Source organism: Evansella sp. AB-rgal1, from assembly GCF_041820985.1.
GTDB lineage: Bacteria > Bacillota > Bacilli > Bacillales > Salisediminibacteriaceae > Evansella.
In genome coordinates this window covers 57,672-173,014 of record NZ_JBGUAU010000009.1, presented here as the reverse complement: position 1 = coordinate 173,014, position 115,343 = coordinate 57,672, and the positions used below count along the sequence as shown (strand labels likewise).

Below are 115,343 nucleotides of genomic sequence, written 5' to 3'. Positions count from 1 at the left end.
TTCAATTTTTTTATAGCTTGATTTAATGTAACATCTTGATAGTTTTCCCAGATACGCATATTAAGGAGTTTAATACTACTCCACTTATAACCAGGTGCTGGCATAAAAGGAATATCTCCATCCATACCCTCTCTATACCATCTCTCAAGCATTGCATGCCATTCATAAAGATGCATTAAAACATCTCGAAAATTTTTATCTCTCTCTGGAGTTTCAATAGAAAGTCCTCTTTTTCTGTTGGGTACTGATTCAATTATTTCAAGTAGTATTTTGAAATTTTTGTCGCTATTCAACAATAAAATCTCTTTCTCATTATTGTTCATCAAAATTATCTCCTCTCTTTCTCGGTACTCTCTTATAAGTACGTATTGCGCTCAACTTAACTTTTAAGTTGAGTTTTTGAATTTCTATTCTTTTCTAATTGTGATATGTGATATTTCTCCTCCATAATTTCCTATGATGCTATCGTAAAACCAAATATCTACGCTAGTACCTTCTTCTAGATTATTAAAACCTAACTCTTCTTCTGATTCCGAGTCAATTTCAGTATCCTCTGTAACAGTTAACCATAACTCGTCTGCAGAGGAAGAGGACTTAACTAGTATCTTCTTATCATTGGCTTCAATTTCTACAATTTCACCAGTAAGACGAGGAGTGCCATCTAACTCCTCTTCACTGCACCCTACCAAAAAAATTAATACAAATAATAACAAAACCATTTGAATTTTCAATTCAATTCACCCTTTTTACTATAAGACATTATTACAATGTAAAAAGTTTCAGTCTTCTCCAACTTTCCTCCTGTAAGCACCACAACAGTAGCAATTATAGTATAGGAACTCATTTACTGTAGTGTGTATGGAAAATATTGCATATAACACTGGGTAATTATGTTAAAATTGTGTAGATGATATTATCTAAAAAAATCTATATCGTGTTTATTGGAGGGGAAAAATGGTAACCAACGTTATTGTTGCTCTGTTACTTGTTTTAGGACTTGGATTGTTAGCGTATGTAAAGCTTGGTGAGAAAAACAGAGAACTTCAGGAATTGCTAAAAAAGGGAAACGAAGATAATACGAGAATAATAGAAAATCAACAAGCTATCTTAGAAGAGTTAAAGAAATGGAATGGTAAGTAGTTTTTTATTGTTTTCGAGGTCTGTAAAAAGGAGAATAATAATGAAGAAAGTATTCGCTATATTGATTGTCTTTTTATTCGTTTTAAGTGTATGGTGGACGTTTCGTTTTCTTAGTCAAGAGGGTGAGTTTACACTAGGCGGTTATGCTAGAGCAGATGTAGAGCTTTTTCAAGATCAAACCCCTATTTATTTAGGATATAACTTTTCTTGGAAGGGGATAGGTAGTCCCACATTAGAAAAAATAGAATTTATTAAAAGAGATGGTTTGATTTTGGCAAAGGACGATGAAGAATTTCGTATTGATCCCTTTATTGCAGAAACAGAAAAAATAGGCGGTTTAAAAGAAGAAACGATACTTGCAGAAGGTTTGGATGAAGAGTTAGAGCCTGTTAACGGATATAAGGTAGATGACAAATTTAACTTAGTATTGCGTATAGAATTTGATGGAACAGATCCCGAAAATGATATCAGTACAATAAGAATCACCTATCAGAAGTTTGGAATAACTCAATATCAAAACTTCACCTTAGATGAAAGTATATTTATTATAGAATAAGTTGGAAGAAAGATAGGAGAAGATACGAAAGGATTTACAGCCTTATAACGGTAGTATTCTCTGAAAAATGCTGTTGGTTGATGGTATGAACACATTAGTTTTCCAAAAGGAGAGGTTACGAATGGATCAAGTAACAATAAAGGAACTTCAATCGGAACAGGAGATCATGGAAGCATTTCCTGTGATGAGGCAATTGCGTTCTCATCTTGATGAGAAGACATACCTCGATTTAGTATTGGAATCACAAGCAAAAAATAGATATAAAATGGTTGCTTTAATGGAAAGTGGGAAGATAGTTGCTGTAACTGGTTTTCAACCAATGACAACACTTTATTACGGTAGATTTGTTTGGGTATGTGATTTAGTTACGGATATCAATAGCCGTTCAAAAGGTTACGGTGAAAAGCTTCTTACATATGTTCACACTTGGGCAAAGGATAATAACTACGAGAGCGTAGCCTTATCTTCTGGACTTCAACGAATGGACGCCCATCGTTTTTACGAAGAGAAAATGGAGTACGATAAAGTGAGTTATGTTTTTAAATTGAATTTATAAAGTAGGCGTAGGGAGGAAATAATGCAGAATAAAAGAACGAAACGTATTGCAATCATAGGGATAATTCTTTTATTACTTGTAAGTAATGGGATAATGTATTTTTTACTGGGTGAAAAAGAAAGGGAAGTAACTGCTGCTCAGGATAGTTTATATTGGCTCATGTTGCAGCCAATCATTATGAATACAGAAGGGGATATCTCCGATTACTTGGAAACTGGAGAAGAGATGTTGCTGTTACGAATGGAAGCACAGTTGGCTATGATTCGTGATTCCGCAGTTTCACTTATGCGAAACCAAGAATTACTCACGGGAGAGGTTGATCTTGATCTAGACACACCTAGTCAAACTACTAGTATATCGATCTTGTTACGACAAGATAGAGCCGATGAAATCGATGATTATATTTTGGAAGTGAAAGAACAAATCGACCGTTTTATTGAGAAAAACAAAGAAACTCCCTTTGAGGATTTTGAAACGAACTTTAAGCACATTGTTACTTTATCCAATGAGATCACGAAGGTGAGTGAGAAATATTGCGAGCCTTCAGGAGAGTAAGATACTTTCAGTTGAAAGGAACTTGATATCATTATAGAAGGGAAAAATTGTTTGTTGTAAGGATGACAAGCGGTTTTTTTATATAGGAAAGGATATTACATTTTTTATAGTTAACAAAAACAAATCGAAACTTTTCATAGGTGAATTTCGTCTCATATATGACCTAGTAAATGAGTGGGGAAAAATTTTTTTCAGTAAAACGCTAAAAGAAAGAGTGGTTTATATGAAGAAACTACAATACGTATTTATTACACTTGGATTTACACTATTATTTGTAGGGTGTGCAGATGACACAAACGAGAATGACCTAAACGAAAGAAGTAATGAGTCTTCTGAAAGTAATTCCGACTCAGAAAATGTCACGGTTATAGCGTTGGAAAGTGAGGAAGAATTAGAGATTTTCACCAAAGCAGTAGACACTTCCAAAAGGGAAGCAGGAATTGTGAATATGGATAATCCACAATATCGTTTCACTATTGGGGCGGACACTTTTTTCCTTTGGATCGCGGAAGAGTCTGGAACAATAATGAATAGGAAAGACACCCATACTGTTTATTCATTGTCAGCTGAGTCTACGAAAGAAGTCTATGAGTTTATAAAAAAATGAAGGATGGGAAAGTACCGTAAATAGTTTTCCCTATTAGTTTTTTTTAAACTGCTTTTTCAGATGTATACTCCTTATAACAAAGAAAACACATGAAATCAAAGTGAAAGATAGATCTCATGTGTTCTTTTGAACTATTTTTGTAGTGCCTCTAACAAACCGTCATCATCCAAAAATTGAATGAAAGATATTTTTCCATCCTCGTTCATGTTCGCACGACCAGTAACGAGGGCGTTTTTATGTTCATTCCCCTTCTTTTTGTAGATAACGTCAACGGTGAAATCATAAGTGTTTTCTATTGTTTCACTTATATCAAACCCACTAGCGATAAGTGTATAATCATTAACATCAGCTAGCCAGTGATAGTCAACTCCATGCGTAGCAATATACGTGTCATAAGCGCTTTCTGTAAAAAATGGTTTATATTTTTCTGCCAAATAAGCATCTAGATATGGTGATGAGTCTTGTTCTTCTGTGTCATCTTCATTATCTCTGCCAATCGATGTTATATTCTCTTCGGCGGTTAATAACTCCACTATATTTTTATCAGGGCCTGTAAATTGCTCTTGTAACACCGTTCTAATCGTGGAAATATTTTCATCAGCGGGTCGAATTGGCAGCAACGAATCAATGGAGGATCTAGGTGCACTTAATTGGATGATTACTAAATAAGGAGGATCGCCTTCGACAAATCCATCGTTGTTGGATATGTGTAAACGTAACAAACTTCCCTCGTTACTTCTCCATTCAATTCCTTTCAAACCAGCGCGTGGAGCAGGAACTGACTCAAGGTCTTCTGGATTTCCCATAATTGGCTCACCAAACTTAGCAATCATCGCATTTTTAATCCTACTAACAGAAGTGATAAATTCTTCTTCGTCTTCAAAACTTTCAATATATTTTCCTGCAACGAATGTATTCGTTCCACTATCGAAATCATAAAAGATTTCAAATGTACTATCTACCTCAGAAAAGGTAACTGTATCAGGATTTTGAATCGTTAATCCATCAGCAGAAATAATCGCATCCTCCTTGGCAAGATTCTCATGACTTAATAGCTCTTCCTCGGAACTAAACCAGTCAATTTCTCTAAATTTGTAGTCGGTTAGTGTGCTAATTAAACCTTCTTTCGTACTGTCATTCTCTTCTGTCTCATTATTGCCAATGAAGTTTGTCTGTTGTTCTAGTACTTCATTTAAGAACAAAACAGAGGAAATGAGCAATATGGTTGTGCCAATAATTGCAAATGCACGAGTAAAGTTGAAACGAAACATAGTACGTTTTTTCTCTTGCTTCATTTCTGAAAAAATATGCTGAAGTGATTCCGAGTGTTCTTGCTTTGTTAAATTCACATCATTGATCTTGTGAAACAGATGGTCAAACTCTTTTTTTTCATCAAATTCTTTCACTCGAATAACCTCCTTTCAACATCTCTTGTCTTAACTCATTCAAGCCGCGGTGAAGCATTGTCTTTACACGACTTTCCTTCCATCCTAATATTTCAGCGGTTTCTTTTATGGAAAACTCCTTCAGTTTTCTCAAGATAATAACCTCTCGATAAATTGGTTTCATCTTTGAAAGTGCTTGAAAAAGCAAATCCATATCTTCTCCTAATTCTAGAATCTCTTGTGGAGTAGGTTCATTGGACTTTACTGGTGAAAAAGTAGTTATAAAATAGGTAATAGGCCTTTTTTTACGTTGATAGTCAATAGTCACATTACGAGCAATTTGATAAAGCCAGGTTCGAGGATTGGAATCTCCTCTGAAATCATTTATGTGCTTAAATGCATTCAGGAACGTTTCCTGCATCAAATCTCTTGCTTGCTGTCTATCTCTAATCATTACAAAAATATAACGGAATATTTGATTGCTATATAATTCATACCATTCTTTTATTTTGACTTCATCATAAACGGACTCATGCAACATACTCCCCCCTTTTAAAAAAATGTACAGTATAGACGGAAACGAAGAAAAAAGGTTTCAAAAAATACCACTTTATAAAATTGTATCATTGGAAAAATAATAATTCTGTTAAAAAAGGTAAAGCCGAGCATAGAGTAAGCTATCTGTGAATAAGAAGACTCCATCCCAAACAAAACTAGCTGAGTTCAATTTGAACCCAGCCAGTTTTAACATAAAACAATAGATGAAGTTGCAAGCTCATCTCTATGTGCAGGTGTCTCTATCAGACCTTTAACTTCTCGAGGCTTCCACCTTTTGAGAACAACCGGTCGATGTTTTTCGCAACAGTAGGGTCTGGAATTAACGGTGGTGCGTGATGCGTCTTCGTTCGTGCGTCGATAATAATGTTGTCGCAGCCCCAGTGCTTGTGTGTGTAGGAGCTGTTCGTTCCATACATGTCATGAGATGGGTTGCTGCGCGTAAACGTCGTCCATAGGAAGTTGTTCACCGTTTTGCTCAGGAATTCGCTATCATCACAGACGACGATCATTGGACAGCCTGGAATATCACCGTTTTGAGTGATTGCTTTTGCGAACGACTCCATATCTTTTTCTGTTGACTCGTGGTCCACAAATGCGGGTCCTTGGATTGCCACCACTCCTGGCATGACCATTTTTGGATTGGAAAACTGTTGTATTCCTTTTAACGCCTCAGGAACCTCTTTGTCCAGGTCGCGCTTCTTGTCTCCGATAGCTGCGATGACCACTTTACTTCCTGTATTTAATCCAGTTCCGGAATAATCAAGTGTATCAATCGTTGTATTCGTTTGGAAATGAATGTCTCGGTGCAAATCTAGTCGTTCCAAAATGTATTGTAAAAACTCGTCTTCTTTATGAGTCGTTAATGGCTTGTCCTCTTCGGCAGTAATGAAGAGGTACTTTGCTAAGCTTAATTGACCTGTTCCTAGTATTCGATTTGCAATGGTAAGAAGCTCTTGTGGCTGCTTTACCTTTTGGTACGGTGTGTAGCGCTCGCTGCCGATTGCGAATAACAGCGGATGAACTCCTGCAGCGTCCACGGCGTGAACTTCTTTTACCCCAGGAATTTCTTGCTTAATTGCTCCACCTGTCAGCTCGTGAATGAGTGCTCCAAACGCAGTGTCCTCTTGTGGAGGGCGACCTACGACGGTAAATGGCCACACAGCATTTTTCCTAGCGTAGACTTTATGCACTCGCATTAATGGAAATTCATGCGTCAAGCTATAGTAACCTAAGTGATCACCGAATGGACCTTCTGGCTTTGTTTCCTCAGGATGGATTTCACCAGTGATAACGAAGTCTGCATCGTTGCTGATGCAATATCCGTCCACATAGCTGTAGCGGAAGCGACGTCCTGACAGCATTCCAGCGAAAGTCATTTCCGATAAGCCTTCGGGTAGCGGCATAACCGCAGACAATGTGTGTGCGGGTGGTCCACCGATAAAAATACTTACTTTCAATGGCTCTCCGCGTTTCACTGCTTTATGTTGGTGAACGCCGATTCCACGGTGAATTTGATAATGTAGCCCTACTTCTTTATTTAGTTCATAATCGTTCCCGCTCAATTGAACGCGGTACATCCCCAGGTTGGAATTCATGATTCCTGGTTTGTCCGGATCCTCCGAATATACTTGCGGAAGAGTCACGAATGCGCCACCGTCGTCTGGCCAGTGGTGAATCAATGGAACATCGGATATTTTGATTTCCTCCATGTCAGCAGGTAAGCCGTTCGTTTTCTTCGGAAGTGCTTTTGTTGCGGAAAAACCGTTGCCAACATGTTTGAATGGGTTTTTTAATGCTTTTATAGGATCGTTTCTTAACGCAATGACACTTTCTGTGGACGCCCAGTTTTTTCGAAACATGAATTTGCTTCGTTCCACTGTGCCAAAAAGATTGGAAACAGCTCGGTACTTGGAGCCTTTTACGTTTTCAAATAATAGTGCAGGGCCTCCTGCTTCAAACACTTTTAAGTGAATGGCTGCCATTTCTAAGTGAGGATCCACCTCTTCTTTTATGCGAATCAAATGACCGTTTTTTTCTAAATCAGTAATACATTCATCTAAAGTACGATACATAATGTGATAGCTCCCCATACGAAATTTGTATACTGTTATTATACAAGTTCTCGGGTGTTGTGTCTTGTAATGTATGTGAATTGTCGTACATGTAAAAAATACCTAAGAAGATACTTTCGCTAATTTGTTGAAGGATTTTTGAATTTTTAGAGAATACATGTATAGTAGAGGTAAATATAAGTTTTGAGTTAAGAAGGGAATGGAGATAGAATATGACTGGAAAAGAGAAGGATCTTAGAATTCGGAGTATTGACATAAGTGAAGGGGAGAATCGTGCCCCGAACCGTGCGATGCTGCGTGCAACTGGTTTTACAGATGAAGACTTTAAGAAGCCGATGATTGGAATTGCTAGTACGTGGAGCGAGGTTACTCCTTGTAATATGCATATTGATCAGTTAGCGATTGAAGCGAAAGCTGGGGCTCGAGAAAATGGAGGAGCTCCTATGATTTTCAATACAATTACGGTGTCTGACGGGATTGCTATGGGGCACGAGGGAATGCGTTACTCGCTTCCGAGTCGAGAAGTAATTGCGGACTCCATCGAAACGGTAATGGGGGCGGAGCGTTTAGATGGACTGGTCGCCATCGGTGGCTGTGATAAAAACATGCCTGGCTGTATGATCGCCATTGGGCGCCTGAATGTACCGGCAGTATTTACATACGGAGGAACGATCTCTCCAGGTAAATCGAAGGAAGGAAATGACTTGGACATCGTTTCTGTTTTCGAAGCGGTAGGTAAGCGTAATGCAGGGAATATGGATGATGATACGTTCAAGGATATAGAATGTCACGCATGTCCAGGGGCCGGTTCATGTGGTGGGATGTACACAGCGAACACGATGGCATCTGCAATTGAAGCGATGGGGATGAGTTTGCCAGGAAGTGCATCGAATCCAGGCGAATCGTCGGACAAGCTTGCGGACTGCCGACGAGCAGGGGAAGCGGTTGTTGATTTGCTGCGCAAGGATATTTATCCGAAGGACATTATGACGAAAAAAGCGTTTGAAAATGCGATCACAGTGGTCATGGCCTTAGGTGGTTCCACGAATGCTTTCCTACATTTATTGGCGATTGCACATTCTGTTGACGTGGATCTATCGCTAGATGACTTTGAGCGTATCCGTGAGAAAGTACCTCATCTTGCTGACTTGAAGCCGAGCGGGAAGTACGTTATGGAGCATTTATATCAAGTAGGCGGAGTTTCTGGAGTAATGAAACTGTTACTTGAAGCGGGTCTTCTTCATGGCGATTGTATAACGGTTACGGGGAAAACGGTAGCGGAAAACTTGGCCGAAGTGGAGCCTTTAAAAGAAGGTCAACAGATCATCCGCTCGCTAGACAATCCGATTCGCGAATCTGGTCCGTTGTATGTGTTAAGAGGAAACTTGGCACCAGAGGGAGCAGTTGCGAAAATGTCTGGTTTAAAGGTGAGAAAAATGACTGGACCAGCTAAGGTTTTCGACAGCGAAACAGAAGCTACGGAAGCTGTTTTGAAAAACGAAGTGGAAGCGGGAGACATTGTGGTTATTCGTTACTCTGGGCCTAAAGGTGGACCAGGGATGTCCGAGATGCTTTCCATTACTGCGATTATCGTTGGTAAAGGACTAGGTGAGAAGGTAGGGCTCATCACGGACGGTCGTTTCTCTGGTGGAACACACGGTTTAGTAGTTGGACATATTTCTCCAGAAGCGCAAGTGGGTGGTCCTATCGGGTTACTACAAACTGGAGACACGATTACCATTGATAGCGAAACGCAGGAGCTAAAAGTTCATTTATCTGAGGATGAGCTAGAGGAGCGCAGACAGTCCTGGACCGCACCACCTCTCAAATATGAAAGAGGTATCTTAAATAAATACGCTAAACTTGTTTCCTCCGCGGCAAAAGGAGCGGTAACGGATTTGTAAGATTACGGAGTGTGGCCTGATATTTCTGTAGGCATAACCAAGTTTTGAGACCCTTCACAGTGTTGATTTGACATTGTGGAGGGTTTTTATTTGGTAAATAGGTATTGGGAAAATGGGAGCATGGTGCTTGACGAAAAAGAACGGAGGGAGGGAGCATCAATCAGGTGGAAGGTGATTTTTATTAGGAAGTGCAGGATAGCTGAAAAACTTGTAGTTGAGGAGATATAATTATCTTGAGAGGTACGATCAGAGCGAGAGCGAGCCTTTCAGCGACGTTTTCGCTCATGAAAGGTGCGATCGGAGCGAGAGCGAGCCTTTCAGCGACGTTTTCGCTTGTGAAAGGTACGATCGGAGCGAGAGCGATCCTTTCAGGAGACTTTTCGCTCGTGAAAGGTGCGATCAGAGCGAGAGCGACCCTTTCAGCGACGTTTTTGCTCGTGAAAGGTGCGATCAGAGCGAGAGCGAGCCTTTCAGCGACGTTTTCGCTTGTGAAAGGTACGATCAGAGCGAGAGCGAGCCTTTCAGCGACGTTTTCGCTTGTGAAAGGTGCGATCGGAACGAGAGCGAGCCTTTCAGGAGACTTTTCGTTCCTCAAGCGAACCTTCCAAGTCACTCATGCACTTGCTCGCATTCTATCTATCTATTTTTATAAAGAGAGAAAGCACTTATCTAAATTTCTATAAGCACTTTTAGCATTTTCTGTTAAAATAACCTTGAGACAACATGTTTCCGCTAGCGCTGGATGGTGAGCAAAACTCCCGGCCCAAATAAAATGTAAACTATGTTGATTCAAGTACGCCACCGTTGAAAAAATATTTTTACACTCCATAACGAAACCAGGTGTATACATGAAAATGTACCGTTTGATAGAAACAATTCTATTTTTCCAAAAAAACATAAACAAGAACAAACTTCACACAGCACTAACAGGCAAGTCCATCCTTATCACTGGGGCAAGTTCTGGAATTGGGGAACAAGTAGCCTATCAATTGGCGGACATACCATGCCAGTTAATCTTAGTGGCGAGAAGAGGAGAGCGACTTGCCGAAATAAAAGAGAAGATCGAACCAAAAGGGGCAAAAGTTACTTTCTTTCAAGGAGATCTTCGAGACGAAGCGGAGATGAAACGCTTCCTAACATTTCTCCATGACCTCCCTACTGACCTGGATTTCGTGGTGAACAATGCAGGGCTATCTATTAAGCGATCACTCTATGAATCTTTCGATCGTTATCATGATTTCACACGAACGATGGCAATTAATTACTTTGCACCAGTGCAACTGCTTCTATCTCTCATTCCTGTCTTAGAAAAACAACGAGGCCATATTATCAACGTATCTACTGTTAATGCGCTATTAGCTCCTGTTCCTTATTTTTCCGCATATCAGGCTTCTAAATCTGCCTTTGATGTGTGGCTAAGGTCCGCGCAGCCTGAGTTGAAAAGCCAGGGGATTTCCGTTACATCTATTTATCTTCCATTAGTAAGAACACCAATGATCGAACCGACCGCTGCATATCGCAACATACCTGCAATGATTTCGAGCGATGCGGCCAGAATTATCTGTAAATCAATGTATACAAAAAAGAAAAGATATCAGCCGTGGTGGCTCATTTTTGGACAATTAGTATCTATTTTTCTCACGAGCTTTTGGGATATGTCCAAAAACAATAGGAGGAAGTAATGATGAAGATAGTCAGACTAATGTATGTGTTATTTAAGATACAACTACTTTCTCCACTGTCGATATATCGATTATTCGCAGCCCTAGTCAAGAATGGAATCAATATAATGGTGCTATTACATTTCTCTGCCATGAAATTTAGAAAGAACATCGCCTTAGTAGATGACCGTGAAACGTTGACTTATCATGAACTTTATGAACAATCGATGCAACTTGCTGTTTGGCTAAAGGAGAAGCACCAGCTTGGAAGTGGACATAAGGTCGCTTTTTTATGTAAAAATCATGCTTCTCTTGTGAAAGCAATATTTGCTGTTTCGCGACTAGGTGCTGACATCTATTTTTTACATACAGAAACAAGCAAGGATCAATTCAATAACATGGTCCAGCAGCATCAATTTCATTTAATCATTCATGATGCTGAAGCAAGCACTTTACTGGAACAATCTCAGTATAAGAATGCGCGTCTATTAACTTATCACGATTCTCTACCAGCAATAAATACGATAGTACCTAATCACAAAACAGCTATTCCAAGAACTTCTTCAAGCAAACTTATTCTTCAAACGAGTGGAACCACAGGGGCATCCAAAGCTGCAGCACATAAGCCTTCACTCTTTAACTATTTACATCCTTTTCTAGCTTTTTTTAACCGCCTAAGTATCGAAAAATATAATACAGCTTATATCGCCACACCGATTTATCATGGGTATGGGATTGCTGTTTTGCTTTTATTTATGCCGTTAGGAAAAAAATCCGTGATTAGCACAGGGTTTGATGCAAAGAAAGCGTGCAATTTAATACAGCAACATCAAGTGGAAGTAGTCACTGTAGTTCCATTGATGCTCCAAAAAATGTTACAGGCTGATCCGCAATCGTTGAAATCACTAGCTTGCATTGCTTCAGGTGGTGCAAAACTGAGTACCAAATTGATTCAGGAAACTTCTCAGCAATTAGGAAACGTGTTGTACAACTTATATGGTACTTCCGAAGCGGGTTTGAACTTTATTGCTACACCAGAGGATTTACAGTCCGCTCCTACTACGATTGGGAAAAAAATAGACGGGATGCAGATAGCTGTGTTAGATGGTAACAAGTGTGAGGTTAAAAATGGTGTGGTAGGTCAACTTTCAATAAAAAATGATTGGTCCATATCAAACAGGAAACACTCTTGGATTCAAACGGGAGACTTAGGATACCAAGACGAGCACGGCTATTTTTTCTTATGTGGGAGAACCGATGATATGATCATTTCCGGTGGTGAAAATGTTTACCCCATTGAAGTGGAGCAGATACTCATAAAGCATCCTTCTATTGAGGATGTGGCTGTTATCGGGATAGAGGACGAACAATTTGGAGAAAGATTGAAGGCCTTTGTTTTACCAAAACAAGGTGCGGAGCTTTCAACAGAAGAACTCTTTGCTTGGATAAAACCGAGAGTAGCTAGACGTCAACTGCCAAAAGAAATGAAGATTGTAAAAAATATGCCTTATACTCCGTTAGGGAAACTTGATAAGAAGGCGCTGAGTAAATATTCAATTTGAAATTAGGGGGAAATGAAATGTCACAACGAATAGTAGGGATTTTGTTATTTAATGAAGTGGAAGTGTTAGATTTTGCTGGTCCATTTGAAGTGTTTTCTCTGGCATTTATACCTGATTCAGATTCTAAGCCTTTTAAAGTGAAAACCATTTCGGAAGATGGCAAGATGATTTCAGCTAGAAATGGTCTGAAGGTTACTACAGACTATAGTTTTGAGAACCATCCTAAATTAGACATTGTGATTGTGCCAGGAGGATTCGGTGCTGAAGAAATTGAAATCAATAATCCTAAAGTGATTCAGTGGATTGTTAACCAACACGATAAGGTAGAGTTTATGACTTCTGTTTGTACTGGGGCACTTCTCCTTGCTGAAGCAGGTGTCTTAAATGGGAAAAGTGCTACCACACATTGGATGGACATGGACAGATTAGAGAAGGAGTATCCTCTCGTCTCTGTTCAGCGTGATGTGAAGTTCGTCGATGAAGGATCTATCCTTACTTCTGGAGGAATATCAGCTGGTATAAATATGTCATTCCATTTAATATCTCGCCTACATGGAAAAGAAGTTTCGAAAGCGGTAGCAAAGAAAATGGAATATGATATTGAGTTGTAAGTGGTACTTTTTTTCTTCTTTCCTCTAGTGATTGTTTATATATATACAGCTGATCTTTTGACATAAAAAATGACAAAGGATCAGCTTTTTTTCTCTTCCTAGTAAAAGCTATCTCCATCTATGAAATCTTCTTGAAGTAGATTCGTAATACATACTAATAAAAGGATGGTGATTATATTGCAAATAGAAGTTATATTAACAATTATTGTTGGACTCTTTATTATGATTTTGGGATATCTTGTCTTTGCAAAAGGTGCCCTATGGATTGTTAATTTTAACTCGTGGTCGGTATTCGGAGAACATAAAGGTTTAGTAATAAAAATGTTAGGTGGTCTTTTATTTATTGCAGGGATCATCGTGGCTTTACTACCGTTTATTTTAGGAACGGAAAATATCAACCCTCTCTAAATCATTTGAAAACTCCTCTTGAACCTCTAGTAACGTGAGGTTTTATAATGGGATTATCATTTGAAATGGGAGGAATATATATGACTATGCCTGAAAAGTACTCTGTTGGAGAGTTCTCAGAAAGAACGGGGTTTTCTGTTCGAACGTTACATTATTATGATGAAATTGGTATTCTATCTCCGGAAAAGCATCCTACGTCTGGGCACCGCAAATACACACAACAAGACATTATCACCTTACACAAAATTATGAGCTTAAAGCTTCTTGGTTATAGCTTAGAACAAATATCAACCTTATTACATGAAACTAGCTTTACTGTGGATTTAAATGAATCTTTACATCAGCACTTACAAGCTTTAGAAAAAGAAAAAGATCGAATAGAGCAGTCAATGAATGCTATTAAAAGAGTAATCAAAGTAATCGAGCAGGAAAAAGAGGTAGATAGTGCCATATTATTAAGTATCATTTACGGTATGAGTACGGAAAGCAGCCAAGAGGAATGGATGAAGAAAAATATGCTTACGGATGTAGCAGATGAGTTATCAAAGAAAACGGAAGAGGAAAAATCAATACTTGATCAAGGCTATATACAGTTAGCAAAGAATGTAAAAGAGTTATATGGTCGCCCTGTAGATGACCCTCAGGTACAACAAATGGTTACTTCATATCTTGAAAAAGCCTTCTCCTTCTTAGGCGAAAGCTTAATACAAAAGCTTGCTGACGCAAACGTTGAGGAATTAGATATTCAAGAGTTGGAAAAAACAACATCTCCTTTTACCGAAGAAGAACAGAATTGGCTAAATGAAGCGATGGAATATCAAATGAAACAGAGTGAGATGGAATAGGGCCACATACAGGACCGAAACACAATTAGATAAACTTGGCTTATCGCCAAGTCCTTAATGGCGAAAGCCTTAGTATATCTTATACTTTAATCCTTTAGCGAAGTTAAACTTTCTTAAAGTATAAAAAATGGCAAGGTTCCGCCTTGCCATTAAAAGTAAATCTATGATGTGTCTCTATCTGTATTCAACGATTGAAACAGCTGGTTTGCCATGACTTCGTAGCCTTTTCCATTAGGGTGAATTCCTAGCGACAATACTTTTTTCCCGTATTGAGAAAACGGTGAATGTACATCCACATAAATGATGTTTTCGTTTGAAAAAGAAGCTAATAACGAATTAAATTGGTGTACCCAATGGTCTCCATAAGGTAAATTAGGGAAAGGGTTATAGACACCAATAAATTGGATCACGTATTCGGAATCATTTGACTGCTTCTTAATGGACTGTATCAACTGGATGATCTTCGTGATATTTTCATAATACGTGTAATAGGCTTTTTCAAATACACGAAAATCCTTCGTTTTGTTGTATGCTCGATTTGCTTGTAGAAGATCATTGCCACCTATCGTAATGGTTATGACGGAAGAATGGTAAATGCTTCGATAAATTTCTGGATTTGTTCGCATCATGTTTAGTAAATAAGACGAAGTTATTCGTGGTTTTGCAAAAATATGTGGAATGACTGGTCGCTGTAGATGGTTTTCAAGGAGAGAAGCATATTTTTGCACAAATCCTTTTTTGAAGAGACCACTTATCCCAGCTGTTAACGAATCTCCTAGAGCGGTATAATAAATATGGTGATTCATACTTTCACCTCGTTTTAATTCGAAGCTATAATATTACTATGAAAAAAGTATCGGTTCAGTTACGGATACAAAGCCTGATTATCAAGAAATAGGAGTGATTATATTGAACATATTAGTTACAGGAGCAAACCGAGGGTTAGGTTTAGCATTGGTAAAAGAAGGTGTAAAGAGAGGTCATCGTGTCATCGCAGCGTCTCGTTCTACTTCCCTAGATCTTGAGCAGTTGAAAGAAAAACATTCGGATCAAATAATCACACTGAAGATGGATGTGGGTGGAGAAGAAAGTGTGGGTCAAGCGAAGGAAACGTTAAAGAGTGAAGACCTTGTTTTACACGCAATCATAAATAACGCGGGAGTACTATACAGTCGAGATAAAGAAGTGACGGAGTTAGATTTGGAAGAGGGGTTGAAGACCTTTGAAATAAACACTTTCGGTCCGATTCGAGTGGTGAAGCATTTCCTTCCTCTGATGAGCGACGCACCAATACTGATGAACATCTCCTCTGATGCAGGAAGCATTACCAATACATATGGTAGCGATTACTTTTATGGAATGTCGAAAGCAGCTCTTAACATGTTTTCGGAGAAACTAAGGTTGGCTTATAAACACGCTGCTGTTTATTCCGTTCACCCAGGCTGGATGCACACGGATATGGGTGGAGAGAAAGCACCCCTCGATCCGGAACAAGTTGCAACAGACTTAGTAGATATGATCGAGGGTAAAAAACAAGTTGCATCAGAGCACTCTTATATGGACTATACGGGAAAACAATTGAAGTTCTAATAATCACAGGTTCCGTGGCTGGTGAGCCGCCGAGTGCTTATGCACTCTTGGGGTCTCACCTTTGCCTTTTGATCCCACCGGAGTCTTCGTATTTTTCTTCCGCTAAGGTTACCAATCGGTCGTCTTTTCCGTGCTACACTTTCGTTATGACCCAGCCTCATTGTTTTTAATAGTTGCTTATCATATTCCTACAAAATGTGAAACAGTCCACCAACTAAAATAATCTTCCCTTTCGCGCAGCAACAGCACCAAAGGCTTCTTCACTATTGTTACCCTTTAGTTAAATATCCAACTGCTAATGATTTGAATGATAACTACCACTACTACTATGGCAGGACCTACAATAAAAACTCCGATTAACAAGGACCTTATAACATCCCATAAAATAAAGGTTGGTTTACCCTCACTATCTATGTTATCTATTTTAATGTTAATATCATGTAACGACTTATTTATATTTTTTAGTTCATTTAAAATTTGATTTTCTGTATCCTTCTCCATTGTCGTCACTCCAATTATTTAATAGATATACTTCACCTCTTTATAATTAAAAAAGCGTGTCTTATAAAGTAATAGCTTTCCACTTGTGAAAGAACAAACCTTCACAAATTCACAACTTAGATTCTTATAAAACTAAGCATATCTCTATTCATTTTGAGTTCTACTCTCGCTTCTCGTTTGTTCCAAAAGGATGCTTCCTAACTTGAAGTTCGTTTTTTTAGTTCTTCAATTTCTCTTTTTAGTTCTTTGATTTTAATATCCTTTTCTCTATAACTACTTTTAAACCAAAGTACAATTAGCAATACTACTCCAACTATAAAAACAAACATTAAGGAAAGAATGGTTATTAAAGCAATGTCACCTTGAGGCATGAAATCCCCCCCTCTCTTTTAGGATTGCAATCCATTTGAGCTAGCATTCCAGTTACTAATACAGGAATCGCTAGACCATTTTTTCAGTAATAAGATAGTTTAGTTATTTTTTCACAAATAGTATTCTGGTAAAAAGACTAACTAATAATTGTCCAACGAAGAAAATAATTGCAGTGATTATAATTACCGGATCTCTACTTAATGGCTTAAACCAGGCACCGTCGTCAGGGATTAGAGACATAGCCAAAAGATAGGAGAAAATCCCTGTAATAACATGAACCAATATAATGTATCGAATTTTTATATGACCAGCCAATACACCAGTTATGACAATATACAGTATGGTACCTAAAAGTAGAAAAGGATGTTCAATGGCAATGCGATGTCCATATTCAAAAAAGTGAAAAAGAAATGGTGCAGGTAGTAAAGTAAGAATTAACCATAATAATTTCATATAATCCCTCCAAACCCTCAAAATACTGACTCTACTTTTAATAAATTGTTAAAAGTGGGTGGTATATAATGTCCGTATAATTACATATCTTTATTTTAACATAAATATCCAGTTAATCCTCTCTTTTACAATGAATTTTCATGGGAAATCAGAGAACTAAATAGAATGAAACCTCTAGAAGAAATCATTCGTCCTATAATAAGAGTAAATTGTATTTGAAATACTTCTATATCGGAAGGCAAAAAACGTTTTTTCCTTTTAACAAGGGCCAAAAAAAAGAGGGGGATCCCGATGAAGAAAAGGAAGCATATATCATTGCTTGTGTTACCATTCCTTTTATTTTTGCATGCTTGTGATAATAACGAAGAAGTAGCAGAGCCCATAGTTTATGAAGTTTCCATTTCAGGTGATGAAGAACCACCACCTGCTGATTTGGATGAGCTAATTAGAAAAACAGAGTTAATAGTGAAAGGCTCTTTCGGAGATATACTAAGCAAAGAAAACATGATCAGAATAGGTGACTTGCCTGATGATCATTTGTATGCAGAAGGACATCTTTATGAATTTCAAGTAGATGAAGTTTTTAAAGGGAATATAGTAGGGGAAATTCATCCGATTCTATACTATGGTTTTGAAGTAGCAGTCCATGATCATGCTGGCAAGCATATAAGTAATGTTATGGTTCCGAGTCCAGAATATAAAACACCGGATCCTACCAAGCAATACATTTTGTTTTTACGAAAAAATCCGATTGGTGCTACCACGTATAGTAGATCAAGTGATGCTTATATGATTGAGATTGACCAGGATCAATCTATGCAGTTCATTTCAGAGCGAATGGAAGGGCAGTTAAGTGAGAGTATTGTGTTAACGAACCCAGACCATAACCGAGCAGAGCATGTTGTAAAAGTGAGAGAAGGTATCTACGTTGATGTATTTGAGTCCATGCCAATTATAAATAATTATTTAGAAGAATATCATGATTTGCAGGCATTGGAAGATAAACTCCGATCCATTAGATAAATCAAATTAATAGAAAAATAGCCCCCTACGTATGTAAGGAGGCTATCGAGAGGGTTAAGTATATTTAGTTGTTGTTATTGTTGTTACGGTTGTTTCTATTATTTCTTGCGTTGTTGTTATTGTTGTTGTTGTTGAATTCATTCTCATTTGCGAATTCCGCATTTGCATTTACATCTAAGTTGTTGTTGTTATTGTTATTGTTGTTATTGTTGCGGTTCGCACGGTTGTTGTTATTGTTGTTATTAGCCATTATTATCACCTCCATAACTGTAATTTTTCCCAAAAACAATATTTCATACGGATTTTATTTCATATTTTTTTGAAAAAAAAGAGTATAATTTCTTTGACAACTCCACCGGTATATTATATAGTTACTTACGAAAAGTAATTAAAAGGTGGAATTATAATGGTACAAAAGGAGATTTCCCCTAAGATAGGGATTGGAAAGATAAAACTTACCGTTCAAAATATACAAGATTCTATTGATTTTTATACAAAACTATTAGGTTTTACAGTGTTGGATAAATGTGACGATTTCGTGTCACTCACTGCTGATGGGAAAACAACACTAGTAGAGTTAAGGGAGCAGAGTGATGCAACAATCAATCAACACCGAACAACTGGTTTGTATCACTTTGCAATTTTAGTTCCGAATCGAAAAGAACTTGCTATATCTTTACAGCACTTATTGAACTCACAATACAGACTTGATGGGGCGTCGGATCATTTGTTTAGTGAAGCGGTTTATTTGCGTGATCCAGACGGTCATGGAATTGAAATTTATGCCGACAGACCAAAAGAAAGTTGGAAAGTGAACCAAGATGGAACACTAGCTGTTGCCAGTGATCCGTTAGATGTACAAGGATTGTTAGCGGAAGCTATTGGAGAAAATTGGAGTGGATTGCATCAAGATACAATCCTAGGGCATGTCCATGTACATGTTGCTGATATGGAGAAAACAAAGGATTTTTACCATAACATTCTTGGTTTTCCTATCAAAATAGAAATTGCTGATCACGCCCTCTTTATTGCAGGAGGAGATTATCATCATCATTTAGGTTTAAATACATGGGCAGGTGTGGGAGCACCACAACCACCATCATCTGTTGTTCAAATGGAGTACTTTACAATTACCGTGCCTTCCATGGAAGAGATGGAGAGCATTATGGGTAAATTAGTGCAGAACGACATTGAGGTGGAAAATCGGGAGGGTGGTCTATTTGGAAGAGATCCGTCAGGGAACGGGATTTTGTTTGTTTTGTAGGTACAACATCAATAATCAAAAGGCTCATAACAGAAGAGAGGAAACGATCCCTCTTTGTTATGAGCCTTACATGTTTATCCGTTTACGATAGATCCACCATTTACGTGAATAACTTGTCCTGATACGTACGAGGAATCGTCTGACGCTAGATAAACGTAACTTGGTGCTAACTCCGCAGGTTGACCAGGACGCCCCATTGGAGTGTTTACGCCGAATTTGGCTACCTGATCTGCAGGGAACGATGCAGGGATGAGTGGTGTCCAGATGGGACCAGGAGCCACCGCATTCACACGGATTCCTTTTGATACAATGTTCTCAGATAAAGATCTTGTGAAAGCAATCATTGCTCCTTTTGTTGAAGCATAATCCATTAATACAGGATTTCCTTTGTAAGCCACAATGGAAGCTGAATTGATAATCGCACTTCCTTTTTTTAAATGTGGCATTGCTGCTTTTGTTAAATGGAAGCAGGAAAAAATATTCGTTTTGAACGTTCGCTCCATTTGTTCTTCTGTAATATCCTCGATTTTTTCTTGATAATGCTGTTCTGCCGCATTATTAATTAAAATGTCTAATCCACCAAATTTATCTACCGTTTGTTGAATGGCGTTCTCACAAAAGGATTTGTCGCCAATATCTCCTGCAATTGTGAGACATTCCCCACCGTACTTCTCTACTTCTTCCTTTGTTATCTGTGCATCTTGTTCTTCATCTAAATACGTTATGGTAAGCTTGGCCCCTTCTTTGGCAAATGCAATGGCAACAGCGCGACCAATTCCACTGTCGCCTCCAGTGATAAATGCCACTTTATCTTTTAATTTCCCGCTACCTTTGTAATTGGGGTCTTCATAAATTGGTTTAGGATTCATTTCTGTTTCAAAACCAGGCTGGTGGTTTTGATGCTGTGGGGGTTGTCCATTTGTTTGTCGATTGTTAACTTCATTATATTTCATAGCAAAACACTCCTAATTTTATAGTTATCATTTTTTAGAATGTCTCTTTATTAGTACCAATAACCGATTTTTTTATAAAAAAACATCGGATTTTTGAAAAAGGAAATATATTGTGTTTTATCTTCATACTTTCTTCACTTTTTCTGTGTAAATTGATTAAGGAAACATAAAAGATTAAAAACTATCGTAACAACATAAAAAAAGTAGGAGTGAAGAAATGAAAAAGTTATTTTTGCTAATTCTTTTGGTGCTTCTTCCATTATTCTTATTAGGATGCCAAAATGATGGGGCACACGGAGGAAATACTCATTCAAATACGGATAGTGAGCAAGAAGAAACAGAAGGAAACGATGAGGAACACGGTGAAGGTCATGGAGCGGATCATGGTGATCATCACGATCATGGTCATAGTGACGACGCACATAATGACTTTGCAAACGCACCTTCGAACTTCAACGAGAATGCGATGCAGAACTTATTGCATCATCAGATGAAAAATACAACTCGTTTAGATGCAGAGGATCCGATTACTTTTTCTATTTGGGTGTCTCAGTTAATCTGGCCTGCTACACATGAGCAGAATCAGCCAGGAACAGTAATTCTAGCGCCGCTAGAAAACTGGGGAATTGCTTTAGCGAGTACAACACTTATTCATCATCCGAATGATGGACCAATTTTATATACGGAAAATGGAGAAATCCCTGAATCAGTGATGAATGAAATTCACCGTTTACAGCCTAAGGGCAATGTGAATGGTACGGAAGTTATGGTAATGGGAGATGTGGAGGAAGAAGTTCTTGCTCAGTTGGATGGGTTTGCTGTAGAACATCTTCCAGGGAACGATGCGATACAGTTTGCAGTAGATGTTGAACAAATGTTTTCCGAAATCATTGGAGAAGTCCATGAGAGTGTGATTATTGCTTCTATTGATGAGAGTGCGAAGGAGTATTCGATCATCGCGGGGCAGTGGATTGCGCATATGAACGAGTCGGTTCTGTTTGTGACGGATGAGGTGCCTGAGGTGACTAGGGCGGCTTTGGAAAAACGTGATGGGAATGCTAGCATTTTTGTGATGGGTTCGGAGGATGTGATTTCAGCTTCTGTGGTTGAGGAGTTGGAGGAGTTTGGATCTGTTCAACGTATTGGTGGTTCCACACCTGCGGAGATGTCCGTTGAGTTTGCGGTTTTCCGAGATGATGCTACTCAGGTTGGCTGGGGGCAAGGGGAGCCTGGACATGGTTTGTCGTTTGCTTCGTTGAATTCACCGATGTTTGCGATTGCTGGTGCTCCTTTAGGGCACTTAGGGAAGCACACTCCGTTAATTTGGTTAGAGGACGAAATTAGTGAGGAATTGTACGAGTTCTTAGCATCGATTCGTCCGACTTTCTCTGATAACCCAATGGCTGGCCCATACAATCATGCTTATTTATTTGGTTCTAGCGAGATTATTTCGTATCGAGTTCAGGGTATTCTAGATGAGAAGCTGGAGATTGCGGGAGATCATGCGCATTGATGTGAGTTTCTCCTGTTGTGGGAGTGCATAGGTTACTTGAGGGCATTGAAAAAGCATAGCTTTTTCGGTGCCTTTTAATTTTACATTCGACAAATTGTTAGTATTTAGGCTCTAATTGTTAGTATTTAGTTTCGAATTGTTAGATATCACCGTTAAATTGTTAGATAGTAAGACTCAATTGTTAGATATACAAAATGCCAGGGAATGAATCCATTCAGGCTAGCATCAAAATAGCTTAAAACCGACTAGATTTGTTAGTTTAACCAGTTACCTGATAACTGATAGCACAATTAGGGACAAAAACTAGCTCATAATCATCCACTGAGTGTAAAAAATTATAGAAAAGCAAATAAAAACCAAGATATAAGAGCCATTTAGCTTTTTTATCAAAAAACTAATCAATAAACTTCTTCAATCCATTTGACATGCTCTTTTATAAGTAGTAAAATACAAACATCATCAAAAAAAGTTATTTAAAGATAATAATGTGTACAGCGTTATGAGTAGAAAACGCAAATAAGCGGGTGTAGTTTAGTGGTAAAACCTCAGCCTTCCAAGCTGATGTCGTGAGTTCGATTCTCATCACCCGCTCCAAAAACATAAACTCAAAGTAGTGTTCCATGGAACGCTACTTTTTTCATGCGTTCATTACATGTACAATGAAAGATATACACAAGTTATACTTTGAGAAATTGTGAAATAAAGTAGAAAATAAAAGAAAGTAGGTGAAAACTGTGGTAAATGCCCAGCTAAAGTCAGAGATCATTGCATACAGTAAGAGTATAGGCATCGACAAAATTGGGTTTGCCGCAGTGGACCCCTTTGTCCTATTTCGCGAGCGGTTGAAGGACCAACAACAATTAGGATATGAATCTGGATTTGAAAAAGGAACAATAGAAGAACGAACCACACCTGCAAAGTTATTACCAGTAGCGAAAACAATTATTTCTATTGCATTAGCCTACCCTTCCCGTTTGAAAAATGCTCCCCGCTCTGTGAAGGGAGATCGTCGTGGAATTTTTTGCAGAGCATCTTGGGGGGAGGATTACCACCATATTTTAAGAAGGAAATTAAAAGCTCTTGAAGAATTTATTGTAGAGCGTGTTCCTGATACAAGATGCTTATCCATGGTGGATACAGGAGAATTGTCAGATCGTGCGGTAGCAGAGAGGGCAGGTATTGGTTGGAGTGGGAAAAATTGTGCTGTTATAACCCCAGAGTTTGGTTCATATGTGTACTTAGGGGAGATGATCACAACACTAAGTTTACCTGTAGACACTCCTATAGAGGACCAATGTGGGGAATGTAACAAATGTGTAGACGCGTGTCCCACAGGAGCACTTGTTCAAGGTGGGCAATTAGATTCCAATAAGTGCATTGCTTTTTTAACACAAACAAAGGATTTTTTACCGGATCAATATCGGAAAAAGTTAGGTAATCGTCTTTACGGATGTGATACGTGTCAGGTTGTCTGCCCCGAAAATAAAGGGAAAGATCACCATCATCATGAAGAGATGGAACCTGATCCTGATCTAGCGAAACCTAGATTACTACCGTTATTAACGATAAGTAATCGTGAATTTAAGGAAAAGTTCGGGCATGTTTCAGGGTCATGGCGTGGCAAAAAACCAATTCAACGAAATGCAATTATTGCGTTAGCTCATTATAAAGAGGAAAGCGCATTGCCTACTCTCTATGAATTGTTGAAAAATGATCCTCGACCGGTAATACGAGGAACGGCAGCATGGGCAATAGGGGAAATTGGTGGAGAAGAATCGGAGAAGCGATTAAATCTAGCTTTGGAAAAAGAAGATGATAAGGACGCTGTTGAAGAGATTTCTAAAGGGCTTGAAACTATTTATCAGCGTAAGAAATGATGGTATGGTAAGTGGGAAACCTGTATTCATAGTTTTAAAAAAATGTAATATCTGTGTTCGAAAGTGGGGGTAAGAAATGGTTAAGCGACCGTACATTTACTATGCCGAAATGGATAGTCCAATAGGTGTGTTAACGATTGGAAAAACAGAGCGTGGCATTTGTTTTATCGAATTTGGCTCCATTAAGGAAACTTGCTCAAATATTGATACTTGGTTAAAAAAACGGTTAATGAATGTAGAACTGGTTGAGGACTTTCAACAATTACAGGAGCCAATTTGTCAGTTAGAAGAGTACTTTCGAGGCGAAAGAACGAACTTTGATTTGCCCATAGACTTATACGGAACAAGATTTCAGACTCTTGTTTGGAATAAAGTAAAAGACATTTACTATGGTGAAACTAGATCATATAAAGATATAGCAATTGAGATAGGTGCACCAAAAGCAGTGAGAGCGATTGGTGGTGCGAATAACCAAAACCCTGTACCAATCATTATTCCATGTCACCGGGTAATTGGTAGTAATGGATCTATGGTTGGCTATGGTGGAGGTTTAGATAAGAAAGAGTATTTACTAAGGCTAGAAGGCGCGATAGAAAAAATATCGTAATCTCATATACTATGAAGAGGACTCCAAAAGGAACTCGAATCTAAGGCTTTCAATGGCTTTGAATTCGACTTTTGGAGTTCTCTCTTTTTATACCAGCAAAGAGTAACAATAAAAATTCACCATTGCGGATGAAAATTGTTATGACGTGGTTAACAACTTACCACTTTATATGCAATGAGCGATTGTCCACGGAACTCCTGTGGGAAGCAGAGTAGAGGAGGGGAGAGACTTAAGTGCGAAGAAGGACTGCAGAAGGCTCGGCAACTCCCCTCAGGATAGGGAGTGGGCAGTAGCGAATGGAATATGAGCTCACACAGTTAGTATTCATTATAATTATGGGTTAATGTGATCACGAAATTTTCAGGTATATATGATAAACTCTTCATTTTTTTATCATTTATTTTCCGTATGCATGAATAGGATAGTAAAAGGAGAAAAAGGAGGGGAAAGTGTTGAGTTCAAGCATTGAAGTAGTCAAGAGGTACGTAGAAGATTGTCATCAATGCTTTGTTGATGGGGAGAGAGCAGGTTCATTTATTCGTGAAAATGATATGTTTGCCTTACAACGAAAGCATAAAAATTTACAAAAACGTAAAGCGGAGATTGTTAAAAATATCGTGGATGGCTATATTGTTCGAGAACAAAAGTTTTATAATAGATCGATTGTTGATTATGGGCTTACATTACAGCACGTAATCAAACAGTGCGAAAAACTTTATATTGAGGAGCAGATTCAATTACGTAGAGCAGTAATTGAAGATGGAGAAGTAATTGATGATTATCAGATCCATCGTGATGGAGTGGTAGATAAAGATCTACCTGATCCATCGAGCTTTCGACAGGTTTTTAATGATAGACAGGGAGATAGGTCAAGAGTGGATTACAACTATGACCGGCTGGCTGTTGTTAGGTATGCAGAACGATGGTGGAATGATTTTAATCCTGAGTACAAGAAATTTGAGAATGATTGTACAAACTTTATTTCTCAGTGCCTACAAGCAGGTGGTGCGCCTATGATTGGTCACCCTGATCGTGCAAACGGATGGTGGTATCGTAATAAAAGCTGGAGCTATAGCTGGACTGTTGCGCACGCGCTGCGATGGTATTTTAGTGGAGCAAAAACTGGTCTTCAGGCTCGAGAGGTGTCAAGTGCAGATGAACTCATGCGAGGGGATATTATATGCTATGATTTTAATGGAGATGGACGTTGGGATCATACGACTGTAGTTGTTGCAAAAGATGGTGATGGTTTTCCTCTCGTTAATGCACATACAGCAAATAGTAGGATGCGCTATTGGGCATATGAGGATTCTACCGCTTGGACGGAAAATATAAAATACAAATTTTTTCACATACTCGATAAGCAGTCTAATACTTAAAACGTGGTTGCTGAAGATTTTGTATACATCTTCCTTTTCTAAATTGAAAATGATATGATTACGAGGATGTTTACAAAATTAGAGGTGAAGATAGAGTGGCATTACATGTTGTACTACATGAACCAGAAATCCCAGCTAATACAGGAAATATTGCTCGTACTTGTGCTGGAACGAATACACAGCTACATTTAATTCATCCGTTAGGTTTCTCTACTGATGATAGAATGTTAAAAAGAGCAGGTTGTGATTATTGGCCAAACGTAACAGTGAATCATTATGATAATATTGAGGAACTATTTTCTAAATATCCAGATGGAGAGTTTTTTTTAATTGAAACGAGTGGTAAAAAGTACTATCATGAATTCGATTACTCCAATCTTGAGACGGACTATTTCTTTATTTTTGGCAAAGAAACAAAGGGATTGCCAGCGGATTTAATTGAAGCTCATCAGGATCGTTGTTTTCGCATACCACAGACGGATAAGATTCGTTCGTTAAACTTATCTAACACAGCAGCTATTTTAGTATATGAAGCATTGCGACAACAGCAATTTAGCAGCTTGACATAGAGTGTTCAAAGGTGCATTTTACCTGCATATACAGAAAAATTATAGAGGGCGAGTCCATTTTGTATGGTCTTGCCCTCTTTATTTATGAAAGCTTGTCATGCTAGGGAGGATTATATTTCTCCTTTTTTTTAGTACATTGAATAAAAAGCTAGTATTTTCTAAAAGATATACATGGAGGTGAAATACATTGAAAAAGAAATATGGTTCCTATTATTTCTTACTTATCATCACCGCTTTAGGAAGTGCTTTATTACCATTCGCAATCGGAAAACGTTCATTTAAGGATTGGATTATTGTTTATCTTGTTAGTTGTATTGGTAATTACTATGCAGATAAAATATTGGTTACTAAAGGGTATCTTAAATACCCCGTGCGGCTTTTTTCTAAATATAAAATCCATTTACCTTTTGATTTTATACATTACCCGTTAATGTTACTTTATTATAATCAATGGACTCTTAACAGTAAGCCTATTGGAGTATTGGCGAAGGTCTTTCCTTTTGCGATTCCATTGATAATCTTTGAGACGATAGCAGCAAAAAAAACGAAACTCATAAAGTGGAAAAAGGGCTGGACATGGTACCATTCGTTCATAAGTATACTTGTAAAATTGTTAATATGTAGAAGTATCATCTATTGGATTCGCGTAATGAACAAATCTAAGATTTCAATTAATTATTAAATAAAGTAAGGGTGTTACGAATGTTTCGACATGTAACACCCTTGTTGTATTAATGCTTGTGAAGTGTAAGATGGAGCTTTGTATTCGCTGTTTAATCCCGCCGGAGTCTTCGTATATTTCCTCCGACTGGCTATTTATCCGTTTGGCCAGCTAACTAACTTACCGCCCACTTGGTTTAAATGGAATGGTAACTGTTTGTATGCGTGCTGGTGGGAAATGCTTTGTTAAAAATGTTATGGTGGTATTCCACGCAGTTTCTCCTAAAACAGCTTTCTGTACGTTTTCAAAATCACCTTCGTTGTTAGTCAATGTTGGGAGGTAAGGCACTGTTAACTTATCTCCGCAAAATTCATAGGAGAGATGTTCTACTGGATAGGGAAAGGAGTTATTCGATAAACGTTCTGTTACTGTTTGAGCCATCAAATCTGACGGCCAGAAGTCGTCTTGTTTTCCACTAATCAACAAAAGAGGACCATTCACTTTTTCCACTTCGATCGCTGCTTCTATTTTTCCATTTTTTTCATACTTCTCGAGACTTTTTTCACATACATTTCCCAAGGATGCCGTATCTTTCCTTTGTTTTCTAAACCAAGATGTTACCATCATCGGTAAACTGAAATGATATGGTACGAATGGAATAGTTTCTCCGTTCTCCGTCCAAGCTGCTGTTCGTTTGGATGACTGTATTTTTTGGAAAACATGACTTGTTGGAGAATTCGCAATAACTCCTTTTATACTAGGGTCTTTGGAAGCAACAACTAGTGCTAACTCTGCGCCTTTCTCCGTTCCATGTAAAATAATTTTCTGTTCATCTGTTGAAGGATGGTTTTTCACCCACTGTAAAACCTTGTTTATGTCTTCTAATGGAACAGTGGCTCCATTGTTGGTGTAATTTACTGCAAGGGCACCATAACCGTGTGATGCATATAGTGCTGCAGCATCTAATGGAGGTTCTCCATGATAGCTTCCAAATAATATGATAGTAGGAAGTTTCTGCTTGTTTTTAGGATAAAAATAAGTTCCTGAAAACGGAACATCGTTTGGGAGTGCCTCTTCCGTAACATAGTCTTCTTTAAAGAGTCGAATCACAGTTCGAGATTCTGTTCGTTGACTAATACTCGACTCCATATCAATGTGTAGTTTCAATGGATCTGTGCTATTTGATGGGAAATTAGTTGGAGTTTTCCCATCAATAGGTCGTAGTTTCCATAATAATAAAGAAAATATATTATTGTCTTGCTTACAATTTTCTCCAATGGATAGTTTCCCATGTTCGTCCGCGTTTGTTGAGACAGTGGAGCTCCATTTTCCTAATGTATGATGATCCATCGTCATTTTCATTTTGATTGTTTCATTCGCTTCTAATCCATCCATATGCAATTGTAATGGTTCATCCACTCGTCCAATATCAGGATAAAGAAAACATTTCATTTCAATCCCACCTCATATAGTATTCCTTACACCATATTCGGACAGGCAAAAAATAAGACTATCATTTGCTTAAAAAAGAAAAAACTACTCACCTATTTTGGTAAGTAGCTTTTAGTACTAATTTTTGTTTGGGTTGTCGTTATAACCTGCAGTAAAAATCGCTACAAGAAATGCTACGCAAACTCCTAAAATTAAGTATAATCCCATCAAAATATCCTCCTTTGATGTTATCTATGAATCAATATACCATGTTTTAAAAGGAAAGAAAAGAAAATGAAAGAGGTTTGTCTCTACAAATATTTTCATTGCAACCAACTTGCTTTATAATTAACTTGAGCGAATTATTATATTGAACTCTACATATCAACCACTTTATTACACCATTTAAATAGTTGTAGAATAAAAGGAGGTCACCTTATGTTTGTTGTTTTCAATGAACTACATGTACCGAAAGAAGGAAGACAAAATGTTGAAAATCGTTTTTCTAATAGTGCCGAAAAGATGAAAGAAATCCCTGGTTGCTTAGATTTCATGTTTCTCACACCAGAAGATAATGATAACTATCAAATTGTTTTAACGAAATGGGAAACAAGGGAATCGTATGAAGCATGGGTTAATTCAGATGAGTTTAAAGAAGCCCATCGAACTCGTCGAGCTAACTTAGATAAGAGTCCAACAACTGGTAACAAGATTTATACGTACAACGTGCCACATCATCTATAATCAATCTAGTTCAACCGAGTTTGTTTTCACTCGGTTGAACGACTGTTTAGGAGCAAAAGCATCATGAAAAATGCATATTTAACTAGTCATTTCCCGTTACTTTCTATCATTTTATTTAGTCTTTCCCTTTCCATATATAGTGAAAGAAATCTTGTCCTCTATTTCATGCAAATAGGTTTGTATGAAGGGATGATTGAATTTTTTTCAGAACGGGGAATTCAATTAACGCTACTGTTCTTATTGTGGCTATTCTTTTTTATGTTATTTTCAGCTTTAAAGTTAATAGCGGATACAATTAATGAGGTTTCGTTACTGTTTTTTTCAAAGGATGAAGAGGGTAGTGATTTAAAAAGTGTTCGGAAAGGATCCTGGTTCTTTCTTGTTGGTGGAATTCTTTCCATCGGGTTAACATTTCACATCATGCTCATACTTGCTGTATTTGTTGCTGCTTGCATAGCCTTTTTTATCTTTTTTATTTATAAAGTGAGTGTAACGCAATCTTCTTTTTCGTTAATTGGAATTATCTTTTTTCATACTTTCTTTTGGTTTTCGTTCGGATTGACTGTCCTGTGGGCGTTGTTGAAGCTTTATAATAGTATCATTGCTAGTTTGCCGTTGTAGTAACTCCGAACGAAATGATACTTGTGTATACTATCGCTACGGAAATATACTTCGCTTTCCGCGGGAGGTTGGTGAGCTGCCGAGTGCTTAAGCACTCTTGGGGTCTCACCTTTACCTATTGATCCCGCCGGAGTTTTCGTATATTTCCTCCGCTATGTTTACACATCGTTCGGCTTCTCAGCTTTACACTTTCATTATGACCAAGACTCATTTTTCTCGCGCAGAACATATTATGATCCCTCACTCCACCTTCTCTATTTGCGACATATATGCTCTCCAGATAGTTAAATGGAGGCGCTGATTAACGTTATTCATAGAGCTTGGTGTGTCATACCCCAGCCATATTCCAGAAGTGTACCGATCTGTTGAGCCTACAAACCATAAGTCGTGGTAGTTATTTGTTGTTCCCGTTTTTCCACCGATATATCCAGAAGTAGAGAAGTGAGCGTTTCTTCCGGTGCCTTCCGTAACTACTTTGTTCATCATTTTGCGGATTTCCAGGGTTGTTTCTTCGCTCAACACTTGAACACCATCTGAATCCCATGCATATAAGACACGTCCATCATTTCCCACCACTCGTCGTATTGCTTTCGGTGATTCATAAACTCCACCTGTTGCAAACGTGGAGTATGCACGGGTCATCTCCAACACGGAAACACCGTTTTCTATTCCACCAAGAGCTGCGGGAAGGATCATATCGTTCATACTAACCCGTTCAAAGCCTAATTGTGAGAAATACTCGAAAGCAGTTGTGACTCCCATCGTATCTAATACTCTAACTGCCGCCGTATTATAGGAATGTTTAAATGCAGCTTCCATAGAAACTCGTCCATAAGATGCTCTTCCATAGTTTTGTGGTTGATACCCATTTTTTACAAAGGAGGAAGCATCAATCGTTGTTTTCGCATTAGAACCAGTTTCTTCTATATATGGTGCATAAACAAGAAGAGGCTTTATCGCTGAACCTGGCTGACGGAATGATTGATATGCGCGATGGAACCCAAACTTTTCATAGTTAACTCCGCCAGAGATAGCCACGATCTCATTTTGAGTATGATCGATGACTGTTGTTCCAACTTGTAGCTTAGAGTTACTCAAATTTGTATCGATAGCTTTCGATACTTCTTGTTGAATATGCGGAATAAAGGCCGTTTCGATCGTCACCCCATCTTGTAATAACTCAGCTACTGCCATTTCTAATTCGATTTGTAGCAACATTCGTTTTTCTTCATTAGATTCCATGTCCATTCTTTGGAAATACCCCTCTTTTTCTCCAACAAGTTGACGTAATTCATGATAAACATATGTTACATAATCTGGGTATAAATCTACTTTTTTATATAAGTTTAATGAAATTTCCTCATCTAGTGCCGCAATATATGTTTCTTCATTGATAACATGTGTTTCAAACATTTTAAGTAGAATCCATTCTTTCCGTGCATGCGTATTTTCTTTATTTTTCAGAGGATTGAAACGTTCTGGATTATTTGGAATAGCACTCAAAAAGGCAACTTCTGCAACAGTAAGATCATCTGCTTTTTTATTAAAATAGAAGCGACTTGCTGCTTCCATCCCATACACGCCGTTTTTGAAGTAAATAACATTTACGTACAACTCTATAATCTGCTCTTTTGTCATCTGCTGTTCCATCTGATATGCATAAAGAAGCTCGGAAATTTTTCTTTCATATGATTTGTCATGTGTTAGAAACAGATTTCTCACTAGCTGCTGGGTAACAGTACTTCCCCCTTGTTCTAAAGAGTCACTTTGAATGTTAACGAGAAGTGCTCGTGCTATTCCTTTTATGTCAAACCCTTTATGTGAAAAAAATTGTTGGTCCTCTGCAGCTAGTAAAGCGTCTACTACTGTCTTTGGAATTTCCTCATAAGGAAGATATATTCTATTTTCAGAGGAGTATATATCTGAAAGTTTGTTATTATTCGAATCAACAATGACGCTATTTTTCGCAATAGTAAAATCTGTTAGATTAATGGACTCATCTAATACTAAAGGTAATGATTTTGCAGCATGCCATTCTTCAAAAGTAAATAGAGTAATAAGAGAAAAGAAAATAATAAAAATTAAAATAAATAGAGTACCAGTTAAAGGGCGCATTGTTTATACCATCTTTCTTCAGTGTATACAAACATTTTACAGAAAAAAGGGTATGTATGGGGAAGTATTTTAAAATAATTTTCAAACTATGTTTTTTTAGATGGACGTCATACTGTGATGATAGGTCACATAGATTAAAAGAAAGATTTCATAATATGTATTCGATAAGTTTACCAAGCTGAAATAGCACCATTATTTATACTATTTGTTTCAAAAATTTAAAAGGACTAGAATCTTATGCTAGGTGAACGCATAAGATGAACCATGGATGTCTAATAGTATTTATTTAGTGTTGGGAGGAGGCCAAAATTGGAAATTTTAAATAAGATTCAAATGCACCGTGAAGAAGAAGGGCGCCTAAAGTGGGAAGGAACTTTTGCAGAGTATTTAGACATTTTGCGTGAGCGACCGGAAGTGGCTCAGACAGCTCACTCCCGTATTTATAACATGATTAAAGATGCGGGTGTTGAGGAAGTGGACGGTCAGAAGAGGTACAAATTTTTTGAAAATCAAATATTTGGCTTAGAGGATGCACTTGAAAGATTAGTAGAAGAATATTTTCATTCTGCTGCAAGAAGATTAGATGTAAAGAAACGAATCCTCCTTTTAATGGGTCCTGTAAGTGGGGGGAAATCTACCCTCGTTACAATGTTGAAGCGTGGCCTAGAAGAATACTCTCGTACGGATCGAGGGGCGGTATATGCCATCAAAGGGTGTCCGATGCACGAAGATCCTTTACATCTTATTCCTCATCACATGAGAAGTGATTTTTATGATGAATTCGGTATCAGAATCGAAGGTAGCTTATCACCACTAAATGTGATGCGCTTAGAGAAGGAGTATGGAGGAAAAATAGAAGATGTCATGGTAGAACGTGTTGTTCTTTCTGAAGATAAGCGTGTGGGGGTAGGTACATTTAGTCCTTCAGACCCCAAATCCCAAGATATTGCGGATTTAACAGGAAGTATTGATTTTTCCACAATCGCGGAGTATGGATCTGAATCAGACCCTCGTGCGTACCGATTTGATGGGGAGTTGAATAAAGCGAATCGTGGAATTATGGAGTTCCAGGAAATGTTAAAGTGTGATGAGAAGTTCTTATGGCACTTATTATCATTAACGCAAGAAGGAAACTTTAAAGCTGGAAGGTTTGCACTTATATCCGCAGATGAAATGATCGTGGCACATACAAATGAAGCGGAGTATAAATCGTTTATCTCCAATAAGAAAAATGAAGCGTTACATTCTCGAATTATCGTAATGCCGATTCCATATAACCTAAGAGTAAGTGAGGAAGAGCGGATTTATGAGAAGATGATTAAAGAAAGTGATATAGGTGATGTGCATATTGCGCCACATGCATTAAAAATTGCTGCAATTTTTACAATTTTAACTCGGTTAAAAGACTCTCAAAATGGTAGTGTCGATGCTCTGAAAAAACTGAAGCTTTACGATGGGCAAAACGTAGAGGGCTTTAGTTCTCAAGATGTGGAGGAACTTAAGAAGGAGTATGCTGATGAAGGGATGGAAGGAATTGATCCTCGTTATGTAATTAATAGAATATCATCAGCCATTATCCGGAAAGAATTAACTACGGTAAATGCATTAGATGTGTTGCGTTCTATTAAAGATGGTCTTGATCAACATGCATCTATTTCAAAAGAGGATCGTGAGCGTTACTTAAATTTCATCTCTGTTGCTCGTAAAGAATATGATGAAATTGCAAAGAAAGAAGTTCAAAAGGCATTTGTCTATTCTTATGAAGAGTCTGCGAAAACATTAATGGATAATTATTTGGATAACGTAGAAGCATATTGTAATAAAAATAAACTTCGTGATCCTTTAACTGGGGAAGAAATGAATCCAGACGAGAAACTAATGCGTTCGATTGAGGAGCAAATCGGAATCTCGGAAAATGCGAAAAAAGCATTCAGGGAAGAGATCTTGATCCGCATTTCTGCTTATGCAAGAAAAGGGAAGAAGTTTGATTACAATTCCCATGAAAGATTACGTGAAGCAATTCAGAAAAAGCTATTTGCTGATCTGAAAGATGTAGTGAAAATTACTACATCGACGAAAACTCCAGATGAAAACCAATTGAAAAAAGTAAATGAGGTTATCGCTCGTCTTGTGGATGAGCATGGTTATAATACTGCGTCTGCGAATGATCTATTGAAGTATGTTGGAAGTCTGTTGAACCGCTAATAAATGTAAATGTATGGTAACTAAGGGTGTATGAAGAGCTAAGTTATGGACTCTTCATATGCCTTTTTTTCGTGGGGGATAGTATAGCAGGGAGGGGATGTTCCTTTATTTGGTTGATTCGTCGACATATTTTGACAAATTGTTAGTTTTCATGCTCTAATTGTTAGTTTTCTCCTTAAAATTGTTAGATTCCGTTGGTCAAATGTTAGATTCCATACTCTAATTGTTAGATTTTCCATTGATCAGGAAAAAATCATCTCATTTAACCTTCTAACCTCGATTTGCAGAACGTATATTATACAAAAAACTGTTCAGATAATTTCACTGAGCAAATAAAATGTAATAAAAACCAAATTTGTACCAAAATTTATGAGACAATATCAGCTTTCTTAAATGATTCTAGGTCGGCGTTCGAGTTTCTATAAGTTTCCCCGAAAACTACTTACTTCATAGCGTACTATCATCCATTTTTATCCACTGTGATATCAAATTATACTTGCATGGTGATGTACCAAAAACGTTAGTCAGAATAATATATTGGTAACGAACCGACTTCTGTTACATATACATATACTACGTAACATTTTCATTACAAAGGTTATTATTGTGTTATTGCGGTTTTAAAAGGGGCCGTTTTGGAAATAATAGTATTAGAGATATACCTGTAAAATCCTGTAAAGTGGGGGATGGACTATGATTGAAGTTGCGAGGCAGGTTACCACTAAGCTAAAGAAACACTCCTGGAGAAGACGCATATGGCTTTCTGTGAAAGCGCTTACTATTTTACTTCTCTTCGTTTTCGTTGTAAGAGGCTTTGTGTTCACTAATTACATTGTGTATGGTAAGTCGATGATGCCTACGATTCACGATGGAGATCGTATTATTGTTAACAAAATAGGCTATGAAATTGGGCAGCCTAATAGATTTGATTTAATTATCTTCCATGCAACAGAGGAAACAGATTATATAAAACGGGTAATAGGACTTCCTGGAGACGAGATTGAATATATTAATGACCAATTATATGTAAATGGAGAAACGGTGCCAGAAAGCTTTTTAGACCATTATCGTGATAACTATGATAAAGGCTTATTTACAGATGATTTTACATTAGATTTGGTTACAGATTCTACAATGGTTCCAGAAGGACACGTATTTGTTTTAGGGGACAATCGTCGAAATAGTGTTGATAGTCGCCATATTGGTTTTGTAAACATAAATGAAATTGTAGGAAAAGTAAATCTAAGTTATTGGCCTATACAAAATGTAAGAATTATTAACTAATAAAAAGTACTGAAAAAAATTCAGTACTTTTTCTCTTTTATTTTATTATGAAAACTACGATGAAAGCTCACCATAAAGACATTTCTTGAGGGCATGTATATAAAAATGGGTGGAAAAATATACTTCAGCTTGGGTTATTATCAGATTTTTTTGTCAACTGAAGAGATTTACTGCATATGATAAAGTAAGCTTTTTTTTCACAACAAAGAAACGCTGTTGAGAGCAAAAGCGTCGTCAAGTTTATAGTATGAGTTGTTTTGTATGATGTGCATGTCCAAATTAAATAAGGAGGGAAAAATAATGAAAGGCAGTACAGGAAAGAATTTTGTTGTCTCTCAGGAGAACTGGTCCCTCCACCGAAAAGGATACCAAGACCAACAACGTCACCAGGATAAGGTACAAGAAGCTATTAACAAAAACCTACCTGACTTAGTTAGTGAAGAAAATATTATTATGTCCAATGGACGGGATATCATTAAAATTCCTATTCGTTCTCTTGACGAATACAAGATTCGTTATAATTATGATAAGAATAAACATGTGGGTCAGGGAACAGGTGATAGTGAGATTGGTGACGTCGTAGCCCAGGATGGAACTCCATCAAAGAAAGGACCTGGGAAGGGCGAAGGGGCCGGTGATCAAGCAGGTGAGGATTATTACGAAGCGGAAGTATCACTGTCAGAATTAGAAGAAATCCTGTTTCAAGAGTTAGAATTGCCGAACCTTCAGCAAAAGGAAGAGGACAATATTGTTGTCGAGAATGTAGAGTTTACGGACATTCGAAAAAAAGGTTTGATGGGGAATATCGATAAGCGTAGAACGATTTTGGAAGCCATCAAGCGTAATGCGATGGAAGGGCGTCCAGGTGTTGCACCCATTTATAATGATGATTTACGATTTAAAACTTGGGAAGAGAAGGTCAAGCCAGAATCAAAAGCGGTAGTATTAGCCATGATGGATACGTCAGGATCTATGGGCCGCTGGGAAAAATTTATGGCGAGAAGTTATTTCTTTTGGATGACTCGATTCTTAAGAACGAAATATGAAACAGTAGACATCGAATTTATTGCCCATCATACAGAAGCAAAAGTAGTTTCTGAGGATGACTTCTTTATGAAAGGGGAAAGTGGTGGAACCATTTGTTCTTCAGCCTATCGAAAAGCGTTAGAATTAATTGATGAAAAGTATCCTCCATCTCGTTACAATATTTATCCGTTCCACTTTTCAGACGGGGATAATCTTACGTCAGATAATCAACGTTGTTTGGGTCTCGTAAAAGAACTGATGGATGTATCAAGTATGTTTGGATATGGGGAAGTAAATCAGTATAATAGACCCTCCACCCTTATGAGTTCGTATAAGAACATACAAGATCCACGCTTCAGACATTATATTTTACGAGAAAAAGCAGACGTGTATCGTTCACTAAAATGGTTCTTTCGAAAAGAAGAAGAATCTCTCGTACACTAGGGAAAATAAATTCAAATGTATGATGAAACGTGCGGAGAAAGGTCCGCACGTTTTTTAGAGAGTTTAGCCGAAGGGCAGATAACAACTAGGAATGGTGAAATCAATTTTTTTCAGCACCCTGAATTGTTCTCTTAAACTCTTTCGGCTCCGATTTATGAAATTGATGCAATAGGTATGTTAAGTAGAGCTGACTTAATCCGTCTATTTTTTTGCCTTTCAGAAAAATAAGGTCTAGGTCTCGTTCCATGTGAAGAGGTTCTTGTATTTGTAACACATGTAAGCTCTCGTTTGCTATTTCTTCTTCCATCGTGAAACGAGATAAAAGAGTAATCCCGATTTTCTGTTTCACCATTTGTTTAATTGCTTCTATATTATCTGTTTCTAGTACGATGTTTGCTTCTATACCATGTTTCTGAAAGGCTCCATAAATCAATGCCCAATCCGCTGTACCACGGTTGAAGGTAATTAACGGTTCGTTTGCTATTTTAGTTAAACTAACTTTTTTTAATGAAGCAAAAGGATGCCCTGGATAAACTGCTAAGACAATTTCATCATATATTAATGGGATATTTTCTACCTTTGGGTGCTGTACACTTCTTGCAATTCCGAAGGGAACTTCATGAGAGAGTACCATATCTAACACTCGAGGTGAACTGGTAGTATGAATACCTAGTTTAATATTTGGATATTGTTTATAGAACTTTTTCGTGATTTGTGGAAGTAAATAATAAGAAGCGATATTTACGGTTGCAAATTCTAATTCACCTGCAAAGGAGTTTTTCATATTGTGGACAGATAACTTTCCCTCTTGAAAGTTTCGAATTACTTCTTCTGCATATGGCAAGAAAGCTCTACCAGCATGATTTAAAGCAATGGCCTTGTTTGTCCGATCAAACAAATGGTAGCCAATTTCATTTTCTAAGGTTTTAATGCGGGAACTAATGGAAGGTTGAGACAAATATAAGTTTTCTGCTGCTTTACTAAAGCTCCCTGTATTTGCAACCTGAATAAAAGCCTCAATATGTTTTATATCCACTTTTTCTCCCCCTCTACAAGCTTGTCAGATTATCTCCTATTTAAATATTGAATAACAACCTATAGAAAATATCTATTAGACTTTGAAATAATTATAGATTAACATAATAGATAATTCAATAGATACAATAGTTAAAATCTTCAGAAAAAATAAAACTCAAATCAAACAAAACCATCCTCGCATTTTTGCTTTTATACAATCAGTCTATACGTTAATAGGAGGTAATAACATGAAGCTCTTTATATCCGCAGACATGGAAGGTATCACAGGATTAGTTGATGAAACCTTTGTTTCTTCCCAAAAGCATAATTATAAACGTGGTCAAGAGATAATGACAGAGGAAGTTAATAGTGTCATTTCATCTGCATTTAATACTGGCTGCAAAGAAGTTATTGTAAATGATAGCCATTCGAAAATGAATAATATATTAATAGAAAAATTACATCCAGAAGCGCAGCTTATTTCTGGAGATGTAAAACCTTTTTCCATGGTCCAAGGCCTAGATGATTCTTATTGTGCTGGTATCTTTCTTGGATATCATTCGAGAGCATCTCAACCAGGTGTATTAAGTCACTCCATGACATTTGGGGCTAGAAATATGTATATTAATGAAATAGAAGTTGGAGAATTAGGTTTTAATGCATTTGTGGCAGGACACTATGAGGTTCCTATCATTATGGTTGCAGGGGATGACCAAGCAGCACTTGAGGCGGAAGCACTCATACCAGGTGTTACTACTGCCGTTGTGAAAAAAGCTATGTCAAGAACGTCCGCACTTTGTTTAACACCAGAAAAAAGTAAGCAACTTTTAAAAGAAAAAACAGAAGTTGCTCTAAAAAATATTTCTAATGTAGATCCGCTAACTCCCCCGAAAGAAATAATCTTACGTATTGAATTTGCAAATTATGGTCAGGCAGAATGGGCAGCATTAATGCCAGGTGCAACGATAGAAACTGGTACAACTGTCCATTTTCAATCGAAGGATATATTAGAAGCTTATCAAGCTATGATTGTCATGACCGAATTAGCCTCACGAACTCAATTTTGCTAATTTCAAACTTCATACTAAGGAGTGTACAGAATGTTTATCACAGACATACAAACCATGCATCAAAAAGTACCACTGAAAAAACCATTTAAAACTGCTTTAAGAACAGTGGATCAAGCTGAATCTATTATTGTAAAAGTAGAGGTTAGTAACGGAATTATTGGTTGGGGGGAAGCTGCTCCAACGATGATGATTACAGGGGAGAGTATACAAAGTATTGAAGCTACGATTCTTTATACCATTAAGCCATTATTACTTGGGAAGAGTATCTTAAACACTGAAACTATTTTCCATTTGTTGCATCGTTCCTGTGTGGGGAATTCTAGCGCTAAAGCTGCAGTTGATATTGCTATTTACGATATCCTTGCCCAATATCATAATCTCCCTCTTTACCAGTACCTCGGTGGTGAATGGGAGGATGGTCTACATAATGAAGTAGAAACGGATTATACAGTAAGCGTTAACTCCCCAGAAGAAATGAGTGAAGCTGCACTACAGCACGTAACGGATGGCTTTAATATTTTGAAAATTAAAGTAGGTAAAGATTCTATCGAGAAAGATATTGTCCGAATTCAACGAGTGAGAGAAACTGTAGGACCAGATATTACGATTCGAGTAGATGCAAATCAAGGATGGAAAACGAAAGACGCCATTCGAGCTATTCGAAAAATGGAGGATATGGGGTTAAACATTGATCTAGTTGAACAACCCGTGTTAGCTTCCGATATCGAAGGAATGAAAATGGTAACGGATTCTGTATTAACACCGATAATGGCAGATGAAACGGTGTTTTCCCCAAGTGATGCCTTTGAGGTGTTGAAAACGCGAGCAGCAGATCTCATTAATATAAAGTTAATGAAGTCAGGCGGCATTTATAAAGCTTCCATTATCAACCATATGGCGGAAGAATGCGGAGTCGAGTGTATGGTAGGAAGTATGATAGAATCACACCTTTCTGTGACAGCTGCTGTTCATTTTGCTGCTAGTAAACGAAATATTGTTCGGTATGATTTCGATGCTCCATTGATGTTAGTGGATAAACCCACAAATGGCGGTATCGATTACGAGATTAATAAAATTCGTATTCCTGAAGAACCTGGATTAGGAATTAGTTCTATAAAGGAAGAATGGAGGGTTGGTCGTGGAGCAAAAACAACATAATGAGCTAAAGAAAATGGTCGTTTGTGTAACTGCTGCTACCGTTTGGACAGAACCAAACGCCCCGAGATATATTGATCAACTTGCATTAATGAATCCTGTTAATTTGGAAGGTTGGTTATCAAGTATTACGACGGAAGAGAGTCTAAAGCTCTGTACCAATAATTTAGTGCAATCACAAGTGTTGTATGGAACAGATGTGTATCTACTAAAAGAGCAAGAGGAATGGGCTCATGTATTGATTCCTACTCAACCAAGTAAAAAAGATAAGCGAGGATACCCTGGATGGATTCCACTGCGACAATTAACAGCAAGTATGTTAGACAGTGTGGATAGTAATGAAATAGCACAAGTCACTGCTGAAAAATCTACATTACATACATCCGTAGCAAATTTACGAAAGAAAAATGGTGCTGGATGTATGGAAATAAGCTTTTTAACTAGATTTCCTGTTACAAAGCAGACAGATGAATATACAGAAGTGGTAACACCACATGGACAACGATTCATTAAAACAGAAGATGTTCGTATTTTCCAAAAGGAAGAGGAATTACATACAGTAAATGGGAATGACCTTCTTGAGACAGGGAAAATGTTTTTAGATCTTCCTTACTTATGGGGGGGGATGACTTCTTACGGGTATGACTGTTCTGGGTTTGTGTACTCTGTGTATCGTAGTTATGGAATAACACTTCCGAGAGATGCTTCCGATCAAGTAAAGCAAGGAACTCCTATTACACGAGAAAACCTTCAAGTAGGTGATTTGCTATTTTTTGCTTATGAAAAAGGGAAAGGTGCAGTTCACCATGTAGGAATGTACGCAGGAAACGATCTTATGATTCATTCGCCGAAAACAGGGAAAACGGTTGAAATTATTCCTCTAACGAACACGAAGTATGAAGAAGAGTTAATCGGTGGTAGAAGATATATTTCATAACGATGATGCATCCCTTTAAAAGATGAAAGGTTGTTATTATGAATGAGTTTATAGACGAAAATCGATTGAGACAGCAGATCCTTAATAACGTTGGAGCATGGTGCGACCTTCATGGTGTTTCTGGTTATGAAGACGATGTGACCCAGAAAGTTTTCCATGAAATCAAAGAGTATGTAGATGATATCTCTATCGATCCTTTAGGAAATATTATTGGTTTTAAAAAAGGAACTGGAAAAGAAAAGCTTTTGATCGCAGCTCACATAGATGAGATCGGTCTAATGGTTCGACATATTGATGACCGAGGTTTCCTATACGTTGAAAAAATAGGGGGAATCCGTACTCAAAATTTGTTTGCAAGAACTTGTTCCATTAAAACAGAAAAAGGTTTTGTGGATGGATTAGTAAATACAATCAACCCAGGTAGGCCCAAAGCGATAAAAGAAATTCCAGAAATTAGAGAATTCTTTATTGATATTGGGGCAACATCGAAACAGGAAGCAGTAGAAATGGGGATTGAATTAGGAAATACGGTTTCTCTTAACTATGAGTTTAAGCTTCTTGGGAAAAATAGGATTATTGGTAAGGCTCTAGATAATCGTCTCCTCGTTTTTATATTAATAGAGGTTATGAAACTATGTAAGGATACAGGCATTGAAACACCGAATATCTTCCCTGTTTTTACCGTCCAAGAGGAAGTTGGTTGTAGAGGTGCAAGGACTGCTGCGTATACAGTAAATCCTGATACAGCAATCGCGTTAGATGTTACGGTTGCCAATGATACACCGCAAATTGCGAAGCACGATTATATATCTCAACTAGACCATGGACCTGGAATTAAGTTGATGGATAAAATTTACAACGGAATGGGTATGATCTCATCCCCGAAAATGGTCCAAAAGATGAAATCTATTGCAAGGAACAATAACATTCCTTTTCAGCTGGAGGTCTTTCCGTCAGGTACAACTGATGCAGCAGCAATGCATTTAGAACGAGGTGGTATTCCTTCTGGAGGTATTGCCATTCCCACTAGGTATGTTCATGCACATGAGATGGCTTCTGTAGATGATATAGTACATACTATTCTATTTTTATTTCACTATATACGAGAATTTAAGGGGGGACACCAATGGCAGTCTACGTAGTAAAACGATTTTTAGCGATGATCATTACGTTACTTGTAATCGTCACACTAACATTTTTCTTAATGCATGCTGCACCAGGGAATCCATTCGACTTTGACGAATCTGGTGGAATTTCCGAACAAGCAATGCAAAACTTAATGGCACATTATAATTTAGATCAACCAACGTATATGCAGTATTTCCAATACTTAAAAAACATAGCAACCTTTGATTTTGGCCCTTCCATGGTATCAAGATCAAGAACGGTTGATAGTATGCTTACAAATGGTTTTCCAGCTTCTATGATTCTTGGTCTATCAACACTTATCTTTAGTTTGATTTCAGGGATTATCTTAGGGGTTATCGCAGCTCTTAGACATAATAAAGCAATTGACTACGTCACAATGATTGTAGCTGTTCTAGGGATATCTGTTCCAAACTTTATATTAGCAATGCTATTTATTAAATTTATTGGTACTCAATTCGACTTTTTCCCAATTGCTCGATGGGGTACTTGGCGACATGTATTATTACCAGCTCTCGCTTTATCATCTGGTCCAATGGCGATCATCGCACGTCTCACTCGCTCCAATATGTTAGAGGTTTTGAATCAGGACTATATTCGTACAGCACGTGCAAAAGGGCTTTCCCCAATCAAAATTGTAATCAAGCATGCATTACGAAATGCATTATTACCAGTTATCACCATTTTAGGAACATTAACGGCTGCTGTATTAACTGGAAGTTTTGTTATTGAAAGAATATTTGCTATTCCTGGTATTGGTCGATATTTCGTAGAAAGTATATCGAATCGTGATTATCCAATGATCATGGCCACTACGGTAATGTATAGTGCCATTTTAGTAGTAATGATGTTTGTAGTGGATCTGGTATATGGTGTGGTAGATCCGAGAATTAAGCTTCATAAGAAGGAGGAGTAATATGGCTAATTCAGTAAATGACTCCATAGAAGAAAAAGCAATCGACCCAAAAACAATTCCTGATGACCTATTTGCTCCTGTAAAAAAAGATGGAGCTCCGCTAGAAGAACTAACGAGGCCTAGTGTCAGCTATTGGAAAGATGCTTGGCATCGAATATTAAAAAATAAGCTTGCAGTTGCTGGATTGGTTATTATCGTAGTGATGCTAGTAATGGCTTTAATCGGTCCATCCCTTACACCTTATGATGATAGAGAAGGTATTTTATCGAATCAAAATCAAGCCCCTTCTGCTGATCATTGGTTTGGTACCGATGAATTAGGACGAGATGTGTTTACTCGAGTATGGCACGGGGCGAGAGTTTCGTTGCTCATTGGTTTTGCTGCAGCGTTTATCGAATTTATTATCGGTGTATCGTACGGTGGGCTTTCAGGATATAAAGGTGGTAGAACCGATAACGTGATGATGCGTATCGTCGAAGTGTTATACGGTCTTCCTTACTTACTAGTTGTAATCTTACTGATGGTTGTGATGGACCCTGGTGTTTGGACCATCATTGTAGCACTCTCGTTAACAGGGTGGGTCGGTATGGCTCGTCTGGTCCGAGGGCAAGTACTTCAGCTTAAGACGAATGAGTATGTACTTGCATCTAAAGTATTAGGTGGAAGCACACCAAGAATTGTTAGGCAGCATTTGTTACCAAATACGATGGGGCCGATTATTGTATCCATGACATTAACTGTTCCTGGTGCTATTTTCGCCGAAGCATTTCTAAGCTTCCTTGGGTTGGGAGTTCAACAACCTACAGCAAGCTGGGGGTCCATGGCAAATGATGCATTAGGAGTGGTCAACACAGGCTACTGGTGGAGACTCGTTTTCCCAGCAACCATGATTTCCTTAACAATGTTCGCCTTTAACGTATTCGGTGACGGATTACGAGATGCCTTAGATCCGAAGATGAGGAGGTAAATGATGAGTGAATCAAAACAAACAATCTTAGATGTTAATAACCTCCATGTATCCTTCCAAACAAGAAATGGAGAGGTACAAGCGGTAAGAGGAGTAAATTTCTCGTTAAAAGAGGGAGAAACTCTTGCAATTGTTGGAGAATCAGGGTGTGGAAAAAGTGTAACTGCACAAAGTATCATGCGGCTCATACCTACCCCTCCTGGAGTTATTAAAGAAGGAAGTATAAAGCTAAAGGGAAAAGATTTAACAAAATATACAGAAAAACAAATGAGGGAAATTCGTGGTACAGACATAGGAATGATCTTTCAGGATCCTATGACCTCTTTGAATCCAGTTTTAACAATCGGAGATCAAATTTCTGAAGGGCTCTTCAAGAACTCGAAAGTTTCTAAGGCAGATGCGAAAAAGCGAACGATCGAATTGTTGTCTTTAGTTGGTATTGCAAATCCTGAAGAACGACTAAGGCAATATCCACACCAGTTTAGTGGTGGAATGAGACAGCGAATTATGATTGCTATGGCACTTGTTAGTGAACCTGGTGTATTAATCGCAGACGAACCTACAACAGCACTAGATGTTACGATTCAAGCACAAATCATTGATTTGTTTAAAGATATTCAAAAAAGAATTGGAATAGCGATTATTTTAATTACGCATGATCTTGGTCTTGTTGCTCAAATAGCAGATCGAATTAATGTTATGTATGCTGGAAAAATTATTGAATCTGGAACTGTTAGAGAAATCTTCTATGAACCACAGCATCCGTATACAAAAGGATTGCTAAAGTCTGTACCGAGATTAGATGGAGATAGAAATGAACCGTTAATACCTATTGATGGAACACCACCAGACCTGTTTGCTCCACCAAAGGGATGTGGTTTTGCAAGACGTTGTGATTATGCGATGGACGTTTGTCTTCAATATGACCCAGAACCGACGAGTGTAAGTGAACACCACTCTGTACGTTGCTGGTTACAAGATGAACGTGCAAATAAAGCTGTGAAAGCAATTGATAATAGAAGTCCAAAGATTAATTTCCAGTCGAAATAACAATTTTATTAATGTAGGGGGGGATGTGGACATAAATACAGAGGTTAGTAGTCCATAGACGCGTTTTATAAAAAAAGGGAGGTATATTTTTATGAAAAAACTTTGGCTATTAGTAGTAGTGGCAGTATTAAGTAGTTTGTTAGTTTTAGCTGGTTGTTCAAACAATGAAAATACGACAGCTAACAATGACAATAACAATGAAAATAACGATAATAATGTTGCGGAAGGTTCAGACGAGCCAAGAACATTGTTATTGAACAATGGTAACAACCCAACATCAATGGATCCACCAATTGGAAATGACGAAGCGTCATATAACGTGTTAAACAACGTATTTGAAGGGTTAACTCGTTTAGGGAAAGATGCGGCTATTCCAGAGCCAGCAATGGCAGAAGATTGGGACGTATCTGAAGATGGGTTAGTATATACTTTCTTTATTCGTGACGATGCTTACTGGACAAATGGTGAGCCTGTTACCGCATATGATTTTGAATTTTCATTTAAAAGATTAGCAGATCCTGAAACGGCTTCACCAGCAGCTTCTCACTCTTATTGGATTGCTGGAGCTGAAGCATTTAACAGTGGAGAGGGAACTGCAGAAGATATGTTAGTAGAAGCAAAAGATGAAAAAACTCTAGAAGTAACATTACGTTATCCAGTAGATTTCTTCTTATCTATCGTAGCTATGCCACAGTTGTTCCCAGTTCATCAAGCAACTGCTGAAGCAGACCCGAACTGGCATGCAGAAGCAAATTCAATTGTTTCTAATGGTCCATTTAAAGTAACAGAGTGGGCACATGACGATTTCTTAGTTTTAGAGAAAAATGAAGATTACTGGGATGCAGATTCCGTTGAAATTGAGCGTGTTGAGTATGTAATGGTAAATGACTCCAATACTGCTTTCCAAATGTATCAAGCTGGAGAAATTCACGTCTCAGCTGTACCTGCTGACTTAGGAGCAGATTATTTAGATGATCCAGACATGTATTTAGCTCCACGTTCTGGTATTGAGTATCAATATTTCCATCATGATCTAGAGCCTTTCCATAATAGAAATATTCGTGAAGCGTTCATGCTAGCGATTAATCGTCAGGATCTTGTACAATATGTAAACCAATCCAACGAACCACCAGCGTATGGATGGGTACACCCAGAGTTTGAGCATCCAGCTGGAGGAACATGGGGAGAAAATGTAGGAGACTACTATGAATTTGACCCTGAAAGAGCACAAGAATTACTAGCACTAGGTATGGAAGAAGAAGGATATGACGAGCTTCCAACTGTAACGCTTTCTTATAATACTAGTGACCTTCATAGTACGAGAGCACAAGCGATGCAGACAATGATTCGCGATAACTTAGGTATTGAAATTGAATTATTTAACCAAGAGTGGGAAGTATTCCGTGATCGTTCTCAAGAAGCGCAGTTCCACTATTTCCGTGGAAGCTACCTTGGTGGATATAATGACCCAATTAACTTCTTAGATAATTACTTACCAGGATCAGGATTTAACCGTGGTGACTGGTCAGGAGACAGACATCAAGAGTATGTTGACATTATCAATGCAAGTTATGAAGAAGCAGATCCAATTGCGCGTTATGATTTACTAGCACAAGCAGAAGCGATTATTATTGAAGAAGCAGTAATTAACCCACTTTACTTCTATACTCGTAGCTACCTTGTTAACCCAGAGGTTGAGAACATTATTACTCATATCGTTGGATTTACAGAGCTTAAATACGCTAGATTCGTAGACTAAGATTTTTCGTTTGAGACAGTATATCGTGTGCCAAAAGGGGCTTTCCCTTTTGGTACACTATTATTAGAAAAGAAAGTGCTTGTCGCCAAGTCCATGATAGTGAAAGACCCATACATTCATACTTAAGAAGTGAAACATGAAAAAGGAGTGTACTGTGGATGCTGTCTATAGTAAAGCCTGCTAAGTTACAAAAAGGGGATCATGTGGCTGTTATTGCACCAGCAAGTAGCCCGGATGTTGAATTAGCAAAAAAGGCGATAAGATTCTTGGAGCAGCTAGGTCTTGAAGTGCATGTTGGTGACTCCTTACAACATAAGCATGGTTATTTAGCTGGAACAGATAGACAAAGACTTTCTGAATTGCATCAAGCATTTGGTGATCCTACGATTAAAGGGATATTTTCTGTTTGTGGTGGTTACGGCACTGCAAGAATAGGAAATTCGATTGATTTTGAATTACTACGTGCTAATCCGAAAATTTTTTGGGGTTATAGTGATATTACATTTTTACTCAATGCTATTTTTCAAGAAACAAGATTGGTCACCTTTCATGGGCCAATGTTAAGTTCAGACTTAGGAAAAGATGTTCATCATTTGACCCGAGAAACATTTAACCAACTATTTTTCCCACAAAAGCTTCGTTATTCAAATGAAGATGCACCTCTGAAAACATATGTAGAAGGAAAAGCTACGGGCCCTCTAGTTGGTGGTAATTTATCATTACTCGTTAGTACTTTAGGAACAGATTTTGAGATCGACACGAAAAATAAAGTGTTGTTTATCGAAGAAGTGGAAGAAGAACCTTACCGAATAGACCGTATGTTAAATCAATTAAAGAGTGCAGGGAAATTTGAGGAGGCTTCGGCAATTGTGTTATGTGATTTTCATAACTGTCTTCCAAAAAAAACAGAGGATTCATTAACATTAGAGCAAGTCTTTAACGATCATATTGTTCCTCTTGGAAAACCAGTGCTTAGTGGCTTTTCCATTGGGCATTGCTCTCCTAATTTAGCGGTTCCAATTGGTATAGATGTTACATTGGACGCGGATAAAAAAACACTAACGTTCCATGAAACAGGAACAGTGTAGTTATGTTTCCATTTTGGGCTGGGGTATGGGACTGATTTAAAGCTTCCCGCAGGCATAGAAGAACCTTGAAGTATGGCCGGATGTGGCCCTTTTGCCAATGGGTTAAGAGAGTGAATTCAAACGAATAAAGGATTAATGATTCTAGATTGTAGTAATTAACGTATTTTCAGAGTTCAAAAGTAAAGGACGCCAATACAGCTTGGAGGAATTCACATGGCAAAGAAATTACTAGAAGTTAAAGGATTAAAGAAGTACTTTGATGTTGATAAAAAACAGGTTTTAAAGGCCGTAGATGATGTTTCCTTCGATATATACGAAGGTGAAACATTAGGATTAGTAGGAGAATCAGGCTGTGGGAAATCTACAACCGGCCGTACACTGATCCGTTTATATGGAACAACAGACGGACAAGTAATTTTTGATGGTGAAGACGTTCATAAGATGTCTGGTAAGAAGCAAAAGATGTTTAATCGTAAAGTTCAAATGATTTTTCAGGATCCGTATGCTTCTCTTAATCCACGAATGACAGTTGCGGACATTATTGCTGAAGGAATTGATATTCATGGCATAAAGTCCTCAAAAAAGAGGTTGGATCGAGTTCATGAATTGCTAGAAACAGTTGGTTTAAACAAAGAGCATGCAACGAGATTTCCACATGAATTTAGTGGTGGACAAAGACAACGAATCGGTATCGCTCGTGCACTTGCGGTTGATCCCACTTTCATCATTGCGGATGAGCCAATTTCAGCACTAGATGTATCCGTTCAAGCTCAAGTAGTAAATTTAATGAAGAAGCTGCAAAAGGAACAAAATTTAACGTATTTATTTATTGCCCATGATTTGGCGATGGTAAAGCATATTAGCGATCGAATTGGAGTTATGTACTTAGGAAAAATGATGGAGCTTACAGAGAGTGAAAAGCTGTATGAAAATCCATTACATCCATATACGCAATCTTTATTATCAGCTATACCAATACCGGATCCGGACATTGAAGCCAAAAGAGAGCGTATTATACTTCAAGGAGAAGTACCAAGCCAAATAAACCCTCCAAGTGGCTGTGTATTTAGAACAAGGTGTCCTGTAGCAACAGACATATGCGCAGAAAAGAAGCCAGAGTGGAAAGAGGTAGAGGAAAAACACTTTGTAGCATGTCATTTGTATTAAGATTAGGATGCTACTTGACTAGTTAATTTCTATTTGGGGTGAATTATTGGAGCGCCCGGAAAACAAAAGTCTGTTATTTTGCCATATAGGATGAGAAGGCCTTCGTTTTGTCTAGAACTGTCCTTATGAGGAGTTCATAAGGACAAAATGAGGTTGAAACAGGGTCTGTTTTCCCATTTTAGCTAGCGTAGTATTTTACATACCATATCTGAACCAATTGCCACAGTTATGTTCAATTTAAATAAAATAAACTAAAAAACCAGCCTCTGTTACTTCATGTAAAGTAACGGGGTTTTTGTTTTGTTGACAAAATAAGCTCGCATAGGTATGAAAAGAGTATCCACACTTATACACATGTGGACAATATTTTTCCAAAACGAAAGCAGAATATTGTGGATTGTGGAAAAGATTTGATCAGAAGCGTGAAAATTATCAAAAAAGTGTGAATATGTGGATGAAAAGAGCAGTTTGTTGTGGATTATGTTAATAAAGTATGAATATGTGGATAAAACAAGCGTACGTTAAATTAAGATGATTATAAAGGAATACTTTTGGAGTGACGATACTAAGGAGTTGTCCACAAAACAAAAAATCCATTCCTCAGCAAGTGGCTGAAAAACGGTTCCATTTTTCAATATACGGTTGCGTAATTATTATATACATGTTAACATAAAATGTATTTCAAGAAAATGTTGTATAAATTTCTATAATATCCCTAATTATATTATACGGGATTACTGTTGACATGTCAAATCATTTTCAGGGGAGTGTGAGAATATGCATGACCAAGATAGAGAATTTCAAAAGGAAAGAGATCGTGTTCAATTTATTATAGACACAATTAATCATAAGATGGACCAGCTCCAAGAAAATGTTGGGGGACTAAAAGAAGGTATTATTGATTTACGAAAATCATTTTGGGAAGATGTAACCGTTAATTTAGATGATGCTCATGAAATTGGAGAAACATTTACGAGTATTAAGCAGCAAGTGGAATTGCTAGCAGAGCGGGAAAGAACTCATAAACAGTTTTATAGCCAAATGAAAAGTTTATTGAGGTTAAAAAGTTCTCCCTACTTTGGGCGTGTGGACTTTTTGGAAGACGGAGATCGTCATGTTGAGCCAATATATATCGGACTTTCCTCCTTAATGGATGAAAAAGATGAAGAGTTTCTCATTTATGATTGGCGTGCACCAATCTCCAGTTTATATTATAACTATTCTCCGGGACCTGCTGAGTACGATGTGATGGATGAAACAATTCACGGAACGATGGAGTTAAAACGTCAGTATATCATTAAACGAGGTCAGCTGAAGAGTATGTTTGACACGGGAATAACGATTGGAGATGAGTTGCTTCAAGAGGTATTAAGTAACAATGCTGATTCTCAAATGAAAAGTATTGTAGCAACTATTCAAAAGGAGCAAAATCAAATTATTCGAAATGAAACATGTAGGTATCTGGTTGTACAAGGGGTAGCGGGGAGTGGGAAAACTTCTGCAGCCCTTCAACGTATTGCCTATTTACTATATCGATATCGTGGACAAATAAATGCTGATAATATCATGCTTTTCTCTCCAAACTTCTTATTTAATAGTTATGTATCCACTGTACTTCCAGAGCTTGGGGAAGAGAATATGAAACAGTCAACTTTTCAGGCGTACGTAGAAGGTCGGTTAGGAAAGAAGTTTTCTGTGGAAGATGCTTTTACTCAAATGGAATACTTATATACGGCAGAGAAAGATGAGTTGTATCATATTCGATTATCAGCAATAAAATATAAATCATCCCTAAAATACGTTGACTTTATGAATAAATATATAGAACACCTTAGTACACAAGATTTACTTTTTCGGAACATAACTTTCCATGATAACATCATCGTACCTGCAAAAGATATTGAAAACTACTTTTATTCACTAGATAAAGCAATCTCAATTCCGAATCGAATGAAGAAAACAGCGGAATGGCTGTTAGTAAACATCAAGAAGATTGAAGAGAAAGAACGAAAAAAAGAGTGGGTAATGAAGGAAAGTGAACTGTTGGATAAAGAAGATTATTTAACAGTATACAGGGAGCTTCAAGGTGGTAAACGAGGGAATTCAGATACGTTTGACGACTATGAATTAGAGCAGAAATTACTTAGTAAAATAGTAACAGATCGACATTTTAAACCTGTGAAAAATAGTATAAAAAAATTCCGATTTCTCGATATCATTTCTCTATATTTTCGAGTTTTTAATGAAGAAACGGTCGGATTTCTTCCAAGTGTAACAGTACCAGAAAATTGGAAGGATATCTGTGAAGTTACAATGAATGAGTTAAAACAGAATCGGTTTATGTATGAAGACGCCACTGCGTTTTTATACTTAAAGGATAAGTTAGAAGGGAGAAAATCCTCCAATACGATTCGTCATTTGTTTATTGACGAAGCTCAAGATTATTCTCCATTTCAGTTTGAATTTTTAAAACAGTTGTATCCGAACTGTCATATGACCATATTAGGGGATTTAAATCAGGCAATCTTTGCTCATTCTCATGAGTCACCTACGTTACTTACTAAGGAGTTATTTGTTGATCAGGATAATTATGAAAGAATCACATTGACTAGAAGTTATAGATCAACAAAACAGATTATGGATTTTGCCAAAGGAATTCTTGATAATAATGTTGAACCATTCAATCGAAACGGAGAGACGCCATCTCTTACTATTGTGGATGATAAAGATGCGCTTCACCATAATATGAGAAAATCAATAGATGCACTTGAGAAAAAGGAACATACTACCATTGCAATCCTTTGTAAAACTGCCGAGGAGAGCGAGAGAGCATATGAAGCATTAGTACAAGAGAAAACGGAGATATCGTTAATTGATAAAGAGTCTCATACTTTTACAAAAGGTGTCTTAATAATGCCTGCGTACTTAGCAAAAGGAATTGAATTTGATGCGGTGGTTATTTATGACGCTTCAAATGAGGTGTATGGAGAAGAAATAGAACGAAAGCTGTTTTATACTGCATGTACGAGAGCGATGCATGAGCTTCATTTGTTTTCAGTTGGTACTCCAAGCCTATTTCTAGAAGATGTGTCTAAAGAGAGTTATGTAAAACTGTAACAAAATCGTGCGGGACCTGGTCCCGCACAATTTTGTGTCTATTTATCGTACAATGGTGTTGCATGTGAAAAAATAATCATGATTTTGTAAAGTAATTCTTTACAACAATATGCAGACTCATCTACAATAGCAGAAGTGGTTTGCAAAGGTTTACATTGTTATGTGGAATTTATCATTCATTTTCATTTTTGATACTAAGATTGCCACCCTTCCATATTAAAGATTCTCCCTTTTTCTTTAATATTTGCTGAGGTGCTTTCTTTTTCCGAATAAAACCTTCGTATATCTAAAGAATTGCTCAAATTAATGTTATAATTTAGATGTATGCACCTATGTGAAAATGCCCACTCTATTTATGAGAGGGGGTGTTTGTGAAATGGCTGTAGACGTATTATGTGAAGTAAACAACTGTAAGTTTTGGGAACGTGGAAACAAATGTGCAGCAGATCAAATCTACGTTGTGAGTCATAAAGGAAAACAAGCGGAGAGACAAGAGGAGACAGACTGTAAGACCTTTGATCCTCAAGTCTAGTTTAGTATGTGATAGAGATGGGAATAAAAAGGAACATACTTCCTTTTTACCCATCTCTTTTTTGTATCCTACATAATGAATGTTATACAGAATTGAGGAAAACATATGGGAAAACAAGAATCTTCCCCTTTATTCTTTAGAGATAAGTTGGTATAATAGAAAAGTTGTGTTAAATTGATTCATTTAAGGAGAGAAAAGAATGAATATTCGTGAAGATATAAGAAATATTGCGATTATTGCCCACGTTGACCACGGAAAAACAACGTTAGTTGATAAATTGCTTCACCAATCTGGAACGTTCCGAAGTAATGAGCAAGTAGAGGAACGTGCAATGGACTCCAACGCACTTGAGAAAGAGCGTGGAATTACAATCTTAGCTAAAAATACTGCTATTAACTATCAAGATAAACGCATAAATATAATGGATACACCAGGACACGCAGATTTTGGTGGAGAAGTAGAACGTATAATGAAAATGGTTGATGGTGTTTTACTAGTTGTTGATGCTTATGAAGGTACAATGCCACAAACACGTTTCGTATTAAAGAAAGCACTTGAGCAAAAATTAACACCAATCGTTGTTGTAAACAAAATTGACCGTGACTTTGCAAGACCTGCGGAAGTTGTGGATGAAGTTGTTGACTTATTTATTGATTTAGGTGCTGAAGAAGACCAACTTGATTTTCCAGTAGTCTATGCATCTGCAATCAATGGTACAGCAAGCTTAAATCCAGAAAAACAAGATGAGGACATGAGTGTGCTATTTGATTCTATTATTGAGCATATTCCAGCTCCAGTGGACAACAAAGAAGAACCGTTACAATTCCAAGTAGCATTATTAGATTATAACGATTACCTTGGAAGAATTGGTATTGGCAGAGTCTTTCGAGGAACAATGAAGGTTGGCCAACAGGTAGCGTTGATGAAATTAGATGGTTCGGTTAAGCAGTTCCGTGTAACGAAGTTATTTGGTTTCCTAGGCTTAAAGCGAATAGAAATACAGGAAGCAATTGCTGGAGATTTAATTGCTGTATCTGGAATGGAAGAAATCAACGTAGGAGAAACAGTATGCCCTGTAGAGGCACAAGATCCATTACCAATTCTACGTATAGATGAGCCAACTTTACAAATGACTTTCTCTGTAAATAACAGCCCGTTTGCTGGGAGAGAAGGAAAGTATTTAACAAGCCGTAAAATTGAAGAACGTCTTCGTGCGCAATTAGAGACTGATGTAAGTTTACGTGTTGAAAATACATCTTCTCCTGACGTTTGGATAGTATCGGGTCGTGGGGAATTGCATTTATCAATTTTAATTGAGAACATGAGACGTGAAGGATATGAGCTACAAGTTTCGAAGCCGGAAGTTATTGTTCGTGAAGTGGATGGAGTTCGATGCGAACCAGTTGAGAGAGTCCAAATTGATGTTCCTGAGGAGTACACTGGTCCTGTTATGGAATCACTTGGTGCTCGTAAGGGTGAAATGCAAAACATGACAAATAACGGTAGTGGTCAAGTTCGTTTGGAGTTCATGGTACCTGCTCGTGGATTAATTGGTTATTCAACAGAATTCTTAACACAAACGAGAGGTTACGGAATTATAAATCACACGTTTGATAGCTATCAGCCTATGGTCCCAGGTCAAGTTGGTGGACGAAGAGCTGGTGTAATGGTTTCTATGGAGACTGGTAAGGCAAGTCAATATGGGATTATGCAAGTAGAAGACAGAGGTCAAATATTTGTTGAACCTACGACAGAAATTTATGCTGGAATGATTGTTGGAGAGCATACGCGTGAAAATGATATTACAGTAAATATTGTGAAGGTAAAACAAATGACAAATATGCGCTCAGCAAATAAGGATCAAACAGTAACAATGAAAAAGCCACGTATTATGACGTTGGAAGAAGCATTGGAATACTTAAACGATGACGAGTTATGTGAAGTAACGCCTGAGTCTATCCGTTTACGTAAGAAAATTCTTGATAAAAATGAACGTGAGCGTATTACGAAGAAAAAGAAATATGCAGAGCAAGCTTAATTATAAGAAAGGATCTAGAGAGTGTGAATAACTCTTTAGATCCTTTTTTTTATGGTGCAAATTTTTACTTACTATAATGTCTATCCTGAAAGTACGCGAGTTCGTGGTAGCTAAACGTATCTAGTGTTATTAACTTTGTGGGTTTGTATTCCATTCGCCAAGGTGTAAATTTCACTTGCTTGGAGGCTTCCTTAGAGAATGATTTACTCTGCCGTCTTCTTTTTATTTACAAATGAAAGTATAAAGTTCACGAACTGATATATGGAAAACAATGCGAGACATGTTACCAAGGAGCCTGCCATATATCCTCCAGAGTAAAATTGCGGCCTAAACCACTCTGTATTACTTCCAACAGCAATTCCTACGATGATGGAAATCGCAAAAATAATCGCAACGATGACATACTCTACCTTTTTTTCTTTATTAATTTTGTTTAAATTAAACATAGTTTCCCCCCTCTTATCCGACTATTCTTATTTTAATTATACATAGGGTAAACAAAGGTTGCAATTTTCTAATGGAACATAGCTAGTATGTACTCCACCTGTCAAAAAAATAGTGAGTAGTATGAAACTTGTTTCAAAAGCAAAACGTATAACTAGTTATTAAAAAGGAAATGGGGAATCTTGATATGATTATGGTTAATACGGAATCATTACCCGGTTTTGAAGTTGAAAAGGCGTTAGGAATTGTTTCTGGTAATACGGTTCAAGCAAAGCATATCGGGAAGGATATTGTAGGAAAACTTCGAGGTATAGTTGGTGGAAAAATGGTGGAATACGAAGAGATGTTTCGTGAGTCTCGCGCCATTGCAGAAAAAGAAATGAAGGAGCAAGCCGAGAAACTGGGTGCTGACGCAATTATAAACATACGTTACTCCTCCTCCTCCATTATGAATGGTAGCTCTGAAATATTGGTATATGGAACTGCAGTGAAGTTTAAGTAAAAAAGTAGAAGGGAATTGTTGAGAAATCATATTTCGACATTTCCTTTTTATTATGGAGTAAAAAGTAAGTATGTTTACAAACAATAGAAGTGATTGTAAGAAACATAAGAGGTAAGATATTGCTTCTACAAAAAGAAAGTGGGTACACAACATTGAAAACATACATTTTATATATGTTACTAATTCTATTTTTTCTGACAGGATGCAATAACAAAGATTCTTTGAACGAAACAATGGGGAGCTTTGCTACGGATACAATAGTTAGCGAAACAGCAGCAGGAGATTATATTTTGCGTCTCGTTTCGGATAAAATAGTGTATGAAGTTGGGGATGAAGTACGCATGGAAGCAAAAGTGAAGTATATTGGAGAGAAAGAGAAAACGAGCATTCAACTTGGAGAGTCACTGTTCTTATTTGATATTCGTGAAAATACAAGAGGTATCCATCTACCATATAAAAAAGTAGAAATGCCATCTTTCACTACTGAATTAGAGCGAAACAGTTGGTATAGCGAAGTTTATGATAAGAAAGAAGCCCATTCTAATGGAAGTGATGAGGAAAGTGAGGAGTTTCTGAAGGAGTTTATTGATCTTCAAGGCTTTCCTGTTGGCGAATATGAAATAGAAGTAACCACTAATTTTTTCACCCAAAATGAGCAAGAACAAAGAGAAGATCACATTTATTCCACGAGTTTGATCGTGGAAGTTGTGGATTAAAATGTGACTAGTTAGGGGATTTGTTTGTTATGAATGAAAGAAGTATTCCATTTCCAAGTGACCTGATTAAAGCAAATTTTGTGGAGCGACCTAATCGGTTTATTGTCAGGTGTAAGTTAGATAACAAAGATATCGTTGTGGATGCACATATGGCGGATCCTGGAAGACTGAAGGAATTATTGATTCCAGGAAAACCATTATATGTGAAAGAAAATGATGATCCAAAGCGGAAAACAAAGTATTCTGTTGTGATAGTAGAGCGTGAAGATGCTTCTGGCTGGGTATCCGTTAATTCGATGATGCCGAATAAATTAGCAATTATTGCAGTGAGAGAGCAAGTAATACAAACATTTAAAGGGTGGAATTATGTACGATCTGAATATCCCAAAGGCGAGTCGCGCTGGGACTTATTGCTACAGAAGAATAGCGGTAGGAAAATGGTCGTAGAAGTAAAAGGGGTCTCTTTGTTGCTTAATGGAATTGGTCAATTTCCAGACGCTGTGACAAAAAGAGGCGCAAAGCATGTATTGGAATTAGGCCAAATAGCAAAAGAAGATGGATGGGAAACAAGTCTTCTTTTCGTTACTCAACGAGAAGACATCACGAAAATCAAACCAGCAGTACATATAGATCCCAAGTTTGCACAGGCATTACGGGAAGCTAAATCAGCGGGAGTAAATATATTAGCCTGCCGATGTAGTGTGACCATAGAAGGGATGCAAGTTCTAGAGGAGATACCAGTAGAGGTTGAGTAAACAAGGAGTGATATAATGTTTCGACACAAACCTGTCACCGGTCTGGGACGTGACGGTTTTGTGTCTTTTTTTGCATTAATTTGCTTTTTATAAAAAGTAAGTGTTACGAGTAATTTCCTTTCTCATGCTCAATAAATTTATTACTTCAAGTTTCCCTATGGTGATGGTTTCATATTGGGGCGGTGGCTTTTGGGATTTATTAGCTTTTGCCATGTAAATGGTACTTATTTTAGTTACTGGATATGTTCTTGCCAGTAGTCCGATTTTTAAAAGAATACTCCAAAAGCTTGCCACTTTCGCAAAAAGTCCTGGTCAAGCGATCGTGATTGTAACATTGGTTGCATTGGTAGCGAGCTGGATAAATTGGGGCTTTGGCTTGGTAATTGGAGCTTTGTTTGCAAAGGAGTTGGCGAAAAAAGTAACTAACGTTGGTGCTGAATTAGGTGTAAGCTCAGCTAAAACAGCGATGGCTGTTGCTTGGGGAGATGCATGGACAAATTTGATTCAACCATTCTGGGCATTACCAGCATTAGCCATAGCAGGATTAAATGCAAGAGACATAATGGGATTCAGTTTAAGGATACTATTCTTAAGTGGAGCAATAATAGGAATAGGATTGATCTTGTTCTAAAGAGCAAGGACAGATATTAAATGATAAAGAGATGAAAAATGTATAATGACACAAATAATTCACGGGCCTGGTCCCTGAACTTTTGTTCAGGGACCAGGCCCGTGGCAATTTTTTGAATATCATAAGAGGAATGCGTAGGTTTGTGTTGAAATAGATAAAGTACAAACACATTTAGTAGCAGAAACAAACTACCTTTACCATATCAGGAATTATTCTAAATTTTTCTAAAGGGTGTATGACATAAATGAAAAGTAACTATTATAGAGCAAGATATCTTAAGGCGCAATTAAAGAAGGATAGACATGATATTGGGAATAGAGTTAAGCAATTGGACAGTAGGCTTTTCGATGAGTTACTTGATGCATTTTACATTTTAGATGAACATTGGAATTTCACTTATGTGAATCACGCAGCTGAAAAACTCCTTAGAAGAAAGAGAGAGGACCTCCAAGGAAAAAGTATTTGGGTAGAGTTTGCTGACTTAAAGAAGCCGCCTTTTTATACCAATTTTCATGAAGCAATAAAACAAAATAAGAGCATTGAATTTAAGGGATATTATGAGCCATTAGATACTTGGTTCAATGTTAATGCAACTCCGTCTAATAACAATTTAGTCGTACAATTTCGTGACATCACGGTTGTGAAACATGCAATGGACGAAAGTAGGGAATATTATCGTTCTCTATTTGATCATCATCCAGATGCCATCTTTTCACTCAATTTTAAAGGGAGATATGAAACGGTAAATCGTAGCTTTGAAAATATATTTGAATACTGTATAGATGAAGTACTTGAAATGAATTTTTACAGTCTAATTGATAAAAATGATGTGGAAAAAGCAATATTTCATTTTTACAATGCTTCAAAAGGGTTAGTCCAAAATTATGAAGTTACTTGTAACACGAAAACAGGCCGCGCCATCAATGTCCATATCACTAATTTTCCTATCATATCAAACAATAAAGTCGTTGGTATATTTGGTATAGCTAAGGATATTACAACTACGAAAGTAACCGAAACTGTTAGAAAAAAAGTAGAAGAAAATTTAAAACTAGCTGTCGAAATTGCTAATCTGGGTTCATGGGAATGGAACACACTAGATAATTCAGTATATTGGTCAGAGAAATTTCATGAAATAGTTGGATCTACTAATTACAATGAAAAACTAACATATGACGCTTTCTTTAAAGTGATTCATCCTGACGACAGAGAGTACGTAAAAGACACATTAAATAAAACGTTAAATGGAGAACCATTGAATACTCAATTCCGAGTGGTTCGACCCAATAATGAGATTCGTTATGTCATTTCCTTAGGAGTTCCATCCTTAGACCAATTTGGAAAGATAACCAAAATATATGGTACGTCACAAGATGTAACCTTAGAGAAAAAGAGACAAGATCAATTAAAACGAAGTGAAGAATTGTTTAGGCTTATATCAGACAATTCACAAGACGTTATTACCTTTAGTAATGTAGAAGGTGTATTTAATTATATTTCTCCTGCTGTCAAGAAAGTACTGGGCTATGAACCATCGGATATGATTGGTAAAAATAGGTTAGACTTTATTCATTCTGATGATATTTCAAATGTGAGGCTCAAACCATCTAATGGAAATGATGTTGAAAGAATTCGTTTTCGTCATAAAAAGGGTCACTATGTTTGGCTTGAAAGATCAATGAAGTTTATAAAAACCGAAGCTGGTAAAGCACAAATGGTGTTAGGAATCGCACGTGATATAACGGACAGAAAAAAAGCCGAAGAACTGATGATAAAATCAGAAAAGCTAACTATGGCGGGCCAACTTGCAGCAGGAATTGCACATGAGATTCGTAACCCACTAACATCGATTAAAGGCTTTTTACAGTTAATGCAGCAAGGGTACGAATTGAAACCTCAATTTCTTGATGTAATTAATTCTGAGTTTAATCGGATTGAAATAATTTTGAGTGAATTGTTATTATTAGCAAAACCAAGAGCAATGAAGTACGAGAAGAAAAATGTATATTCTATTTTAAAACAGGTTGTTATACTCCTTGAGACAGAAGCAAATTTTAAAGGGGTTATTATTCATTATACAGAATCAGAGAAGGTACTATTTATAAATTGCGATGAAAACCAATTAAAACAAGTTTTTATTAATTTAATTAAAAATGGAATCGAAGCAATGCCACAAGGTGGAGAGATCTTGATAAAGACGAAACAAGACAAAGATAATATTACACTCCTTTTCATTGATCAAGGGCATGGAATTCCAAATGATAAATTAGAAAAAATAGGACAGCCTTTTTATACTACAAAAGATAAAGGAACAGGATTAGGTTTAGCAGTAAGTTTTAATATTATTGAAAATCATAAAGGAATGATAACTATTGAAAGTGAAGAAGGGAAAGGAACCACCTTTATGGTTGCGTTACCATCGACCATCCATAAACCAACAGAGATGTAGAGGCAGGAATTAATATGAAACGAGAGCTAATTATTGTACATATCGCAGTATTGTTATTTGGTTTATCAGGATTGTTCGGTATATTAATTTCTCTTCCACCTCAAATAATCGTACTAGGAAGAGTATTCTTTGCATCACTCTTCCTACTTTTTATACTTATGTTAATGAGAAAGGGCGTAGCTATTCGCACTCGAAAAGACGTTGGGCTTTTTCTAATCATAGGTGGCATCTTAGCATTACATTGGGTAAGTTTTTTTCACTCCATTCAACTATCTTCTGTAGCCGTAGGACTTGTTACCTTTGCTACATTCCCTATTTTTGCAAGTTTCTTAGAGCCAATACTTTTAAAAGAATCTTTTCAAAGAAGAAGTCTACTGTATGCGGTTTTCTCCTTTATTGGAGTTCTTTTTATTGTACCTGAAATAACAATTTCAAATGAAATAACTAAGGGCGCATTATGGGGTTTACTTTCAGCATTCACGTTTGCACTATTGTCTATTGTTAATCGCAAGACGATCCGTCATTACTCAAGTGTCCAAATAGGATTTTATCAAAACCTATTTGCTTTTCTTTGTCTCCTTCCTATTGGTTTTTTCATACACGTACACCCATCTTTCCATGATATATTATTGATGCTCCTTCTTGGGATACTCTTTACAGGAGCCGCTCATGTACTATTTATCCAAAGTTTAAAGACAGTAAATGTCCGGACCGCAAGTGTGATAGCTTCACTAGAACCAGTTTACGGCATCATCGCCGCTATCATCCTATTTCATGAAATTCCCACACTGCAAGAATTAATAGGGATTATGATAATTCTAACTGTAGCCATCATAGCAAGCATCCGAAACAACTAACCCTCTGTGGAAAAACATAGCTTTAATATTTTCTTATAGAGTCACTCCATATTTCGTGTGTTGCTGGTTCGTAACCCCACCTCCAAAGATTGCGGACTCCTGCATTTTATGCTTATTTTAAATCTAACCAAGAAAAAGATGCATTACTTTGTATTAAGACAAACTACAGTCTACATATCAATTAAAAGGAGTGCCTTCAACGAATAACAGAGAGAAATGAAACTTTTTTTCTCAAAATAAGAAGGACTTATTTTACTAGACTGGAGGTTTAATAATTGATTACACGAATTGATAAGCTGCTTATTGATTTACCGAAACCAAAAAGTCCTGATGCAAATGGTGCAGCGGCTGTTCAAGAGCTTTTAGGTGGGAAATATGGTGAAATGTCTACATTAAATAATTATATGTTTCAGTCCTTTAATTTCCGTAATAAAAGAAAATTAAGGCCGTTCTACGATTTAATTGCAAGTATTACAGCAGAAGAATTTGGTCATGTAGAATTAGTATCAAACACGATCAATTTGATGATTGAGGGCACTACATTCCCAGGTGATCCTGATATTACACCAATGCAAAACGCCAAGGATCTGCGCAATTCCCATCATTTTATCGCATCCGCGCAAACAGCACTTCCAGCAGACTCAATGGGAAATCCATGGACAGGAAACAATGTTTTTACTAGTGGAAACCTAGTTCTTGATTTATTGCATAATTTTTTCTTGGAGTGTGGAGCAAGAACACATAAAATGCGAGTTTACGAAATGACGGATAATCCAGTAGCAAGGGAAATGATCGGGTACTTACTCGTTCGTGGTGGTGTTCATGTTGTTGCGTACGCAAAAGCATTGGAAGTAGCAACAGGAGCAGACGTTACAAAGCTCGTACCAATACCTAACTTAAGTAATAAAAAATTCGAAAAGGCAAGAAAATATGAAGCGGAAGGAGTTCATCGTAAGCTCTACACATTTAGTGCAAGAGATTACCAGGAAGTAGCAAAGATATGGAAAGGCACACACCCAGAAGACGGTGGGAAATTAGAGGTTATCCACGGAACACCTCAAGGAGCACCTGTACCTGATCTAGAAGAAATTCCTGAAGAATTTGCACCTGGCGTTTCTTACGAAGATTTTCAGGAAATTGCTAAAAGACTACAACGTCAAGCAGGACTATAAAATGTATGGGAAGTCAGCAACTGAAAAAAAGCTTGTTGACTTCTTTTTTGTTGATAACCTAGGTGGAATCAAAAGCAACTGCTAGGTACATCGGTAGCGAGTACCAAAGCATGGTAGGAAAATCCCTCTGATTTACTAAGATTTCTGATGTACTACACTAATAATCTTGTATATAATTATTTTATCCGCATATTAGTATGTGTACTAATTTTTACTAGTGTGGGAAGGGTGAAATATGAAAAAACTAATAATCACTTTATTTGTTGTTGCTATTATTTTCTATGGGGGATATCGTTACGTCTTATCTCTTGCATCGGACGAGTTGGTAAATCAACTGTCACAAGAACTTCTCACGGAGGACGTTGTTAAGGAGATGCTGTCAGACCCATATGTAAAGGACTTAGTGAAAGAACTTCAGAGCAATTCGACATTAACTAATCGAAGTACGCCATCTGAACTTAGTAAAAACATGCCTTTTACTACGAAAGAAGAAGCTACGAAGACCATTGTGAGTAGATTTTCCGTAGGAGAGATTCAGGATATTACAACGAAAGCAGCAAGAGGTTTAACAGTTGCGGAACAAGTGGAATTAGAGAAACTTGTGATGGAGCGTTTAACCGAAGAAGAATTGGAAGCAATTATGATAATTGGATTATCTGCAATTAGTGAAGAATTGTTAAAGGAATAGATAGGGCGTTGGTGTAATTGTGTGGATAAATGAAGCAGTAATATGGATTTTAGTATTCTTTATGGTAATAGGTGCAATTGATAGAATAAGAGGAAATAAGAAAGGATACGGGAAGGCATTTGAAGAGGGATTTTCAGCAATGGGTCCTATTGCACTAGCCATGGTGGGAATCATCTCCATTTCTCCTGTTTTAGCAGAACTGCTTCGGCCCGTAGTAACACCTATTTTTTCACTAATAGGGGCAGATCCTGCGATGTTTCCAGGGATGTTATTAGCCATTGATATGGGTGGCTATTCTCTTGCTATCGAACTAGCACAAACGGAAATGGCTGCTCAATTTGCTGGAATAATTGTTGCTACTTTACTAGGCCCAACTTTTGTTTTTACCATCCCAGTAGCATTAAGTCTTATTGAAAGAAAAGATGAGACAATATTTGCAAAAGGGATTTTGGTTGGAATCATCCCCATCCCAATTGGAGCTCTTATTGGTGGAATGATAGCAGGATTTCCAATTTCGTTTTTATTGCTTCAGTTAATTCCTCTGACGATATTTTCTCTAGTAATTATTGGTGGACTAGTTTTTTTCCAGAAGCAAATGATTAAACTCTTTGTTCTTGTGGGGAAAGTAGTAGTAATTATTATTACCATAGCACTAGCATTGAGTATTATCGAGGCATTAACTGGTCTATCTGTTATTCCAGGAATGACGCCACTCTCAGAGGGAATTTATATAGTAGGAATTATTGCTATTGCATTAGCAGGGGCGTTTCCTCTTGTTCACTTTTTGAAAAAATCGTTAAAACCAGTGTTAAAGCCTATTTCAAAAAAAATAGAGATTTCAGAGCTTGCGTTAATAGGATTAATATCTTCACTTGCCCATAGTATTCCTATGTTTAAATTCCTTTCCTCTATGGATGAGAAAGGGAAACTACTAAATATCGCGTTTGCTGTAAGTGGGGCTTTTGTCTTAGGAGGGCATTTAGGTTTTACAGCGTCGGTGGAGCAAAACTTGATTTTTCCAATGATGATGGGAAAAATAGTAGCAGGATGTTTAGCTGTGTTGATCGCTTTTTATGTTGCGAGTAGAAACGTATCTTTAACAACGAAAAAAGGTGTGCTGAAAAGTTAAATTACTTTTGGTACACCTTTTTTGTTAATTTTAAGATGGTTCATGGCTCTTATGACGTTTCAGGTATTCTTTGACAAGACTATATTTCTCTTTAGTGAATGTAAGAATGGAAAGCTGTGTTTTGTTTCCTTCTGCCCATGCCTCTTTATTATACTCGTGTTTTCTCATGTTTTTCTCATGGCGTTTGCTGCCGTAATAATGGTATTTTGTATAATGCCATACATACCAAAAATTATGCCAGTGAACTAGACAAACTACTATTTTTGAATTCACTATATCTCCCCCATTTGACTAATCTAGCATGACTCTTATAGAGGAATATATTTTACTAGACTGAATTTTAGAACTAATAGAGTATTTTTTTTGTTTTATCTATTAAAAATGGTGTAATGGGTTATATGTATGTACCAATTTTGGGTTTATGCGTAGTTTCATTCGCCAGGGTACAAATGTTCACTTGCATGGGGGCTCTGTTTAATCTTGTTGTTGATTTTTGCTTTAGATTGCTCGCCTTTCTAGGGGGAATTCCCAAACCTATCGACAAAAAAACACCATACATGTGTGGTTAATCACACTTTAGTATGAGTGTTTGTTTGTTCATCTAAGTATTTTTGGATAATATTCTTCACTTCTAATTCTCCTAGAGGTTTTTGAATGAAGGTATATGCTCCTAATCGTTTTGATTTTTTTAGGTGGGCTAGTCCGCTTGTTGACGATGCCATAACTACACGAATATCAGGATAATGTTGATGGATCTCTTTTAATGCAGCAATACCATCTTTTTTAGGCATGATGATATCCATAAAGACAAGGTGCGGTTTGGTTTCATGACACAATAAAATAGCTTCTTCACCGTCTTTTGCTTCCACTATATTTCTAATGCCTAGTAATTGAAGTAAACGTATCGTTTCATTACGAACAGTCTCCGAATCGTCACATACTAGAATTCTAAGTTTATCCACTATAATAGCCCCCTTACCAAATTAGTAGGAAGTGTATTTGTTATGGTTATTCTATCATATGTTACTCTAGGAATAGAGGGTGTTCATCCATTTGTCATCTTATCTTAATAATGTCGGAATTTGGGCTGAATTATTTTCGATTCGACATCATTCGAGGATATTGAATGGATGATACCGTTTTTTACCTTAATGAAAAAAAAATTGAGGATCTTTTTAGTAAACGGTAAATTTTATATAAAAAAATGTTTAAACATGAGGAAAATAATGATATATTTAAGTCGATTCTAGAAAAGTTTTCTATGGATAAATTTGGTGCATCTCTTGTCAGACAATCGGACAAGCTATTTTTATGCAATGAAAACTAACTAGATGATAATTTATGTCGTTTTGTGTCATAATAATTAGTGGGGTCAGTTACTTTTCCTGTTCTTAAAGAAAAGGAATTTTTGTACTTCCTATTAAAAATCAAAACGATAAAAAATGATCAAGGGGGATCAGAAAATGAAAAACAAATTTCTATTGCTTCTATTGAGTTTGCTAGCTGTAGGAACACTTCTCGTTGCTTGCGGAGAAGGAAATGATGGAGATACAACTCCAATTGATTCAGGCGCGAACAACGGTGAGGATGTTAATGACAATAATGAAGGTAATGATGTAGCAAACAACGACGGGGAAGACGGAGAATTCTCAGTGAAGATGGTTACTGATACGGGTGGTATTGACGACAAATCATTTAACCAATCAGCTTGGGAAGGATTACAAGAATTTGGTGCAGACTTTGATGTAGAGGTTGATTATATCCACTCTAGTTCAACGTCAGATTATACTCCAAACTTAAACAGATTAGCTCGTTCAGGTACTGATCTTAGTTTTGCTATTGGTTTCTTAATGGAAGATGATGTTCGTACTGTTGCAGAGCAAAATCCTGATAACCAATTTGCAATTGTAGATATGGTTGTAGTGGATGGAGAAGGAAACACATATCCAAACATTGCTAACTTAACTTTTGCTGAACACCAAGGATCATTCTTAGTAGGAGTAGTTGCTGGTCTTCAGACAGAAACGGATCACGTAGGTTTTATCGGCGGAGTAGAAGGTGAGCTTATTAAGAAGTTTGAAAATGGTTTTAAAGCAGGAGTAAAAGCGGTTAACCCTGGTGCAGAAATTTCTGTTCAATATGCTGAGTCCTTTGGTGATGAGTCACGTGGACAGCAAATCGCAAGTAATTTTTACAACAATGGTGCTGACATTATCTATCACGCAGCTGGTGGAACAGGCTTAGGAGTATTCTCCGAAGCAATCAACCGTGCTAGAGGTGGAGAAAATGTTTGGGTTATCGGCGTAGACCGTGACCAACATGAAGAGGGAGAGTATGATGGTGGAAATGTTACTCTAACTTCCATGGTTAAGCGTGTAGACCAAGCAGTTTACCAAGTTTCTGAAATGACATTAGAAGGTAATTACCCTGGTGGGCAAGTTTTAGAATTTGGATTAGATAACCAAGGTGTTGGAATCGCTGAAACATCAGATAATGTTACGGAAGATAGTTTATCTGCAGTAGAAGAGTGGGAACAAAGAATTTTAAGTGGTGAATTTGAAGTTCCTCAAACGGACGATGAGTATGAAGCTTATCTTGAAACGTTAGAATAATAAAGCTTTACGTAACAAAGGCTAGTGCTTCACTAGCCTTTGTTACTAATAGAAAGAAAGTAATAAGTACATAATTCATATGTAGGTTGCACATATAGCTATTCTATTTAACGCGTTAGGGGTGTTTGCATTGGAATACGTTATTGAAATGAATAACATACGAAAAGAATTTCCAGGTATTGTTGCCAATGACAATGTAACGCTACAAGTAAAACAAGGTGAAATACATGCTCTTTTAGGTGAAAATGGAGCTGGAAAATCAACATTAATGAATGTCTTGTTCGGTCTCTATCAACCGGAGCGAGGCGAGATAAAAGTTCGTGGTGAAAGTGTGAAGATTACAGATCCTAATGCTGCTAATGACTTAGGAATTGGGATGGTTCACCAGCATTTTATGTTAATTGATAAATTTACTGTAACGGAAAATATCATACTTGGTTTAGAACCTAAAAAAGGTGCAAGTATAGACATAAACACAGCAGAAAAAGATGTAGCGGAAATATCCAAAAGGTATGGATTAAGAGTTGATCCAAAAGCGAAAGTGGAGAATATTTCTGTTGGAATGCAACAAAGGGTTGAAATACTAAAAACCTTATATCGAGGGGCAGATATTTTAATTTTCGATGAACCTACTGCTGTTTTAACTCCACAAGAAATAAATGAATTAATGGAAATAATGAAGAAGCTTATAAATGAGGGTAAGTCGATTATTCTTATTACACATAAATTAAAAGAGATCATGGCATCATGTGATCGTTGTACAGTAATTCGACGTGGAAAAGGCATTGGAACAGTTGATGTTTCTCAAACAAATCCGAACGAACTTGCGGCTATGATGGTTGGTCGTGATGTGAGTTTTTCTGTAGAAAAAGAAGATCCTTCTCCAACGGATGTCGTTTTGAAAGTTGACGATTTAGTTGTTACGAACTCCAGAAATGTGGCTTCCGTAAATAAGTTAAACTTGGAAGTTAGAGCAGGAGAGATCGTTGGTATTGCTGGCGTAGAAGGAAATGGGCAGTCGGAATTAATTGAAGCCATAACTGGGTTAAGGAAAGCGGACAGTGGTTCCATTTCAATTAGTGGCAAGGAGATTACGAATTTACCACCGAGAAAGGTGACAGAATCAGGTGTTGGTCACATACCAGAGGATAGACACAAATACGGGTTAGTTCTTGATTTTACCATCGGTGAAAATATTTTATTACAAACATATTATCAAAAGCCATATACAAAAAATAGCGTATTGAATTATCCGTTAATGTATAAAAAAGCAAAGCAACTAATAGAGGAATACGACGTTCGTACACCAAATGAAAAAACACTTGCTCGTTCTTTATCCGGAGGAAATCAGCAGAAGGCAATTATTGCAAGGGAAGTGGACCGTTCCCCTGATCTCTTAATTGCAGCTCAACCTACAAGAGGTCTTGATGTAGGAGCAATTGAATTTATTCATCGGAAGTTGATTGAAGAAAGAGACAATGGAAAAGCGGTGTTGTTAATTTCATTAGAACTTGATGAAGTTCTCAATGTTAGTGATAGAATTGCCGTCATTTATGAGGGACAAATTATTGACATTGTGGATCCAAAAACAACGTCGGAACAAGAACTTGGTTTATTAATGGCAGGCGGAAAACGAGAGAAAGTAGGTGATCAGGGCTAATGTTTGGAAAATGGTCTTTATCAAAATATGCAATTCCATTTATTGCAATTTTCTTTGGATTTTTTGCTGGGGCCCTGATCATGCTAGTAAGTGGAAATAATCCTATTACGGGTTATGTGGCATTATTTCAAGGGGTATTTGGAGACATTTATTACTTTGGAGAAACACTGCGGATGATGACTCCACTTATTTTTACAGGCTTAGCGGTAGCATTTGCGTTTCGAACCGGTCTCTTAAACATCGGGGTAGAAGGTCAGCTGATTATAGGTTGGTTAGCTTCCGTATCTGTAGGTGTACTATTTGACCTACCACTTATTCTTCACCTTCCTTTAGCATTATTTGCAGGGGCACTAGCAGGTGGTATTTGGGGATTCATCCCAGGTTTCTTAAAAGCACGATTTCATGTTCATGAAGTTATTGTAACGATCATGTTGAACTACGTTGCTCTTCATGTGAGCAATTATATTATTCGAAATCATCTCTTAGCGTCAGGACAAAGAACAGATAATGTTCCAAGATCTGCTTCCCTTTCTTCTGATTTTCTTGCAAATATTACTGATTACTCGAGATTACACTGGGGATTTTTTATTGCAATATTCGCATGTGTTGTAATGTGGTTTATTTTATGGAAGACAACAAAAGGGTACGAGCTTCGATCCGTTGGATATAATCAACAGGCTTCCTCTTATGCGGGGATGAATGTAAAACGAAATATCATTTTATCTATGGTTATCTCAGGAGCGTTTGCAGGATTAGGAGGAACGATGGAAGGTCTCGGAACGTTTGGTAATGCACAAATTCAACAAACGTTTACTAACCTTGGTTTTGATGGAATTGCTGTTGCATTATTAGGTGCAAACACGTCCATAGGAATATTTCTATCCGCATTCTTATTCGGTGCTTTAAAAATAGGGTCTTCCAATATGCAGGATGCGGCGAATGTTGCGCCAGAGCTTATTCAAATCGTTATCGCATTAATTATTTTCTTTGTTGCTTCTAGTTACCTCATCCGTTGGTACTTGAATCGTTTCCAAAGCAAAAAGGGGGGGAAATAAATGGATGCAGTTATTACCATTTTAAACGCAATAATTCCTGCTGCAATCTTTGCAGCAACTCCTTTAATTTTTACTGCTTTGGGTGGTTTGTTTAGTGAACGTGCCGGGGTAGTTAACATCGGTCTTGAAGGTTTAATGGTTATGGGCGCCTTTAGTGGAATCGTCTTTACGCTACTTTTTGAAAACATAGGGATGGGAGCTGCTTCGCCATGGGTAGCCATTATTGCCGCGATGGTGGTTGGTGCAATATTTTCTTTGTTTCATGCTGTCGCATCGATTACGCTTAAGGCTGATCAAATCGTAAGTGGTGTAGCATTAAACTTTCTTGCCATCGGTTTGTCTGTATTTATTGTTCGAGAAGTTTTTGGTAGAGGACAAACAGATTATATTAGAAATAGAATTTTTCGAACGAATATTCCCGTGTTAGAGGATATTCCGATTATCGGAAATTGGTTTTTTAGTAATGTATATATAACTTCTTACGTTGCCCTTGCTTGTGTTTTTATTGTATGGTACGTGGTATTTAAGACTCCATTCGGTCTTCGATTAAGAGCAGTAGGGGAGCATCCGACTGCTGCAGATACAATGGGAATTAAAGTGAATCGTATGAAATATATCGCAGTTATGTTAAGTGGTGCTTTTGGTGGAATTGGTGGTGCTGTCTATGCTATTACTGTTGTTGGTGCCTTTGGTGGAATAACCATCACTGGACAAGGGTTTATGGCATTAGCTGCATTAGTATTCGGAAAGTGGCACCCGTTTGGTATTCTTGGAGCAACCTTGTTTTTTGGGTTTGCGCAAGCTTTGAGTATAACTGCGGAGCAAATACCAGCTCTATCTAATGTACCATCAGTGTATTTATTAATTGCTCCTTATGTATTAACAATCTTAGCTTTAGCTGGTTTTGTAGGGAAAGCCGAAGCTCCTAAAGCATTAGGAAAAGCATATGAAAAAGGTAGTCGTTAAATATATTGATGAGGTGCCTTGAAATGTCAGTAGTTCCGTTTAGAGTGTGAAAACTAAAAATAATATAGCAAAAACGAGACATTTTCACATAGTGGATGTGTCTCGTTTTTTTATCATAAAGGCTCTGTTAAACGTTGATATTGATTTTTTATTTTACTATTTTCGGTGCTATTTTCTCATTAAGAGAATTTTTCTCCACACGAAAGGAACTACCTACTTGAAAGGAGACACCTTTTTTGTTTCTATTCTGAACTTAACTATCAGGAGGAAATGGTTATATTGTGGAAAGTTTTCTTTTATAAAATTGTTTTATCCTACCAATACAGTAGGCCTTTCTTATTGCACTTGTAACAACAGCTAAGTATTCCTTTCACTGTTTTATAAGGTCTTTTATACTTGTAATAAGATTTGTAGAAAAAAAGGAGGTTCTAAGATGATCGAACAACAACTTCCACCCTTATATGATAAAACAATACCTTGTCCCATCTGCAATAAGGAATTTTCCTCAAAAAAAGTTCGCTCCAAAGCAATCCGGATGGAGAAAATAGAGAATGACTTTTATACAGAATATAAAGACCCATCTACAAACCCTAATTTATATGAAGTCTATGTTTGTCCAACTTGTGGCTTCTCTTTTACTGATCAGTTTCGTAAAATTCTAAATAATGGAGAAAAGAAACAATTTCTTGAGAACGTATCTAAAAACTGGGTCTCACAATCATTTGGTGATGCTAGAAGTTACCAAGAAGCAATTCATGCATATAAGCTAGCACTCCTTTCAGGGATGGAAACAAATCAATATCCAGTTATATTAGGAGGAATCTGTCTTAGAATCAGTTGGTTGTGTCGTTTCCTTCATTTTGAAGAAGAGGAAAGTAGATTTGTCTCACTTGCTTTAACACAATATGAGAATTCTTATATGGAAGGTGATTTCAAAGATACTTCCATGTCTGAGTTGAAGTTGTTATTCTTCCTAGGTGTACTAAGTAAAAAAGTAGGAAAGATAGAGAATGCAACAAAATACTTTTCAAAGGTTGTACAGCATAAAGATGCAGAGCGCGAACCAATCATTATTGATAATGCTAGAGAGCATTGGTACGAAATCAGAAGTAATAAGTAATATTGAATGATAAATGATCAGTGGCAAAGTCAATATGTTGTAGGAAAAATAACAGTTTTCGTTATTATTTTAAAAAGTAGGGAAAAGCTATAGTGAGTAATACTTACTATAGTTTTTTTACTTTAAAATAAGACTCTGTTAAACGTTGATGTTGACTTTTACTACATGTTGCTAGGTTTTTTTGAGTTGCACCTAAAGTCACCTCCAATTTTTGAATGAGTATTTATAGGAGTCTCGCAACTGCCTTAAAATTCAACATTGAATAAAAAAGAACACGGTCCTTTAACATAGACAAAAATAAAAGTGTGATCTTTTGCAATTATCCTCATCAAGTATTAGATTTAATATAAGGCAGTTGTAAGTAAAGGAAGGGTGAGATTTTTCGTGGAACCGTTAGATATGTCAAGGTTTGAGAAAAGGGTTATTATACGAAATATACGCAATGAAGATATAGACAAAATAATTGAGCTTTCTAAAAAGTGTTTTCCAAAAATGAATTCATGGAAACGAGATCAATTAGAAAGTCACTTGGACATTTTTCCGGAAGGCCAATTTTGTGTAGAACTAGAAGGTGAAATCATTGGATCATGTTCAAGTTTAATCATAAATTTCGATGAGTATGATGATCAACACACGTGGGATGAAATTACCGATAAGGGTTATATAACAAACCATGATCCTGAAGGTTATAATTTATATGGAATAGAGGTGGCCGTAGATCCTAATTATCGAAGAATGAAAATTGGGAGAAGGTTATACGAGGCACGAAAAGATTTAGCGAGAAGAATGAATTTAAAAAGTATCGTCATTGGTGGAAGAATTCCTAATTACAACAAATACGTAAAGGAAATGACTCCAAGAGATTATGTAGAAGAAGTAATGCATCATAATATATATGATCCAGTATTAACATTCCAGGTGATGAATGGATTTACATTAAAACGAGTAAACAAGAATTATTTGGATGATGATAAGGCATCAATGAAGTATGCCACATTAATGGAATGGAACAATGTTGACTATCAACCAACGTCTAAGCGACATTTTAAAACTTCATTTCCAGTTCGTATCTGCGCTATTCAATATATGATGAAAAAGATTCATTCCTTTGATGAGTTTGCTCAGCAATGTGAGTACTATGCTGATGTAGGTGCAAGCTACCAATCGGATTTCGTAGTATTTCCGGAGATATTTACTACACAGCTCTTATCGTTTATCGAAGAGAAAAGTCCTAGCCAAGCAATCAGAAGGTTAACAGAATATACGGAGGATTATATTAGTCTTTTTACATCGCTTGCGATTAAGTATAACGTAAATATTATTGGAGGTTCCCATTTCGTTGAAGAAGAAGGGGATATTTATAATATTGCTTATCTCTTTCGAAGAGATGGAACAATTGAGAAGCAATATAAGATCCATATCACACCGAATGAACGTAAGTATTGGGGAATTCACGGTGGCGATAAAGTAGAGGTATTTGATACAGACTGTGGTAAGATTGCTATTCAAATTTGTTATGACATCGAATTCCCAGAGCTTGCTCGTATTGCTACAGAAAAAGGAGCAAACATAATCTTCACTCCGTTTTGTACAGATGAACGACAAGGTTATTTGAGAGTTCGATATTGCGCTCAGGCTAGAGCGGTGGAAAACCAAATTTACACCATGATAGCAGGTACTGTTGGAAATTTAACGCATGTAGAAAATATGGATATCCAATATGCCCAATCGGGAATTTTCACTCCATCGGACTTTCCGTTCCCACGGGATGCCATTGTAGGGGAGTGCCACCCAAATATTGAAAATGTAGTAGTCGGAGATGTTGATCTAGAGATATTACGACGAAATCGAAAATCAGGTAACGTAACGCCGTGGCGTGACCGCCGAAAAGACTTATACGAGATTAAATATGATTGTTAGAGAAAAAAGCCTAAAGGTGAACCTTTAGGCTTTTTTTGAAGGAGACATTGGTACGTTGGGTTCTAGATGCTACCTCGGGTAAAAAAAGACCAAGTTCGTACCACGCTCAAACTTACGGAAATTCGGAGATTTACCCGGAGGCCAATCAAGGAGCTACTCTGGCGTAAGAATATGCTTGTTAATACAGTTTATGAATGAAAAAATATGTCTACCCTGTTGAAAGGTATGAAGAAGGAATGTAGATCCTTTTCAGAACTTCGAAGGAAGGGTAGGTGGTATAAAACTATGGAGAAAAATAACGAAGAGAAAAAATTAGTACAATCCTCAACTGTCATTGTGATTCCGATTTTAATCATGCTAAGTATTATTGTTTTTAACATTAGTCAAATACTCCAAATTTCCCATAATGAATCTCCAAGACAGTTTTCAAATGAAGTATCCATTCAATGGTCAGCTCGTGAACTTCCAATTACCTCCAACCGTCCAATCACATTACACGTTATTGCACTAGATGAAAAAGGAGGTTGGATTACGGATGGAGAAGCTAGAGCCGTCTTGACTAATAAACATAATGAAGAAATTACACTCAATTTTTATCATGTGGAGGATGGGCTATATGAAACGGTGACAATGATACCGAACCAGGGGGAATGGAGAGGTGGGATTGAGGTTGTGTGGAATAATAAATATTCAACAATACCTTTACAGATGGAGGTTCTTCCTAATTGAGTTACCACTTCAAAACATAAAAATGAAAGAAATATCATGTTTTCTTTTCTATCGTTAATGGTAAGGGATTATAATAATAATTAACTAGAGAAAAGTGGGGGAGTGGAAGAATGGAGAAAAAATATATAATGTCCATCGATCAAGGAACAACAAGTTCGCGTGCTATATTATTTAATAAGTCAGGGGATATCGTCCAAGTGGCACAACAAGAATTCACTCAAATTTTTCCAAAGCCAGGTTGGGTTGAACATAATGCAAATGAAATTTGGTCATCTGTTTTAGCGGTTATTGCTGAAGTAATTAGTAAATCGGAAGTATCACCAAAAGAGATTGCATCCATCGGAATAACAAATCAACGAGAAACAACGATTGTCTGGGATAAGGAAACGGGAAAACCAATATACAATGCTCTAGTATGGCAATCAAGACAGACAGATTTTATTTGTGAAGAACTAAAAGAGAAAAAGTATAATCCATTGTTTCGTGAAAAAACAGGTCTACTTATCGATGCATATTTCTCTGGTACAAAAGTAAAGTGGATATTAGATTATGTTCCAGGTGCACGGGAAAAAGCACAGCAGGGAAAACTTCTATTTGGTACGGTGGACACTTGGTTAATCTGGAACTTATCCGGTGGTAAAGCACATGTAACGGATTTTTCCAACGCCTCAAGGACATTAATGTTTAATATTTATGACTTGATGTGGGATGATGAAATTCTCCGTATATTAGATGTACCAAAATCAATGCTTCCGGAAGTAAGATCATCTTCTGAGATTTATGCAAAAACAGTTAATTATCACTTTTTTGGAGAGGAAATACCTATTGCTGGTGTTGCTGGTGATCAACAAGCAGCTTTATTTGGGCAGGCATGTTACGAAAAAGGAATGGTGAAAAATACGTATGGTACTGGATGCTTCATGTTAATGAATACAGGACAAGAACCAGTAAAATCTGATCATGGATTATTAACTACCATTGCTTGGGGAATTGATGGGAAGGTTGAGTATGCACTAGAAGGCAGTATTTTTGTTGCAGGCTCTGCTATTCAATGGCTACGTGACGGTCTTCGTATGTTTAAAAAGGCATCAGATAGTGAGGCATATGCAAGAAGGGTAAGTTCAACTGACGGTGTATACGTCGTTCCTGCGTTTGTAGGACTCGGTACTCCTTATTGGGATAGTGAAGTCCGTGGAGCCGTCTTTGGAATTACTAGAGGTACGGAAAAAGAGCACTTTGTTAGAGCAACACTAGAGTCGTTAGCATATCAAACAAAAGATGTTGTGAATGCTATGGTAGCTGATTCAGGTATTAATTTGAAAACCCTACGTGTTGACGGAGGTGCAGTAACAAATGAATTCCTTATGCAGTTTCAAAGTGACATGTTGGGAGTTCCAGTAGAACGTCCAATTGTCCAAGAAACAACAGCCCTTGGAGCAGCGTATTTAGCGGGATTAGCTGTAGGTTTTTGGAAAAATAAAGAGGAGATCTCGGAACAATGGAATATAGATCGAACATTTGATGCGATAATTTCAGAAAATGAACGAGAACTTCTTTACACTGGTTGGCAAAACGCTGTGAAAGCTGCATCTGTTTTTAAATAGAAGTTACCATATTGGGTATTCTTGTCAAAAAATGTCTAGTTTTTCTTGTGACTATTTACCTAAAGTAGAAAAAAGGATGTTAATACTTAGTATTCGACAATAATTTCAAATAAACTAGAGTGAATAGAAAATATAGAGAAAATAAGGACTTTATTAGTCGAAACTATTGAAATTTTATCTTTTATAAATATAATATTATTTATAAAGATTCTAATTTGTCCATTCCCATTGCTACTATTATAATGGGTAAATGGCAAGTAATGGTAGAAATGAGTGAGAGACATGGGAATACATTACTATATTAAGCATCAAATGGAAGCTAAAAGAAAGCAGATGGTAAAAGCTGCAACTGTTCATGGACTTAATTCAAAAGAAACAGTTCGTTATAGTCAAGAGCTAGATCATCTGATGAATATTTATCGTCGTGTAACAGTGAATAATAATACTCCAAAAATTGCTGAAACGATAAGCTAATATAAAATGATTGTGACTTTTACACACCCTTTTCTTATGATGAGGGTGTATTTTATTGTTTACATGATAATTATGGAGCTCTACCAAGAAAATACGCAAGCTAATGGTAATTAAACTTATCTAGTATGACTAACTTTGTTGGTTAATATTCCATTCGCTTCAGTCTGCTCGCTTTCCTAGGGGAGCTGCCGAGGCTTTATATATATACTCCTAATTCACACTTGAGAAGGACAATTACCGTGTGAAGGGTAGGAGCGCAGCCTGCACTTACACTTCATAAGCAATCTTTCTGATGTGTAAGAGCAGGTAGCTTCGAATACTGAGGAAATCAATTTGCAATGTTCCTCTTGAGTCTCTTGTTTTTACTTTTGTTTTCTCTTCTTGTTTTTGTAGATAAATATACTCCGAATAACACCACGATTCCTCCAAAAAACTGATGATGCGTGAACTGCTCCCCTAATATGATTACGGCTAACATTGTTGTAAAGATAGGCACTAAATTAAAAAAGATCGATGCCTTCGCTGGACCTATTTCAGCAACGCCTTTATACCAAGCTAGAAGAGCTAATGCGGATGGGAAAATACCAATGTAGACAATCCCCAATATTATTTTTCCATCAAGAAGGTTTGGAAATCCTATCGTAACCCACTCTATAATCGAAATAGGAAGTAAGATGATAATACCTATGATCATCGTCATAACAAGACCTGAAATTGTGGGGAATTTAGAACTATGTTTTTTGATAATAATAGAGTACAATGCCCAGAAAATAATACCAATGAGCATAATGACATCTCCGATATTAAAAGAGAAGGATGTTATAACGTCCAAGGAACCTCTGCTAATAATCCACAAAATACCACCAAATGAAAGGATGATTCCTACTGTTTGAAGTTTGCTTATTGTCTCTCTTAATATAAGAAAGCCAAGGATGGCAGCAACGGTTGGCGTTAAGGCATCCACAATTGCGGCATTGATGGAGCTAGTATAATTTACAGAAAGATATAAACATCCATTAAATAAAACAATGCCTGTAATAGCTAATCCCATTAACGGTTTCCATTCTTTTTTCCATAGGGCATGGTTGAGGTTTATTGTTTTCAAGCAAACTGGCAACAAAAAAATGGTTGCAGATACAAAGCGTAGGAGAGCGAGAGTAAACGGAGGAATAATTCCTTCAAATGATTTTCCCACAATGAAATTGCCTGAGAAAAATAGCATGGCTGCTGTTAATAATATGTATGGATGTATTTTCATATAACACCTCCGTTCATCAATATAACATGAATTTGTCAGAAAGAACATTGGAAGAGGTAGCTTATTAGTCTATAGATATGAGAAATATTGATTGAATGTTTTTCACAATGGATAACTTGATATATACTAAGAGAAGGTAAAAGCAAATGATAGAAGGGAAGAAGTGAATCGTGCAAGTAAAAATGGCAGATCTACCAGGAATAGGGAAAAAGATATCGTTTATCACTGCAGAAGAAAGTATGATCGTATTAATAGTTCACCACACAGGTAAAAGAGAATTGTATTTCTTTCACGATCAAGATAATGATGAGGCCGACTTTTCCATAAATTTAACAGCTAATGAAACAAGAGAGCTAGGAGCACAACTTTTAGGAGCAGTATTCCAACCAGTTGATAGTGATAAAATGAAAATGTTAAAGAGCCAGATCGTAACAGAATGGATCAAGTTAGATCAAGATTCCATTATTGTAAACAAGACGATTGGTCAATCAGAGGTTAGAAAAAAGACCGGAGTATCGATCGTTGGGATTTTTAGAAAAGATGATGTGATTGCAAGCCCTGATATTGATGAAATGCTATTGGAAGGGGATACGGTCATGGCAATAGGTAAGCAGGAGGAGATTACAAAGTTCGAACAACTATGTGAAGGTAAGGACATCGGCTAATTGGATATATACATACCAGTCTTGATGAGTGCCGGAGTCATCTTCCTCCTGATGTTTATCTTCGGACTTATCAGCCTGAAATTTAAGATACCGGAAGTAATTATTTATATTTTATTAGGGGTAGTATTAGCATCCTTGCTTGGGGAGTCACATCTCCTTTACTTAATTGGAGAAGTAGGGATTGTTTTACTCTTCTTCATGCTAGGAATGGAATTTCCAATCAAGCAACTGTTGAAAGTGGCTAAAAAGGTGACACCTGCGGGTACTCTTGATGTAGTTTTAAATATTGGTGTAACAATGATCATTGTCTATTTATTTGGCCTGGGCCTTGTTGAATCATTGTTAATAGGTGGGGTTGTTTATGCTACAAGCTCCTCTATTACTGCGAAACTATTAGAAACGAACAAACGAATGGCAAATCCGGAGTCTGAGTTTATATTGGGATTATTAATATTTGAAGATTTAGTAGCACCAGTTTTAGTTGCTATATTAGTAGGGCTTACGGCTGGTACAGGAGTTACAGCAGGCTCTTTTACTTTATTAATGGTGAAGGTTGTTCTTCTAACAGCTGGAGCAATTATATTAGGACAATTGTTATTTAAAAAGCTTGAAAACTTCTTTGACCGATATTTAAGCTCTGATATCTTTATCATGTTTGTGATAGGTATCGCACTAGCATATGGTGGGTTAGCTTTATTTTTAGACCTGTCAGAAGTATTAGGTGCGTTCCTTGCAGGAATTATGATTGCTGAAGTTCGAAAAACAGAACAACTTGAGCACTTAATTGTTCCAATACGTGATCTAACATTGCCTTTATTCTTTCTGTGGTTCGGTACAACAATCGAATTTGGTTCAGGTATCCCTTACGTAGGTCTATTAATTACTTTAGTAATATGGGCCATTGTAGCTAAAATTATCGTTGGAATCATTGGTGGCCGTATGTATGGATTAAGTAAAAAGGTTGCGTTTCGTGCAGGTTTTTCCTTAATTCAGAGGGGAGAGTTTTCAATAATAATTGCGGCTCTCGCTGCTACAGAGATTATGGTATTTAGTAGTGTGTTCATCTTGGCTACCGCAATCATAGGTATTGGATTCTTCCAATTCGCTCCAAAAATTACGAACAAATTCTATCCAAATAAAAAACCAGCAAAGGTTAAACTGCCAGGATAACAGTGTTTTATTGAATTTTTACTAATTAGGATGACTCGAGTGGAATGTGAACCGTTCCACTCGAGTCATCTTTTATATGTCACAGAATCGAACAGGGCCATGTTCCCGAATATTTGTTATATTTTCTCACTAATTTTTTCTGTAAAATTAGGAGTAGACATGTTACAAATTAAAATAATTATTATATAATAAAAGAAAAGGAAAGCGGTGGTGAGGATGGCCATTGTTTATATTTGCAAAATGTGCAGTGGTACTGGTCATGTGGAAAGAAAGTATTGGTTTATGACTAAGAATGTTGCTTGCCGCTTCTGTAACGGATCTGGAAAGAAAAAATATAAAAAAGAGAAAATTGGTTAATTTCCTGCAAAGAATTTTGCAGGATTTTTTGTTTTTCGGAGGAAGTTTAACTAAGCATCCTTGGAACTACAGCGTACGCAGAAAAAATGAGTTAGTATTTTTCAAGGAGTTCGTGGCAAAGAGTATGCTCACATTATTCCAAATTTAGAGAGTATAGGAAATAAGAAACTCACAAGACGCCCTTTCATGACCGAAATGCAAATGTTCTGGACGATATAAGTGCTTTTTACTTTTATTCGTCCAGGTTATTTGACACGAGGTCATGGCGTCTGGAGCTAGACAACTTTCTAAGTCTTTCTTATCTTTTCAAAAAAGAGCTTGGAAGTAGTCAACTTCCAAACTCATTTAAAGCTTACTCTAAAATTTCCCAACCAGTGGATAGTTTAATATCTGGATATTTATCTTGGAACATTCGTAAAGTAAAGTCATTTTCAAATAGAATTACTGGTCGTTTTTGCTGGTCAAGTACGAGCATTCGCCGGCTATCAGTCATCCTATCAGTGACTTCTCCTTTTGTAACCCATCTTGCTAATTCGTGAGTCAGATGGGTAAATTCAATATCAACATTGTACTCATTCTTCATTCGGTATTCGAACACTTGGAATTGAAGTTCACCAACGGCGCCAATGATGAAGTCTTCAAAATAAGGAGTTTTATATAACTGTATTGTACCCTCCTGGACTAGCTGCTCCATACCTTTATGATATTGCTTATGTTTTAGTGCATTTTTTGCCATTATCTTTGCAAATTTCTCAGGTGGGAATTGTGGCATTTCCTCATAAATCAAACGTTCACTACCAGTGACAAGAGTATCTCCAACTTGGAAGTTACCAGAATCATAAAGCCCGATGATATCCCCAGGCATAGCCGTGTCTATTGTTTCACGGTCAGAAGCAAAGAAAGAGTGAGATTGATTTAGCTTCATTTTTTTCCCAGTACGAGAAAGCATTACTTCCATACCTCGCTCAAACTTACCTGAACATACCCGTAAGAATGCAATACGGTCACGGTGATTTGGATTCATATTTGCCTGTATCTTAAAAACGAAACCAGAAAATGTATTGCTTGCTGGTTCAATTAATTCTCCAGAAGCTTTACGAGGTTGCGGCTCGGCTGCAATCTTAACAAAGTTGTTTAAAAAGGATTGAACACCAAAGCTTGATAACGCACTCCCGAAAAATACAGGCGTTAATTGACCATTCTGGACTTTTTCCATTGTATACTCGTTACCAGCTTCTTCTAAAAGCAGGATATCTTCTTCTAGTCTTTCTTTTTCAAAATCCTGAAGAACATGCTGCTCATCATATGGAATTATTTCTCGTTCATGAGAATCATTATATACTTCAATTTTTTTATCAGGACGACTATAAATACCCCTTAATGTTTTCCCCATCCCAATTGGCCAATTCATAGGGTACGTCTCCATTTCTAGAACTTCCTCAATCTCTGCAAGAAGGTCTAATGGCTCTTTCCCTTCGCGGTCTAATTTGTTGATGAAGGTAAGAATAGGAATCCCACGCATACGACAAACCTTAAATAACTTCAGAGTTTGTGCCTCAATACCTTTTACACTGTCGATAACCATTACTGCTGTATCAACAGCGGTTAATGTACGATATGTGTCTTCACTAAAATCTTGGTGACCAGGTGTATCTAAAATATTTATTTGAACATCGTTATAAATTAATTGCATTACACTTGATGTAACAGAGATTCCTCTTTGTTTTTCAATTTCCATCCAGTCAGATGTAGCAAATTTTCCAGACTTTTTCCCTTTTACCGTTCCTGCACTTCGAATTCCACCACCGAGTAGTAATAACTTTTCCGTTAATGTAGTTTTACCTGCATCAGGGTGAGAGATGATTGCAAAGGTCCGTCTTGGTGTTTCATTAGACATATACATAACCCTTTCTTTTGTTAGCTAAAAATATGGTAATAGTGTAAGCAAATATGCTCCCTATTTGTCTCCAGTTTAGTACTCCAATTCCTCATTATATACAAAATCAAGAAAAGAATCACTTCTTTTTCAAAGATTGATGTTAAAAAAGGATTTAAAGACACTATGTTGTTGTTAGTCTATTCACAGCATGGATTTGAGGTTGTGGGTATATTGTAAGTTGATATTAAGAAGGGGATGAATTGTACGAACATGTTTGCCGATACAAAACAACGTTCATGTATGAAAGAGAAAGAGTCCAAAGAGCAATAAAATGCCTTTGGACTCTTTTCGAAGTAGTAGCGGAAGGGCTTTCATTTTTTATTATAAATAAGGATACAGGAAAATTAATATGCCTGTTCTTCGGCAGGTTTTAAGTACTTAGTAAAATAAGCTCCCATACAGGTTAAGACGAGTGTTCCTGTCCAAAAGACAACTCCCATTAAAGAGAGGCCAGCTAAGCCAACAATCACGTACAGAACAGGAATTAATAAAAAACAAATTGCGGTTAACCAACTTTTCATCATTTATTCTCCTTTCGAGTTAATTGCTTGTGTGTTAATAGAGTGGTTTTTAATATTAACATGTTGTTAATGTGGTTATTATGTTTACATTGTATAGGAAAAGTTGTTACTGTTCAAATATTTATTATAATTTTAAGAATATTATAATTTTTCGTGTGTGATTGCTAAAAATTATGGAAGGAGGCAGAAACAGACCTGGTACGCAAAATTTCATCCCAGTTAGCTTTCATGCAGAGAGGCAAGCACCTCTCTTTCCGTCACAAAAAAGAAAAAGTGTGATCATCTAAGTTTATTCACAAATGGGTGTGGACAAAATAAAAGGGAACAATGCAATTGGAAGGAAAGAGTGAGACTAATAAATGTCCTATCCTAGTTTTCAAGAGATTAGAGAAGTGCACCACCAACTCGTAGACATGAGACTGGAATATTGGCTACATAATAATGTATTTACTTTTCAATGGTGGCTATTATTAGTAGTCTTAATTGTACCTTGGTTCATCTGGTGGATGTTTGTTGACAAGAGAAGATTAAAAGAAATATTACTTTTTGGAACAATATTAATGATTTTAGTTATCGTGCTTGACGATTTAGGAGTAGAGTTACAGCTTTGGTCCTATCCATACCAATTGTTTAGTTTACTTCCTAGGTTAATCTCTATTGATCAAGGAATCATTATTGTGTTTCATATGTTGGTTTATCAATATTTTCCGAAATGGAAAATATTCATCATTGCAAATATTATTATGGCTGCAATATTCACGTATATATTTGAACCGATCACTGTTTGGATAGGTATATATGAATTAGATAATTGGAGATATTCATACTCGTTACCTATTTATGTTATTAAAGCAGTGTTAGTTAAGGGAATTGTAGATGAGTTTATTGTTAAGTATGTAAGAAAAAAAACGGGTGATTAGAGAGGTAGAAACCTTTCTAATCACCCGCTTCCTTTTAAAATGATAGTTCATATTGCTGAATTTTATCCTGGTGTGTAAGAGTTACTGCAATTTCGTCCCAACCATTTATTAACATTTCCTTGTGATAGGACGGAACTTCAAATGACTGCTCAAAACCTTCATTGTCAAAAATAACTTGTTTTTCTAAATCAACAGTTAGCCTATAGCTCTCTGATTCCGCCTTGCTAATAAGCTTTTCTACTTTCTCTTCATCGAGCTTAATAGCCAATATTCCATTTTTTACGCAGTTGTTGTAAAAAATATCAGCATAGCTTGGTGCAATAACAACCTTAAATCCATAATCTTGTATTGCCCAAGGCGCGTGCTCCCTAGAGGAGCCGCAACCGAAGTTTTCTCCAGCAACGATAATGGAAGCATCATCGTATTTGGGATCATTTAAGCTAAAGTTCTCTCTTGGAGTTCCATCATCGTGAAAACGCCAGTTATAAAAGAGAAACTGTCCGAAGCCTGTACGCTCGATTCGTTTTAAAAATTGCTTAGGAATGATTTGGTCTGTGTCAATATTTGCTCTATTCAAAGGGTACACAAGCCCTTCATGTTTTCGTATAGGTTCCATTTTTTTAGCCTCCTTATGAAGATAGTGATGGTGCAGCAAATTTACGAACGTCCACGAAATGTCCTTCAATAGCTGCAGCTGCTGCCATTTCAGGACTTACTAGATGTGTTCTTGCACCATTTCCTTGTCGTCCTTCAAAGTTTCTGTTAGATGTAGAAGCACAACGTTCTCCAGAAGGGACAATGTCGTCGTTCATTGCTAGACACATACTACATCCAGCTTCTCTCCATTGAAAACCTGCTTGCTTAAAGATAACATCTAATCCTTCCGATTCTGCCGCTATTTTCACTGTTTGTGAACCAGGAACAACGATGGCTGTAACAGATGGATTCACTTTTTTCCCACGTACAATGTTTGCAGCCCTACGTAAGTCACTGATACGTGAGTTCGTACAGGATCCAATAAAGACATGGTCGATTGTAACAGAAGTTATAGGCTGATCTGCTTCGAGACCCATATATTCTAAGGCACGCTCGATTTCTTCTTTTTCGCTAGCTGAGTTTGCTGAGCTTGGGTTAGGAACAGATGCACTTACTGGAATACCCATTCCAGGGTTGGTTCCCCAAGTTACTTGTGGTTCAATTTCTTCTGCATTGATTTCCACAGTTGCATCATAAACGGCACCTTCGTCCGTAGCTAACGCACTCCATTTTTCTACTGCTTTATCGAAATCTTCTCCTTTAGGAGCATGACGTCTACCTTTGATATATTCAAACGTTGTTTCATCAGGGCTAATGAGACCAGCTCTAGCACCTGCTTCGATGGACATGTTACAAACTGTCATTCTTTCTTCCATTGTGAGGTTACGGATTGCATCTCCTGTAAATTCCACAACATAACCAGTTCCAAAACGGACACCAAATTTCGCGATGATTGCCAATATTAAGTCTTTTGCAGTTACACCAACACCTAGATTACCATTTACTTTTACATTTAACGTTTTTGGCGGTGCTTGCCATAGTGTTTGTGTTGCTAGTACATGTTCTACTTCGCTTGTACCAATACCGAATGCGAGGGCACCGAAGGCACCGTGTGTAGAAGTATGACTGTCTCCACAAACAATTGTTTTACCAGGCTGTGTTAAACCTAATTCTGGTCCAATAACGTGTACAATCCCTTGGTCAGGGTGATCAATATCAGCTAAAGGAACACCAAATTCCTCACAATTTGTTTTCAATGTTTCCATTTGTTTTTTAGACACTGGATCTTTGATAAAGTAACGATCAAGTGTTGGAACGTTGTGATCCATTGTAGCAAATGTTCGATCAGGACGGCGAACTTTACGGTTTGCTAATCGTAATCCCTCAAATGCTTGAGGAGAGGTTACCTCATGAACAAGATGAAGATCTATATAGAGTAGATCAGGTTTATTTACTTCACGATGAACAATATGTTGTTCCCAAATTTTTTCAATAATTGTTTTTTGATTAGACATTTTATCACTCCTTACCTTAGCTATAACAACCTAAAATGCTGATCGTTGCACTTTCTGATTTAATAAATTCAACAATAAGTTTTGTCATTGTATTTGTATCAACTTTATGACCTTCGCCTTGAAGCTTGAGGTCTGCCGTATGGTACCCATCATTAAGGACTGCTTCTACAGCCTCTTCTATTAAATTTGCTTCTTTATCTAGATGGAAGGAGTGCTTGAGCATTAGAGCAGTTGATAATATCATTGCAAGTGGATTCGCAATTCCTTGACCGGCAATGTCAGGAGCAGATCCGTGAACTGGCTCATATAAACCGAAACTATCATCTCGCAAACTAGCAGAAGGTAACATTCCTAGTGAACCAGTTAACACAGATGCTTCATCACTTAAAATATCACCAAACATATTCTCCGTTACGATAACATCAAACTCTGTAGGTGCAGTGATGAGCTTCATTGCAGTTGCATCTACTAGTGTGTGCTCGACTGTGACATCAGGGTATTGAGCTTTTTTCTCTTCCACCACTTCCCGCCATAGCTTACTAGATTCTAAAACATTCGCTTTGTCAACGGACGTCAAATGCTTTCTTCGTCGTTGTGCACATTGGAAGGCATTATCTACGATTCTTTCAATTTCTGCTTTTGTATAAGCGAGTGTGTCCACAACAGACTGGCCGTCTTCACTACGTTCACTTGGAGTTCCAAAGTATAGACCACCTGTTAACTCACGAACGATAAGAAGATCACTACCGGCTACAACACTTTCTTTTAAAGGAGAAGCATGTAATAACTTTTTGAACCCCTTAACAGGTCGTAAGTTTGCAAATAAATCTAGCTCTTTTCGAATTCCTAGTAATCCTCGTTCAGGTCGAAGGTGAGAAGGGTTATTATCCCATTTCGGACCACCAACAGCACCTAGTAGTACTGCATCAGCTTCTTTACATGCTTTCACTGTTTCATCTGGAAGGGGAGTACCGTGTTTATCGATCGATATTCCACCAATATCATGAGTGCTAAAGGTAAATGAATGGTTAAATTCATCGGCTATTGCTTCTAATACCTCTTTTGCTGATTCGATTACTTCGGCACCGATACCATCACCAGGAAGTAACACGATTTTCTTTTTCATAATAGTACCTCCTCGTTTTTTATACGCTCCTAGAAGCGATAAACTTTACTTTAAAGATTCGCAGTTTCTTTTTGATAGGAATGTTGTTTAATGAACACGCGATTTACTGCATTTAAAAATGCCTTTGCAGATGCTTCTAATACATCCTGTGCAGATCCACGTCCACTAACAGAAATATCATTCACAGTCATTTTGATATGAGCCTGTGCTAGTGCATCTCGACCTGAACCGATAGAATTCAAGCGATAATCTGTTAAATGAATTTTTTCTTCAATTAATGCTTCTAACGTATTATAAAGTGCTTCTACACTACCTTTTCCAGTACAGGCAGCCTCCACATGTTCTCCATCTGGAGTTGTAAGAGCAACTGTAGCTGTAGGAATATTAGAAGAACCATATTGGACTTGGAATGATTCAAGTTCGTATTTTTTCACATCTTTTACGTCCGTTTGAATATCTGTTAAAATCGTAAATAAGTCATCATCCGTTACTTCTTTTTTACGATCTGTTAATTGCTTAAAAGCTTGGAATGCTTCTGTGATTTTCTCATCTGTAAATTGATAACCTAGTTGAATAACTTTATCTTTAAATGCGTGTCTGCCAGAATGCTTACCAAGCACTAAATCATTGGACAAAACGCCTACTAATTCAGGAGTAATAATTTCATACGTTGCTGCATTTTTTAATACTCCATCTTGGTGAATACCAGATTCATGAGCAAATGCATTTTTTCCAACAACGGCTTTGTTGCCTGGAACAGCCATGCCTGTTAGCTTACTAACAAGATCACTCGTTCTTTTGATTTCTTTTAAAACTAGATTAGTAGTAAATGGATATTTATCTGCACGAATATTCAACGCAACTGCAATCTCTTCAAGGGCTGCATTTCCAGCTCTTTCTCCAATACCATTAATTGTTCCTTCTATTTGAGTTGCACCGTTCTTAATGGCTGCCATTGTATTAGCAACTGCCATACCTAAATCATTATGGCAATGTGCGGATAAAACAACTTTATCAATATTACGAACATTTTCTCTTACATAACGGAATAAATAGCCGTATTCTTCTGGAGTAGTATAACCAACCGTGTCCGGAAGATTAATCACGGTTGCTCCAGCGTCAATCACTTTTTCAATTATCTTTACTAAATAATCAATATCAGAGCGAGAAGCATCTTCGGCAGACCATTCTACATTAGGAAAGTTTCGTCTTGCATAAGAAACCATATCAACAGCAGTGGAAATAACTTGGTCTGGTGTCTTCTTCAGCTTATAAGTCATATGGATAGGGGAGGTAGCTAGGAAGATATGAAGACTAGGCTCTGCCGCATCTTTTAACGCATCCCAAGCGATATCAATATCCGATTTTTTTGCTCTTGCAAGACCTGTTACAGCTGCGTTTTTGATGGTTCTAGCAATGTTTCTTACGCCTTCGAAATCTCCTTGAGAGGAAGCTGGAAAACCAGCCTCCATAATATCTACACCGAAACGTTCTAGTTGTTTAGCAATCTCTAATTTTTCAAGTTGATTCAAATTAACCCCAGGAGATTGTTCACCATCTCTCAGTGTTGTGTCAAAGACGTTAATTCGAGACATTTGTGACCACTTCCTTTTTAGAGTTTTGTGGTTTCTTAACAAATGGCATTAACTCACGAAGTTCCTTTCCTACTTTTTCAATTTGGTGTGTACTTTCTTTTGCATTAATAGCGGTAAACTGTGGACGATTTGCTTGGTTTTCAAGAATCCATCCATGTGCAAATTTACCAGTTTGAATGTCTGTTAACACTTCTTTCATACGAGCTTTAGTTTCTTCGTTTACAACTCTAGGACCTGATACGAAGTCGCCCCACTGAGCAGTGTCAGAGATAGAGTAGCGCATTCCTTCAAGACCACCCTCATACATAAGGTCAACGATCAATTTTAATTCATGTAAACACTCGAAATAGGCAACTTCAGGTTGATAACCAGCTTCTGTTAATGTTTCAAAACCTGCTTTTACTAGACTTGTTAAACCACCACATAGTACTGCTTGCTCTCCGAATAGATCTGTTTCTGTTTCCTCTTGGAAAGTTGTTTCTAAGATTCCAGCGCGGCCGCCACCAACACCTTTTGCGTAAGCTAATGCAAGGTCTTTTGCTGCTCCTGTAGCATCTTGGAAAACAGCATATAATGCAGGTACCCCAGCACCTTCTGTAAATGTTCTACGAACTAAATGTCCAGGACCTTTTGGTGCAACAAGGAATACATCCACATCAGCAGGAGGAACGATTTGGTTAAAGTGAACGTTAAAACCGTGTGCGAATGCTAATGCATTTCCAGGTTGTAGATTTGGCTTGATGCTCTCTTCATAAATTTTTGGTTGATACTCGTCAGGGAGAAGAACCATTACTACATCTGCTTGTGCAGTTGCTTCAGCTACTGTTGTAACCTCAACTCCGTCTTCAACTGCTTTATCCCAAGACTTACCTTGTCTTAAACCTACTACAACATCGAATCCACTTTCTTTTAAGTTAAGGGCATGTGCGTGTCCTTGAGATCCATACCCGATAATTGCAACTTTCTTCGCTTTTAAAACCTCTTCATTGATATTGTTGTTGTAAAGTACTTTTGTCATGTTAAATACATCCTCTCTGATTGTGTGTTTTATTTTTTATTTTAATAGGGAATAACTCGTTAATTCTGTTACTTGAGGTTGATGACCTCGTAAGAATGCTGTAACACCAGTTCTTGCTAGTTCTTTAATTCCATATGGGCGAAGTAAGTCGATAAGTGCTTCGATTTTGTCTGGTTTACCTGTTACTTGAACGGTTAAACTGTCTTTACTTACATCGATAATGGAAGCTCGAAACGGCTCAATAATTCCTTGAATCTCACTTCGAAGCTGACTACTGCTTAGGACTTTCACTAACGCCAGCTCTCGAGCCACAATTGCTTTGTCTGTAATATCGGATACTTTTAAAACATCTATTTGCTTATTTAGTTGTTTTGTTAGTTGCTCTAACTTTTGATTGTCTTCCACATCAACGACTAACGTCATGCGTGAAATGCTATCGACTTCTGTTCTTCCAACAGAGATACTTTCAATATTAAATTGACGTTTTTGCATTAATCCAGTAATTCGGTTTAATACACCACTGCGGTTTTGAACAGTGGCAGTTATGATTCGTTTCATGGTTTCACCCCTATCATTTCATGTAGCCCTTTTCCTGGAGCAATCATTGGATAGACATTTTCTTGTTGTAATACTCGACAGTCTAAAAGCATTGGGCCGTCATAAGCAAATACTTCCGGAAGAACATTGATAAGGTCTTCCTGGTTATCAATCTTCATCCCTTTAATATCATAGCTATCAGCAAGTTTTACAAAATCAGGCTGAACGCTTAGTAATGATTCGGAGTAACGACTTTCATAGAACGTTTCTTGCCATTGTCTTACCATTCCTAATGCCCCGTTGTTTACAATAATGATTTTAATTGGTAATCCTCGTTCTTGAAGTACTGATAGTTCTTGCATTGTCATTTGGAACCCACCGTCCCCGACAACAGCGACAACTGTGGAATCAGGTTCAGCAAACTGTGCACCAATAGCAGCAGGGAAGCCAAAGCCCATTGTTCCTAGACCACCGGACGTTACCCAACGATTCGGTTTATTGAATGTGTAGTATTGTGCTGCCCACATTTGATGCTGTCCAACGTCTGTTGTGATGATAGCATTTCCATCGGTAACTTTGTGCAAAGCCTTCATCAACCATTGAGGAATCATTTCCTTTTGCGGATTATTGAACCACAGTGGATACTCCTCTTTTTGCGTACTCAATTTATTTAGCCAGCTATAATGATCAGGTGACTGCTTCACTTGAAGTAGCAATTGTCTTAATGCCTCTTTTGAATCCGCAACGATAGGGATTTGAGTGTGAACATTTTTTCCAATCTCTGCTGGATCAATATCAATATGAGCTACTGTTGCAGTAGGAGCAAAATGTTCTAAGTTACCTGTTAATCTGTCATCGAAACGAGCACCAATATTAATTAGTAGATCACATTCATATAAAGCCATATTTGCTGTGTACGTTCCATGCATCCCAGCCATACCAAGTGCCAATTCATGGTCACCTGGAAAACTACCTAAGCCTAGAAGCGTTGTAGTTACTGGTAAAGAGTGTTTTTCAGCGAAAGCTACTAGTTCGTCTGTTGCTTTTCCGAACAGAACACCTGCACCAGCAAGAATCACTGGTTTTTGCGCTGTTGCTATAGAGTCGGCTAGTTTCTTTATTTGTAATGGATTTGGCTTGATCGTTGGTTGGTAACCAGGTAAGTGAAATTCTGTATCAAATGTGTCGCCACATGGGTTCGCAGATATATCTTTCGGAATATCCACTACAACTGGACCCGGTCTTCCTGTGGAAGCTATATGAAATGCTTCCTTGACGATTCTAGGTAAATCTCGAACGTCTTGAATTTGATAATTTTGTTTCGTAATCGGTGTTGTAAGACCCATCACATCTGCTTCTTGGAATGCATCTGTACCAATGACACCACGAGCAACCTGCCCTGTGAAAATTACGAGTGGTAAGGAATCCATCATGGCATCCGCAATACCTGTTATTAAGTTTGTAGCTCCAGGACCAGACGTTGCAATCACAACTCCAGGTTTACCAGAAACACGAGCATAGCCTTCAGCTGCATGGATTGCTCCTTGTTCATGTCTCGTTAAAATGTGTTCAAAGGTAGCTTTATCTTTTGCTCGGTATAATGCATCGTAAATTGGTAAAACTGCACCTCCTGGGTATCCAAAGATTGTTTTCACTTCCTCCTCAATCAACGTCTGTACGAGAAGATCTGCTCCCGTTCTTGGCTTTGTCACTTTTTGGGTTTCCGGTTTTGTTTCAACATTCACCTTTAATCCCTCCTAATTTTTTTAATACTATAATCTATCATTTATAAAACTCTTATTTTTGAACCTTGTTTACATTTTTTTTCAAAGACAAAAAGACCTATTTCTTCCCAAATAAACCACAGTTCTTTTGTGGATTAACGGGGAGAAAAGGTCTTTTCCTTTTCACGGTACCACCCGGTTTTGCAGTATTTTCACAAACACTGCCTCATGAAGCTCCATCGTTACGAATGTGCTTCTTTTGATAACAGGTGTTCTAAAGAACACCTGGCTAAGCCTACTTAGAAATGACCGTTCAGCTTACCACTCAGGGATGATGTCAGAATAAGGTGTATTTCCGGGCTTCCAGCAACCCCGGCTCTCTGTGAATACTAGAACTTATTCCTTTATTCCCGTCATCGTTTTATTATTTGTAATTGTCAAAAAACTATATTTTCATTACTCCGCCTGTATTAGCGGATGTTACCAACTTAGCATATCTAGCTAAGTAGCCTTTTTTAATCTTTGGCTCTGGTTTCGTAAATGTTTCTTTTCGTTTTGTTAACTCGCTTTCTTCCACGAGTAATTCAATGGACCGAGCGTCTAAATCAATTAGGATCGGGTCACCATTTTTCACAAAAGCGATAGGACCACCTTCCGCAGCTTCTGGTGAGATATGCCCGATAGAAATTCCTCGACTTGCTCCAGAGAAACGACCATCGGTAATTAATGCAACCTCTTTATCAAGCTTTCTACCAGCAATTGCAGAGGTAGGAGCTAACATTTCTGGCATCCCTGGTCCGCCTTTAGGACCTTCGTAACGAATTACTACTACATGACCTGATTGGACAGTACCATCGTTTATTCCAGCTAACGCTTCGTCCTGAGATTCAAATACGATTGCCTCACCAAGGAATTTCTTAATAGCTGGATCAACTGCTCCTACTTTTATTACTCCACCATTTGGTGCTAGGTTACCGTGGAGAATGGAGAGTCCACCAACAGGACTATATGGGTTATCTTTCGAGCGGATGACATCATCATTTAAGATTTTTGCATCTTTTACGTTTTCAGATATGCTTTTACCAGTAATCGTAATTTGATCTCTATTAATAAGTCCTTCAATTTTACAAAGCTCATTTATAATGGCACTAACTCCACCTGCTAAATGTACATCATGCATAGAGTAGTCAGATGCTGGACTTATTTTTGAAAGGTAAGGAACCTTTTCAGCAATGCGATTAATGTCATGTAAGTCATATTCAATTCCAGCTTCATGTGCGATTGCTAATGTATGAAGAACAGTATTGGTAGAACCACCCATTGCCATATCTAAAGCAAATGCATTATCAAATGTTTCCTTCGTTAATATATCACTTGGTTTAATATCTTTTTTTACTAAATCCATTAAATGGTTTGCCGCTTCGTAAATAAGTCTATGACGTTCATCTGAAGTTGCTAGCATTGTACCGTTACCAGGTACTGTCATTCCTAGCATTTCCATAAGCGAATTCATGGAATTTGCAGTAAACATACCTGAACAGGATCCACAGGTTGGACAAGCACTTGTTTCTAATGCCGCTAACTCTTCCCGTGACATTGTACCTTGGTGGTAAGCACCAACACCTTCAAACACAGAAACGAGAGAGAGGTTTTGACCTGTTGAGGAAACACCTGCTTCCATCGGACCACCGGATACAAAGACAGAAGGTACGTTCGTTCTCGCTGCTGCCATTAGCATACCTGGTGTAATTTTATCGCAGTTAGGAATATAGAATACTCCATCGAACCAGTGAGCATTGATTACTGTTTCTGCACTGTCTGCGATAATCTCTCGGCTTGGAAGTGAGTAGCGCATTCCAATATGACCCATTGCTATTCCGTCGTCAACACCGATCGTATTGAATTCAAATGGAATTCCACCTGCTTCACGTATCGCTTGTTTTACAACTTCTGCAAACTTATTTAGGTGCATATGGCCTGGAATAATATCAATATATGAATTACAAACCCCGATAAATGGCTTATCTAAATCTCTTGTTTTTACCCCTGCTGCGTGTAATAGACTACGATGGGGAGCGCGGTCTATACCTTTTTTAATCATATCACTACGCATGATATCCTCCTAACCTACTATTGCTCGATTTGGCGAATAGCAGTGAACTCCGTCTGTTGTTACAATTTTTCTAAATTGTTCTAATAAATGGTTTGTAATGTCTCCTGGTTTCCCATCGTTGATTCTACGATTATCTACTTTTACAACGGAGATTACTTCAGCAGCAGTACCGGTTAAGAATACTTCATCTGCAACATAGACATCATGTCTTGTAAACGGTTCTTCTTTTACTTCATAGCCTAATTTCTTTGCGATATCCATAATGGCGTTTCGAGTAATTCCTTCGAGCGCTCCTAGATAAACCGGCGGTGTATAAAGAACTCCATTTTTTACGATAAAAATATTATCTGCTGATCCTTCTGTAACATAACCTTGATCATTCAGCATCAGTGCTTCATCTGCACCTGCTTGATTTGCTTCTAATTTAACAAGTATATTATTCAGATAATTTAATGATTTAATTTGTGGACTTAATACATCCGGACGATTTCTTCGACTTGCAACGGATGCAACATGTAATCCTCGTTCGTATAGTTCCTTAGGGAAAAGAGCTAACTCCTCGGCTATAACGATGACTCGAGGACTAGAGCAGAAGGTAGGATCCAGTCCGAGACTTCCAGGTCCACGAGAGACAACGACACGAAGATAAGCACTTTTTAGTTCGTTCTTTTTAATGGTCTCAACGATAATATGCTGTAGTTCCTCTTTCGTATAAGGAATCTCTAACATAATGGAATGAGCTGATTCATACAGGCGCTTTAAATGCTCTGCAAGTCGAAAGATGTTACCACTGTAAGCTCGAATTCCTTCGAACACCCCGTCTCCATATAAGAATCCATGATCATAAACAGATACGACTGCTTCTTCCTTTTTTACAAACTTGTCGTTTAAAAATATCCATTGACTGTTCATACGTTTCCACTCCTTCCCTTTAAAATTGAAAAACGCTAGTGCATTAAAGTGAAAATATAAATTATTAGCCATTGATTTATCTCGAGAATCGAAGTCACAATCAAAGGCTTCATGTTCTGTGGAATAATAAAATCAAATTGTTTGAAGTTTTAAATTATTGTATGTTTACGCAATTCTACATCCAAATAAATAGAAGGTCAACAGTATTATGGTAAATTTTCTGACAGTTGCGATAATTGAGACATGTTGTAATCGTTTTCATTATTGGTAAATAAGGAAAAATGATATTGGACTAAGTGCAAATGTAAATTTTTTTAAAGCGCTTCCAACCACTGTGGATGAACAAGTGTTTCGCCTACATGAACAGTTATTCAAAGACTATTTTTGTTTTAACTACCATTTTTATGAAAATTTATACAGGAGAATAGTGTTAACTTATCGAGTATCGCTAATTTGGATGCTACTATTACCAGTTGCTTCAGTCTGTTAGATTTCCATCCACGGGTTCAAAAAAAGAGGTTGAGGGGAAATAAATAGTATGTTTTCTTCATCATCTTGTTCGCTTGTTCATAAACTGTGTTAAACAATTGTTTTGGGAGGGTGAACCAATGACGACAGAATCAGAATCGAAACAACTGGTAAAAGCGATTGAGGAGATTACAGAGATTGCAGAGGGTTTCGGACTAGATTTTTATGAGATGAGATATGAGATTTGTCCAGCAGATATTATTTATACGTTTGGTGCTTACGGTATGCCTACAAGATTTTCTCATTGGAGTTTTGGAAAACAATTCCATAAAATGAAACTACAGTACGACTTAGGGTTAAGTAAAATATACGAACTTGTAATTAATTCAGACCCTTGTTACGCTTTTTTACTAGATACCAACTCTATGATCCAAAATAAGTTAATCATTGCTCACGTATTAGCACACTGTGACTTTTTCAAGAACAATGCACGGTTTTCAAATACGAGAAGAGATATGGTAGAAAGTATGACGGCAACAGCAGAACGAGTCGCACATTATGAAATGGTTCATGGTAGAAAAGAAGTGGAAGAATTTCTAGATGCTGTTCTAGCTATTCAAGAGCATATTGACCCTAGTCTTGTGAGACCAAAGCTTTCTTGGTCCAATGACGATATTTGGGAAGCGGATGAAGAAGAAGAGACGAAGGAATCTCCTTATGATGATTTATGGTCATTAGATGAAAAGAAAGCTAAGACAGGATCACATTCAAAGAAAAAATGGAAAAAGAAACTCCCTCCTCAACCAGAAAAAGATATTTTATTGTTTATTGAAGAATATAGTAGAGAGCTTGAGGATTGGCAACGAGATATACTTACGATGATGAGAGAGGAAATGCTATATTTTTGGCCACAACTCGAAACGAAAATAATGAATGAAGGTTGGGCTTCCTATTGGCATCAGCGCATTATTCGAGAAATGGACCTGACTTCAGATGAGTCAATAGAGTTTGCCAAGCTAAATGCAGGTGTTGTTCAACCATCGAAAACACAAATAAATCCTTATTATGTAGGGTTAAAGATATTTGAAGATATTGAAGAAAGGTATAATAATCCAACACTTGATATGAGAGAAAGACAAGGCGTTAAGTCAAACAGTGGCCGTGAAAAAATGTTTGAAGTACGAGAAATTGAATCCGATATTTCTTTTATTCGAAACTATTTAACCAAAGACTTAGTTATGAGAGAAGATATGTATTTGTTCCAAAAGAAAGGGAGAGAGTACAAAATTGTTGATAAAGAATGGGAAAATGTAAGAGACCAATTAATAAGTAGTCGAGTAAATGGTGGTTTTCCGTATATTGTTGTTAAAGATGGTGACCATTTAAAAAATGGAGAGCTATATTTAACTCATGAATTTGAGGGCATCGAATTAGATACACAATATTTGGAAAAAACATTACCGTATTTATATGTATTATGGGGACGTTCCGTTCATATGGAAACAGTATTAGCAGAAAGAAGAATTGTATTTACGTATGATGGGAAAAAGATTCATAAACGGTATGTATAAATAAAGGTACGGTGATTACGACACTGAAAGGGGAAGAATTCCTCTTCCGTGTCGTTTTTTTAATAAGCCTCTTTCTTTATTAGTACTTTTTTGATTATTGTACCGACAATTAAACCTGGAATTACAAAGGACATTGGTAACCACATAGGACCAATCAAATGACCAAATATGGTGAATTTTGGGGATAAGATTAATCCAAATGTTACGAAATAAGCACAAAAAACAAAGGGGATAGATGAGTAACGTTGTTTATTCCCACCGGCATCTCGATAAGCATCATACATTGCGAAGAAGTATAGACAAGGATAAAACATCAACCAGAGATAGTTTGTATTCGTAATTGCTTGTTCTATATCACCTAAAAAACTAAAAATAATTATTTCATTAAAATTTGCTTGAACATTGATTAGTATTTCTAAGAAAACGAAAATAAACCCTTTTACATACCGTCCATTTAAAATTTGGGGAAATCCAGGTAAAGCGATACTCCATAATAATGATTCAGTCGTATTCACATAGGTTGCTCCTTATATACTTGGTAGTGTAGCAGGAAAAATAAGCAACTGAAAAAGTTTCGCACTTACCCTTCTTTCAATGTGCATGAAAAATATGTACTGTTTGAGTACGTTGTTTTACAAAGAGTCAAGATCAAAGGTATTAAAAAGTTGATGTATGCTTTTTCAGTTACTACAGTAAAAGTGCACGGGGTTATATTTTTCCACAAATTATTGCACATATTCCTGTACAGTAAAAATGACACAAATCTGTCACAAATATATAAGTGTATTAAAGTTCTGTTATCATTTCATATGCATTTAAATCACCAATCACTTTGTTTGCTTTATCTATAACAGGTATATCTTCTATCCCATGTTGAATCATTCTTTGTAACGCTACTTCTAGTGGATCATCCAACATAACAAAGATGGGGGATCTCATAATATCTCTAGCAAAACTATTCTCTGCCACAGAATAATAAATGGAACTTTTTTTAAATGAACTACTATTTGTTAAGTTTTTTTGAATGGAAATTGATTTTAACAAGTCTCTGATTGTAATTATTCCCATTAGCTTTCCTGTCTGGTCAATAACATAGATACTCCGTTTTACAGGGTTCATTTGCTGAAATTCCTTCCCTATATCCTTCGTCGGGAAAGTGTCAAGAATTAGTGAAGGGGATTTTGATATTTTCTTGTATACTTCCTCTACTTTAGGCATCAGTGTCACCAACTTCTTCATTGACTATTTGATTGAGGATATGATTAATACCTATAGTTTTTTCTACTTCTAAGACAAATGCAATCCCTTTTCCAGGTTTGTTTAACTCCGTATCCTCATTGATTTGTTCTAGCACAGCATTTGTCTTTACTCGATTTATTAATGTTAATACCACTTCTTTTTCAGGCTCGATCATAATATTGAGAAATTTCGCTTGTTCGTGTATACCTGTTCCTCTACCTGTCAGAATAGTTCCTCCTTCGGCTCCAGCTTTCTTCGATGCTGTCACAACTTTATCAGAGTCACCTTTATTCACAATCGTAACGATCAAGTCATACAAAACTGGCTGTTGTTCTTCCATTGTTAATGTTCCCCCTTCTGCGGTTTCTTCCGTAGAAGATAATTTTATACCTAGTAAGTGACTGATTCCAAAAATAAATTTAGTGTTAATAACTATTGCGAGACCAGTTCCAGGCTTGTTCAATTTTCCTTCTTCCTGAATTGTTTTTGTAACAGTTTTGACTAATTCATTCTTTACAATCGTAATAATTACTTCCTTTTCTGGAGTTACTGGAATTCCAAGAAATGTTTTATTTTCATGAACACCTGTTCCACGTCCAAATAAAATCGTTCCCCCTTCAGCTCCAGCCTTTTTTGATGCACTAACAATTTTTTTTGCATGTCCTTTTTTTACGATGGTAATAAGTAATTTATGTTTCAGATTTACTATGCTTTCTATCACGTTCTCGCCCCTTTCCTTCAAATAATAAGCCAAGAGTGAGAACAGAGATGATTGGTGAAAGTGCAACTAAAGCAATCATTCCAAATCCATCCAAAAGTGGATCTCTTCCTTCTATTACAGACGCAACTCCCACTGCAATGGCTAAGATAAAGGTCACTGTCATCGGTCCTGTAGCTACTCCTCCTGAATCGAATGCAATTGCTGTAAATCTCCTGGATGAAAAGAACATCATAAGCAGGGCTATGGAATAACCTGGGATAATGAAATACCATAAAGGTATGCCTACTAATATTCTAACCATGGAAATAGCTATTGAAAACGCTACTCCTATAGAAAGGGTATATAACATAATCTTTTGAGAGATATACCCCCCAGAAACTTTTTCTACTTCATGATTCAAGATCCTTACAGCCGGTTCTGCAAAGGTTGCTACAAATCCGAATACGAAGCCGATGGGAATAAGGATCCAACGGTAAGAAATCGTTCCTAACTTTTCACCAATTAATGTTCCAACAGGAAAAAATCCTACTTCCACTCCTTGTAAGAAAAAAGCTAATCCAAAGAAAGCTAGTACCATTCCTTTTCCTATATTGATAAGTTTTTGTTTTTCTAATTTTAAAAAGAAGAATTGGAAAATAAGAAAGAATATAATTAATGGTACTAATGCGAATGTTACCTCTTGTATTACGTGGCCAAAGCCTTTGAAGACATGAATAGTCATCCGTAAATCACCCCCAAGATTAGGACTGCTATAATTGGTCCGATGGAGGCAAGTGCCACTAAGCCGAAACTATCAGTGGAAGAGGTCTTTCCTCTAATTACAGACGCTACACCAACGCCTAAAGCTAAAATAAATGGAACTGTCATTGGGCCCGTTGTAACTCCTCCAGCATCAAAGGAAATTGGGATGAAGCTAGCAGGTGTAAATGATGCAAGTAAAAATACAACACCATAACCACCCATTAATAAATACGTTATTTTAATGTTAAAAATAATACGAAGCATTGCTAGAAGGACAAAGATACCAACTCCTAATGCTACAGAATAAACTAAGACGTTTCTCGAAATTTCTCCTCCAGAAACTTGATCCACCTGAAGTGCAAGTACACGTACATCTGGTTCAGCAACAGTAACGACAAAACCTAGTAGGAAGCCGAAAAATAGTATCAGGTAAAGTTTGCCTGTCTTTGGAAGAGCGGATCCGATCATCTCCCCTACAGGAAGTAGTCCAATATGAACTCCTAACAAAAATAAAATAAGGCCAACACTAACAAATAGAACTCCTACAAGGAACTGCACAAAAGCTTCTATTGGTAGCCAAAGGATGGAAAATTGGAGTATGAAAACAACCAGTGTAATCGGCATTACTGCTAATACAACTTCTTTTATGGTGTCTTTTATTTCTTGCATTGTATTCCCCCTCTACTTGTTTTTTCCTAATATAATATATTATGAAACATGTTTTTCCATAACGATCATTTATATTTATATACTTCTTTAAAGAAACTGAAATACCTTTGCAATTAAGCAAAATTTATAGTTAAGTTGGTGATATACCATGTCGTCGCTGCATTTGGAAAAGGAGAACAAGTTGAAATGTCGCGGGAGAGGGGGCCGCGCGACATTCAGCAACACGTATTTTCGAGGGTAGGCTCCCATGCAAGTGGAATTTGCACCATGAAGGATGAAAATACGTTATGAAGTATATTAGTACTATTAACTTTATATGGAATGAGCGCAGGTCCACGAACTCCAGTGGGAAGTAGAGTAAAGGCGAGACACCGCAGCGACGGAGTCGTGAGGAGGCTCGGCAACTCCCCACAGGAAAGGAGTGGACCGTAGCGAATGGAATAATTACTAACAAAGTTAGTAATACATGATAAGTTAACAACTAATTGAGATCACTTATTTCCAGGATAGACATAAAAAAATCCATTTCCCCTAAAAAAATTAGTTTCATTTATTGATTTCAATTGAACGAAATGGTAGAAATATAAAGAAGGAGTGATTAATGTGGAAAAAGTACTTATTTTCGGTCATAAAAATCCTGATACAGATACAATCTGTTCCGCAATTGCCTATGCAGACTTAAAGAAAAAACTAGGCGTAGATTGTGAGCCAGTGCGATTAGGGGAAGTAAATGGAGAAACACAATTTGCATTAAATTTCTTTAAACAGGATGCACCACGACTTGTTGCAACAGTAGCAAATGAAACAAACAACGTTATTTTAGTGGATCATAACGAATTTCAACAAAGTGTAGCGGATATTAAAGATGTTCGTGTATTAGAAGTAATTGACCACCACCGTATTTCCAATTTTGAAACAAGTGATCCTTTGTACTATCGTGCAGAACCAGTTGGTTGTACAGCAACAATTTTGAACAAGCTGTATAAAGAAAATGGTGTAACAATTGAAAAAGAAGTTGCTGGTTTAATGCTATCTGCAATTATTTCAGACTCTTTATTATTTAAATCACCAACATGTACAGAGGAAGATGTAGCAGCAGCAAAAGAACTAGCAGAAATTGCAGGAGTAGATAGTGAAGCATATGGGTTAGATATGCTTAAAGCTGGTGCAGACCTAAGTGATAAAACAGTAGCAGAGCTTATTTCCTTAGATGCGAAAGAATTCCAAATGGGGGCTTCCAAAGTAGAAGTCGCTCAAGTGAACGCGGTAGACGTGAATGAAGTTTTAGCGCTTCAAAGTGATCTTGAAAGGGAAATTACCTCTGTTATAGACAGCAAAGGGCTGGATCTCTTCGTACTAGTAGTTACAGATATCTTAAACAACGACTCTGTTGCTCTTGCCTTAGGGAAAGAAGCGAAAGCAGTGGAAACAGCATTTAATGTAACGTTGGAAAACAATACTGCAACTCTTGCAGGAGTAGTTTCCCGTAAAAAACAAGTAGTTCCACAATTGACGGATGCACTAAAGTGAATAAAAAGAGAGGGTATCAACGTGTGTTGATTCCCTCATTTTTATGATACTATCGGTAAAACGTAAAGTAATATCGCAAAAAAATGCGTAACAGTACCACCTAATACAAACAAATGCCATACTGCATGATGATATTGGAAGCCACGCCACATATAAAAGATTGCCCCTATTGTATAGCAAAGTCCGCCTGCTACGAGTAGATAAATGCCATTTGGATGTAACCCCTCTGATAATGGTGTCCAAGCAAATACAATTAACCAACCCATTACAACGTATAAAAGGGTAGAGGTAACTAAAAACTTCTTTACAAAGAAGCATTTAAAGATAGTTCCTCCAATAGCAAGCCCCCAAACAACCCCAAATAACGTCCAGCCTAATGTTCCTTGTACGACGATAAAAAGAAACGGTGTATATGTTCCTGCGATAAAGAAGTATATGGATGAATGATCCAAGATTTCAAATACATCCTTCGCTTTTCCACGCGGTAGTGCATGTACAAAAGTAGAAGCGGTATACAAAAGCACCATCGTTATACCGAATAGAGTAAAGCTAACAATATGCCACGGAGTACCATGGATACTGGAGAACACGATAAGAAGTACTAATCCTGCAACACTTAATAAGGCACCTAAGCCGTGAGTAATGGAATTTGCAATTTCTTCACCCTTGGAAAAAATATGTGTATCTGCCATGTCTAAAATCTCCCTTCAATATTATTCAAGAATTCTTAGTTTAAACCCACATAGTGAATATTCCATTTATTTATATCCACATAACTATAAACATTGATTACTTCTTCACATGGTTACTCTTAGTATTATATAAGATAAACGTGATATTTAATAATGACGTATGTCATACTTAGGAAAATTACACAATCTTTTAGAAATAAGGAAATGGAAAGCAGCAAGTGAAATTCTCGTGCTTACGGAAATTAACTCGGTGTTGTTTCTAATCTCATATATAAGGTTAATTCCAAATGACCTACATTGGTTAAAAAACGATAAATTTCATAATTAGTTTAAAAAGTTGAAACGAATGAGCATCTTAAATGATCTAATTGAAAAAGAAAAATGGAGGGGTATATGAATGTGATGGTAGGGCTAGCTAAGATTTCACAAGAAGAAGTTGTTTTATCATTAAAAAAAGAAGAAATGACGTTATTGCTCCAGTGGATAGAAATTAGAAATGAGAAACTTTATCGAATTGGTTGGTCGTATTTGCAAAATCAACTAGATATCGAGGATGCACTTCATAATGCAATCTTAATTACATACGAAAAAATTTATACATTAAAAACGGACCATTATTTTGAAACATGGTTTATTCGTATATTTCTGAATGAATGTAAGAAAATTCTTCGAGAGAAAAAGAGATCTCGAGTGATGGAAAAGATAGATTCAGATAATGAATTACCTGAAAGGGAGAAAGTATCGAACTTGGAATTATCGGACGTAATGGAAAAACTAGATAATGATACGAGAGAATTAATTACCTTAAAGTACATTTCAGGATATACGCACAAGGAGATTGGCCAAATAGTTAAAATGCAAGAAAATACGGTGAAAACAAAAATTCATAGGGGATTGAAAGCAATTCGTAAACTATTCTAAGAGGCAGGTGATTATAGTGGACTGTCAAACATGTCGCGACTTATTAGTTAACTATGTAGATGGTGATTTAATAGAGAAAGATAAAAACGAGTTAGTAGAGCATATAGAAAACTGTAGTTTCTGTGCAAATGAATATCAAGAGTTAAAAAAATCGGTTGCTTTTATAAAAAAAGAAGCTAGTCAAATTTATGTGCCTCCCAAATTTTTTCAGAATGTGGAAAAACGGGTGAAAAACTCGACGCGTAAAAAGAGAAAGAATCTAAGTGTATGGTGGGTAAGTAGTGTAGCAGCGATTATTGGATTTTTATTAATCGCTTCTGGTCTTGCAACGAATGGTTTTACAGAGGTGCCAGCTTGGTGGGAATCGTACACATCCAAGGAATATGATGCTCTGGAGAAGTTAATTGAAGAAGGCTATGGAGAACGACTAAATATATCGGTGGAAGACAATAACGTTCGTATGACAATAACAGAGGTTGTTGCAGATGAGATGCAGACAGTTATTTATTATGAGATTGAGGACTTACAAAGACAGGAACGATATCAATTAGATTTTCAAAAAGTAATAGTTGAAAATAAGGAGCAATTATGGGATAGGGAGTTTAATGACGAAATATCGAATCCAAGGTATGTTAGTTCTAATATGAATTTACATTCAGAAAGTGAGTATGAGTCTAGAGGGAGAATTGTATTAAGCCCATTGGATGTAGAAGAGGGGGAAATTCAGCTATCCATTGATACATTGCAATATACTGAGCAAAGTGACTTTAGTTGGCATGATATGTTTAATGTTACAGTTCATGAAATACAAGGATCTTGGTCCTTTGAAGTACCAGTTACGAAACATCCAGTAAAGGAATATGATCTTAATAATCAATTAGTAGAGATTATGGACAGTGAAATTCGCCTTAAGGCCTTACTAGTAGGGCCAACAAATACAGTTCTTTTATATCATTTTGAATCTAACTATGGAGAGGAAGAAGTAATAGACTATATTAATGTCGGAGAACTGAGGGTAAATGGTCGAACGTATAAGCAAAATCCATTCCATTTTGGAACAAGTTATAATGGTAGTTCTGGAACAGTAATGACTAACGCTGGCTCAAGCTTTGACACAATCTTTTTTGAAGAATTGAGAAAAATAGAGATAATTTTCGATAGAGCATCTGTATCTGTTTTTGATAATGTGTTAATCCCAGTAGACAGCTCGAACCTACCCTATACAATTCATTACAAGGATAATCCAATTACCGTAACCGAGGTAGATATGAATGATGAGTTTACCACTGTTTTCGTCGAAGAAGAATTAGATCTAGATCGGGAGTATGAATTATTACAATTGGATGGATGGGATCATCTTGGGAGAAGAAACTCTTCAGCTTCTGTATTTCCTGCAATTGTTGATGATCATGGTAATATGTACGATTATGAATATATGTTTAAAATGGAAGAATTAGATAATGCGAGGATGTTTTCAGTAGAACACATGCTTCGATTCGATAAAACCACAGAGGATCAACCCATTTTAACGGAAATTGGTATTACAGGCTATATAAAGACAATAAATCTAGATATAAAAGAACGTTTGACAGATATAGTAGAGGTGAAATAAGTAAATTAAGAAAGTGGCTGGAACAATATTCCAGCCGCTTTTTATATGAATGTTTGAAATATCATTTCTCTTTGTTTGGTTCTTCTTGTCCAAGCTCATATTGTGGCAACGACTGTTCATTTTTCTCTGATTGGCGTCTCGTAGCTTTTTTCAATCTATTTACCGTGAAGGAGGCCGCAATAAATACGAGGATTAAAATAATATATCCATATGCTAGATTGCCTTCGGATGGATCAGGAATTGTAAAAATATCCATTTGCTACACTACCTTTCACTAATTCTTAAAATGATAGCTGTATTATATCAAAATAACTAGGAGATTGCTAAGGTACTGACCTAGAAAATTAATGGGATTCCAAGGTTGATTTGTCTGTAGTATCCTTTTTAGCAAGAATTACCTGTTTAGCAGATGAGATTCTATCTTTTTTTACTAAAACAAATAATGTATCTCCTGAGAGTATTTTTGTTTTCCCATGTGGAGGGATTAATTCTTTGTTTCGAATAATTGCATTAATTAATACACCTTGAGGTAATTTTAACTTTTCTATTCGTTTTCCAATGTTATCATTTTCGGTATCGATAAAAAACTCTACCATTTCTGCATTCGCTTTACCGATGGAGTTCAACTCAATAACATGTTCCGGAGTTGTTTTCCTTGGCTGAGTTAACCCTAATTTTTTCCCGATAAAAGGAATACTGGACCCTTGTAAGAGGGTGGATGTTACAACGATAAAGAATACAAGGTTGAAAATGAGTTGACTATTTTCTAACCCTGCTAACATAGGGAAGGTTGCTAATACGATTGGAACAGCTCCCCTAAGACCTGCCCATGACAAGAAGACTTTTTCCCGCCAAGAATAGCGATACAAATGCAAGGAAAGAAACACAGAAATAGGTCTAGCCACTAAAATTAAAATAAGGGAAAGTAATAAACCTTGAAGCATGATAGTTACATTTAGTAATTGACCTGGGAAAACAAAGAGTCCTAGGATAACGAACATGACAATTTGCATCATCCATGCAAACCCTTCATGAAAACGAAAGATAGATTGTTTATATGTTAAATCGTGATTGGCCATAACGAGAGCGGTTATATAAACCGCTAAGAACCCACTTGCTTGAACCATGGATGTGACACTATATGCCATAATTGCAAAGGCTGATGCGAGTACAGGGTACAGACCACTTGAATCTAGATTGATTTTATTGATAGAATATATTGCTAGCTTGCCTAAGGCATATCCCATTACTAAGCCCACACCCATTTGCCAAAAGAAAGAGAATACGAGATTTAGTGTGTTTATTTCTGCAGCAGTATAGAAGCCGATAAAAGAAATAGTTAAAAATACAGCCATTGGGTCGTTCGTGCCTGATTCAGCTTCAAGAGTTCCTTCTAAATTTTGTCTAATATTTTTTCCTCTTAAAACACTGAAAACAGCGGCAGCATCCGTGGAACCTACGATAGAGCCAAACAAAAATGCCTCAATCCACGAGAAACCAATAATATATTTAGCACATATTCCAACGATAATAGCAGTAAACAATACCCCAACCGTTGCCAATGTTAGTGATGGTGCTGCCACTTTACGGACGTTTTCCCATTTTGTTTGGAGACCACCCTCAAACAAAATTAAAATAAGTGCAAATATACCTATTACCTGTGCAATTTTGGGGTTATCAAAGTATATGAGTCCAGTTACGTCACTACCCATGAATATACCTAGACCAATAAACAATACAAGGGCAGGAACTCCGAAACGAGAGGAAAATTTAGTGGTAAGAACACCGAGAAACAGGAGTATAGCAACGAGCAAAATAACGTTATTTGAATCGAATGGTAAATTGGACATATACTCCCCACCCTAGAATAGATTTTATATTAATCTTATCATACTATATTAAATTTATATAAAATTAATAACTATTAATAAAGGAACAGACGAAAGAACCTTTTGTTCTTTCGTCTGTTTTCATAGTTATTATTAATTTAATAGTTCTAACTCTTTTTCTAAAAATTCCATTAGTTCTTGTATCATTTCTTCTGAAAAATCAAAAGAAATTCCTGCTGCGGCATATACTTCTGGCAAAGACTTTGAGCTACCTAAGGATAGAGCCTTTTTATAATTACTCAATGCAAGTTCTGGATTTTCTTTGTACTGCTTATACATTTGAACGGCACCTAATTGTGCGATGACGTATTCAATATAGTAGAACGGCACTTCAAAAATGTGGAGAATAGGTAGCCAATTGTTTTTCGCCCATTCTTCATATCCACTCCAATCTACTACGTTAGAGTCTAATGATTGTACTATGTCAAAGTATTTATCATTTCGTTCCGTAGCAGTATGATTGGGGTTCTCATATATCCAATGTTGAAACTGATCCACAACTATTCCAGCAGGTAAAAAGTCGATAATTCCTTTCAGTTGATCCCTCTTTGCTCGAAGAAGTTCTTCCTCGTTTTCATAAAAGAGGTTCCACTGGTCCATCGTCAATAATTCCATAGACATACTTGCTAGTTCGGAAGATTCCATTGGTGTGTCGCGGTACTTACTTAATGGTTGAATTCTCTTCAAATCATTATGAATACAATGCCCCATCTCATGAATGAGCGTAACTAAGTCAGATTGACTGTTTGCTGCGTTCATAAAGATAAATGATAAATTAGACACAGGAAGTGGACAACAAAACCCTCCTGGAGCTTTTCCTTTTCGGCTCGTTAGATCAAGCATTCCACGAGAATTCATTTCTTTAATTAATTGTGAAAAACGTGGATCAAGCTTATCAAATATGGTAGCTGATTTCTCTACTAACTCTTCAATCGTATCAAAAGGCTTTAACGGTTTTTCACCAATTGGTACAGCCATTCGATCCCAAGGACGATATGTATCAAGACTTAATTCCTCTTGGTGTTTTCTTTGTAGTTTTTCCTTTAAAGGCTTTACATGCTTCTGAATAGCTGTCGCTAACGTTTTGCAATCTTCTGGACTATAATCAAATCGTTCATATTTTTTAAACATATAATCACGGTAGTTTTGCAATCCAGAATTATCTGCTTTTCTTTGTCTTAGTTCGATTAATTGTGTCATGATATCTTGAAGCTCTTCTTGTTTTGTTGAGAAAGCTTCCATTCGAAGAGTTGCAGCCTTTTCGCGAATACTTCGATCGCTATCCTCGTTGTATTCTTGAAGCTGACTTAATGTTTTTTCTTCCCCATCCCAGTCCACTGTTAAACTACCTGTAATTTCAAAGTATTTCGTAGCTAAGCGATCTTCTTCAATTTCTAAGTCAATATTTTCTTTTCGAAAAAGCTCTTTGGCATTTTTCTTACTCATAAGAAATTGCTTGTATAAGTCAGGATTCAGCTTACTACTTACTGGTGTTGAAAGGAATTTATCATCAAGGATTGCTTCATACTTCTTAAAAATAGGTATGATAATTCGTTGATCATGATCAAAAGCTTCCTTTGCATCATCCGAATTACTTTGACATTGAAAGTCAATATAGTGGCCGGATAAGGCTTCTTCAACAGCATCATATAGTTTTGATTGTTCTTGCAACCATGATCCCATCTCCTCAACAGAATCAATGGTAGTGTTAACTAATTGTTGAAACTTTTCTTCGATTAGCTGTGGTTGTTGAAAATCTAGTTTTTCCACATAAAATTTACTCAAACTCATCTTCCTCCTTCATAATGGGAAGGGATATGGAAACGGTTGTACCTTTACAAGGTGTACTCTGAACAGAGATGTCACCGTGAAAATGGTTGACTAATTTATTAACCATATACAACCCAATTCCTTGCCCTGTATGTTCCTCGTTCATTTTTTGATACTTTTTAAATAGCTTGTTTAACTGGTCTTTTGTCATTCCTATCCCTTGGTCAACAACTTCTATTATAAGTTTTCCTTGTTTTTCAAAACATAGGATGGTAACTATTTGCCGTTCGGAACTATATTTAATTGCGTTACTCAGTAAGTTTGTAATTATTAATTTCAGACCCATAAAATTCGCATGTACATGTATATCGTTGTCTATGGAAATCTTGTATTCTAACGAAATATTTTGTGTTCTGGCCTTCGTCTTCATGATTTTAATTGCTTCAGAAAGAATAGTAGAAACTTGTACTCTCTTTTTCTCCCAAAAACTATCCATACTAATCATTTGTTCTGTCTGAATGATATGATGAATTTCATGGTCAATGGCATCGGAGTAATCTTCAATTAATTGTAGCTTCTCGTGTGCACGTGGATCATCTATTTCTGTCTTTAATAAACTAGCAAATGATTTAATAACAGTCAATGGATTACGAACTTCATGAGCAACAACATGAATGAAATCAAGCTTTTGTTTGTAAAAATCTACCTCTGTCTCAATTTCTGTTTGGGCAGATAAGGTTGGGAAAATTGTTTCATTGTATTGCTTGTAGAGTGACGATAGAACAAGGTCATCATCTGTCATAAAATACTCGTGACTTCGTAACATATCTGTTTGAATGTATGCAGGTACGTTATTACTGTTATATGCACAAACGGTTAAAACTCCAATTTCTCCTATAGCGATATCACACTCACATTCGTATGTTTGCAGTTTTTCACGGATGTTATCTTGGTTTTTCCAGTTCACTAATCCCCAAACTCGTACAGTATTTTTCTTTGGTTCATATCCTGCGACGGCTTCTTTAAAGTTATTTACTACTTTACTGAAGTGGAAATCTCCATATGCTTCATAAAAATCTAAATTATCAATATATCGAAAGGTACCGTTTTCTTCTAATTTCGTTATGTCATCACCAAGTTGTTCCTTAGCTATTTTAAAGTGAGCTGGTGTATCAATAAAAATAACATCTTGGTGGAGGTGTTTGGCTGCTAATATGAAAGATTTTACATTTTCTATATATTGTTTTTCTGACTCATAAAAATAAAGAATATGTGAGCCTTCATTTACTTTTACATTTTTTGTTAACTGTATTGTCTTTGTATATGACATTTCCGCCTCCTAAAAATGATATTTCCCCTCGTGTCTTAGTACGATAAGTATAGTTATTTTTATTAACATAAGCTACTAAATAATACCAAGATTCTATATTTTTGATGAATTATGAAAAAGGAATTTTTTCGTAATCTGTAGAAATTAATCAACAGAGAAAGAGGAGAGGGGTACAAAAATGAAAATATTAATACTAGGGGCCGGCGCAGTTGGCGGATATTTTGGTAGCCGTTTAATAGAAAAAGGGGAAGATGTAACTTTTTTAGTAAGGGAAAAACGAAAACAGCAATTAAAAAAAGATGGGCTTGTTGTTCGAAGCATCCACGGTGACGTGAACTTGTTTCCCAAAACCATCGTTGCAACGGATCCAGATGAGCCCTATGATGTTGTACTACTTACTTCGAAGGCATATCACTTAGAAGAATCAATAAAAGCAATTGAACCATTTGTAAGAGATTACACGGTAATTATTCCTTTATTAAATGGAATTGAACATATGGACGAGTTGAAAGCTTATTTCTCTCCTAACCAAGTATATGGTGGACTTTGTTTTATAGAGACTACATTAAATAATCACGGAACGATCGTACAAACAAGTAAGATCCATGAAGTAGTCTTCGGAGAGTGGAATGGTAAAAAAACGGAAAGAGCAAAAGAAATAGAGGAAGTTTTTTCTGGTACGAAAGCTACTTTCCGATTAAGTGATAATATCCAGCAAGAGATGTGGCATAAATATTTGTTTATCACTACATTATCAGGAATTACATCGTTAATGCGTTCACCAATTGGACCAATACGTGATACTCTTGAGGGAAGAACTTATATCCAACAACTATTTGAAGAAATACGTTGGACGATGGAAACAAGTGGGGCACCAATTGCCGATGGAATCGTAGAAAAACAAATGAGCATTATTGATAAACAAGACGATTCCATGAAATCTTCTATGTTAAGAGATATTGAAAAAGGCTCTAATATTGAAGCGGATCACTTGCAAGGCTTTCTTTTACTGTTAGCAGAAAGAAGTGGAGTGGAAACCCCTTTACTTCGACTCATTTTTCAACATTTGAAAGTGTATGAAAAGAATATAAAGTAAATTGAAAGCCCCAAAAGGCATTTAATATGTCTTTGGGGCTTTTTGAAAGGATAAGAATTTATAAAATTTTTGAACTTAAAAAGGTGTCTAGCTCCAGGCCCCAGGACCTCGTGTCAAATAACCTGGCCGATTAAAAAGTAAAAAGCACTTTTTATCGTCCAGAACATTTGCATTTCGGTCCTGAAAGGGCGTCTTGCGCTTTTCTTATTAGTTGAAGTCGAGTGGGCTAAAGTGAGTGAAAGAAAAGTAACCACTATAGTAAAGTTTATTGGGAACAAATCCCTATTGTAGAATTCTTCACTAAGACTTATGATGTAATTTTCGAAAGTATGAAACATTTACAGCTCCTAATACGTCTATTATATTGTCAAAGTATTAAGCATGAATATCACCAGGAAATATGAAAGTGAAAACGGAGGAATATATATGAAGGCTGTTCTAAAAAAAATTGCAAAAGAAAAGCCAATTTTTATTTTTGCATTCTTTTTTTTATGGATAAAAACAATAGTAGTAGGATTCGTAGACTTCAATATTACATTAGAAAACCCTTTACAGTTTATTATTCTATTACTGAATCCTATCCCATTTATGATGTTATTTTTCGGATGGATTTTTACAAGGAAACCTTCAAGACAAGGGAGTTATGTACTGCTTTTTAGTTTACTATGCACAATAGTTTTGTATGTAAACGGAGTCTATCACCGAGAATTTACGGATTATATTACAGTTCCCTTATTATTAGTGGGCAGCAATATGGCTGATTTACAATCTAGTATTCTTACATTAGTAGAATGGAAAGATATTATTTATTTTGTTGATATTGTCATACTCGTTGCGGTTTTTTGGATGAAAAAAGAACAAATAAAAGCTATCCCAAAATATTCTTTCAAGCAGTTAGTACCTTATTTTTCACTATTTCTCATTCTGGCTGTTGTAAATATAGGACTAGCAAATATCGAGCGGCCTCAACTACTTACCCGTTCATTCGATAGGGAGTTGCTTGTGAAAAATGTGGGGATTTATAATTTTCATCTTTATGATGTATATTTACACACGACAACTAGGGCGCAGCGTGTATTTGCAAGTGTTGATGAATTAGACGAAATTACTGAATTTATGGACGAAGAAACAATAGTAGATCAAGACGATACATTTGAGTTGTTTGGTGCGGGGAAAGGGAAGAATGTTATTCTTATATCTGCGGAATCAGTTCAAAATTTTGTTATTAACAATACAGTAAATGGAGAAGAAATTACACCATTTCTAAACGAACTAATTAAAGATAGTTTTTATTTTGAAGAATTTTATCATCAAACTGCACAAGGGAAAACTGCAGATGCAGAGTTTTTAGTGGATAACTCATTGTATCCACTATCGAGAGGTTCAGTATTTTTTACACATGCTACCAATGAATACTATTCTTTACCTGAAATCATGGTAGAGCATGGCTATTTTACAGCTTCTTTACATGCGAATAAGGGTAGTTTTTGGAATCGAGATCTTATGTACGAGACATTAGGTTATAACAAATTCTATACAGATGATTATTATGAGATTACGGAAGAAAATAGCGTTGGTTGGGGATTAAAAGATATTGATTTTATGGAGCAGTCCGTTCAACATATGGTAGAAATGCCAAAGCCTTTCCATGCAAAACTAATTACGCTGACGAACCATTTTCCTTTTGATTTAGATGACGAGGATAAATTCATTGATGAGTTTGATTCAAATAGTAAAACTTTAAATCAATATTTCCCAACAGTAAGATATACAGATGAAGCAATCCGTATTTTTTTTGATCAATTAAAAGAAACAGGAATATACGAAGATTCTATAGTCATTATATATGGAGATCATTATGGAATTTCTAAAAATCATAACAAGGCAATGGGCCAATACTTACAAAAAGAAGTAACACCATTCGTAGAGGTTCAATTACAACAGGTGCCTATGATAATTCACATCCCAGGCTTTGAAGGGAAAAAAATCTCTTCTGTTGGAGGGCAGATAGATATTCGCCCAACACTGCTATACCTTCTTGGAATAGAAATGGAGAGTCAAATGATTTTTGGGAAAAATTTATTTTCCAAAGAAAGAGAGGAACTAGTAATTTTACGTAATGGATCTTTTATTACGAAAGATGCAATCTACACAAGAAATACTTGTTATTCAAAGGAAACTGGTGAACCTTTTGACCTGGATGGTGAAAACCCTTGTTCCCACTACATGGAGGATGTTCAATTACAATTAGACTATTCAGATCGTATTATATATGGTGATTTATTTCGTTTTGATGAAACGTTAATGCAGGTAAGAATAGATAAAGAGATGATACATTTCGATAATGTAAGGGATGTAGATACCAACAGAATTTTGAATTAAATGTGTTGATTGACTTTAGGGTGTGTTAAAGGGAAAACCTTTTATACACCCTATCATTTTTTATATAGTTTAACTGCATAATGATACGAGTATTTTTCAATAGTCTCGATGCTAAGTACAACTAAAAACAATTAAATTTATTTGTGTAATAATGCCAAAGAATGAATAGAATGATTAACATGATATTAGAAATGAAAGCTAGATAACGAGATGAGTACAGTATTCATGTTAAAATAATTACAGATATTGTATGGGAGAAAGGAGAGAAATATTGTGATTGAACGAAAATCAGAACGAGAAATTGAACAGATGCATGAAGCAGGCAAACTTGTAGCTCGCATTCACAAGGAGATTGCCAAAATAATAAAACCAGGAATTACTACACTGGAAATAGATAGCTTTGTAGAAAATTACTTACTAAAAAATGGTGCAAAACCAGCACAAAAAGGATACCAAGGCTATGAATTCGCAACTTGTGCTTCTATAAATGATGAAATTTGTCATGGTTTTCCTAGGAACGAGCCTTTAAAAAACGGCGATGTCGTTACTATAGATTTTGTTGCAGATTTAAACGGTGCATTGGCTGACTCAGCATGGACACATCCAGTAGGCGAGATTTCAGAGGAAGCAAAGAAGCTATGTGAGGTTACAAAGGAAGCTCTTTATCAAAGTATTAAAGAAGCCTTGGATGGTAATAGAATCGGTGATATTGGTGCAGCTATTGAAGAAATTGTTGCTCCTTATAATTACGGGATAGTTCGTGACTTCGCGGGTCACGGAATTGGACCAACTATCCATGAAGAACCTAATATTCCTCATTTCGGAAGTAGAGGGAAAGGGAAACGATTAAAAGAGGGGATGGTTATCACGATTGAACCAATGATTAATCTAGGTTTTTGGCCATCTAAAATGGATAATAACGGATGGACGGCTAGAACGGTAGATGGGAGTTTATCTGTTCAATACGAGCATACAATTGCTATTACTAAGAACGGACCAATTATTTTAACAGAGCAAGACGATGTTTGAAAATCGTTAACTTCTTTATAGTAATCGAGGTTTAATTTTGTCCATGGAAAGAGGCATAAAAACTAAATAAATTACAAAGCTATATAAAACAACTAGTATGAAATAATTTATCACCTAGTTGTTTTTTTTGTCTAAAACTAGTGAAAAAGATGTCTAAAAAGGTAAAAAAATGTATAATTAAGTCAACAGAATTCACAAAATGTTCAGGGACCAGGTACCCGACTATTTTGTGAAGGATGATGGTCGTGGATTGGTTTATCCTAATACGAAGATGTGTAAATACATAGTAAAGAAAGAAAATAGGAACCCTATTTCGAAATATAAAGGGGAGTTTGGATTGAGTAGCTTATCTAAATATCAAGAAAAATTTATTAAACAAATTGGACAAAAAATTAATGATTGGAATGAGCGGGGATATATTGAAGAAAGAGAACTGTATCAATTTTTACATACAATTAGAGGAACTGCAGGGTCCATTGGATTAGATGATTTATCTACTGAAGCAGAACGCTTGTTACATAAAATAGATAGTAATTCAACGAAGACGTGGTCTTCAGAAAGCTGGAATGAAAAGCTCATTACTCTTCTTTCTCTGTTAGCGGGTGATATAGATGACACATCAGTGCAAAGAATAGGGGAAGAAAATACTTTACTTCAAGAGCTACCTTTAGATGATTCAAAAACCAATACATTCATCCTAATCATTGATCAAAAGCTCGACTCATTAAATTATTTTAAGACTAGATTTGAAGAAGAAGGGTATTTGGTCCTCAGTGCCATAACGGAGGAAAAAGCAACGGAATGGATTTTCACGGAAAGTATTGATCTTATATTAATAAATGAGAAAAACTTTTCCACGTCATTTCTGGAAAATCCATTTATTAAGAAAGCACAATCTTCTCTTATTCCAATTGTTCTTATTACGGAAATGGAGAGCAAGGATCAACTTATCCAATGCTACCATAAAGGAATTAGCGATATTTACTCGCATGATATGGATTTAGATATTTTAACAGCAATTATCTCTAGTCGCATTTCTTTCAGGCAACAACATGAGGATTCGTTAATGGTCGATGAACTAACAGGAGCTTATAATCGACGCTTTTTAGATTTGGAAGTTCAAGGATTGTACAATGAAATGTCAAGAGATTCTGTTCCTTTTTCCCTTGCGATGGTAGATATTGATCATTTTAAGAAAGTAAATGATGAGCATGGTCACCTTATTGGAGATGAAGTGTTAAAACGATTTGTTGCAATATTATTAAAAAATAAAAGAAATAGGG

107 protein-coding genes, 1 tRNA gene and 2 pseudogenes (2 of these 110 cut by a window edge) are annotated in these 115,343 nt (G+C 36.9%); 71 read left to right on the top strand and 39 right to left on the bottom strand.

Annotation, left to right across the window (positions count from 1 at the left end):
- Both ACERII_RS09910 and ACERII_RS09905 read right to left on the bottom strand, forming a co-directional pair.
- On the bottom strand, positions 1-323 hold the 5' portion of the coding sequence (locus tag ACERII_RS09910; RefSeq protein WP_373641983.1) for a ClbS/DfsB family four-helix bundle protein. Its footprint begins 217 nt before the window's first position; only the first 323 of its 540 coding nucleotides appear in the window; it begins with the start codon at positions 321-323; the stop codon falls past the left edge of the window.
- Between the two features lie 84 nt (positions 324-407).
- Complete coding sequence (locus ACERII_RS09905) at positions 408-731, bottom strand: hypothetical protein (RefSeq protein ID WP_373641981.1); 324 nt, start codon at positions 729-731, stop codon at positions 408-410.
- Between the two features lie 223 nt (positions 732-954).
- On the opposite strand from ACERII_RS09905, the gene ACERII_RS09900 reads away from it, so the two are divergent.
- The 5 genes from ACERII_RS09900 (at position 955) to ACERII_RS09880 (ending at position 3,414) form a co-directional block, all read left to right on the top strand.
- Positions 955-1,140: a hypothetical protein gene (locus ACERII_RS09900; RefSeq protein WP_373641979.1), complete on the top strand. Its 186-nt coding sequence runs from the start codon at positions 955-957 to the stop codon at positions 1,138-1,140.
- Between the two features lie 40 nt (positions 1,141-1,180).
- Positions 1,181-1,696 carry a hypothetical protein gene (locus ACERII_RS09895; protein WP_373641977.1) on the top strand — a complete coding sequence of 172 codons (516 nt, stop codon included), beginning with the start codon at positions 1,181-1,183 and terminating at the stop codon, positions 1,694-1,696.
- Between the two features lie 121 nt (positions 1,697-1,817).
- Positions 1,818-2,252 (top strand): GNAT family N-acetyltransferase, encoded by a 435-nt coding sequence (locus tag ACERII_RS09890; RefSeq protein ID WP_373641975.1) that lies wholly within the window; start codon positions 1,818-1,820, stop codon positions 2,250-2,252.
- Positions 2,253-2,273: 21 nt separating this feature from the next.
- A complete protein-coding gene (locus tag ACERII_RS09885) occupies positions 2,274-2,807 on the top strand; it encodes a hypothetical protein (RefSeq protein WP_373641973.1) in 534 nt (177 codons plus the stop codon).
- A gap of 223 nt (positions 2,808-3,030) precedes the next feature.
- Positions 3,031-3,414: a YhfM domain-containing protein gene (locus ACERII_RS09880; RefSeq protein ID WP_373641971.1), complete on the top strand. Its 384-nt coding sequence runs from the start codon at positions 3,031-3,033 to the stop codon at positions 3,412-3,414.
- 131 nt (positions 3,415-3,545) lie between these two features.
- Here the strand turns inward: ACERII_RS09880 and ACERII_RS09875 are convergent, their stop codons facing one another.
- The 3 genes from ACERII_RS09875 to ACERII_RS09865 form a co-directional block, all read right to left on the bottom strand.
- Positions 3,546-4,820, bottom strand: a complete 1,275-nt coding sequence (locus ACERII_RS09875; protein ID WP_373641969.1) for a hypothetical protein — start codon at positions 4,818-4,820, stop codon at positions 3,546-3,548.
- Positions 4,807-5,337 carry an RNA polymerase sigma factor gene (locus ACERII_RS09870; RefSeq protein WP_373641967.1) on the bottom strand — a complete coding sequence of 177 codons (531 nt, stop codon included), beginning with the start codon at positions 5,335-5,337 and terminating at the stop codon, positions 4,807-4,809. The genes ACERII_RS09875 and ACERII_RS09870 overlap by 14 nt, the downstream gene beginning before the upstream one ends.
- A gap of 262 nt (positions 5,338-5,599) precedes the next feature.
- Complete coding sequence (locus ACERII_RS09865; protein WP_373641966.1) at positions 5,600-7,429, bottom strand: UbiD family decarboxylase; 1,830 nt, start codon at positions 7,427-7,429, stop codon at positions 5,600-5,602.
- Positions 7,430-7,641: 212 nt separating this feature from the next.
- Here ACERII_RS09865 and ilvD (ACERII_RS09860) point away from each other — a divergent pair, with 212 nt between their 5' ends.
- The 8 genes from ilvD (ACERII_RS09860) to ACERII_RS09825 all read left to right on the top strand — a co-directional run bounded on the left by ilvD (ACERII_RS09860) (position 7,642) and on the right by ACERII_RS09825 (position 14,420).
- Entirely contained in the window at positions 7,642-9,333 is a 1,692-nt protein-coding gene (gene ilvD, locus ACERII_RS09860) for a dihydroxy-acid dehydratase (protein ID WP_373641964.1), read from the top strand.
- 90 nt (positions 9,334-9,423) lie between these two features.
- Positions 9,424-9,561 carry a hypothetical protein gene (locus ACERII_RS09855; protein WP_373641963.1) on the top strand — a complete coding sequence of 46 codons (138 nt, stop codon included), beginning with the start codon at positions 9,424-9,426 and terminating at the stop codon, positions 9,559-9,561.
- Positions 9,562-9,566: 5 nt separating this feature from the next.
- The gene (locus ACERII_RS09850; RefSeq protein WP_373641961.1) at positions 9,567-10,016 is read left to right on the top strand and encodes a hypothetical protein; all 450 of its coding nucleotides are present in this window, start codon (positions 9,567-9,569) and stop codon (positions 10,014-10,016) included.
- 171 nt (positions 10,017-10,187) lie between these two features.
- Entirely contained in the window at positions 10,188-11,015 is an 828-nt protein-coding gene (locus ACERII_RS09845) for an SDR family NAD(P)-dependent oxidoreductase (RefSeq protein ID WP_373641960.1), read from the top strand.
- The gene (locus ACERII_RS09840) at positions 11,015-12,556 is read left to right on the top strand and encodes an AMP-binding protein (RefSeq protein WP_373641958.1); all 1,542 of its coding nucleotides are present in this window, start codon (positions 11,015-11,017) and stop codon (positions 12,554-12,556) included. The genes ACERII_RS09845 and ACERII_RS09840 overlap by 1 nt, the downstream gene beginning before the upstream one ends.
- Before the next feature lie 17 nt (positions 12,557-12,573).
- Positions 12,574-13,167 (top strand): DJ-1/PfpI family protein, encoded by a 594-nt coding sequence (locus ACERII_RS09835; RefSeq protein ID WP_373641956.1) that lies wholly within the window; start codon positions 12,574-12,576, stop codon positions 13,165-13,167.
- 177 nt (positions 13,168-13,344) lie between these two features.
- A complete protein-coding gene (locus tag ACERII_RS09830; RefSeq protein ID WP_373641954.1) occupies positions 13,345-13,575 on the top strand; it encodes a hypothetical protein in 231 nt (76 codons plus the stop codon).
- Between the two features lie 80 nt (positions 13,576-13,655).
- A complete protein-coding gene (locus ACERII_RS09825; RefSeq protein ID WP_373641952.1) occupies positions 13,656-14,420 on the top strand; it encodes a MerR family transcriptional regulator in 765 nt (254 codons plus the stop codon).
- A gap of 161 nt (positions 14,421-14,581) precedes the next feature.
- Here ACERII_RS09825 and ACERII_RS09820 read toward each other — a convergent pair whose 3' ends face one another.
- On the bottom strand, positions 14,582-15,226 hold the full coding sequence (locus tag ACERII_RS09820) for a GDSL-type esterase/lipase family protein (protein ID WP_373641950.1): 645 nt from the start codon (positions 15,224-15,226) through the stop codon (positions 14,582-14,584).
- 103 nt (positions 15,227-15,329) lie between these two features.
- On the opposite strand from ACERII_RS09820, the gene ACERII_RS09815 reads away from it, so the two are divergent.
- On the top strand, positions 15,330-16,010 hold the full coding sequence (locus ACERII_RS09815; protein ID WP_373641949.1) for an SDR family oxidoreductase: 681 nt from the start codon (positions 15,330-15,332) through the stop codon (positions 16,008-16,010).
- A 276-nt stretch (positions 16,011-16,286) separates the two neighbouring features.
- Here the strand turns inward: ACERII_RS09815 and ACERII_RS09810 are convergent, their stop codons facing one another.
- The 3 genes from ACERII_RS09810 to ACERII_RS09800 form a co-directional block, all read right to left on the bottom strand.
- Entirely contained in the window at positions 16,287-16,511 is a 225-nt protein-coding gene (locus tag ACERII_RS09810; RefSeq protein WP_373641947.1) for a hypothetical protein, read from the bottom strand.
- Positions 16,512-16,708: 197 nt separating this feature from the next.
- Positions 16,709-16,882 (bottom strand): hypothetical protein, encoded by a 174-nt coding sequence (locus tag ACERII_RS09805; protein WP_373641945.1) that lies wholly within the window; start codon positions 16,880-16,882, stop codon positions 16,709-16,711.
- A 103-nt stretch (positions 16,883-16,985) separates the two neighbouring features.
- Entirely contained in the window at positions 16,986-17,336 is a 351-nt protein-coding gene (locus tag ACERII_RS09800; protein ID WP_373641943.1) for a hypothetical protein, read from the bottom strand.
- Positions 17,337-17,627: 291 nt separating this feature from the next.
- Between ACERII_RS09800 and ACERII_RS09795 the strand changes: the two genes are divergently transcribed.
- Complete coding sequence (locus ACERII_RS09795) at positions 17,628-18,359, top strand: hypothetical protein (protein ID WP_373641941.1); 732 nt, start codon at positions 17,628-17,630, stop codon at positions 18,357-18,359.
- Positions 18,360-18,423: 64 nt separating this feature from the next.
- Here the strand turns inward: ACERII_RS09795 and ACERII_RS09790 are convergent, their stop codons facing one another.
- The gene (locus ACERII_RS09790) at positions 18,424-18,609 is read right to left on the bottom strand and encodes a hypothetical protein (RefSeq protein ID WP_373641940.1); all 186 of its coding nucleotides are present in this window, start codon (positions 18,607-18,609) and stop codon (positions 18,424-18,426) included.
- 156 nt (positions 18,610-18,765) lie between these two features.
- On the opposite strand from ACERII_RS09790, the gene ACERII_RS09785 reads away from it, so the two are divergent.
- Positions 18,766-19,623: a VOC family protein gene (locus ACERII_RS09785; protein ID WP_373641938.1), complete on the top strand. Its 858-nt coding sequence runs from the start codon at positions 18,766-18,768 to the stop codon at positions 19,621-19,623.
- Between the two features lie 74 nt (positions 19,624-19,697).
- Here ACERII_RS09785 and ACERII_RS09780 read toward each other — a convergent pair whose 3' ends face one another.
- The gene (locus ACERII_RS09780; protein WP_373641937.1) at positions 19,698-20,576 is read right to left on the bottom strand and encodes an SDR family oxidoreductase; all 879 of its coding nucleotides are present in this window, start codon (positions 20,574-20,576) and stop codon (positions 19,698-19,700) included.
- A 217-nt stretch (positions 20,577-20,793) separates the two neighbouring features.
- Here ACERII_RS09780 and ACERII_RS09775 point away from each other — a divergent pair, with 217 nt between their 5' ends.
- The 7 genes from ACERII_RS09775 (at position 20,794) to ACERII_RS09745 (ending at position 27,203) form a co-directional block, all read left to right on the top strand.
- Complete coding sequence (locus ACERII_RS09775; RefSeq protein ID WP_373641935.1) at positions 20,794-22,089, top strand: cell wall-binding repeat-containing protein; 1,296 nt, start codon at positions 20,794-20,796, stop codon at positions 22,087-22,089.
- 520 nt (positions 22,090-22,609) lie between these two features.
- Positions 22,610-22,683: transfer RNA gene (locus ACERII_RS09770), tRNA-Gly, on the top strand.
- Positions 22,684-22,823: 140 nt separating this feature from the next.
- Positions 22,824-23,966 (top strand): tRNA epoxyqueuosine(34) reductase QueG, encoded by a 1,143-nt coding sequence (gene queG, locus ACERII_RS09765; RefSeq protein ID WP_373641934.1) that lies wholly within the window; start codon positions 22,824-22,826, stop codon positions 23,964-23,966.
- 76 nt (positions 23,967-24,042) lie between these two features.
- Positions 24,043-24,573, top strand: a complete 531-nt coding sequence (locus ACERII_RS09760; RefSeq protein ID WP_373641933.1) for a methylated-DNA--[protein]-cysteine S-methyltransferase — start codon at positions 24,043-24,045, stop codon at positions 24,571-24,573.
- Positions 24,574-25,025: 452 nt separating this feature from the next.
- Positions 25,026-25,952, top strand: a complete 927-nt coding sequence (locus ACERII_RS09755; RefSeq protein WP_373641932.1) for an amidase domain-containing protein — start codon at positions 25,026-25,028, stop codon at positions 25,950-25,952.
- Between the two features lie 95 nt (positions 25,953-26,047).
- Positions 26,048-26,521 (top strand): tRNA (uridine(34)/cytosine(34)/5-carboxymethylaminomethyluridine(34)-2'-O)-methyltransferase TrmL, encoded by a 474-nt coding sequence (trmL, locus tag ACERII_RS09750; RefSeq protein ID WP_373641930.1) that lies wholly within the window; start codon positions 26,048-26,050, stop codon positions 26,519-26,521.
- A 187-nt stretch (positions 26,522-26,708) separates the two neighbouring features.
- The gene (locus ACERII_RS09745; RefSeq protein ID WP_373641928.1) at positions 26,709-27,203 is read left to right on the top strand and encodes a CBO0543 family protein; all 495 of its coding nucleotides are present in this window, start codon (positions 26,709-26,711) and stop codon (positions 27,201-27,203) included.
- A gap of 159 nt (positions 27,204-27,362) precedes the next feature.
- Here the strand turns inward: ACERII_RS09745 and ACERII_RS09740 are convergent, their stop codons facing one another.
- Positions 27,363-28,634, bottom strand: a complete 1,272-nt coding sequence (locus tag ACERII_RS09740; RefSeq protein WP_373641926.1) for an acyl-CoA thioester hydrolase/BAAT C-terminal domain-containing protein — start codon at positions 28,632-28,634, stop codon at positions 27,363-27,365.
- A gap of 417 nt (positions 28,635-29,051) precedes the next feature.
- Between ACERII_RS09740 and ACERII_RS09735 the strand changes: the two genes are divergently transcribed.
- Together ACERII_RS09735 and ACERII_RS09730 are read left to right on the top strand one after the other, a co-directional pair.
- The gene (locus ACERII_RS09735; protein ID WP_373641925.1) at positions 29,052-29,357 is read left to right on the top strand and encodes an antibiotic biosynthesis monooxygenase family protein; all 306 of its coding nucleotides are present in this window, start codon (positions 29,052-29,054) and stop codon (positions 29,355-29,357) included.
- A gap of 63 nt (positions 29,358-29,420) precedes the next feature.
- Positions 29,421-29,978 carry a DUF5366 family protein gene (locus tag ACERII_RS09730; RefSeq protein WP_373641923.1) on the top strand — a complete coding sequence of 186 codons (558 nt, stop codon included), beginning with the start codon at positions 29,421-29,423 and terminating at the stop codon, positions 29,976-29,978.
- A gap of 240 nt (positions 29,979-30,218) precedes the next feature.
- On the opposite strand, the gene ACERII_RS09725 is transcribed toward ACERII_RS09730, so the two are convergent.
- A complete protein-coding gene (locus ACERII_RS09725; protein ID WP_373641921.1) occupies positions 30,219-32,093 on the bottom strand; it encodes a transglycosylase domain-containing protein in 1,875 nt (624 codons plus the stop codon).
- Between the two features lie 309 nt (positions 32,094-32,402).
- Here ACERII_RS09725 and ACERII_RS09720 point away from each other — a divergent pair, with 309 nt between their 5' ends.
- The 3 genes from ACERII_RS09720 (at position 32,403) to yhbH (ending at position 37,052) form a co-directional block, all read left to right on the top strand.
- Positions 32,403-34,298, top strand: coding sequence for a PrkA family serine protein kinase (locus ACERII_RS09720; protein WP_373641919.1), 1,896 nt, complete (start codon positions 32,403-32,405; stop codon positions 34,296-34,298).
- A gap of 693 nt (positions 34,299-34,991) precedes the next feature.
- Positions 34,992-35,582, top strand: a complete 591-nt coding sequence (gene lepB / locus ACERII_RS09715; RefSeq protein WP_373641917.1) for a signal peptidase I — start codon at positions 34,992-34,994, stop codon at positions 35,580-35,582.
- A 300-nt stretch (positions 35,583-35,882) separates the two neighbouring features.
- On the top strand, positions 35,883-37,052 hold the full coding sequence (gene yhbH / locus ACERII_RS09710) for a sporulation protein YhbH (RefSeq protein WP_373641915.1): 1,170 nt from the start codon (positions 35,883-35,885) through the stop codon (positions 37,050-37,052).
- 100 nt (positions 37,053-37,152) lie between these two features.
- Here the strand turns inward: yhbH and ACERII_RS09705 are convergent, their stop codons facing one another.
- Positions 37,153-38,088: a LysR family transcriptional regulator gene (locus tag ACERII_RS09705; RefSeq protein ID WP_373641914.1), complete on the bottom strand. Its 936-nt coding sequence runs from the start codon at positions 38,086-38,088 to the stop codon at positions 37,153-37,155.
- 229 nt (positions 38,089-38,317) lie between these two features.
- On the opposite strand from ACERII_RS09705, the gene ACERII_RS09700 reads away from it, so the two are divergent.
- From ACERII_RS09700 to typA, 13 genes are all read left to right on the top strand, one after another.
- The gene (locus tag ACERII_RS09700; protein WP_373641913.1) at positions 38,318-39,139 is read left to right on the top strand and encodes a M55 family metallopeptidase; all 822 of its coding nucleotides are present in this window, start codon (positions 38,318-38,320) and stop codon (positions 39,137-39,139) included.
- Positions 39,140-39,169: 30 nt separating this feature from the next.
- Positions 39,170-40,297, top strand: coding sequence for a dipeptide epimerase (locus tag ACERII_RS09695; RefSeq protein WP_373641912.1), 1,128 nt, complete (start codon positions 39,170-39,172; stop codon positions 40,295-40,297).
- Positions 40,278-41,231, top strand: coding sequence for a C40 family peptidase (locus ACERII_RS09690; RefSeq protein WP_373641911.1), 954 nt, complete (start codon positions 40,278-40,280; stop codon positions 41,229-41,231). Before ACERII_RS09695 ends, ACERII_RS09690 begins: the two co-directional genes overlap by 20 nt.
- Before the next feature lie 38 nt (positions 41,232-41,269).
- On the top strand, positions 41,270-42,373 hold the full coding sequence (locus ACERII_RS09685) for a M42 family metallopeptidase (RefSeq protein ID WP_373641910.1): 1,104 nt from the start codon (positions 41,270-41,272) through the stop codon (positions 42,371-42,373).
- The gene (locus ACERII_RS09680) at positions 42,358-43,293 is read left to right on the top strand and encodes an ABC transporter permease (protein ID WP_373641908.1); all 936 of its coding nucleotides are present in this window, start codon (positions 42,358-42,360) and stop codon (positions 43,291-43,293) included. Before ACERII_RS09685 ends, ACERII_RS09680 begins: the two co-directional genes overlap by 16 nt.
- Position 43,294: 1 nt before the next feature.
- Positions 43,295-44,260, top strand: a complete 966-nt coding sequence (locus tag ACERII_RS09675) for an ABC transporter permease (protein WP_373641907.1) — start codon at positions 43,295-43,297, stop codon at positions 44,258-44,260.
- Positions 44,261-44,263: 3 nt separating this feature from the next.
- Complete coding sequence (locus tag ACERII_RS09670; RefSeq protein WP_373641905.1) at positions 44,264-45,310, top strand: ABC transporter ATP-binding protein; 1,047 nt, start codon at positions 44,264-44,266, stop codon at positions 45,308-45,310.
- Between the two features lie 91 nt (positions 45,311-45,401).
- Complete coding sequence (locus tag ACERII_RS09665) at positions 45,402-47,069, top strand: peptide ABC transporter substrate-binding protein (protein ID WP_373641904.1); 1,668 nt, start codon at positions 45,402-45,404, stop codon at positions 47,067-47,069.
- 158 nt (positions 47,070-47,227) lie between these two features.
- The gene (locus ACERII_RS09660; protein ID WP_373641903.1) at positions 47,228-48,157 is read left to right on the top strand and encodes a S66 peptidase family protein; all 930 of its coding nucleotides are present in this window, start codon (positions 47,228-47,230) and stop codon (positions 48,155-48,157) included.
- Between the two features lie 213 nt (positions 48,158-48,370).
- Entirely contained in the window at positions 48,371-49,324 is a 954-nt protein-coding gene (locus ACERII_RS09655) for an ABC transporter ATP-binding protein (RefSeq protein ID WP_373641901.1), read from the top strand.
- A gap of 777 nt (positions 49,325-50,101) precedes the next feature.
- Positions 50,102-52,441: an RNA polymerase recycling motor HelD gene (helD, locus tag ACERII_RS09650; protein WP_373641899.1), complete on the top strand. Its 2,340-nt coding sequence runs from the start codon at positions 50,102-50,104 to the stop codon at positions 52,439-52,441.
- Positions 52,442-52,817: 376 nt separating this feature from the next.
- The gene (locus ACERII_RS09645; RefSeq protein WP_373641897.1) at positions 52,818-52,973 is read left to right on the top strand and encodes a DUF1540 domain-containing protein; all 156 of its coding nucleotides are present in this window, start codon (positions 52,818-52,820) and stop codon (positions 52,971-52,973) included.
- Positions 52,974-53,172: 199 nt separating this feature from the next.
- Positions 53,173-55,011 (top strand): translational GTPase TypA, encoded by a 1,839-nt coding sequence (gene typA, locus ACERII_RS09640; protein ID WP_373641895.1) that lies wholly within the window; start codon positions 53,173-53,175, stop codon positions 55,009-55,011.
- 203 nt (positions 55,012-55,214) lie between these two features.
- On the opposite strand, the gene ACERII_RS09635 is transcribed toward typA, so the two are convergent.
- A complete protein-coding gene (locus tag ACERII_RS09635; RefSeq protein WP_373641893.1) occupies positions 55,215-55,457 on the bottom strand; it encodes a hypothetical protein in 243 nt (80 codons plus the stop codon).
- Positions 55,458-55,642: 185 nt separating this feature from the next.
- Between ACERII_RS09635 and ACERII_RS09630 the strand changes: the two genes are divergently transcribed.
- The 10 genes and pseudogenes from ACERII_RS09630 (at position 55,643) to eutH (ending at position 64,354) form a co-directional block, all read left to right on the top strand.
- Positions 55,643-55,957, top strand: a complete 315-nt coding sequence (locus ACERII_RS09630; protein ID WP_373641891.1) for a YbjQ family protein — start codon at positions 55,643-55,645, stop codon at positions 55,955-55,957.
- A gap of 119 nt (positions 55,958-56,076) precedes the next feature.
- Positions 56,077-56,673 carry a hypothetical protein gene (locus ACERII_RS09625; RefSeq protein ID WP_373641890.1) on the top strand — a complete coding sequence of 199 codons (597 nt, stop codon included), beginning with the start codon at positions 56,077-56,079 and terminating at the stop codon, positions 56,671-56,673.
- A 29-nt stretch (positions 56,674-56,702) separates the two neighbouring features.
- Positions 56,703-57,428: a DNA/RNA nuclease SfsA gene (gene sfsA / locus ACERII_RS09620; protein WP_373641888.1), complete on the top strand. Its 726-nt coding sequence runs from the start codon at positions 56,703-56,705 to the stop codon at positions 57,426-57,428.
- A gap of 217 nt (positions 57,429-57,645) precedes the next feature.
- A pseudogene (locus tag ACERII_RS25930) lies at positions 57,646-57,795 on the top strand (TIGR00366 family protein); the annotation flags it as partial.
- A 66-nt stretch (positions 57,796-57,861) separates the two neighbouring features.
- Positions 57,862-58,059 (top strand): annotated as a pseudogene (locus ACERII_RS25925) (TIGR00366 family protein); the annotation flags it as partial.
- Between the two features lie 244 nt (positions 58,060-58,303).
- On the top strand, positions 58,304-60,508 hold the full coding sequence (locus ACERII_RS09610; protein ID WP_373641886.1) for a PAS domain-containing protein: 2,205 nt from the start codon (positions 58,304-58,306) through the stop codon (positions 60,506-60,508).
- 14 nt (positions 60,509-60,522) lie between these two features.
- Positions 60,523-61,365, top strand: a complete 843-nt coding sequence (locus ACERII_RS09605; protein ID WP_373641884.1) for a DMT family transporter — start codon at positions 60,523-60,525, stop codon at positions 61,363-61,365.
- A 275-nt stretch (positions 61,366-61,640) separates the two neighbouring features.
- Complete coding sequence (locus tag ACERII_RS09600; protein WP_373641883.1) at positions 61,641-62,537, top strand: manganese catalase family protein; 897 nt, start codon at positions 61,641-61,643, stop codon at positions 62,535-62,537.
- Positions 62,538-62,772: 235 nt separating this feature from the next.
- Entirely contained in the window at positions 62,773-63,225 is a 453-nt protein-coding gene (locus tag ACERII_RS09595; RefSeq protein ID WP_373641881.1) for a hypothetical protein, read from the top strand.
- Positions 63,226-63,244: 19 nt separating this feature from the next.
- Entirely contained in the window at positions 63,245-64,354 is a 1,110-nt protein-coding gene (gene eutH / locus ACERII_RS09590; RefSeq protein ID WP_373641879.1) for an ethanolamine utilization protein EutH, read from the top strand.
- Positions 64,355-64,384: 30 nt separating this feature from the next.
- Here eutH and ACERII_RS09585 read toward each other — a convergent pair whose 3' ends face one another.
- Together ACERII_RS09585 and ACERII_RS09580 are read right to left on the bottom strand one after the other, a co-directional pair.
- Positions 64,385-64,627 carry a hypothetical protein gene (locus tag ACERII_RS09585; protein ID WP_373641878.1) on the bottom strand — a complete coding sequence of 81 codons (243 nt, stop codon included), beginning with the start codon at positions 64,625-64,627 and terminating at the stop codon, positions 64,385-64,387.
- Positions 64,628-64,923: 296 nt separating this feature from the next.
- Entirely contained in the window at positions 64,924-65,316 is a 393-nt protein-coding gene (locus tag ACERII_RS09580; protein ID WP_373641877.1) for a response regulator transcription factor, read from the bottom strand.
- 501 nt (positions 65,317-65,817) lie between these two features.
- On the opposite strand from ACERII_RS09580, the gene ACERII_RS09575 reads away from it, so the two are divergent.
- From ACERII_RS09575 to ACERII_RS09535, 9 genes are all read left to right on the top strand, one after another.
- The gene (locus tag ACERII_RS09575; protein ID WP_373641876.1) at positions 65,818-66,966 is read left to right on the top strand and encodes a BMP family lipoprotein; all 1,149 of its coding nucleotides are present in this window, start codon (positions 65,818-65,820) and stop codon (positions 66,964-66,966) included.
- Positions 66,967-67,096: 130 nt separating this feature from the next.
- Positions 67,097-68,626 carry an ABC transporter ATP-binding protein gene (locus ACERII_RS09570; RefSeq protein ID WP_373641875.1) on the top strand — a complete coding sequence of 510 codons (1,530 nt, stop codon included), beginning with the start codon at positions 67,097-67,099 and terminating at the stop codon, positions 68,624-68,626.
- Complete coding sequence (locus tag ACERII_RS09565) at positions 68,626-69,681, top strand: ABC transporter permease (RefSeq protein ID WP_373641873.1); 1,056 nt, start codon at positions 68,626-68,628, stop codon at positions 69,679-69,681. Before ACERII_RS09570 ends, ACERII_RS09565 begins: the two co-directional genes overlap by 1 nt.
- On the top strand, positions 69,682-70,647 hold the full coding sequence (locus ACERII_RS09560) for an ABC transporter permease (RefSeq protein ID WP_373641871.1): 966 nt from the start codon (positions 69,682-69,684) through the stop codon (positions 70,645-70,647).
- Positions 70,648-71,080: 433 nt separating this feature from the next.
- Complete coding sequence (locus ACERII_RS09555) at positions 71,081-71,767, top strand: DUF2225 domain-containing protein (RefSeq protein WP_373641870.1); 687 nt, start codon at positions 71,081-71,083, stop codon at positions 71,765-71,767.
- 399 nt (positions 71,768-72,166) lie between these two features.
- Positions 72,167-73,687, top strand: coding sequence for a GNAT family N-acetyltransferase (locus ACERII_RS09550; RefSeq protein WP_373642008.1), 1,521 nt, complete (start codon positions 72,167-72,169; stop codon positions 73,685-73,687).
- A 285-nt stretch (positions 73,688-73,972) separates the two neighbouring features.
- Positions 73,973-74,416: a hypothetical protein gene (locus tag ACERII_RS09545; RefSeq protein ID WP_373641869.1), complete on the top strand. Its 444-nt coding sequence runs from the start codon at positions 73,973-73,975 to the stop codon at positions 74,414-74,416.
- Between the two features lie 110 nt (positions 74,417-74,526).
- The gene (glpK, locus tag ACERII_RS09540) at positions 74,527-76,020 is read left to right on the top strand and encodes a glycerol kinase GlpK (protein ID WP_373641868.1); all 1,494 of its coding nucleotides are present in this window, start codon (positions 74,527-74,529) and stop codon (positions 76,018-76,020) included.
- 282 nt (positions 76,021-76,302) lie between these two features.
- Positions 76,303-76,494, top strand: a complete 192-nt coding sequence (locus tag ACERII_RS09535; protein ID WP_373641866.1) for an aspartyl-phosphate phosphatase Spo0E family protein — start codon at positions 76,303-76,305, stop codon at positions 76,492-76,494.
- A gap of 328 nt (positions 76,495-76,822) precedes the next feature.
- Here ACERII_RS09535 and ACERII_RS09530 read toward each other — a convergent pair whose 3' ends face one another.
- Positions 76,823-77,752: a DMT family transporter gene (locus ACERII_RS09530; protein ID WP_373641864.1), complete on the bottom strand. Its 930-nt coding sequence runs from the start codon at positions 77,750-77,752 to the stop codon at positions 76,823-76,825.
- Positions 77,753-77,922: 170 nt separating this feature from the next.
- On the opposite strand from ACERII_RS09530, the gene ACERII_RS09525 reads away from it, so the two are divergent.
- Both ACERII_RS09525 and ACERII_RS09520 read left to right on the top strand, forming a co-directional pair.
- The gene (locus ACERII_RS09525) at positions 77,923-78,417 is read left to right on the top strand and encodes a cation:proton antiporter regulatory subunit (protein WP_373641862.1); all 495 of its coding nucleotides are present in this window, start codon (positions 77,923-77,925) and stop codon (positions 78,415-78,417) included.
- A complete protein-coding gene (locus ACERII_RS09520; RefSeq protein ID WP_373641861.1) occupies positions 78,418-79,587 on the top strand; it encodes a cation:proton antiporter in 1,170 nt (389 codons plus the stop codon).
- A 709-nt stretch (positions 79,588-80,296) separates the two neighbouring features.
- On the opposite strand, the gene ACERII_RS09515 is transcribed toward ACERII_RS09520, so the two are convergent.
- Both ACERII_RS09515 and ACERII_RS09510 read right to left on the bottom strand, forming a co-directional pair.
- Entirely contained in the window at positions 80,297-81,841 is a 1,545-nt protein-coding gene (locus ACERII_RS09515) for a peptide chain release factor 3 (protein ID WP_373641859.1), read from the bottom strand.
- A 386-nt stretch (positions 81,842-82,227) separates the two neighbouring features.
- Entirely contained in the window at positions 82,228-82,404 is a 177-nt protein-coding gene (locus tag ACERII_RS09510) for a hypothetical protein (protein ID WP_373641857.1), read from the bottom strand.
- A gap of 359 nt (positions 82,405-82,763) precedes the next feature.
- Here ACERII_RS09510 and ACERII_RS09505 point away from each other — a divergent pair, with 359 nt between their 5' ends.
- Entirely contained in the window at positions 82,764-83,324 is a 561-nt protein-coding gene (locus ACERII_RS09505) for a CBO0543 family protein (RefSeq protein WP_373641855.1), read from the top strand.
- A 34-nt stretch (positions 83,325-83,358) separates the two neighbouring features.
- On the opposite strand, the gene leuD is transcribed toward ACERII_RS09505, so the two are convergent.
- From leuD to ilvE, 9 genes are all read right to left on the bottom strand, one after another.
- Positions 83,359-83,940, bottom strand: a complete 582-nt coding sequence (gene leuD, locus ACERII_RS09500) for a 3-isopropylmalate dehydratase small subunit (protein WP_373641853.1) — start codon at positions 83,938-83,940, stop codon at positions 83,359-83,361.
- A 13-nt stretch (positions 83,941-83,953) separates the two neighbouring features.
- Complete coding sequence (gene leuC / locus ACERII_RS09495) at positions 83,954-85,375, bottom strand: 3-isopropylmalate dehydratase large subunit (RefSeq protein ID WP_373641851.1); 1,422 nt, start codon at positions 85,373-85,375, stop codon at positions 83,954-83,956.
- A gap of 16 nt (positions 85,376-85,391) precedes the next feature.
- Complete coding sequence (gene leuB / locus ACERII_RS09490; protein WP_373641850.1) at positions 85,392-86,501, bottom strand: 3-isopropylmalate dehydrogenase; 1,110 nt, start codon at positions 86,499-86,501, stop codon at positions 85,392-85,394.
- A 50-nt stretch (positions 86,502-86,551) separates the two neighbouring features.
- Positions 86,552-88,096 carry a 2-isopropylmalate synthase gene (locus ACERII_RS09485; RefSeq protein WP_373641849.1) on the bottom strand — a complete coding sequence of 515 codons (1,545 nt, stop codon included), beginning with the start codon at positions 88,094-88,096 and terminating at the stop codon, positions 86,552-86,554.
- Positions 88,083-89,114, bottom strand: coding sequence for a ketol-acid reductoisomerase (ilvC, locus tag ACERII_RS09480; protein WP_373641847.1), 1,032 nt, complete (start codon positions 89,112-89,114; stop codon positions 88,083-88,085). The genes ACERII_RS09485 and ilvC overlap by 14 nt, the downstream gene beginning before the upstream one ends.
- A 36-nt stretch (positions 89,115-89,150) precedes the next feature.
- On the bottom strand, positions 89,151-89,672 hold the full coding sequence (gene ilvN / locus ACERII_RS09475) for an acetolactate synthase small subunit (protein ID WP_373641846.1): 522 nt from the start codon (positions 89,670-89,672) through the stop codon (positions 89,151-89,153).
- A complete protein-coding gene (gene ilvB / locus ACERII_RS09470; RefSeq protein ID WP_373641843.1) occupies positions 89,669-91,396 on the bottom strand; it encodes an acetolactate synthase large subunit in 1,728 nt (575 codons plus the stop codon). The genes ilvN and ilvB overlap by 4 nt, the downstream gene beginning before the upstream one ends.
- A 424-nt stretch (positions 91,397-91,820) precedes the next feature.
- Positions 91,821-93,488, bottom strand: coding sequence for a dihydroxy-acid dehydratase (gene ilvD, locus ACERII_RS09465; RefSeq protein ID WP_373641842.1), 1,668 nt, complete (start codon positions 93,486-93,488; stop codon positions 91,821-91,823).
- Positions 93,489-93,497: 9 nt separating this feature from the next.
- On the bottom strand, positions 93,498-94,400 hold the full coding sequence (gene ilvE / locus ACERII_RS09460) for a branched-chain-amino-acid transaminase (protein WP_373641841.1): 903 nt from the start codon (positions 94,398-94,400) through the stop codon (positions 93,498-93,500).
- Positions 94,401-95,008: 608 nt separating this feature from the next.
- Between ilvE and ACERII_RS09455 the strand changes: the two genes are divergently transcribed.
- Positions 95,009-96,439, top strand: coding sequence for a SpoVR family protein (locus ACERII_RS09455; RefSeq protein ID WP_373641840.1), 1,431 nt, complete (start codon positions 95,009-95,011; stop codon positions 96,437-96,439).
- A gap of 59 nt (positions 96,440-96,498) precedes the next feature.
- Here the strand turns inward: ACERII_RS09455 and ACERII_RS09450 are convergent, their stop codons facing one another.
- The 5 genes from ACERII_RS09450 to ACERII_RS09430 form a co-directional block, all read right to left on the bottom strand.
- The gene (locus tag ACERII_RS09450) at positions 96,499-96,954 is read right to left on the bottom strand and encodes a hypothetical protein (protein WP_373641838.1); all 456 of its coding nucleotides are present in this window, start codon (positions 96,952-96,954) and stop codon (positions 96,499-96,501) included.
- Between the two features lie 271 nt (positions 96,955-97,225).
- Positions 97,226-97,657: a CBS domain-containing protein gene (locus ACERII_RS09445; protein ID WP_373641837.1), complete on the bottom strand. Its 432-nt coding sequence runs from the start codon at positions 97,655-97,657 to the stop codon at positions 97,226-97,228.
- Positions 97,650-98,399, bottom strand: coding sequence for a P-II family nitrogen regulator (locus ACERII_RS09440; protein WP_373641836.1), 750 nt, complete (start codon positions 98,397-98,399; stop codon positions 97,650-97,652). Before ACERII_RS09440 ends, ACERII_RS09445 begins: the two co-directional genes overlap by 8 nt.
- Positions 98,368-99,120 carry a DUF1538 domain-containing protein gene (locus ACERII_RS09435; RefSeq protein ID WP_373641835.1) on the bottom strand — a complete coding sequence of 251 codons (753 nt, stop codon included), beginning with the start codon at positions 99,118-99,120 and terminating at the stop codon, positions 98,368-98,370. The genes ACERII_RS09440 and ACERII_RS09435 overlap by 32 nt, the downstream gene beginning before the upstream one ends.
- Positions 99,117-99,809 carry a DUF1538 domain-containing protein gene (locus tag ACERII_RS09430; RefSeq protein ID WP_373641834.1) on the bottom strand — a complete coding sequence of 231 codons (693 nt, stop codon included), beginning with the start codon at positions 99,807-99,809 and terminating at the stop codon, positions 99,117-99,119. The genes ACERII_RS09435 and ACERII_RS09430 overlap by 4 nt, the downstream gene beginning before the upstream one ends.
- A gap of 603 nt (positions 99,810-100,412) precedes the next feature.
- Here ACERII_RS09430 and ACERII_RS09425 point away from each other — a divergent pair.
- Positions 100,413-101,339, top strand: coding sequence for a manganese-dependent inorganic pyrophosphatase (locus ACERII_RS09425; RefSeq protein ID WP_373641833.1), 927 nt, complete (start codon positions 100,413-100,415; stop codon positions 101,337-101,339).
- Positions 101,340-101,380: 41 nt separating this feature from the next.
- Here the strand turns inward: ACERII_RS09425 and trhA are convergent, their stop codons facing one another.
- Positions 101,381-102,031 carry a PAQR family membrane homeostasis protein TrhA gene (gene trhA, locus ACERII_RS09420; RefSeq protein ID WP_373641832.1) on the bottom strand — a complete coding sequence of 217 codons (651 nt, stop codon included), beginning with the start codon at positions 102,029-102,031 and terminating at the stop codon, positions 101,381-101,383.
- A gap of 393 nt (positions 102,032-102,424) precedes the next feature.
- Here trhA and ACERII_RS09415 point away from each other — a divergent pair, with 393 nt between their 5' ends.
- Positions 102,425-102,952, top strand: a complete 528-nt coding sequence (locus tag ACERII_RS09415; protein ID WP_373641831.1) for an RNA polymerase sigma factor — start codon at positions 102,425-102,427, stop codon at positions 102,950-102,952.
- 16 nt (positions 102,953-102,968) lie between these two features.
- Positions 102,969-104,564, top strand: coding sequence for a DUF4179 domain-containing protein (locus tag ACERII_RS09410; RefSeq protein ID WP_373641829.1), 1,596 nt, complete (start codon positions 102,969-102,971; stop codon positions 104,562-104,564).
- A 61-nt stretch (positions 104,565-104,625) separates the two neighbouring features.
- On the opposite strand, the gene ACERII_RS09405 is transcribed toward ACERII_RS09410, so the two are convergent.
- The 4 genes from ACERII_RS09405 to ACERII_RS09390 all read right to left on the bottom strand — a co-directional run bounded on the left by ACERII_RS09405 (position 104,626) and on the right by ACERII_RS09390 (position 109,553).
- On the bottom strand, positions 104,626-104,820 hold the full coding sequence (locus ACERII_RS09405) for a hypothetical protein (protein ID WP_373641827.1): 195 nt from the start codon (positions 104,818-104,820) through the stop codon (positions 104,626-104,628).
- Between the two features lie 88 nt (positions 104,821-104,908).
- Positions 104,909-106,414 (bottom strand): potassium/proton antiporter, encoded by a 1,506-nt coding sequence (locus ACERII_RS09400; RefSeq protein WP_373641825.1) that lies wholly within the window; start codon positions 106,412-106,414, stop codon positions 104,909-104,911.
- Positions 106,415-106,546: 132 nt separating this feature from the next.
- Positions 106,547-108,238, bottom strand: coding sequence for a M3 family oligoendopeptidase (locus tag ACERII_RS09395; protein ID WP_373641823.1), 1,692 nt, complete (start codon positions 108,236-108,238; stop codon positions 106,547-106,549).
- Positions 108,231-109,553: an MEDS domain-containing protein gene (locus ACERII_RS09390; protein ID WP_373641822.1), complete on the bottom strand. Its 1,323-nt coding sequence runs from the start codon at positions 109,551-109,553 to the stop codon at positions 108,231-108,233. Before ACERII_RS09390 ends, ACERII_RS09395 begins: the two co-directional genes overlap by 8 nt.
- A gap of 178 nt (positions 109,554-109,731) precedes the next feature.
- On the opposite strand from ACERII_RS09390, the gene panE reads away from it, so the two are divergent.
- From panE to ACERII_RS09370, 4 genes are all read left to right on the top strand, one after another.
- Positions 109,732-110,649, top strand: a complete 918-nt coding sequence (gene panE / locus ACERII_RS09385; protein ID WP_373641821.1) for a 2-dehydropantoate 2-reductase — start codon at positions 109,732-109,734, stop codon at positions 110,647-110,649.
- Between the two features lie 426 nt (positions 110,650-111,075).
- The gene (locus ACERII_RS09380; RefSeq protein ID WP_373641819.1) at positions 111,076-113,031 is read left to right on the top strand and encodes an LTA synthase family protein; all 1,956 of its coding nucleotides are present in this window, start codon (positions 111,076-111,078) and stop codon (positions 113,029-113,031) included.
- Positions 113,032-113,304: 273 nt separating this feature from the next.
- Entirely contained in the window at positions 113,305-114,060 is a 756-nt protein-coding gene (map, locus tag ACERII_RS09375) for a type I methionyl aminopeptidase (RefSeq protein ID WP_373641818.1), read from the top strand.
- 337 nt (positions 114,061-114,397) lie between these two features.
- On the top strand, positions 114,398-115,343 hold the 5' portion of the coding sequence (locus ACERII_RS09370) for a diguanylate cyclase (RefSeq protein WP_373641816.1). 692 nt of this gene lie beyond the right edge of the window; 946 of the gene's 1,638 nt are visible here — the first part of the coding sequence; its start codon is at positions 114,398-114,400; its stop codon lies beyond the right edge, outside the window.

Bases quoted from the DNA above. Each gene is read 5' to 3' on its own strand.
- ACERII_RS09900 (WP_373641979.1), top strand. From the start codon at position 955: ATGGTAACCAACGTTATTGTTGCTCTGTTACTTGTTTTAGGACTTGGA.
- ACERII_RS09895 (WP_373641977.1), top strand. From the start codon at position 1,181: ATGAAGAAAGTATTCGCTATATTGATTGTCTTTTTATTCGTTTTAAGT.
- ACERII_RS09890 (WP_373641975.1), top strand. From the start codon at position 1,818: ATGGATCAAGTAACAATAAAGGAACTTCAATCGGAACAGGAGATCATG.
- ACERII_RS09885 (WP_373641973.1), top strand. From the start codon at position 2,274: ATGCAGAATAAAAGAACGAAACGTATTGCAATCATAGGGATAATTCTT.
- ACERII_RS09880 (WP_373641971.1), top strand. From the start codon at position 3,031: ATGAAGAAACTACAATACGTATTTATTACACTTGGATTTACACTATTA.
- ACERII_RS09865 (WP_373641966.1), bottom strand. From the start codon at position 7,429: ATGTATCGTACTTTAGATGAATGTATTACTGATTTAGAAAAAAACGGT.
- ilvD (WP_373641964.1), top strand. From the start codon at position 7,642: ATGACTGGAAAAGAGAAGGATCTTAGAATTCGGAGTATTGACATAAGT.
- ACERII_RS09845 (WP_373641960.1), top strand. From the start codon at position 10,188: ATGTACCGTTTGATAGAAACAATTCTATTTTTCCAAAAAAACATAAAC.
- ACERII_RS09840 (WP_373641958.1), top strand. From the start codon at position 11,015: ATGATGAAGATAGTCAGACTAATGTATGTGTTATTTAAGATACAACTA.
- ACERII_RS09835 (WP_373641956.1), top strand. From the start codon at position 12,574: ATGTCACAACGAATAGTAGGGATTTTGTTATTTAATGAAGTGGAAGTG.
- ACERII_RS09825 (WP_373641952.1), top strand. From the start codon at position 13,656: ATGACTATGCCTGAAAAGTACTCTGTTGGAGAGTTCTCAGAAAGAACG.
- ACERII_RS09820 (WP_373641950.1), bottom strand. From the start codon at position 15,226: ATGAATCACCATATTTATTATACCGCTCTAGGAGATTCGTTAACAGCT.
- ACERII_RS09810 (WP_373641947.1), bottom strand. From the start codon at position 16,511: ATGGAGAAGGATACAGAAAATCAAATTTTAAATGAACTAAAAAATATA.
- ACERII_RS09805 (WP_373641945.1), bottom strand. From the start codon at position 16,882: ATGCCTCAAGGTGACATTGCTTTAATAACCATTCTTTCCTTAATGTTT.
- ACERII_RS09800 (WP_373641943.1), bottom strand. From the start codon at position 17,336: ATGAAATTATTATGGTTAATTCTTACTTTACTACCTGCACCATTTCTT.
- ACERII_RS09795 (WP_373641941.1), top strand. From the start codon at position 17,628: ATGAAGAAAAGGAAGCATATATCATTGCTTGTGTTACCATTCCTTTTA.
- ACERII_RS09790 (WP_373641940.1), bottom strand. From the start codon at position 18,609: ATGGCTAATAACAACAATAACAACAACCGTGCGAACCGCAACAATAAC.
- ACERII_RS09785 (WP_373641938.1), top strand. From the start codon at position 18,766: ATGGTACAAAAGGAGATTTCCCCTAAGATAGGGATTGGAAAGATAAAA.
- ACERII_RS09780 (WP_373641937.1), bottom strand. From the start codon at position 20,576: ATGAAATATAATGAAGTTAACAATCGACAAACAAATGGACAACCCCCA.
- ACERII_RS09775 (WP_373641935.1), top strand. From the start codon at position 20,794: ATGAAAAAGTTATTTTTGCTAATTCTTTTGGTGCTTCTTCCATTATTC.
- ACERII_RS09760 (WP_373641933.1), top strand. From the start codon at position 24,043: ATGGTTAAGCGACCGTACATTTACTATGCCGAAATGGATAGTCCAATA.
- ACERII_RS09740 (WP_373641926.1), bottom strand. From the start codon at position 28,634: ATGAAATGTTTTCTTTATCCTGATATTGGACGAGTGGATGAACCATTA.
- ACERII_RS09735 (WP_373641925.1), top strand. From the start codon at position 29,052: ATGTTTGTTGTTTTCAATGAACTACATGTACCGAAAGAAGGAAGACAA.
- ACERII_RS09730 (WP_373641923.1), top strand. From the start codon at position 29,421: ATGAAAAATGCATATTTAACTAGTCATTTCCCGTTACTTTCTATCATT.
- ACERII_RS09725 (WP_373641921.1), bottom strand. From the start codon at position 32,093: ATGCGCCCTTTAACTGGTACTCTATTTATTTTAATTTTTATTATTTTC.
- lepB (WP_373641917.1), top strand. From the start codon at position 34,992: ATGATTGAAGTTGCGAGGCAGGTTACCACTAAGCTAAAGAAACACTCC.
- yhbH (WP_373641915.1), top strand. From the start codon at position 35,883: ATGAAAGGCAGTACAGGAAAGAATTTTGTTGTCTCTCAGGAGAACTGG.
- ACERII_RS09700 (WP_373641913.1), top strand. From the start codon at position 38,318: ATGAAGCTCTTTATATCCGCAGACATGGAAGGTATCACAGGATTAGTT.
- ACERII_RS09695 (WP_373641912.1), top strand. From the start codon at position 39,170: ATGTTTATCACAGACATACAAACCATGCATCAAAAAGTACCACTGAAA.
- ACERII_RS09685 (WP_373641910.1), top strand. From the start codon at position 41,270: ATGAATGAGTTTATAGACGAAAATCGATTGAGACAGCAGATCCTTAAT.
- ACERII_RS09680 (WP_373641908.1), top strand. From the start codon at position 42,358: ATGGCAGTCTACGTAGTAAAACGATTTTTAGCGATGATCATTACGTTA.
- ACERII_RS09675 (WP_373641907.1), top strand. From the start codon at position 43,295: ATGGCTAATTCAGTAAATGACTCCATAGAAGAAAAAGCAATCGACCCA.
- ACERII_RS09670 (WP_373641905.1), top strand. From the start codon at position 44,264: ATGAGTGAATCAAAACAAACAATCTTAGATGTTAATAACCTCCATGTA.
- ACERII_RS09665 (WP_373641904.1), top strand. From the start codon at position 45,402: ATGAAAAAACTTTGGCTATTAGTAGTAGTGGCAGTATTAAGTAGTTTG.
- ACERII_RS09660 (WP_373641903.1), top strand. From the start codon at position 47,228: ATGCTGTCTATAGTAAAGCCTGCTAAGTTACAAAAAGGGGATCATGTG.
- ACERII_RS09655 (WP_373641901.1), top strand. From the start codon at position 48,371: ATGGCAAAGAAATTACTAGAAGTTAAAGGATTAAAGAAGTACTTTGAT.
- helD (WP_373641899.1), top strand. From the start codon at position 50,102: ATGCATGACCAAGATAGAGAATTTCAAAAGGAAAGAGATCGTGTTCAA.
- ACERII_RS09645 (WP_373641897.1), top strand. From the start codon at position 52,818: ATGGCTGTAGACGTATTATGTGAAGTAAACAACTGTAAGTTTTGGGAA.
- typA (WP_373641895.1), top strand. From the start codon at position 53,173: ATGAATATTCGTGAAGATATAAGAAATATTGCGATTATTGCCCACGTT.
- ACERII_RS09635 (WP_373641893.1), bottom strand. From the start codon at position 55,457: ATGTTTAATTTAAACAAAATTAATAAAGAAAAAAAGGTAGAGTATGTC.
- ACERII_RS09630 (WP_373641891.1), top strand. From the start codon at position 55,643: ATGATTATGGTTAATACGGAATCATTACCCGGTTTTGAAGTTGAAAAG.
- sfsA (WP_373641888.1), top strand. From the start codon at position 56,703: ATGAATGAAAGAAGTATTCCATTTCCAAGTGACCTGATTAAAGCAAAT.
- ACERII_RS09610 (WP_373641886.1), top strand. From the start codon at position 58,304: ATGAAAAGTAACTATTATAGAGCAAGATATCTTAAGGCGCAATTAAAG.
- ACERII_RS09605 (WP_373641884.1), top strand. From the start codon at position 60,523: ATGAAACGAGAGCTAATTATTGTACATATCGCAGTATTGTTATTTGGT.
- ACERII_RS09595 (WP_373641881.1), top strand. From the start codon at position 62,773: ATGAAAAAACTAATAATCACTTTATTTGTTGTTGCTATTATTTTCTAT.
- ACERII_RS09575 (WP_373641876.1), top strand. From the start codon at position 65,818: ATGAAAAACAAATTTCTATTGCTTCTATTGAGTTTGCTAGCTGTAGGA.
- ACERII_RS09565 (WP_373641873.1), top strand. From the start codon at position 68,626: ATGTTTGGAAAATGGTCTTTATCAAAATATGCAATTCCATTTATTGCA.
- ACERII_RS09560 (WP_373641871.1), top strand. From the start codon at position 69,682: ATGGATGCAGTTATTACCATTTTAAACGCAATAATTCCTGCTGCAATC.
- ACERII_RS09555 (WP_373641870.1), top strand. From the start codon at position 71,081: ATGATCGAACAACAACTTCCACCCTTATATGATAAAACAATACCTTGT.
- ACERII_RS09550 (WP_373642008.1), top strand. From the start codon at position 72,167: ATGTCAAGGTTTGAGAAAAGGGTTATTATACGAAATATACGCAATGAA.
- ACERII_RS09545 (WP_373641869.1), top strand. From the start codon at position 73,973: ATGGAGAAAAATAACGAAGAGAAAAAATTAGTACAATCCTCAACTGTC.
- glpK (WP_373641868.1), top strand. From the start codon at position 74,527: ATGGAGAAAAAATATATAATGTCCATCGATCAAGGAACAACAAGTTCG.
- ACERII_RS09535 (WP_373641866.1), top strand. From the start codon at position 76,303: ATGGGAATACATTACTATATTAAGCATCAAATGGAAGCTAAAAGAAAG.
- ACERII_RS09530 (WP_373641864.1), bottom strand. From the start codon at position 77,752: ATGAAAATACATCCATACATATTATTAACAGCAGCCATGCTATTTTTC.
- ACERII_RS09515 (WP_373641859.1), bottom strand. From the start codon at position 81,841: ATGTCTAATGAAACACCAAGACGGACCTTTGCAATCATCTCTCACCCT.
- ACERII_RS09510 (WP_373641857.1), bottom strand. From the start codon at position 82,404: ATGAAAAGTTGGTTAACCGCAATTTGTTTTTTATTAATTCCTGTTCTG.
- ACERII_RS09505 (WP_373641855.1), top strand. From the start codon at position 82,764: ATGTCCTATCCTAGTTTTCAAGAGATTAGAGAAGTGCACCACCAACTC.
- leuD (WP_373641853.1), bottom strand. From the start codon at position 83,940: ATGGAACCTATACGAAAACATGAAGGGCTTGTGTACCCTTTGAATAGA.
- leuC (WP_373641851.1), bottom strand. From the start codon at position 85,375: ATGTCTAATCAAAAAACAATTATTGAAAAAATTTGGGAACAACATATT.
- leuB (WP_373641850.1), bottom strand. From the start codon at position 86,501: ATGAAAAAGAAAATCGTGTTACTTCCTGGTGATGGTATCGGTGCCGAA.
- ACERII_RS09485 (WP_373641849.1), bottom strand. From the start codon at position 88,096: ATGTCTCGAATTAACGTCTTTGACACAACACTGAGAGATGGTGAACAA.
- ilvC (WP_373641847.1), bottom strand. From the start codon at position 89,114: ATGACAAAAGTACTTTACAACAACAATATCAATGAAGAGGTTTTAAAA.
- ilvN (WP_373641846.1), bottom strand. From the start codon at position 89,672: ATGAAACGAATCATAACTGCCACTGTTCAAAACCGCAGTGGTGTATTA.
- ilvD (WP_373641842.1), bottom strand. From the start codon at position 93,488: ATGCGTAGTGATATGATTAAAAAAGGTATAGACCGCGCTCCCCATCGT.
- ilvE (WP_373641841.1), bottom strand. From the start codon at position 94,400: ATGAACAGTCAATGGATATTTTTAAACGACAAGTTTGTAAAAAAGGAA.
- ACERII_RS09455 (WP_373641840.1), top strand. From the start codon at position 95,009: ATGACGACAGAATCAGAATCGAAACAACTGGTAAAAGCGATTGAGGAG.
- ACERII_RS09445 (WP_373641837.1), bottom strand. From the start codon at position 97,657: ATGCCTAAAGTAGAGGAAGTATACAAGAAAATATCAAAATCCCCTTCA.
- ACERII_RS09435 (WP_373641835.1), bottom strand. From the start codon at position 99,120: ATGACTATTCATGTCTTCAAAGGCTTTGGCCACGTAATACAAGAGGTA.
- ACERII_RS09430 (WP_373641834.1), bottom strand. From the start codon at position 99,809: ATGCAAGAAATAAAAGACACCATAAAAGAAGTTGTATTAGCAGTAATG.
- trhA (WP_373641832.1), bottom strand. From the start codon at position 102,031: ATGGCAGATACACATATTTTTTCCAAGGGTGAAGAAATTGCAAATTCC.
- ACERII_RS09415 (WP_373641831.1), top strand. From the start codon at position 102,425: ATGAATGTGATGGTAGGGCTAGCTAAGATTTCACAAGAAGAAGTTGTT.
- ACERII_RS09405 (WP_373641827.1), bottom strand. From the start codon at position 104,820: ATGGATATTTTTACAATTCCTGATCCATCCGAAGGCAATCTAGCATAT.
- ACERII_RS09400 (WP_373641825.1), bottom strand. From the start codon at position 106,414: ATGTCCAATTTACCATTCGATTCAAATAACGTTATTTTGCTCGTTGCT.
- ACERII_RS09390 (WP_373641822.1), bottom strand. From the start codon at position 109,553: ATGTCATATACAAAGACAATACAGTTAACAAAAAATGTAAAAGTAAAT.
- panE (WP_373641821.1), top strand. From the start codon at position 109,732: ATGAAAATATTAATACTAGGGGCCGGCGCAGTTGGCGGATATTTTGGT.
- ACERII_RS09380 (WP_373641819.1), top strand. From the start codon at position 111,076: ATGAAGGCTGTTCTAAAAAAAATTGCAAAAGAAAAGCCAATTTTTATT.